Source organism: Sphingobium sp. JS3065, from assembly GCF_026427355.1.
In the GTDB taxonomy this organism is placed as follows: Bacteria; Pseudomonadota; Alphaproteobacteria; order Sphingomonadales; family Sphingomonadaceae; genus Sphingobium.
Genome location: NZ_CP102665.1, coordinates 229122 through 344464 on the forward strand (window position 1 = coordinate 229122; position 115343 = coordinate 344464).

The 115343-nt window shown below is 65.1% G+C and carries 91 protein-coding genes and 3 riboswitches (2 of these 94 cut by a window edge); of the genes, 47 read left to right on the plus strand and 44 right to left on the minus strand.

What is annotated here, in order from left to right; genetic code table 11:
- Positions 1–754, minus strand: the 5' portion of a protein-coding gene (locus NUH86_RS18525) for a tetratricopeptide repeat protein (protein WP_267253038.1). Its footprint begins 152 nt before the window's first position; 754 of the gene's 906 nt are visible here — the first part of the coding sequence; its start codon is at positions 752–754; its stop codon lies off the left edge, out of view.
- Between the two features lie 157 nt (positions 755–911).
- Here NUH86_RS18525 and NUH86_RS18530 point away from each other — a divergent pair, with 157 nt between their 5' ends.
- From NUH86_RS18530 to NUH86_RS18545, 4 genes are read left to right on the plus strand one after another with little or no spacing between them, the layout of a single operon-like run.
- Positions 912–3437, plus strand: coding sequence for a cyclic nucleotide-binding domain-containing protein (locus tag NUH86_RS18530; RefSeq protein WP_267252792.1), 2526 nt, complete (start codon positions 912–914; stop codon positions 3435–3437).
- A complete protein-coding gene (locus NUH86_RS18535) occupies positions 3437–4327 on the plus strand; it encodes a hypothetical protein (RefSeq protein WP_267252793.1) in 891 nt (296 codons plus the stop codon). The genes NUH86_RS18530 and NUH86_RS18535 overlap by 1 nt, the downstream gene beginning before the upstream one ends.
- A 7-nt stretch (positions 4328–4334) precedes the next feature.
- A complete protein-coding gene (locus NUH86_RS18540; RefSeq protein ID WP_267252794.1) occupies positions 4335–6206 on the plus strand; it encodes a cytochrome c3 family protein in 1872 nt (623 codons plus the stop codon).
- Positions 6207–6223: 17 nt separating this feature from the next.
- Positions 6224–7093 (plus strand): phosphodiesterase, encoded by an 870-nt coding sequence (locus tag NUH86_RS18545; RefSeq protein ID WP_267252795.1) that lies wholly within the window; start codon positions 6224–6226, stop codon positions 7091–7093.
- Positions 7094–7307: 214 nt separating this feature from the next.
- Here the strand turns inward: NUH86_RS18545 and NUH86_RS18550 are convergent, their stop codons facing one another.
- From NUH86_RS18550 to NUH86_RS18590, 9 genes are all read right to left on the minus strand, one after another.
- The gene (locus tag NUH86_RS18550) at positions 7308–11279 is read right to left on the minus strand and encodes an LVIVD repeat-containing protein (RefSeq protein WP_267253039.1); all 3972 of its coding nucleotides are present in this window, start codon (positions 11277–11279) and stop codon (positions 7308–7310) included.
- 101 nt (positions 11280–11380) lie between these two features.
- Complete coding sequence (locus NUH86_RS18555; protein WP_267252796.1) at positions 11381–13204, minus strand: hypothetical protein; 1824 nt, start codon at positions 13202–13204, stop codon at positions 11381–11383.
- A 3-nt stretch (positions 13205–13207) separates the two neighbouring features.
- A complete protein-coding gene (locus NUH86_RS18560) occupies positions 13208–15178 on the minus strand; it encodes a heme-binding protein (RefSeq protein WP_267252797.1) in 1971 nt (656 codons plus the stop codon).
- Positions 15175–16566: a multiheme c-type cytochrome gene (locus NUH86_RS18565; protein WP_267252798.1), complete on the minus strand. Its 1392-nt coding sequence runs from the start codon at positions 16564–16566 to the stop codon at positions 15175–15177. Before NUH86_RS18565 ends, NUH86_RS18560 begins: the two co-directional genes overlap by 4 nt.
- A 105-nt stretch (positions 16567–16671) precedes the next feature.
- Positions 16672–23280 (minus strand): histidine kinase, encoded by a 6609-nt coding sequence (locus NUH86_RS18570; RefSeq protein ID WP_267252799.1) that lies wholly within the window; start codon positions 23278–23280, stop codon positions 16672–16674.
- Entirely contained in the window at positions 23280–25052 is a 1773-nt protein-coding gene (locus NUH86_RS18575) for a ShlB/FhaC/HecB family hemolysin secretion/activation protein (RefSeq protein WP_267252800.1), read from the minus strand. Before NUH86_RS18575 ends, NUH86_RS18570 begins: the two co-directional genes overlap by 1 nt.
- A 137-nt stretch (positions 25053–25189) precedes the next feature.
- Positions 25190–25939, minus strand: a complete 750-nt coding sequence (locus tag NUH86_RS18580) for a hypothetical protein (RefSeq protein ID WP_267252801.1) — start codon at positions 25937–25939, stop codon at positions 25190–25192.
- Positions 25926–27968 carry an adenylate/guanylate cyclase domain-containing protein gene (locus NUH86_RS18585; protein WP_267252802.1) on the minus strand — a complete coding sequence of 681 codons (2043 nt, stop codon included), beginning with the start codon at positions 27966–27968 and terminating at the stop codon, positions 25926–25928. The genes NUH86_RS18580 and NUH86_RS18585 overlap by 14 nt, the downstream gene beginning before the upstream one ends.
- Before the next feature lie 5 nt (positions 27969–27973).
- Complete coding sequence (locus tag NUH86_RS18590; RefSeq protein ID WP_267252803.1) at positions 27974–31042, minus strand: CHAT domain-containing protein; 3069 nt, start codon at positions 31040–31042, stop codon at positions 27974–27976.
- 368 nt (positions 31043–31410) lie between these two features.
- Here NUH86_RS18590 and NUH86_RS18595 point away from each other — a divergent pair, with 368 nt between their 5' ends.
- The 11 genes from NUH86_RS18595 (at position 31411) to cobJ (ending at position 45496) form a co-directional block, all read left to right on the plus strand.
- Positions 31411–33840, plus strand: coding sequence for a TonB-dependent receptor (locus NUH86_RS18595; RefSeq protein ID WP_267252804.1), 2430 nt, complete (start codon positions 31411–31413; stop codon positions 33838–33840).
- 187 nt (positions 33841–34027) lie between these two features.
- Positions 34028–34270, plus strand: coding sequence for a hypothetical protein (locus NUH86_RS18600; protein WP_046763988.1), 243 nt, complete (start codon positions 34028–34030; stop codon positions 34268–34270).
- Between the two features lie 109 nt (positions 34271–34379).
- Positions 34380–34608, plus strand: a riboswitch (cobalamin riboswitch).
- A 154-nt stretch (positions 34609–34762) separates the two neighbouring features.
- Positions 34763–35830, plus strand: a complete 1068-nt coding sequence (locus NUH86_RS18605; protein ID WP_267252805.1) for a HoxN/HupN/NixA family nickel/cobalt transporter — start codon at positions 34763–34765, stop codon at positions 35828–35830.
- A complete protein-coding gene (gene cobW, locus NUH86_RS18610; RefSeq protein WP_267252806.1) occupies positions 35827–36885 on the plus strand; it encodes a cobalamin biosynthesis protein CobW in 1059 nt (352 codons plus the stop codon). Before NUH86_RS18605 ends, cobW begins: the two co-directional genes overlap by 4 nt.
- Positions 36885–40637, plus strand: a complete 3753-nt coding sequence (gene cobN, locus NUH86_RS18615) for a cobaltochelatase subunit CobN (RefSeq protein WP_267252807.1) — start codon at positions 36885–36887, stop codon at positions 40635–40637. Before cobW ends, cobN begins: the two co-directional genes overlap by 1 nt.
- Positions 40634–41239, plus strand: coding sequence for a cob(I)yrinic acid a,c-diamide adenosyltransferase (gene cobO / locus NUH86_RS18620; protein WP_267252808.1), 606 nt, complete (start codon positions 40634–40636; stop codon positions 41237–41239). The genes cobN and cobO overlap by 4 nt, the downstream gene beginning before the upstream one ends.
- 35 nt (positions 41240–41274) lie before the next feature.
- The gene (bluB, locus tag NUH86_RS18625) at positions 41275–41865 is read left to right on the plus strand and encodes a 5,6-dimethylbenzimidazole synthase (protein ID WP_267252995.1); all 591 of its coding nucleotides are present in this window, start codon (positions 41275–41277) and stop codon (positions 41863–41865) included.
- Between the two features lie 90 nt (positions 41866–41955).
- Positions 41956–42169: riboswitch (cobalamin riboswitch) on the plus strand.
- 171 nt (positions 42170–42340) lie between these two features.
- Positions 42341–43405, plus strand: a complete 1065-nt coding sequence (locus NUH86_RS18630; protein ID WP_267252996.1) for a cobalamin biosynthesis protein CobG — start codon at positions 42341–42343, stop codon at positions 43403–43405.
- Positions 43405–44034: a precorrin-8X methylmutase gene (locus NUH86_RS18635; protein WP_267252809.1), complete on the plus strand. Its 630-nt coding sequence runs from the start codon at positions 43405–43407 to the stop codon at positions 44032–44034. Before NUH86_RS18630 ends, NUH86_RS18635 begins: the two co-directional genes overlap by 1 nt.
- Entirely contained in the window at positions 44031–44750 is a 720-nt protein-coding gene (gene cobI, locus NUH86_RS18640; protein ID WP_267252810.1) for a precorrin-2 C(20)-methyltransferase, read from the plus strand. Before NUH86_RS18635 ends, cobI begins: the two co-directional genes overlap by 4 nt.
- Positions 44747–45496, plus strand: a complete 750-nt coding sequence (cobJ, locus tag NUH86_RS18645; protein WP_267252811.1) for a precorrin-3B C(17)-methyltransferase — start codon at positions 44747–44749, stop codon at positions 45494–45496. The genes cobI and cobJ overlap by 4 nt, the downstream gene beginning before the upstream one ends.
- Here cobJ and NUH86_RS18650 read toward each other — a convergent pair.
- Positions 45472–46221 (minus strand): cobalt-precorrin-6A reductase, encoded by a 750-nt coding sequence (locus NUH86_RS18650; RefSeq protein ID WP_267252997.1) that lies wholly within the window; start codon positions 46219–46221, stop codon positions 45472–45474. The genes cobJ and NUH86_RS18650 overlap by 25 nt on opposite strands.
- Between NUH86_RS18650 and cbiE the strand changes: the two genes are divergently transcribed.
- Genes cbiE through cobF form a run of 5 tightly spaced genes read left to right on the plus strand, consistent with a single transcriptional unit; the run spans position 46220 to position 50628 of the window.
- The gene (gene cbiE, locus NUH86_RS18655) at positions 46220–47428 is read left to right on the plus strand and encodes a precorrin-6y C5,15-methyltransferase (decarboxylating) subunit CbiE (protein ID WP_267252812.1); all 1209 of its coding nucleotides are present in this window, start codon (positions 46220–46222) and stop codon (positions 47426–47428) included. The two genes, NUH86_RS18650 and cbiE, sit on opposite strands and share 2 nt — an antisense overlap.
- Complete coding sequence (locus NUH86_RS18660) at positions 47425–47790, plus strand: cobalamin biosynthesis protein (RefSeq protein ID WP_267252813.1); 366 nt, start codon at positions 47425–47427, stop codon at positions 47788–47790. Before cbiE ends, NUH86_RS18660 begins: the two co-directional genes overlap by 4 nt.
- Positions 47787–48569 carry a precorrin-4 C(11)-methyltransferase gene (gene cobM, locus NUH86_RS18665; protein ID WP_267252814.1) on the plus strand — a complete coding sequence of 261 codons (783 nt, stop codon included), beginning with the start codon at positions 47787–47789 and terminating at the stop codon, positions 48567–48569. Before NUH86_RS18660 ends, cobM begins: the two co-directional genes overlap by 4 nt.
- Positions 48566–49885: a cobyrinate a,c-diamide synthase gene (locus NUH86_RS18670; RefSeq protein ID WP_267252815.1), complete on the plus strand. Its 1320-nt coding sequence runs from the start codon at positions 48566–48568 to the stop codon at positions 49883–49885. The genes cobM and NUH86_RS18670 overlap by 4 nt, the downstream gene beginning before the upstream one ends.
- Complete coding sequence (gene cobF, locus NUH86_RS18675) at positions 49882–50628, plus strand: precorrin-6A synthase (deacetylating) (protein WP_267252816.1); 747 nt, start codon at positions 49882–49884, stop codon at positions 50626–50628. Before NUH86_RS18670 ends, cobF begins: the two co-directional genes overlap by 4 nt.
- A gap of 14 nt (positions 50629–50642) precedes the next feature.
- Here cobF and NUH86_RS18680 read toward each other — a convergent pair whose 3' ends face one another.
- From NUH86_RS18680 to NUH86_RS18710, 7 genes are all read right to left on the minus strand, one after another.
- Complete coding sequence (locus NUH86_RS18680) at positions 50643–50846, minus strand: hypothetical protein (RefSeq protein WP_267252817.1); 204 nt, start codon at positions 50844–50846, stop codon at positions 50643–50645.
- 164 nt (positions 50847–51010) lie between these two features.
- Entirely contained in the window at positions 51011–52552 is a 1542-nt protein-coding gene (locus NUH86_RS18685) for a SpoVR family protein (protein ID WP_267252818.1), read from the minus strand.
- Positions 52549–53856 carry a YeaH/YhbH family protein gene (locus NUH86_RS18690; protein WP_267252819.1) on the minus strand — a complete coding sequence of 436 codons (1308 nt, stop codon included), beginning with the start codon at positions 53854–53856 and terminating at the stop codon, positions 52549–52551. The genes NUH86_RS18685 and NUH86_RS18690 overlap by 4 nt, the downstream gene beginning before the upstream one ends.
- A 20-nt stretch (positions 53857–53876) precedes the next feature.
- Positions 53877–55820: a PrkA family serine protein kinase gene (locus NUH86_RS18695; protein ID WP_267252820.1), complete on the minus strand. Its 1944-nt coding sequence runs from the start codon at positions 55818–55820 to the stop codon at positions 53877–53879.
- Positions 55817–56095, minus strand: coding sequence for a hypothetical protein (locus NUH86_RS18700; RefSeq protein WP_267252821.1), 279 nt, complete (start codon positions 56093–56095; stop codon positions 55817–55819). Before NUH86_RS18700 ends, NUH86_RS18695 begins: the two co-directional genes overlap by 4 nt.
- Before the next feature lie 107 nt (positions 56096–56202).
- Positions 56203–57573, minus strand: coding sequence for an ATP-binding protein (locus NUH86_RS18705; protein WP_267252822.1), 1371 nt, complete (start codon positions 57571–57573; stop codon positions 56203–56205).
- Positions 57570–58292 (minus strand): response regulator, encoded by a 723-nt coding sequence (locus tag NUH86_RS18710; RefSeq protein ID WP_267252823.1) that lies wholly within the window; start codon positions 58290–58292, stop codon positions 57570–57572. The genes NUH86_RS18705 and NUH86_RS18710 overlap by 4 nt, the downstream gene beginning before the upstream one ends.
- Before the next feature lie 241 nt (positions 58293–58533).
- On the opposite strand from NUH86_RS18710, the gene NUH86_RS18715 reads away from it, so the two are divergent.
- Genes NUH86_RS18715 through NUH86_RS18725 form a run of 3 tightly spaced genes read left to right on the plus strand, consistent with a single transcriptional unit; the run spans position 58534 to position 64193 of the window.
- Positions 58534–59670 (plus strand): efflux RND transporter periplasmic adaptor subunit, encoded by a 1137-nt coding sequence (locus NUH86_RS18715; protein WP_267252824.1) that lies wholly within the window; start codon positions 58534–58536, stop codon positions 59668–59670.
- A gap of 12 nt (positions 59671–59682) precedes the next feature.
- Positions 59683–62820 (plus strand): efflux RND transporter permease subunit, encoded by a 3138-nt coding sequence (locus NUH86_RS18720; RefSeq protein ID WP_267252825.1) that lies wholly within the window; start codon positions 59683–59685, stop codon positions 62818–62820.
- Positions 62817–64193 carry an efflux transporter outer membrane subunit gene (locus NUH86_RS18725; protein ID WP_267252826.1) on the plus strand — a complete coding sequence of 459 codons (1377 nt, stop codon included), beginning with the start codon at positions 62817–62819 and terminating at the stop codon, positions 64191–64193. The genes NUH86_RS18720 and NUH86_RS18725 overlap by 4 nt, the downstream gene beginning before the upstream one ends.
- A 38-nt stretch (positions 64194–64231) precedes the next feature.
- Here the strand turns inward: NUH86_RS18725 and cobU are convergent, their stop codons facing one another.
- From cobU to pdhA, 10 genes are all read right to left on the minus strand, one after another.
- A complete protein-coding gene (gene cobU / locus NUH86_RS18730; RefSeq protein ID WP_267252827.1) occupies positions 64232–64744 on the minus strand; it encodes a bifunctional adenosylcobinamide kinase/adenosylcobinamide-phosphate guanylyltransferase in 513 nt (170 codons plus the stop codon).
- Positions 64741–65676: an adenosylcobinamide-phosphate synthase CbiB gene (gene cbiB, locus NUH86_RS18735; protein WP_267252828.1), complete on the minus strand. Its 936-nt coding sequence runs from the start codon at positions 65674–65676 to the stop codon at positions 64741–64743. Before cbiB ends, cobU begins: the two co-directional genes overlap by 4 nt.
- The gene (locus tag NUH86_RS18740) at positions 65669–66646 is read right to left on the minus strand and encodes an aminotransferase class I/II-fold pyridoxal phosphate-dependent enzyme (RefSeq protein ID WP_267252829.1); all 978 of its coding nucleotides are present in this window, start codon (positions 66644–66646) and stop codon (positions 65669–65671) included. Before NUH86_RS18740 ends, cbiB begins: the two co-directional genes overlap by 8 nt.
- Positions 66643–67353: an adenosylcobinamide-GDP ribazoletransferase gene (locus NUH86_RS18745; RefSeq protein ID WP_267252830.1), complete on the minus strand. Its 711-nt coding sequence runs from the start codon at positions 67351–67353 to the stop codon at positions 66643–66645. Before NUH86_RS18745 ends, NUH86_RS18740 begins: the two co-directional genes overlap by 4 nt.
- Entirely contained in the window at positions 67350–67928 is a 579-nt protein-coding gene (locus NUH86_RS18750; RefSeq protein ID WP_267252831.1) for a histidine phosphatase family protein, read from the minus strand. The genes NUH86_RS18745 and NUH86_RS18750 overlap by 4 nt, the downstream gene beginning before the upstream one ends.
- On the minus strand, positions 67925–68941 hold the full coding sequence (gene cobT, locus NUH86_RS18755; protein WP_267252832.1) for a nicotinate-nucleotide--dimethylbenzimidazole phosphoribosyltransferase: 1017 nt from the start codon (positions 68939–68941) through the stop codon (positions 67925–67927). The genes NUH86_RS18750 and cobT overlap by 4 nt, the downstream gene beginning before the upstream one ends.
- Positions 68938–69345: a DUF1636 domain-containing protein gene (locus NUH86_RS18760; protein ID WP_267252833.1), complete on the minus strand. Its 408-nt coding sequence runs from the start codon at positions 69343–69345 to the stop codon at positions 68938–68940. The genes cobT and NUH86_RS18760 overlap by 4 nt, the downstream gene beginning before the upstream one ends.
- A gap of 188 nt (positions 69346–69533) precedes the next feature.
- A riboswitch (cobalamin riboswitch) is annotated at positions 69534–69723 on the minus strand.
- A 614-nt stretch (positions 69724–70337) separates the two neighbouring features.
- Positions 70338–70751 (minus strand): MarR family winged helix-turn-helix transcriptional regulator, encoded by a 414-nt coding sequence (locus tag NUH86_RS18765; protein ID WP_267252834.1) that lies wholly within the window; start codon positions 70749–70751, stop codon positions 70338–70340.
- A 156-nt stretch (positions 70752–70907) separates the two neighbouring features.
- On the minus strand, positions 70908–72266 hold the full coding sequence (locus tag NUH86_RS18770; RefSeq protein ID WP_267252835.1) for a pyruvate dehydrogenase complex E1 component subunit beta: 1359 nt from the start codon (positions 72264–72266) through the stop codon (positions 70908–70910).
- Positions 72266–73321 carry a pyruvate dehydrogenase (acetyl-transferring) E1 component subunit alpha gene (pdhA, locus tag NUH86_RS18775; protein WP_267252836.1) on the minus strand — a complete coding sequence of 352 codons (1056 nt, stop codon included), beginning with the start codon at positions 73319–73321 and terminating at the stop codon, positions 72266–72268. The genes NUH86_RS18770 and pdhA overlap by 1 nt, the downstream gene beginning before the upstream one ends.
- A 115-nt stretch (positions 73322–73436) precedes the next feature.
- On the opposite strand from pdhA, the gene NUH86_RS18780 reads away from it, so the two are divergent.
- Both NUH86_RS18780 and NUH86_RS18785 read left to right on the plus strand, forming a co-directional pair.
- Positions 73437–74321 (plus strand): LysR family transcriptional regulator, encoded by an 885-nt coding sequence (locus NUH86_RS18780; RefSeq protein ID WP_267252837.1) that lies wholly within the window; start codon positions 73437–73439, stop codon positions 74319–74321.
- Between the two features lie 67 nt (positions 74322–74388).
- Positions 74389–77724, plus strand: coding sequence for a PAS-domain containing protein (locus tag NUH86_RS18785; protein WP_267252838.1), 3336 nt, complete (start codon positions 74389–74391; stop codon positions 77722–77724).
- A 540-nt stretch (positions 77725–78264) separates the two neighbouring features.
- Here NUH86_RS18785 and NUH86_RS18790 read toward each other — a convergent pair.
- The 13 genes from NUH86_RS18790 to NUH86_RS18850 all read right to left on the minus strand — a co-directional run bounded on the left by NUH86_RS18790 (position 78265) and on the right by NUH86_RS18850 (position 92235).
- Positions 78265–79317 carry an ISNCY family transposase gene (locus NUH86_RS18790; protein ID WP_267252839.1) on the minus strand — a complete coding sequence of 351 codons (1053 nt, stop codon included), beginning with the start codon at positions 79315–79317 and terminating at the stop codon, positions 78265–78267.
- A gap of 16 nt (positions 79318–79333) precedes the next feature.
- Positions 79334–79819, minus strand: a complete 486-nt coding sequence (locus tag NUH86_RS18795) for a hypothetical protein (RefSeq protein ID WP_267252840.1) — start codon at positions 79817–79819, stop codon at positions 79334–79336.
- Entirely contained in the window at positions 79812–80213 is a 402-nt protein-coding gene (locus NUH86_RS18800; protein ID WP_267252841.1) for a hypothetical protein, read from the minus strand. Before NUH86_RS18800 ends, NUH86_RS18795 begins: the two co-directional genes overlap by 8 nt.
- Positions 80214–80407: 194 nt before the next feature.
- A complete protein-coding gene (locus NUH86_RS18805; RefSeq protein ID WP_267252842.1) occupies positions 80408–80956 on the minus strand; it encodes a lytic transglycosylase domain-containing protein in 549 nt (182 codons plus the stop codon).
- Positions 80940–83885 carry a MobF family relaxase gene (mobF, locus tag NUH86_RS18810; protein ID WP_267252843.1) on the minus strand — a complete coding sequence of 982 codons (2946 nt, stop codon included), beginning with the start codon at positions 83883–83885 and terminating at the stop codon, positions 80940–80942. The genes NUH86_RS18805 and mobF overlap by 17 nt, the downstream gene beginning before the upstream one ends.
- Entirely contained in the window at positions 83882–85888 is a 2007-nt protein-coding gene (locus tag NUH86_RS18815) for a type IV secretion system DNA-binding domain-containing protein (protein ID WP_267252844.1), read from the minus strand. Before NUH86_RS18815 ends, mobF begins: the two co-directional genes overlap by 4 nt.
- Positions 85885–86187, minus strand: a complete 303-nt coding sequence (locus tag NUH86_RS18820; RefSeq protein WP_192669409.1) for a hypothetical protein — start codon at positions 86185–86187, stop codon at positions 85885–85887. The genes NUH86_RS18815 and NUH86_RS18820 overlap by 4 nt, the downstream gene beginning before the upstream one ends.
- Before the next feature lie 445 nt (positions 86188–86632).
- Positions 86633–86848: a hypothetical protein gene (locus NUH86_RS18825; protein ID WP_093086336.1), complete on the minus strand. Its 216-nt coding sequence runs from the start codon at positions 86846–86848 to the stop codon at positions 86633–86635.
- A gap of 653 nt (positions 86849–87501) precedes the next feature.
- Positions 87502–87927 (minus strand): DUF2958 domain-containing protein, encoded by a 426-nt coding sequence (locus NUH86_RS18830; RefSeq protein ID WP_267252845.1) that lies wholly within the window; start codon positions 87925–87927, stop codon positions 87502–87504.
- The gene (locus NUH86_RS18835; protein WP_267252846.1) at positions 87924–88868 is read right to left on the minus strand and encodes an ArdC family protein; all 945 of its coding nucleotides are present in this window, start codon (positions 88866–88868) and stop codon (positions 87924–87926) included. Before NUH86_RS18835 ends, NUH86_RS18830 begins: the two co-directional genes overlap by 4 nt.
- 403 nt (positions 88869–89271) lie before the next feature.
- Positions 89272–89490 (minus strand): hypothetical protein, encoded by a 219-nt coding sequence (locus NUH86_RS18840; RefSeq protein ID WP_267252847.1) that lies wholly within the window; start codon positions 89488–89490, stop codon positions 89272–89274.
- A gap of 63 nt (positions 89491–89553) precedes the next feature.
- Complete coding sequence (locus NUH86_RS18845) at positions 89554–91371, minus strand: ParB/RepB/Spo0J family partition protein (protein ID WP_267252848.1); 1818 nt, start codon at positions 91369–91371, stop codon at positions 89554–89556.
- A gap of 372 nt (positions 91372–91743) precedes the next feature.
- Positions 91744–92235: a hypothetical protein gene (locus NUH86_RS18850; RefSeq protein WP_267252849.1), complete on the minus strand. Its 492-nt coding sequence runs from the start codon at positions 92233–92235 to the stop codon at positions 91744–91746.
- Between the two features lie 56 nt (positions 92236–92291).
- Between NUH86_RS18850 and NUH86_RS18855 the strand changes: the two genes are divergently transcribed.
- Entirely contained in the window at positions 92292–92612 is a 321-nt protein-coding gene (locus tag NUH86_RS18855) for a hypothetical protein (protein WP_267252850.1), read from the plus strand.
- Between the two features lie 75 nt (positions 92613–92687).
- Here the strand turns inward: NUH86_RS18855 and NUH86_RS18860 are convergent, their stop codons facing one another.
- On the minus strand, positions 92688–93482 hold the full coding sequence (locus NUH86_RS18860) for a fructosamine kinase family protein (protein ID WP_267252851.1): 795 nt from the start codon (positions 93480–93482) through the stop codon (positions 92688–92690).
- A 130-nt stretch (positions 93483–93612) separates the two neighbouring features.
- Positions 93613–93813, minus strand: a complete 201-nt coding sequence (locus tag NUH86_RS18865; RefSeq protein WP_267252852.1) for a hypothetical protein — start codon at positions 93811–93813, stop codon at positions 93613–93615.
- Between the two features lie 715 nt (positions 93814–94528).
- Here NUH86_RS18865 and NUH86_RS18870 point away from each other — a divergent pair.
- The 21 genes from NUH86_RS18870 to NUH86_RS18965 all read left to right on the plus strand — a co-directional run bounded on the left by NUH86_RS18870 (position 94529) and on the right by NUH86_RS18965 (position 114445).
- Positions 94529–94804, plus strand: a complete 276-nt coding sequence (locus NUH86_RS18870) for an HU family DNA-binding protein (RefSeq protein WP_267252853.1) — start codon at positions 94529–94531, stop codon at positions 94802–94804.
- A gap of 665 nt (positions 94805–95469) precedes the next feature.
- On the plus strand, positions 95470–96228 hold the full coding sequence (locus tag NUH86_RS18875) for a LuxR family transcriptional regulator (RefSeq protein ID WP_267252854.1): 759 nt from the start codon (positions 95470–95472) through the stop codon (positions 96226–96228).
- A 283-nt stretch (positions 96229–96511) separates the two neighbouring features.
- A complete protein-coding gene (locus NUH86_RS18880; RefSeq protein WP_267252855.1) occupies positions 96512–97126 on the plus strand; it encodes an acyl-homoserine-lactone synthase in 615 nt (204 codons plus the stop codon).
- Between the two features lie 12 nt (positions 97127–97138).
- A complete protein-coding gene (locus tag NUH86_RS18885; RefSeq protein WP_267252856.1) occupies positions 97139–98044 on the plus strand; it encodes a phytanoyl-CoA dioxygenase family protein in 906 nt (301 codons plus the stop codon).
- A 16-nt stretch (positions 98045–98060) separates the two neighbouring features.
- On the plus strand, positions 98061–98459 hold the full coding sequence (locus NUH86_RS18890; protein WP_267252857.1) for a MarR family winged helix-turn-helix transcriptional regulator: 399 nt from the start codon (positions 98061–98063) through the stop codon (positions 98457–98459).
- A 68-nt stretch (positions 98460–98527) separates the two neighbouring features.
- Positions 98528–98752, plus strand: coding sequence for a CopG family transcriptional regulator (locus tag NUH86_RS18895; RefSeq protein ID WP_066860643.1), 225 nt, complete (start codon positions 98528–98530; stop codon positions 98750–98752).
- Positions 98749–99186: a TA system VapC family ribonuclease toxin gene (locus NUH86_RS18900; RefSeq protein WP_267252858.1), complete on the plus strand. Its 438-nt coding sequence runs from the start codon at positions 98749–98751 to the stop codon at positions 99184–99186. Before NUH86_RS18895 ends, NUH86_RS18900 begins: the two co-directional genes overlap by 4 nt.
- The gene (locus NUH86_RS18905) at positions 99186–100106 is read left to right on the plus strand and encodes a nucleotidyltransferase and HEPN domain-containing protein (RefSeq protein WP_267252998.1); all 921 of its coding nucleotides are present in this window, start codon (positions 99186–99188) and stop codon (positions 100104–100106) included. The genes NUH86_RS18900 and NUH86_RS18905 overlap by 1 nt, the downstream gene beginning before the upstream one ends.
- 376 nt (positions 100107–100482) lie before the next feature.
- Positions 100483–101295: a DNA-binding response regulator gene (locus NUH86_RS18910; RefSeq protein WP_267252859.1), complete on the plus strand. Its 813-nt coding sequence runs from the start codon at positions 100483–100485 to the stop codon at positions 101293–101295.
- A complete protein-coding gene (locus NUH86_RS18915; RefSeq protein WP_267252860.1) occupies positions 101288–101875 on the plus strand; it encodes a hypothetical protein in 588 nt (195 codons plus the stop codon). Before NUH86_RS18910 ends, NUH86_RS18915 begins: the two co-directional genes overlap by 8 nt.
- 3 nt (positions 101876–101878) lie before the next feature.
- Positions 101879–105289, plus strand: coding sequence for an ATP-dependent helicase (locus tag NUH86_RS18920; protein WP_267252861.1), 3411 nt, complete (start codon positions 101879–101881; stop codon positions 105287–105289).
- Positions 105290–105376: 87 nt separating this feature from the next.
- Positions 105377–106120 (plus strand): multiubiquitin domain-containing protein, encoded by a 744-nt coding sequence (locus NUH86_RS18925; protein WP_267252862.1) that lies wholly within the window; start codon positions 105377–105379, stop codon positions 106118–106120.
- Positions 106120–106503: an E2/UBC family protein gene (locus NUH86_RS18930; protein ID WP_267252863.1), complete on the plus strand. Its 384-nt coding sequence runs from the start codon at positions 106120–106122 to the stop codon at positions 106501–106503. Before NUH86_RS18925 ends, NUH86_RS18930 begins: the two co-directional genes overlap by 1 nt.
- On the plus strand, positions 106500–107846 hold the full coding sequence (locus NUH86_RS18935; RefSeq protein ID WP_267252864.1) for a HesA/MoeB/ThiF family protein: 1347 nt from the start codon (positions 106500–106502) through the stop codon (positions 107844–107846). The genes NUH86_RS18930 and NUH86_RS18935 overlap by 4 nt, the downstream gene beginning before the upstream one ends.
- A gap of 89 nt (positions 107847–107935) precedes the next feature.
- The gene (locus NUH86_RS18940) at positions 107936–108385 is read left to right on the plus strand and encodes a DUF6527 family protein (protein WP_267252865.1); all 450 of its coding nucleotides are present in this window, start codon (positions 107936–107938) and stop codon (positions 108383–108385) included.
- 245 nt (positions 108386–108630) lie between these two features.
- Complete coding sequence (locus NUH86_RS24895; protein ID WP_416365387.1) at positions 108631–109143, plus strand: SH3 domain-containing protein; 513 nt, start codon at positions 108631–108633, stop codon at positions 109141–109143.
- 69 nt (positions 109144–109212) lie between these two features.
- Entirely contained in the window at positions 109213–110553 is a 1341-nt protein-coding gene (locus NUH86_RS18945; RefSeq protein ID WP_267252866.1) for a hypothetical protein, read from the plus strand.
- A gap of 100 nt (positions 110554–110653) precedes the next feature.
- Positions 110654–111397 (plus strand): hypothetical protein, encoded by a 744-nt coding sequence (locus NUH86_RS18950; protein ID WP_267252867.1) that lies wholly within the window; start codon positions 110654–110656, stop codon positions 111395–111397.
- Positions 111398–112681, plus strand: a complete 1284-nt coding sequence (locus NUH86_RS18955) for a hypothetical protein (protein WP_267252868.1) — start codon at positions 111398–111400, stop codon at positions 112679–112681.
- Complete coding sequence (locus NUH86_RS18960; RefSeq protein ID WP_267252869.1) at positions 112678–113592, plus strand: hypothetical protein; 915 nt, start codon at positions 112678–112680, stop codon at positions 113590–113592. The genes NUH86_RS18955 and NUH86_RS18960 overlap by 4 nt, the downstream gene beginning before the upstream one ends.
- A 316-nt stretch (positions 113593–113908) precedes the next feature.
- Entirely contained in the window at positions 113909–114445 is a 537-nt protein-coding gene (locus NUH86_RS18965; protein WP_416365383.1) for a thermonuclease family protein, read from the plus strand.
- Between the two features lie 190 nt (positions 114446–114635).
- Here NUH86_RS18965 and NUH86_RS18970 read toward each other — a convergent pair whose 3' ends face one another.
- On the minus strand, positions 114636–115343 hold the end of the coding sequence (locus tag NUH86_RS18970) for an AAA family ATPase (RefSeq protein ID WP_267252870.1). It continues 1917 nt past the right edge of the window; the window shows 708 of its 2625 coding nt (coding positions 1918–2625); its start codon lies beyond the right edge, outside the window; its stop codon occupies positions 114636–114638.

Below are 115343 nucleotides of genomic sequence, written 5' to 3' on the forward strand. Positions count from 1 at the left end.
CATTGCCCGGATTCGCCTTCAACTTCGCCTCAAGCCCGGAAACCATCCCCTCGACCATCGCATCCTGCTGCCCCTTGGGAAGCTGCGCCGCCGCCTGCATCTGCTCCCGGCTAGGCCCCGGAATCGCCGCTGCCGCCACCGACATGCCGTCCCCCATAGGCGGATGCGGCGCGACCGGCTTCACCGCCGCCAGCCGCCCGGCCACATCGATCCCGTTGATCTTCCCGACCTGTTCAATGGTCCGGCGCAGATCGGCCTCCCACGGCGCACCGGGCGGCGTATCCCCCAACAACGCCAGCCAGTCGCGGATCGCGCCCTCATGATCCTTTGCCAGATCCCTGCGCACCGCCAGGAAATAACGCGCCCGCGGGTCTTTCGGATCGAGCGAGATCGCCTTGTCGAATGCGTCAGCCGCTTCCTTTGGCATCGGATCACGCTCGCTCGCCATCACCGCCGCCTCGCCGAGCGACGACCAGAAGGTCGCATTGCCCGGCGCCAGCTTCGTCGCATGGCGATAGGCGCGCACGGCATCGGCATGACGGCCGCTTTCGAAATAGGCCCAGCCCAGCCTTTGCCAGCCTTCGGCATCGTTGGGATTGGCGCCGACCCGGTCCTGAAGTCCGCGAATGACGGCTTCCGGATCGTTCGCCCGATTGTCCATCAGCGGGGAAGGAGCGGCCGGGGCTTTCGCCTCGTCGGGCATGCGCATCATATTATAGCCGACCGATACGGCGGCAATGCCGATCGCGCCCATCAACACGACCCGCCCCCAACTCCAACCCATTATTCTTTCACTCCCCGGCTGATACCCGCCGATCCTCTCTAGCGTGACGCTGCGGAAATGATAGAGTGCCGCCCCGGGACAGGCATCCGGCAAGATCCGGGGCACAGGGGTATTTGGGGGATAATCATTGGCTGACCGCGTGCGTATCGCGATCGTCGGATCGGGGCCGGCGGGGCTGAGTGCGGCCGCGCGCGCCGTCCAATTGGGGCTTTCCCACCTGCTGATCGAGAAGACGGACCATCTGTCCGACACCATCTTCAAATATCAGAAGGGCAAGCATGTGATGGCGACGCCCAGCCAGCTCGTGCTGCGTTCCGACTGCGATTTCGAGGCGGGCAAGCGCGAATCGATTCTGGACCGCTGGAACGCGCAGGCGGCGGAGCAAGGCATCAACGTCGCCTATAATGCGGAGGTGAAGGCCATCGTCGGCACCGGCGATCCCATAACCGGCAGCATCCACAAGATCGTGGAACGCAAGCGCGACGGCACCACCGACACCAGGGAAATCCAGCGCCTGGCCCCGCCCTATCGCCTGAGCTTGAGCGATGGCCGGGAAGTCATCGCCGATGCGGTGATCATGGCCATCGGCACGCAGGGCAACCCCAATCTGATGCGCGTGCCGGGCGCCGATCTTCCTCATGTGCAATATCAGCTTGATGATCCAGCCGCTTATAATGATGAGCATATCTTCGTCGTCGGCACTGGCGACGCGGGCATCGAAAACGCCATCGGCCTTGCCGCCGACGAGGCGCAGGGCAATGCCGTCACCATCCTCAACCGATCGACCGAATTCGCCAGCGCCAAGGCCGCCAACGTCAAGGCGCTGATGGCCGCCGCCGAAGCGGGCCGCCTTTCCATCATGACCGAGACGACCACCGCGAAGATCGAGTCGGGCTTCATCACGCTCGACAGCCGCGATGGCGAGGTGAAGCTGAAATGCGATCGCATCATCGCGCGCATGGGTTCCGCCCCGCCCCGCGCCTTCGTGGAAAGTTGCGGCATCGAATTCACCAGCGGCGACCGGCTGGCCTTCCCGAAATTGTCGCCGGTCTTCGAAAGCACCGCCCCCGGCATCTTCGTGATTGGCGCGCTGGCGGGCTATCCGCTGATCAAGCATTGCATGAATCAGGGCTATGACGTCGTCGAATATATCAATGGCAATCGCGATCTGAAGCCTGCGGACGAACCGATACTGGCCGCCAAATTCGCGGGTCTGCCGGAAAGGAAGAGCGTCGCGGAGTGGCTGGAGTTCCTCCGCGGCAATGTCTCGATCCTGGAGGGCCTCTCCCCCCTCCAGATGCGCGAGTTCATGCTCGACAGCGAAGTGCGGGCCTATCGCAAGGGCGATCTGATCTTCGAGCGTTACGACCCCGGTTCCTCCCTCTTCGGCGTGGCGCAGGGCCAGGCGCTGGTGGAGGTCAGCCCTACCCTCGACGTCCCCATCGACCGGGGATCGATCTTCGGGGAGGTCGGCCTGATCTCCGGCCGCCGCCGTGGCGCGACGGTGCGGGCGGGTGCGGACTCGATCATGGTGGAGGTGTCGCGCACGGCGGCGCTGAAACTCATGTCCTCCAACCCCCCGGCCAAGCGCGCCATCACCCGCATCTCGACCGAGCGGCAATTGCTGCAACTCTTCGGCGCGGGCCTGACCCCGGCGGACCTGGCCGAAGTCCTCGACACCGTCGAAATCCAGACCGTCAAGGCGGGCGAGCCGATCATCACCGAAGGCGACATCGGCAACGACATCTATGTGATCCGCGTCGGCTCCATGATCGTGGAGAAGAAGATCGGGGGGAAGAACGTCTTCCTCTCCTACCTCCCCGCCGGCAGCTATGTGGGCGAAATGGCGCTGATCGCGGGCGGACCCCGCACCGCCACGGTCAAGGCGACGGTCAAGTCCGAAGTCATCAAGCTGAACGGCGAGGCGTTCGCCCGGCTGATGGCCGCCAAGCCCGCCCTGCTGGAGCGCGCGCGCCGCGACATGGCTGCCCGGCAGGACGTCAACGCCTTCATCGAAAGCCGCAAGGACAGCTTCTCGACCGTCGTCGACATGTATTCGGAGACGGCCAAGTTCCTGGTCGACAACGGCATCGGCGAAGCGACCGACGTGCTGCTGATCGACGAGCATCTGTGCGTCGGCTGCGATAATTGCGAAAAGGCCTGCGCCGACAGCCATGACGGCCTTTCCCGCCTCGACCGGGAAGCGGGGCGCACCTATGCCCACCTGCATGTGCCCACAAGCTGCCGCCATTGCGAGCATCCGCACTGCATGGCCGACTGCCCGCCCAACGCCATCCATCGCGGCCCGGACGGCGAAGTCTTCATCGACGATAGCTGCATCGGCTGCGGCAATTGCCAGCGCAACTGCCCCTATGGCGTCATCCGCATGGACAGCGTGCCGCCGAAGAAGCCGGGGCTGCTAAGCTGGATGCTCCTTGGGCAAGGCCCCGGCCCCGGCGAACCGTCGAAGAAATGGCGCGCCAAAAATGCCGAACCCGGCGTCGAAAAGCCCAAAAAGGCCATCAAATGCGACATGTGCTCCGGCATTGACGGCGGCCCCGCTTGCGTCCGGGCCTGCCCGACCGGCGCCGCGATCCGCGTCGCGCCGGAGGATTTCCTGACCGTCGCCCGCCTTGATGGGGATGCGCGCTGATGGCCACCCGCCTTTCCGACCGATCCGTCCCCCGCGCCCGCCGTGCCAAGGGTGAAGTGCTGCATGACGGCTTCCTGCGCCACGCCGGATTCCGCTGGCTGAAGATCGCCGCGCTGATCAGCGTCCTTGCCATCGTCAGCTATATGCTGGTCGACGTCACGCCGCATCATAATGGCGGTAGCTGGTACGGATACGCCATGGGCACGGTCGGCGTGCTGCTGATCCTCTGGCTGACGCTGCTCGGCCTGCGCAAGCGGGCGATGACGCGGGGCCGCTGGTCGCTGAAGGCCTGGTCCTCCGCCCATGTCTATCTCGGCCTCAGCCTGATCGTCATCGCCACGCTGCACACGGGTTTCCAGCTTGGCTGGAACGTCCACACGCTGGCCTATGCGCTGATGATGCTGGTGATCCTTTCCGGCCTGTTCGGCATCATCGTCTACGCGACCCTGCCCGCCGCGCTCAGCAACAACCGCGCCGAAATGACGCAAGTGCAGATGCTGGACGCCGTGCGCGCCATCGACCGCCAACTGCACGACGCCGCCCAACCCCTGCCCCATGACAAGGCCGCCCTGGTCCGCCAGTCGCTGGAACAAGACCCGTTCGGCGGCAGCCTGCTCAACCGCCTGTCCGGCCGCTATCCACGCTGCGCCACCGCCAGGGCACAGGCCGCGCTCCGCCACTGGACCGGGGACAAGCCTGACACCGGGAACGATCCGCTGGAACGGATCGACGCCCTGCTGGAACGCAAGCAGGCCATGCTCGCGCGTCTGAGGCGGCACCTGAAAATCAAGGCGCTGCTGGAAATCTGGCTCTACGTCCATATACCCGCCACCTTTGCCCTGCTGGCCGCGCTGACCGCGCACATCGTCAGCGTCTTCTTCTACTGGTGAGCGCGTCATGAGCTTCCTAGTCCGCCAGATCAGCCTCACCGCCGATGGCCGGGAGATCGTCCGCGCCGCCACCCTGCCCAAGCCGCAGCTTTCGCTGGGCAGGGCGGCGGAAAACGACATCCACCTCCCCGACCTCGCGCTGGAGCCGGACCATGCCCGGATCGAGCAGGTCGATGAGCGCACGATCCGCGTCCGCGCCACCGGAACGCTAGGCTTCGACCTTGAGGGCCGTACGGTCCTGCGCGCCGAAATCGACCCCGCCAAGGGCGCGGAACTGCGCTTCGGCGGTCATCGCATCACCGTGTCGCGGGCCGAAGACGGCGCGGCCATCCTCTCCATCCGCCGGGTCGACGCCGTGTCGGAGGCTTCGGAGGAAAAGGAGGAGGCCAGGGTCTTCTCCCTGCGCGGGCTGCTGCCGGGCAAGCGGCTGACGGCCTGGAGCATGGCGCTGGCGATCCTGATCGGTTTCCTTGCCATCCCGATCTGGAGCTACGCCAGCCGCCCGGCGAACGACACGCGCAACATCCACGAGGTCATGGGCGACAAGAGCTGGTCTTCCGGACCCCTCAGCCAGGCCCACCACGCCCTGGAAGGCCGCTGCGAAACCTGCCACGAAAAGGCCTTCGTCTCGGTCCGCGATAGTGCCTGCCAGACCTGTCACAAGGACGTCCACGACCATGCGCCTGCCGCTCGCATCGCCATGGCGCGTGCCGAACCGGGCCTTGGCGGCAAGTTCCTGGCAGGGGTGGCATCGGCCTTCGGCAAGCCGCCCGAAGGCGCTTGCGTCGACTGCCACCGCGAGCATGAAGGCGCAGGCCCGATGCAGCCTGCCCCGCAGGCTTTCTGCACCGATTGCCACGGCACGCTGAAGGACCGGCTGAAGGACACCAAACTCGGCAATGCCGCCGATTTCGGCACCAGCCACCCGCAATTCTCGGCCCTTGTCCAAACAATGCCCGGCAAGCATCCCCGCTTTACCCGCGCCTCGCTCGACGGCAAGCCGATGGATGACGGCGGACTCAAATTCCCGCATGACATCCACTTGTCGGCCACGGGCGGTGTCGCCAAGATGGCGCGGACGATGAAGACGCAATATGGTTTCGGCGATAGGCTGGCCTGCCAGGATTGCCACAAGCCTACCGCCGACGGCGTGCGTTTCCTGCCGGTGAACATGGAGCGCGATTGCCAGATGTGCCACAGCCTCGCCTTCGAGACGATCGGCGGAACGGTGCGTACGCTACGCCACGGCCAGCCCGATCAGGTGATCGCCGACCTGCGCGCCTATTACCGCTCAACCGGCCCGGCCCAACCCATGGCGTTGGGCGGCATGGCGCGGCGGCGGCCCGGCGACTATGCGCAGGGGCGGATCTATCACGCCTATTTCGGTGCGGCGGCGGCGCGTCCCTCCCGCGCCGACGATGCCATAAGGGCGGTCTTCTCCGAGGGCGGCGCCTGCTATGACTGCCACACGGTCACACCGCCCGGCGCGAACGGCAATGCGAGCTGGCAGGTGCTGCCGGTGCATCAGCCGATGCGCTATATGATGAACGGCTGGTTCGACCATGCCGCGCACCGCACGGAAAAATGCGAAAGCTGCCACGCCGCGCCCAGATCGCATGATGCGAAACAGTTGCTGCTGCCCGGCATCGACAGTTGCCGCACCTGCCATGGTGGGGAAAAGTCCAAGGCGGACGTGCCATCGGGCTGCGCCATGTGCCATAGCTATCATGTCGGTGATGGAGCGCCCTGGGCACCGGCTGACCGGATGAAAAAAGTTGGCAATTCAGGCTCGCTGCGTGTTCCTGCGAAGGCAGGAACCCAGTCCCGCCTTCAGAACGGGACTCCTGCCCCCGCAGGAACACGTGGTTTGGACACATAAAGGGGGGAGCAAAGGCCATGCTGATCGCACAGGTCACGGACATCCATCTGGGTTTCGACCCCGACAACCCCGCCGAGTTCAACCGCAAGCGGCTGGACCAGGTGCTCCGCGCCCTGAACGATGGCCCCAACCGCCCCGACCTTTTGCTGGCGACCGGCGACCTGACAGATCGGGGAGACGCGGACAGTTACCGCCGCCTCGCCAACGCCTTCAGCCAATGCGATTTTCCGGTCTGGCCCTGCATGGGCAATCATGACGACCGTGCCCAATTCGCCCAATATTTCCCGCACATCCCTCAGGAAGACGGCTTCGTCCACTATGTGATCCCGCTGGAGGACCGGCGGATCATCATGCTCGACACGCTGGAGCCGGACCGGCACGGCGGCGCCTTCTGCGAACGCCGCGCCGCGTGGCTCTCCGCCCGGCTGGATGAGGATGCGGAAACCCCGACGCTGATCGTCATGCACCATCCTCCGGTCGAGGTCGGCATAGACTGGATGAACACCCACCCGGAAGAAGCATGGGTCCAACGCTTCACCGCCGCCATCGCAGGTCGTCCGAACATCCAGGCGATCCTCTGCGGCCACATCCACCGCGCCATCACCGCCCCATGGCAGGGCACCACCATCGCCATCTGCTCCTCAACCGCCCCCCAACTGGCGCTCGACATGCGCCCCATGGACCCGGAAACCCCCGACAACCGCCCGATGATCGTCGCAGACCCGCCCGCCTATGCGCTGCATCGCTGGACGGACCATGGCCTGATCACCCATTTCGCGACAGCCGACGATCATGTGATGCTGGCCAAGTTCGACGCAGGAATGCAACCGCTGGTGCGAATGCTGATCGATGAGCGTCCGGTTTCCAGTTCCGTTCGCCCTGAATAGGGCCTGAGCGTCGGAAATAGTCCTATGCCTGTTGCGACCTTGGTAGGCAGTCGAAGGAACCACTCAGATGAACGCGGAGAAGGGTGGAGGGGAAGATTCGGAGGTTGTGCCATTTCCCCTCCACCACGCTTCGCGCGGTCCCCCTCCCCACGCTGCGCGCAGGGAGGATTTTAACGTCGCTATTGCCCGAAATCCGCCGCAAATTTCACAAATCCTACTGACCCAACGGAACCTTGAGCGGCGGCCTCCAGCCCTTCATGTCCACCTCATCGCTGACCTTGTAGGGTATTCCCTTGGAGGTCAGGAACAGCCGCTCCATCTCCGGCCGGGTAAAGGGCCGCGAACCCAAGCGCCCGAACACCGCGATCTGCCCGCCCGTCTCGTCCACCGCACGGTCGCGGTCCAGCCCCTTGGACAGGGCCAGCGCCGGTGAGGGCGTCCGCGCCCAGGCGATCAGTTCCGGCTTGGGCGCGGGTGAGAAGCCGTAGAAATTCGGCTGGCTGGCCGGGCTGGTGAGCTGGATCACCTTCATGCCCGCCCGCCCATCCGCGACATAGGCGAACAGCGACGCATTGGTCGTGCCGACGATCACATCCTCCACATCGGTCATCTGGCCGCCGAAGCTTTCTTTCCTGTAGATGCTAGGCCGCAGCGGATTGGTGATGTCGATGATCGCCAGCCCCTCCGCCTTGGCGGCGACATAGGCATAGGTGCGCGCCAGATAGATGCGCCGCGCATCGGCCAGCTTCACGGTCGCGGACGGCACCGCCACCGGATCGGTCAGGCGCGACACGTCGAACAGCTTCAACCCCTCCGCATCCGTGACCCAGAGATAACGGAACTGGATCGCACTCGCCCGGGCATCCTTCAAAGGCCGCACGGCGGCCAGGCGCGGATGCAGCGGATCGGCCAGATCGACCACCACCAGCCCCACATCGGCGGTGATATAGGCGATCTGCCCCGCCAACTGGATATGCCGCGCCCCGTTCAGCACGCCATCGGGGTTCCAGGTGACGGCCCGTTTCAGGAAATTGTTGCGGAACTCGCCGTCGGCCATGGTCTCGATATTGACCATGATCAACCCCTCGACGCTGTCCGTCACCGCCGCATAGCTGTAGATCGGCAGGAACGGTTGTTCCTGGTTGATCTCCCGCAATTCCTTCGTGTTGCGCAATGGATTGATCGGCTGGTTCGTCGGCAGCGCCATGCAGGTCGCATTCTTCGACGCCACGCCGCTATTGTGGCCGAGTTTCGAGAAGGGGCCGCTCACTATCGGCTCGGAAAAGCCCTTGTTCGCGATGGGCGCCACGTCATAGACGCGGAAACCGCCCTTCCCTTCGGCCACATACATATATTCGCCGCGCAGTTGCAGGCATCCGACACGTCCCGCCGTACCCTTCACGACATTGCGGAATTCCTCCACGGCCTGGGTTTCGCCCGAAGCCTTCTTGTCGAAGAACTTGCCGCGCACCCAATTCTTCAACTCGCGCTTGTTCTGATCGACATGCAGCTTCCAATAGTCGGGATAGGCATATTTATGGAGATAGCTGCCGATCACGGCCTGGGGTTCGTCCCATTCGGTGACGCGGATCGCCTCGAAGCCCCCTTCCAGGCCGGTCCAGGCGTTCATCCCCACGAAGTTCACGAAATTGGTGCCGAGCAGCAGCAGTTGCGACATGATCGCATTATTGTCGTCCTTCGCCGACAAATGACAGTCGGAACAGGTCTTCGTCTCCGTCCTGCGCACCGTATGCGGGAAATGCGGCGCGAACGCCTGCGACGAAAAGCCGATGCCGGACACAGGCGGCTGCTGAATATAGATGCGCTCGCGATTGATATTGGTGGAGGACAGGACCAGCGCCGAAGTCGACCGCACCGGCGCGGTTTCATTGCCCTTGGTGGTCATATGCTTGCCGAGCTGGAACATTTCATCCCGCGCCACCTGCGGGTTATAGGTCGCGAAGTTGCGCGTCTCCTCCCCGTCATAATGGTGGAGCGACGTCTTCCAGTTCGCCTCGATGGGCAGGTGGCAACCGCCGCAACTGGTCGTCCAACTGAGGTGACAGGTGAAGCAGGCCATATTGTCGTCGCCATGCGCCCGGTCCGCCTGCGCCACGCCGGGTCCGAAGGCGAAACTGCCATCCTCCGCGCCCGACCGGCTCATCAGCTTGGCCCGCGCCGCCTTGGCGTTGAAGTGCGGATTGACCGGATCGACGCTATCCTTCACCAGCGACACTTCCCATTCCAGCTTCGGATCAACGATGGAGCGCTGGATCAGCCGCTGCCGCCCGCTGGCGTCATAATACCATTCGAACCGCCGCTTGCCGTCCGGATTGCGCAGCAGAGCCAGGTTCGTCCCCTTGGGCGGCGCGGCGGGGCCGGACGTCAGCAGCGTCGGATAGGCGTCGGCCGTCCCATGGCAATCCTTGCACCCGATCTCGATGGCGTTCGCCACTTCGCCATAGATGAAGCCGTTGCCATGGCTATCCTGCGCGAAATGGCAGTCCGCGCATTGCAGCCCCTTTTCGGCGTGAATGTCCATCAGATGCACCGACTTGCCCGGATTGGTGCCGGGCTGGACGAACTTGTCCTCACCCTTCCTCCGCCATTTTTCCGGATCGTCGGGCGAGACGATCTTGCCGTCCGCGTCGAGCAGATTGCCCTCCCGGTCGCGCTTGAAGACGCCGCGGAAGTTCCAGCCATGGCCGTGATAGTCCGCGAATTGCGTGTCCTTCGCCTTGTCGTTCAGGTCGTAGACGTTGCGCAGGAAATCCAGATCCGCCCATTTCCCTCGCGGGCTGGCCCCTTCCGGATTGCGTTCCAGCGTCTGGTGCGTCTCGGCGGCGGTCGGATATTTCTGCTTCTCCGGCCACATCAGAGGGGCGTCGGACTCATAGTCCCACATGGTGTAGCCCAGATAGCTGTTCAGGAAGATATTGGGCTGGTGCATGTGGCAGTTCATGCATTGCGCGGTCGGGATGGCGCGGGTGAAGGCATGGCGGATCGGGTGGCCGCTCTCCTTGACGGCGGCGACCGGATGATCCGGCTTGACGGTCTCGCCATGCGGACCTTTCAACCCGCCATGGCTCGTCTTGGCCGCGATGGTGGGATCGACCGTGGCGGACTGCCCGTCGCGGCCATATTGGGCGTAGACCAGGCTGTGGCGCGGCTCGCGGTCATTGGCATAGACGACATGGCAGCCCGAACAGCCCGAATGGCGATAGTCGCCAGGCTGGTCGTTGGTGCCCATGAACCACATATAGGGATCGTTGAGCCGGGTCTTGTGGATGTTGAGCGCCGGGATCGCCACGCGCAAACCAGTGCCGGGGCCGCGATTGGATTGCTTGAGGTCGGGCCGTCCCGGTTCCTCCAGCCGCTGGATCGAGCCTGTCGGATTGGGCAGGCCGATTTCCGGGAATTGCGTGGCGATATTGCGCCCGCCGCGCTCGAACACGCGGAAGACGTCGCCCGGCGGGATCACCTGCCAGGTCGGCAGCGGGTAGAGTTCCGCCAGCGCGCCCCGTGCCTTCTGCTCAGGCGTGAGCGTGCCCGGAGAACTGCCGGGCGAGACGATCTTCGCGGGCTTGCCGTCCTTGGTATAGGCTTCCCCGAAGATGTAGTTCTTGAAGGGGACGATGCCGTTATTATAGGCCGCCCCGCCCCACAGCATCGCGCCCGACGCCATCAGCGAACGCTCCGCCGCTTCGATGACCTGCATGTGGCATGATCCGCAGGCGTCCCGCGCCACGCGATAGTCGCTGGGGTTGACGAAGCGGACGAACTCCGGCGCTTCGCGGTTGAGCAGCGTGTAGGTGCGCTGTGGGTTCGCGGAGGAGGGATAGTGCCAGCTCTTGGGATAGCGCGGCAGGACATGCGCCTTTTCCCGTGCCGCGACATAGGCGGGGTCTTCGAAACCCAGTTCAGGATGGCCGCGCACCGCCGCATTGCCGCCATGGCAGTCGGTGCAGCCCAGCATGACCGCAGGTGTCGCATGCATGGACGGCTCGTCGGTCTTGGTGTGGCAGCTATAGCAACCGTCCGATTTGGCCGCGACCTGTTCGGCGGTCTGGCTCATCGGCGCGGGTGGCGCGGGGGTGTAGTGGCGCTCGACCGGCTTTTCTGCGTCCGAGGCATGAAGGATAGCGACAGGGATGAGGAGCGCTGCGATCAGCAACAATCCCGTCATTCCCGCGAAAGCGGGAATCCATTTCCGAACCTCCCGACCGGATGCAGCGTTGGAGATGGGTTCCCGCTTTCGCGGGAATGACGGGTAGAGAAGCCAGCGCATCAGTAACTCAAGATCACATTGGCGAGGACCGAATAATAATTCCGGTTTCGCTCGCTATTGGTGAAGAGGTCGCGAAATCCCGCTCCTGGCAGCAAAGTCGCACCCGACAGGCGGAACACGATATTCTGCGTCGCATGCGGCCTCCAGATTGCCGCCGTCGAAAGATCCCAACCGATCGATTTTGGAATGCTGCCTTCATTGCGCAGCGCCTGAAGCGTGGCCGTATTCTGGAACCAGAGATGGTTGGCGTTGGCCGACAGGCGCAGTTCCGGCATCAGGTCGAAATCCGCCCCCGCCCCCAGCAGCATCGTGCCGGGATTGTTGAAGTTCGACTGCCCCTGCTCCTTCGACGAACGCAGCGAGTTCAGGATGCCGTTGCGCCCGTTGATGCCGATCACGCGCCCGCCGCCTGCAAAGGGAATGGTCTGTCTGATCCAATAGCTGGTGTCGGCGCCCGCAAAGACCGGATTCTCGAAAATCGCATCGAACCCGTTCTCGCGATTGTCATAGGGATCGCCATCGCCGCTGGCATAGAGACCCGACAGGCGAAATCGCATCCAATCCTTGTCGACACTTGCCTCCGCAGCGGCAAAAAAAGCGCGAATTTGCGCGGGTTTCGACGTGAAGAAACTGTTCCGGTCCTCCCCCAGCGCGCCATAGAGCGCCGCTGTCAGGTTCACCCGCCCGACCCGTCCATCGGCATTATAGCCAAGATAGACGACATCATATTCCCGCCCCCGTAAGTCGCCAAGCAGCGCCGGGCGCACCGGAAAGCCGTTATCGTCTATCTCCACGTCCCGCTTCTCACGGTTCATATTGTAGACGGCGGTGATCTGGCTGGTGAGGCCGGGGATCAGGAAGTCCTGGCGATAGAGATTGGCGATAAACACCCAGTCGTTGCGCGGCGACCGCACGACCGAATTCAACCCGCTATTGGTATCCTTCTCCAGCCGCCAGAAAGCGGCCAGATTGAACTGGAATCGATTATTGTCGCGATTGCCGAACAATCGGATGCCAAGCTGCTGATCGTTGAACAGAAAGCCGCGAAAATCCGACTGGAATGGCTGGATACCCACCCGAACCGACCGGAAATCATAGCGATCCGACGTGTTGGCAAGGTGATAGTCGACAAAGGCTTCCTGCACCCCCAGAAAATGGTCGGTGCGGTGCGACGGCCTGGACGGCTCCACGAACAGCACGCGCCGTTCCGGCACATTCACATGATTGACGTTGAGCGCCAGCGTCAGCCGATATTCGATCTCCGGCGGCTTGAAGGCGGTCGCTCCCTTGATCAACGCCACGCCGCCGATGAAGGTCTGGCTGAACACGACACTCGCATCCTTGCCGAAGACGTTCAGATTGCCGGGCCGCTCGGTCGTCTGCACGCCGACCGGGATGGGGAAGGTGCGCGGCTCCAGCACCGTGTCGCTCACCGCATTGGCGACGAAGAACCAGTCCTCACCCTTGATCGGCAGCCACTTCACCTTCTCACGGTCCAGAGGACGGTCGCCTTTCAGCGTGTTCTGGCCATAGGGATCGAACCAGCGCTCCTTCACCACGCCCAGGCTCTCGATCAGCCGCCAGCGATCCGGGATCGGCACCTGATCGGTAGGGAATGCTTCGGGCGGAGGGGCGCGGACGGCGCCCTTATTGTCCTGCGTCACCGCTTCGGGCAGCGGCGCTTCATAGCCGGGGCGGCGGCGGCCTTCGATGGACTGCCGGTCGGCGTCCAAAATCTCCTGCCAGTTTTCCGGCGGAGGCGGCGGCACCGGCTCACCGGGCTGGGCCAGTGCGAATAGCGGCAGGAGCGAGACCAGACCCATTCCTTACAGCCCTGCACAGACATTTTGCGATCCACTGTCGAGGAACGGCGCAAAGGGGCAGTTCACATAGCGCAGCCGCACGGACGCATTGCCCAGGTCGACAACGATCTGGTCCGACCGGATCGCCGCGGGCGCATTGCCGATGCCCCCAACCCGCGTCCCGGCATTGTTGAGGCCAAGGAAGCCAATCATATCGTCCTGATCGATGCCGTCGCCCGACACGCCGATGGCGCCCACCAGCACATTGCCGCGATAGATGGGTACGGAACCGGGGAATATCTGGATGCCGTTCTGCACCCGGTTCCGGTTGGAGACGGTCGGCACCGCCGAGCAACGCTGCGGCGTATCGACCGCGCTGGCGCCCGTCACATAAGCGAGATGCGCGGCGAGATCGCCCACCACCAGCGCCGATTGCAGGCCGGTCGAGAAGGGATTGAACTGCGCGATGGGCCGGGAGAAGGGGCCATTGGGCCGCCCGACCTCGCCATCGGGGAAATAGGGTCGCGACAGATTGCCGTTGGCGCGGTCGGTAAAGGCATGCCGACCGGTCAGCGCGGAAGGATCGTTGAGGAACGTCCGCGCCTTGCCCACGAAGGCCGCGACATCGGCGCTGCCGCTCGCCAGCAGGTCCGACGCGGCATGGGAATTGGAGAAGAACGCCGCTGTTCGCGCCTTCTGCAAGCTGACATCCGTGCCGAAGATCGGCGCGTCGGGCGAGCGGACGATGCCCAGCGCCTGCCCCCGCGTATCGACCAGGCTGATCGTCACTTGCGCCCGGCTGTCGAGCGGCTGGCGTATCTGCGCCCGCGCCCGGCTCATGATGGCGAAGGCTTCTTCCAGGATGGCGGTGGCTTCCGCCGCCGTCAGCGGCTGCGCCACGTCGCCCGCGTCGGTCCCGGCGCGGATCGGGAAACGGTCATTGCCCGACCCGTCGCTCAGCACGAAGGCGTCGGTCTTGGAAAATTCGGCGGTTCGCGCTCGTCGCACGCCGGACGCTTCGGTGCCGTAGGCAATCCCCGCCAGGATCGTCGGCGCAGGATCGCCATAATAGCCGCGCACCGCGACCAGCGAGCCTCCGCTCCCGTTGATGGCGGCGAAGCTCACCGCGCCCGTCGCGAGCAGGCCGGAATAAGCCGCATCGGAATAGCGCAACGATGTGCCGTCCACGGTGATGCGATTGGCGCGGACGCCCTCCGGCGCTTCGAACCCCAGCGTCCCCGCGAGCGCGATATATTCCTCAGGATCATTGTCATCGTCGAGGATATTGCCGTCGGAGCCATAGACCCCGTCCGCCATCACGCCGATGCCGCCGACCACCACGCCGTTCTTGTAAAGCGGAAACCCGCCCGGATCGGCCGCCAGCCCCAGGGGCGAACGCTTTGGCCCGATCATCGCCGTCGCCCCGGAAGAAACGAAACGCGCCGACAGGTCCGAACAGGGCAACTGGCTGAACTGCACGCCGAACAGCGGGCCGCTCTCCAACCCCGCCGTGGTCGGCGCGGGCGGGAAATGCTGCTGCACGATCATGCTCGCCGTGCGGGTGGAAAAGGCGTTGCCGCCGCTCGACAGATAGGCCCCCGTGATCGCCTTGGCGATGGCCCCCGCCTCCGCCGGGACGGTCAGGTTCTGCGCGTCGATATTGTCGCCATTGGGCGCGGCGCTGGTGGTGGCGCTCGCCCGCGCTCCGGCCATGCGGAACACCGCCAGCACATTGCCCACCCGGTCGGTCACGGCGATGACGGCGGGCAGGCTCCGCGCCTGCGCCTCCGCCACGGCATGGGCGACGACCGACTCCACATCCGCCACCGTCAGCGCTTCCTGCGCGGGTGCGGCATAAAGGCTGGTCGGTGTTGGCGTAGGCGTCGGGCTGGGCGTCGGCGTGCCACTGCCCTCTTCTCCCCCGCCGCCGCAGGAGGACAGGATCAGCGCCGCGCTCGCCGTCAGCGCGCTCAGCCGGTGGTGCCGCCCTCTCATTGGAGCGCCCCGATACTGCGCGCCGCGCTGCCAAGGGCCGAACGAAACTCGCCGGGGCGATAGCCGTTCGGTTCCTTCACCGCCGCATAGGCGCGATTGACGTCCGCCCGGATGCCCGCCGCCGCGCCCACGGTCACGCGGCCCGATTTGACCATGCCGTTGAGCAGCGTGTCGACCGCCATCACCGCCTGCACCGATCCTTCATAATCGGTGAAGCGCGACGATATGGCGCTGCCCGCAATCTCTCGCACGATGGCGAAGGCCATGTCGCCCCGCATCCCGCCCGCCGCAAAGGCGTCGGCCAAGGCGCGAGTACTCCCCGCCAGCTTGCCCGCCGCCGCGACCGCCGCGGGCCGATCCCGCGCTATCGCCGCATGGAACGCCCGGCTGTCGGCATCGAAGCGCCCGGCCAGCACCGGCGCGGCAACCCGCGCCGCCGCCGAAAGCATGATCATATTCTCGTCATTGAAGGGCGGCATGCCCGCCGGGATCGGCCGCCCCGGATTGGTTTCCCAAGTCTTGCTGCGTTCCGCCTGATCATAGATGCGGCGATGGCAACTCTGGCAGTCGAAGAAGTAAAATTCGGGGAAAGCCCCCTCCGTCCCCTTCGCCCCGGCATAAAGGGTCAGCGCCCGCTCGACCGCCATCGCCTGGCCCACGGCCCACAGCTTCAGACTGTCGGTCCGCCCCTTGCGCGCAGCATAGTCAGCATCCTCGTCATGATGCGCCTGCATGGAGGAAAAAAGGTCCAGTTCAAAGGAAATGCGCGGATGGCCCGCCGCCATGATCCGGTGGGTGACGAACTGTCCATCGCGGGCGCTGCCGAAATGACAGTCGAGGCAGACTGACGCCCGCGCCTGCGGACGGTCCAGCGGCGTCATCCCCGCCGCGACATTGGCGGCATGGCTCGCCCCGACGGCATAGTGGGAGGCGATCCAGCCGCTCGCCGCGCCATGGCAGGCTTCGCAACCCACGCCATCCTGCGCCAGAAAGCGCGCCCCACGCGCCCCCGCCGGAGTGGAATGGCACCCCAGGCAGGCGGGCGCCGAAGCCGCGTCCCCCAGCCCCAACGTGGCCGCGATCTGCTGCCCCCGCGCGCCGTTCAGCACCGCAAAGGCCCGGCTATGCGCCCCCCCCGGCGTGGAAGGCTCCTGCCAGCGCATCAACTCGTCCTGGCGGACGACCTTGCCGTCGCCTTCCATCCGTCCGTGACAGGTCGATCCGGCGCAGGAAGCTACCCCGGTATAGGTCCGGCTTGCCGGAGCCGCATCCGCCGCTCCCGATCCGCCACCGGGCAAGCTGATCAGCAACAGCGCCGCCAGCAGCATGGCGGCCAACGCCACGCCGCCCAAGGGCCTGCCGACCACCCTGTCCTTACCGCCCCCCATTCACACCCCCGTGCCGGCTGATTCGGACGCTTTCCCTTACGTCCGCCGCGCATTTCTCTCTACGGGTTCGACCCGTCGTTTCAATCCCGTTTTGGCTCGGATCGGTCAAGGCGCGTCGCAGGTCTGTTCGCCCGGTCCGCCGCAGGACCGTTCCCACAAATCCTCATTGCCCGCGCCGGTAACCGGCTCGTCGATCAGCGGCGGATAGCCCTGCGCCACGATGTCGCGCAATTCGATCAGGGACAGGGTGAAGATGCGCCCGGCCTGCACCGAAGGGTCCAGCACGCCATTCCATGTATCCCGGCTGTCGAAAGCGGAACTGAAGCAGGCGGCGGGATTGCCGATCAGGCAGCCATTGACCTTCGATCCCGGCGCATAGGAGCCGTTGACCGCGACCAGCGGAATCGTCTCCAACCCCTGCGCGAAGCCGCCCGTCGACAGGACCAGTTGTCCATTGACCGCGATCCGCAGTCCTGTGCCCTGCGAATTGATTATCAGGTCATTGGCGGTAAAGCCGCGCCGGTCCAGGATCGCGCTGGAAACGCCCGAATTCTGGATGAAGAAGGCCTGGGCCGCATTTGCCCGGATGGTCCCCGCGCGCAGCATGCCCGCATCGTTCGCCAATCCGTCATTCTGCGCCAGGCGCAGATCATTGGCATAGAGCGAACCCGTCGCCGCGACATCCGCAATGGCGGACAAGGTCGCGACGATGATGCTTGGGCTGTCGAGCGTCAGCACGCCGCCCAATCCGCCATTGCCGTCGCCGATGTCGATCAGGCCGGGGCCAGCGACGACTTCCAGCGCCTGGCCAGCGGACAGCGTCAACCCGCCCTGTCCCGAACGTCCCGTCATCCGTACCGCGCCCTGAACGCGCAGATGTCCGCCGGTTCCGATCGACAGCACCCCGCCGCTCGGCAGATTGGCCGTGCCGATCGTCAGATCCTGCACGATGACGTCCGGCGTCCCCGCCACGCCCCGCGCAGGAACGTCGATGGCGAGATCGGCCGCCGCGACCCGCGCCAGTTCCGCCGCCGAAAGGCTGTAGGTTCCGGCCACGTCATTGCCGCCTACATAAGCCGGTTGTTGCAGGTTCACCGCACGGAAGGCGATGCGGCTCGTCCCGGTCAGGCTGCCGACCTGCGCCGCGCCGCCGATGACGATGTCGCTCGATCCGATCGTGATCGTCCGCGCGCTGACCAGAGCGGACAGGCTGAGCAGCCCCCCGGCATTCAACAGGATGTCGCCCGTCTGCGACGTCACGCTGCCGAAGCTCGCGCCTCCCGTCGCGGCGGCGATCAGCGATCCCCCGGCATTGAGCGTCGTCGCTGCGATCGTTCCGCCGCCCAGCGTCATATCGCCCGCCGCGCTCGCGTCGACGATGGAAAGAGCGCCTCCCGCATTCAATATCAACGGTCCGGATGAGGCATTGGCCTGGGCGATGTTCATGGTGCCGGTTGCGCCAAGGCCGACGGTGCCGCCATTGGCCGTAATCGCGCCCACCGATGCGATGTCGCTTACGATCAGACTGCCCGTACCTGCGTTCAACAGGCTCTGGCCGCCTGCCGATAAGCTGGATGCGCCGATGCCTGACCCGGACAGCGTCAGAGCGCCGCCCGCCGCTGCGCTGCCGATGGCGATCCCGCCGCCGTTGGCGGTCATGACGATCGCCCCGGATGCCTGCGCAGCCGCGCCTGCGCCGTTGAGGCCGCCCTGCGCCAGGAGCTGCATATCGCCGCCCGCATTCAACGCGCTGCCGCTGGCGAGGTTGATGTTGCCGCCCGCGCTCAGGATCGTGATCCCGCCTGCCGCCCGCAGCGCCCCAGCCGAAAGCAGGCTCACATCCCCCGGCGTCGTGAACAATATGCTGTCGGCGGACAGGCTGTCGCTGCCCGCGGGCCTCCCGCTGTGGCTGAGGTCGATGCGCGTGGCCGACAGGCCCGTCAGCGCGCCGCTCACCGTCACTCCACCCGTGCCAGCAAAGGCGAAGGAGAGCGGCCCGTCGCTCGCGAAGTCGGCGCTTCCGCCGACCTGCACGCCGTTGATGGCGGTGACGGAAATCCCGGAAAAGCCCGCGACCGGCGCGCCCAGACTGGCCAGCGCCATCGATCCGCTGACGCGCAGGCCGCCACCGGCCGCCGTGCTGCTGTCGGCCAATAGGACGCGCCCGCTGGCATCACCGCTTGCGCTCATGAAAAGCCCGTCGATCAGCCGCTGCGCCCCCGGCAGCAGCGTGCCGCTGTCGCCATTGCCGAAGCTGGCGGTGCCGCCGCTGCCCGCACCGGTCGCTCCCGCGGCCGAACTGCCTCCCGGCCCGGTCCCGCCGATCCCGCCAAAGCCGCCCAGCCCGTCCGCCAGCACCGTGATGCCGCCCAGCACATAATCGCCATCGACCGCATCGAACGCTGCGATACCGCCTGCACCGTCGCCGCCCCGACCGCCAAGGCCGCCGCTCAGTCCCGCATTGCTGCCCGCGCTGCCATCTGCGCCTTGTCCGCCCAGACCGACAGCCGTCACGCTGTAGCCGGGCGTCTGCTGCAAGCCACCGCCAAGCGTCATGCGCGCGCCGTTGATCCGCAAAGTCGCTGACCCGGCGCTGGCATTGCCGCCCGCTCCGCCATCGCCGCCGACCGGCCCCGCCGTGCCGATGGTCCCGTCGCCACCCGTCGCATTGCCGCTGACCCGCAAGGCGGCGCCCGTTATCGCGCTGGCGCCTGCGCTCAGGTCGAACAGCGCTGTGCCGCCGGTCGCATGGCCGCCGTCCGCACCGGCAAGCCCCGCGCCGCTGCTCAGGCCGCTCTGGCCCCCCGCACCGCCCAGCGCTTCGGCCAGCACGCCGATATCGCCCGCATCCAGCACGGTCGACGATCCCGACAGGCCGAACGTCGCGATCCCGCCCAAGGCATCGCCGCCCCGCCCGCCGTTATTGTCATAGCCCGCGCCGCCCAGACCGCCCAGGCCCAGAGCCGTCACGCGCAGCGCGCCGCTGACCGTCGTCGCGCCGAACGCCAGGTTGAGCGTCGCCGCGCCGCCCGTTCCCATGCCGCCCGCGCCGCCTGTCCCGCCGCTGCCGCCCATGCTGCCGACGCCATCGGCGCTGACGGTCAGGCTCGCGAAAACAGGGTCGACATCGACCAGCATGGAGGCGCTACCGCCGAAACCCCGGCCCCCCGCGCCGCCGCTGCCCACGCCATAGAAGAAGGTCGGATTGCCATTGTTGTCGAAGCTGCTGAAGCCGTTATCGCCTGCCTGGCCGCCCGTTCCGTCGGCCTTGACCGTGACCGCGCCGATCACATGGCCCTCGTTCAGATAGGAAAAGCGCGCCGTGCCGCCCGTTCCGTCTCCCGCATCGCCGCCCGCGCCGTCGCTGCCGTTATTGCCGCCCGCCCCGCCAATGCCCTCCGCCGAAACCAGCAGCGAAGGCGCGCTCAACCGGCCCCCTGCCAGCGTCACATCCACCATGCCGCCCGTGCCGCCGCCGCCTGAACCGGCGCGATAAATGCCAGCGCCGTCGACGCTCGTCTCCGCCCCGATGCCGCCCTTGCCCAGCGCCCGGACGATAGCCGCGCCATCGATGGTGATCTGCCCGTTGCCCCCGGCGGTCATCAGCAATGCCGCATTGCCGCCCGTGCCGGTCCCACCATCGGCGCCGTCCGCCTGAAAGACCGGATAGCCCGCGCCACCCGCGCCGCTCGCATCGACGGTGAGGGTGGTCAATTGCAGCGTCCCGCCACGCGATTCCAGCAACGCGCCGCCGCCCAGCCCCGCGCCCGCAAGCGCCGCCGCCGACTGAGGATCGCTCGCTCCATCCGCTTCGCCGCCGGTTCCCTGCGCGCCCAGCGTCAGCGTGCCGATGGTCGCCGTCCCGCCTGAAATCAGGAAACCGGCGGACCCGCCAAGCCCGCTGCCCGCCTGAAACGGCGTCGTCCCGCCACCTTCGCAGGTCAGGCAGTTTTCGGCGGCGGCTCCGCCAAAGCCGGTCGCCCGCGCATCCGCCAGATCGGCGGTCAGCGTGCCGCCCGATATGGCGATATGGGCCGTGCCTCCCGTCCCGTTTCCGGCATCCCCGCCATTGAAGAACATGCCGTCGATCGAAGGAGCCGATCCCCCCTCCGCCGACAGGAAAAGATTGCCGAATTGAAGGTCGGCGCTCCCCGCCGCGCCAAGGCGGCTTTCTACCGTCACGCTGCCGCCCAAGCCGTCGCCGCCGCGTCCCGCCACCCCGTCCGACGCAGCGCCGCCGCCCATGCCGTCGGCATGCAGCGAAAGGTCGGCCACCGCCGAAAAATCAGCGTCGCTGGCATAGAGCAGGACCGAACCGCCCGTGCCGTTCGAACCGTCCATGCCCGCAGCGCCACGGCCATCGGCGGAGACGCGGCAAAGATAGTTGACGCAATCGGTCAGTGAAAAGCTGCCCCGCTGCCCGCCCGATGCGCTGGCGAACAGCGTCACGCCGCCACCCGTTCCGCTGCCCGCCACGCCGGGCGCGTCGCCCGCCGAACCGCTGGCGCTGGCGTACAGCCCGGCCGCGCTGAAGCTGCCGCCCGCCGCGCCGATGCTGATGATGCCGCCAATCACATCCGCCGTTCGGGGCGAGGGGAAGGTCGATCCCGCAAAAGCCGGAAAGCTGGAGGCATCCGCGCTGGCGAACAGATCCTGCGCGATGGAGAAGCTGCCGCCGTCATGCGCGGAGACATTGATCCGTCCGCCCCGCAAGACGCCGCCCGAAGCCCCGCCGCCAAAGCCCCGCGCATCGGCATAGAGCGAAACGGAATTCAATATGTCGAGCTGGCCCGTCCCGCCGATGTCGATATCGATGCCGGTCGCGCCGGGGATCGCCGCGCCATAGATGCCGCCATCGGTCGTATAGCCGGGGGCGGCGCTGACGTCCGCGAAGAAGCTCGCCCATTGATGCGTGCCGCTGGATATGGTCACGCCGATATTGCCGCCGGTCGCGCTGCCTGCGGTGCCGGTGCTCGCCACGCCGGCGGTCGCCTGCGCGCTGGCGCTGACCGTTCCCAGATCAAGCCCGCCCGTGATCGCGCCGCCGGATGTTCCGGTCAGCGCGATGCTGCCGCCCAGCGCATCGCCGCCATCGACCGGAGGCACCGAAACCTGAAAGGCGCTGCCCGCCGAAGCGTCGAGCGACGTGCTGCCGAAGCGCAGCGTCCCCCCTTCCGTGCCGGACGGTCCGGCGGCGGTCAGCGCCGACAGGGTGATCGCGCCGCCCGTCGCATTGCCGGAACGGTCGCTGCCATAACCGGCATAGCCCACGGCATTGGCGATCAGGCTCGCCGCCTCGATTGCACCGCCTGTCGCGATCAGGTTGATCGTCCCGCCACTGGCGTCCGCGCCGATCAGCGGCGGCGCGCTGACGCCAGCCTCGCCATTGCCGATGGCGTTCAGAGTCAGATTGCCGGTGACGCCGATCTGCCCGTTGGTCGCCGCCGCGCCGCTGCCGCCAAAGGCGAGCAGGTCGATGCGACCGCCCACCGCGCCGATCCCGGCGGTCAGGCTCATATCCCTGTCGGCCGTGATCGCGCCCGACTGGTCGGCCCGCAGGGTGATGCTCCGCTCGGCAGAGAGCGCGACATTGCCCAGGAAATGGGTGGCGGCCGCAGGCTGGATCAGGATGTCGCCGGTCGCCGCGCCGGTCAGGTCGTTCTGCCAGTCGCCCGATCCCACGCTGAAGCCAGCGTCCGCGCCTGCCGTGACGTTGCGCGCCGGGACCAGGCTCCCGCCTGCAATATCATAGCCCGCCGAGAGTATGATCGCGCTCCCGTCGGGGGTCGCTGTCCCCGCCGGCGTATATCCTACATTGCCCGATAGCAGCATGGTCAGCGCGTTGTTCTTCGGCACCGCGACCATATAGACGCGCTGCGCGTCTACGCTTCCGGCCGATGCCGGTCCGCTCGTCGTGCCGCTATGCACCACGCCATTGGCGTCGGTGGTCCCGGCGGTGATCGCTATGTCAAACAGGCCGCCGTTGATCGTGATATCGGCCGATTCCGCGCCGACATAGGCCGTCGATCCGTCGACGGTCACGGTCCCCGCCTGCACCACGCGCGGCGCCACCAGCGCGACATAGCTGCCCGCCACCTGCGCATCGATCTGCGCGCCCGCCTGCACCTCGACCGCCGCGCCGCTGCCCGCTACGCCCCGGAAGCGGATTTCGCCATTGGGTCCGTAGAGGCTGCCGCCATTGGGTCCGCTCAGGTCGATGTCGTTGGTGGTCAGCACCAGCGACCCCACGTTGAATGTGCTGGTCGGCCCGGCGATGATTCCACCGGGCGCATAGAACCATATCTTGCCGCCCGTGCTGCCGAACAGGTCGGACTGCACAGTGCCGTTGAGCGCGACGATGCGCGACACCGGCAGGCCGTTGCCGTCGACCGGCAGGATGCGGTTCAGCACCGTATAATCGGTCAGCGGCGCGCTGGTATTGACGGTGAACTGCGCGGTGCGCCCCGTGGGCAGGAAGTCGATGGTTCCCGTCCCGCCGGTGTCGCTCGGTGTCCAGTTGATGACGGTTTCCGGGCCGTCGACCGCGATGGTGTCGGTCATCCCCCGCGTGATCGATGCCGATCCCAACACCACCGAAGGATTGCCCTGAAAGGCGGTCTGCGCGGCGGCGGGCATGCTCCAGCCGAGAGCGATCACGCTGACGCAGCCGCCCAGCAGGCTTAGCGTCGAACGGGTGCGGGACTTGTCCATCATTATCGCCTCCACGGCGCAAGCTGCGTGGTGATAGAGAAGAGCAGCCGCGTGCCGCCCCGTTCGGTCTGGAAACCGGCCTTGCGCAGCGGCGTCGCCAGCGTCAGGTCGATCCGGGCATGATTGTCCCAGGTCGCGCGCAGGCCGCCGCCTGCCGAATAGAGCTTCTGCGGATCGAGTCCGGCGAAATTGGCGCCCTCATGCCACATCCACGCCGCGTCGAAGAAGACGAAGGGCTGAAAAGCGAAGGCCCCCGGCCCACGCGGCATGATCCTGCCGTAACGCAGTTCCGCCGCTACGCCGACGCCGCTGTCGCCGGTCAGCACGCCGGGATCGTAACCGCGCCCGACCGTATAATTGCCCGCGCTCATCTGCTCGTAGGAGAGCAGCACGTCCGGGCTATATTGAGCCCTGGGCGCCAGCGCGAAGGTGAAATTCGGCACCGGTCGATATTCCGCCTGCGCGTTCGCCCGGATGACGAAGGCCGAAGGATCGCCGCCAAGCTGGCTGATCGGCGTGGAAGGCTGGCTCGCGCCCAGCCCGTCAATGCCTTGACGCACTTCCACCGCCCCGCCCAGGCGCCATTTGGGTTCTATCCCCGAATAGCCGGTCGTGCTGACGATGCTGTCCGGATCGACCAGTTCGCCCTCCAGCCGCAGGAACAGCACGCGCAGCCGGTCGCGCGACAGCCTATCCTTTACCGGACCCGAACCGAAACGCAGATCCTGGTTGACCACATCCAGCCCGCCCGTCGCCAGCAGCGTATGCACCTGCCGTCGCGCCAGCGGATAGGCGAGCGCCGCCGTCGCGATCATGGTTTCGGAGGACAGGGGCACGCCGTCGATCCCCGGCTTGCTCCACGCATAGGTGAGGTCGCCCGACAGCCGCAGCCCGTCGCTGCCCACCGCCATGCTGTGCCCGACTTGCAGCACCGTCTGTTCGCTCGGCTGCGCGGTTTTGAAGATGCTGAACACCGTGCTGTCGCCCAGCCCGGTCATGTCGTTGAACCGCACCCGCGCCAGCCCGCCGACGCGCCCGACCGCATTGCTGCCGAAATTCTGGACATTGACGTCCAGCTCGACCCGCTGGCGCACCACCTGCACCTCGCCCACCACGTCGCCGGGGGCCGTCCCCGCCGGACGCAGCGCCAGCCGGACATCATAGCCGGGCAGATCGCGGGCCAGCAGCAGATGCCGCTCCGCCTGGCGCACATTGAAGACCGGCTGGCCTTTCAGCGCCTCCATATGAGCGGCGATCAGCCTCTCGCTATTGCCCGCATCGCCGCGCAGCTCGATCGCGACCAGCCGCGCCATGAAGATGTCGAAGCGGACCGTCCCCCCCTTTTCGATCCGCTGGGGCGGCACCTGCACGGCGGCCAGATAGCCCATCTGGCGTAATGCCGTCGCCGCCCGGTCGCGCACTTCGCACAGGCTGGCGATGGACACGTCATGCCCCGCAAACTCGCGCCAGCTGTCCTCCAGCGCGGCAGGATCGACGATGCGCAGCCCGTCGAACCGCACATCCGCGAAATTGACCGTGACATCGGCATAGCGCGGATCGGCCAGCGGGCAGGGCGCACGCTCGACCCCGCCGACCACCGTCAGGCGGCTGTTTTGCCGGGCCGCGTCGCCCGCCACCTGGCCAGGCGACAATTCCTCGCGTGTCGGCGCGCGCGGCGCGACCTGCGCCATGGCGGCCACCGGCATCAGCATCGCCAGCACCAAAGCCGACGATCGCCTGAAACCCGAAGCCCGCACCTGCCCCTTCATCCCCATAGATGTCCCCACATCGTCAGGCGGCCTTCCCTTGCGGCCGCCACTCCCTGTCTTCTTTCAGGCGCGGGCCTTTTATGGCCCGTCATTCCCTTTCCCCGCGACCGTCGCCGGGTAACAGCGCATCGGCGCCGCTACAATCAATTCCGCGCCGGCCCGTCCTTCAGCGCCGCCGTCTCCACCAGCAGATCGAGCTGTGCCGCGCATTGATGGGCCAACAGGCTGGATGCCACGCCGTCCAGTCCCGGCGACACCGCGCCGACCAGCGTGAAGCGGACATCGGCGGCACGCGCGCCATCGCTCAGGCGATAGGCCGCGCCCTCCCGCACCGGCGCGGCGGCGGGCCAGGCGGCCACCGATTCGCCTGCCCCGAAATTCGCCGTCGCCTGCACCCCCTCGCCACTGATCCGTACCGTCGCGGGCTTGGCCGTATCGGCGCGCCACAGGCGAACCGCCGCCGGATCGGCGATGCAGAGCGTTCCGGATTGCGCGATATCCACCATCCAGAGATTGGGCCGGCGCGGCGGGGCGGCAGGCGCATCGCCCAGTCCGCCGCGAACCGCGCCGGTCCGGGCGCGCCGCACCCGCTTGGTATCCAGCAGGGCGGACAGCGTGACGCTATTGGCGGGCGCGGCGCTGGCCGAGGCCGTGACGCCGAAGCTGCCCGGCCCGCGCAAGGTCCGCGTGCCCTTCGCATCCAGCAGCGTCACCACATCGCCAGCCTTCAGGACCAGCGATCCGCCATCGGCCAGCTTGCTCCCCGGCTTGTAGGCGGCGGCGGATGGACCCGTTGCGCGGACCACCATGGTTTCGGCCCAGGCATGGGCTCCAAGGCCAATCACCAAGGCTCCGGCCAGCGCGCACTGCGCGGCAAGCTTACCCCAAGCCATAAATCCCGCCTCCTTCCCCGATATGCTCGGAACGATATAGTAGATTGGCGATCGCCGCATCATCCGGATGATGGTTAGTCATCTCTTTGAGCCGTTCCCGCGCTTGATTTTGCGTTACGGCATCCTCGCTATCGAGGGCAACCAATATCCCGGCCAGCGCCGCCCGCTCCTCGACCGGGAAATCGGGCGCGGGTTCGAACAGGTCGACGGGCGTGGACCGTCCCCTCAGGCGCACTCGCCCCATTGGTCGCCACCAGTCCAGACCGGACAGCAGCATCGCCTCCCGGCTCACCAGCACGTTGGTCTCCAGCGCCTTGTTCGCCGCCTCCAGCCGTGACGCGGTGTTCATGCTGTCGCCCAGCGCGGTATATTGGATGCGCCCCTCGCCGCCGAAATTGCCGACGATGGCATCGCCATGGTGCAACCCGACGCGGGTCCGCCCGATCGGGGGCACGCCGGGCGGCAGGTCGCGGCGGAACGCCTCCCCCGCCTGCCACATCGCATAGGCCGCCAGCGCGGCGTTGCGCCCGTCGTCGGGCCGCGCGATGGGCGCGCCCCAGAAGGCCACCACCGCATCGCCCACGAATTTGTCGATGGTCCCGCCATGGGCCAGCACCACATCGCTCAACATATCGAGATAGCGGTTCAGCAATTGCGCCACCATTTCCGGGGCGATGGCGTGGCTGAGCTTGGTGAAGCCCTCCAGATCGGTGAACAGGGTGAAGATCTCCCGCTTCTCGCCATGCAGCGCCAGTTTCTCCGGTTCGGCGAGAATCTGGGCCGCAATGTCGCGGGGCAGATATTTGCCCAGCGCCGCTTGCGCGAAACGCCGCTGCTGCGACGTCACCGCCCGCGCCGCCACGCCGATGGCCGTGAAGGCCAGCACCCAGCCGAGCACCCAGCCGACGGCGGGCAGGCCCTTCGTATCCCAGCCCCGTGCCTGCAACCAGATCGGCCCCCCGGCAATCGCCCCGGCCTGCACCGCCAGAGCCGGGACCAGCGCGTACCAGCGCAACTCCGCCAGGCTGGTAAGCCCCGCCGCCCCGACGACCAGAAGGGCCGCCAGCCAGCGCCACCCCCGCGGCACCGCAGGCAGCCTTGCTCCGTCCAGCAACTGGGCGAGCATTGTCGCATGCACTTCCAGCCCGATCATGGTCGACCGCGCCTGCCGCCCCGACAGCGGCGTCTCGAACTGGTCGACATCCACGATGTCGCCGCCGATCAGCACATGCCGCCCGCGCACCATCGGCGCCAGGGCGGCGGCCATGACGGGATCGGCGAGCGTATCGATCTGCAGGCTGGGGATCACCGGTTCCTCCGACCCGTCCGCCTGACGGGGCGGCAGCCGGAAACGGATCGCCCCGCGATAATCGCCGAATGCGGGAGAGGGCTGCATCGCCAGCGTCAGCAGCGGCGGCTGGCCGGGCGTCGGCGCAGGCCAGCTTCGCGCGACATTGTCGGCATCGGTTTCCAGCCGGATACTTGCCGGGCGCACCCGGTCCGTCCGCGCTTCCCGGACGAAACGGTCCAGAAATTGCTGCTGTTCGAAGATGATCTGTTCCTGATTGTCGCCCAGATTGGCGTAGCCCAGCCAGACCGGCGTCCGCATGCCGTGCAGCGCGGACAGCAGTTCCGCATCCTCATCCTGCGGCTGGTCGAACAATATATCGACGCCGATAGACTTCGCGCCCATGGCGTCGATGTTGCGCAGCGCCCGCGCCAGCAAACCACGGTCCAGCGGCGACCGCTTGCGCGTGGCGATCAGCGTCTGGTCGTCATAGACCACCATCAGGATGCGCTGGTCCTGCCCGGCCCGCGGCGCGAAACTCGCGGCCCGCCAGTCATACAGGCCCCGTTCCGCGTCGGCGGTCGGGATCTCACGCGCCGCGCCGCGGCCCAACGGCCTGTTCCAGTCCCATCCGGCCAGAAACAGCGCCAGCAGCAGCAGCACGCCGGTCGCGGCCAGCCGCCAGCGCCCCGCATCCCGCATCAGTCGCGCGCCGCGGCGCAGCAGGCCCCGCGTCGGCATGGCGATCAGCGGCGGGCTATCAGTGGACGCGCACCATCGCCAATGATGGCGAAGCCGGACCAGTAGAAGGGATGGGAGGTCTCCGGATCGTCCATCAGCTTGAGTTGCGCGTTCCGCAGCGCTTCGGCAACGGGCTGGTCCGCGCCCGCAGCGAACAGGCCGCCCATCAGCCTTTCGGTTGCGTGATAATCCTCCGGCGCGGGCCAGTGGCTGGCGATGACGGCCCGGCTTCCCGCGCCGATGAAGGCGCGCACCAGCCCGTCCAGCGCCCCGCCGCCGCCCGAAAGCCCCGCCGCTCGCGTGGTTTCCACGCCCGCCGCGCCCGCCGTGTCGCAGGCCGAAAGCACCACCAGATCGGCGTTCAGCCGCAGGTCGAAAATCTCGCCGAACTGCAACAGCCCGTCCGATTTCCGGTCCGGCGCGAAGCTGGTCAGCAAGGCTGGCCGCGCCGGGCATCCCGGATGCGGCGGCGTCACCAGGCCATGGGTCGCGAAATGCAGGATGCGGAATGTGTCGAGATCGCTCCGCCCCATCACCGCTTCGTCGGTAAAGGCCGCGCCGGTAACGATTTCGCTGCCCCGCCCGCCAATGGCCTGCGCCGCCTCCCGCAATTCGGTCGCCGGGATCGGCCGGTTCCATTGCAGGGGCGACCATCCGCAATCGTCCGCCGCCCCGTTGGCCAATGTTCCACGGCTGGATGCCGCCAGCACCGGCCCGGACAGCGGCGCATTGTCGCCAAAACCGATATAGCTCTGCGCCGCGCTCGATGCCGCCGCCAACCGTGCATCGCGGAAGGCGCGGGCCGACAGGGCGGTGCTCACCGCATGGTCGCGGCCCAGCCAGTCGATGCCGCGAAAATCGAACTCGTCGCCGCCCTTTGCGATCCGCGCCTCATAGGCGTCGACGCCCGCCTGGCCCGCGATCAGCAGATTGACCGGCAGTTGCAGCATCGCGCCGTCCGGCTCGAAGATCAGGTGCCGCACCGCCGCCAACCGCTGCTCCACCGGCCCGAACAGGTCGAGATAGAGGCTGCGCGCCACCGGCACGTCCAGCGCATAGGTGGTCTGCACGCCGTTGACCTCGATGGAGATCGTCTCGCGCAGCGCGGCCACCTTCCGCGCCACGTCCGACGCGCTGTCCGCCAGCCGGTATCCGGTGGTCCCCGCGCCATCGATCCACAGCGCGTAGAGTGCGTCGCCAAGCTGCGCCAGCTTGTAATAACCCTCGCCGGGTTTCAGCGTGGCCTGCATCTCCGCAAGCGTCAGGCCCTGCGGACTGACGGCCCGATATTGCGGATAGGCCGCCAATGCCGCCAGCGTATTCGCCTGGTCGGCGGCAAGCTGGTCGATGTCCGCCTGCGCCTGCGCCACGTCCGGCAGCAACGCCTGCTGCCCCTCCGCCGCCTGCCGCAACTGCGCCAGCGCGATCCGCCCGCGTTCGATGTCGCGCGACAGGGAGACGGACTGACGGAACAGCCGCGCCGCATCGCCATCGCCGGCGGACAGTTCGCGGCTCAACTGCTCCAGCGTGTCGGCGGCGCCCGGCCGCAGCAGCATCTGGGACGCCGCGAACAGATCGGCCGTCAGTTCCGGACGATTGGGAATATCCCGCGCCAACAGGTTGAAATAAGGCTGAAGCTGGTTCGCCATTCCCGTCAGCGTGGCGCGGTTCTCCATGGTTGACGCCATGATGCCGCGATAGATTTTCAGCGCATCCTCATCCCGGCCGCGCCGGACGAGGAACGCGCCCAACCGTGCCCGCGCGCCGTTCAGCGCTACCGTTTCGGGATATTGCGCGCCCAGCAGCGTCAGGGCCTGATTCAGATCGCGCTCGGCCTGCCCATAATCCCCCTGCGCTTCATAGGTGAGCGCAATCTCGCCCAGCAATTGGGCGCGCAGGCGAGTGATCGACGTGACCCGCCCGTCGCGGATCGCGACCGCGCTCGTCAGCGCCTTGGACAGCACGTCCCGCGCCGGGCCCGGTTGCCCCGACAGGCGCAGGATCGTCCCGCGCAACTGCTGCGCCTGCGCGTCGATGATCGCCGCCCGTTCCGTGGGGGCCAGCCTTGTATCCTGCCGCACGCCCAGGGCGCGGGCCGGTGACGCCGCGCTGCTCATTTCTGCGGCGACCTCGGGCGGCAGGGACACTACGCCATCGCCAGTGGCCACCATGCCCGCGCCAGTCCCGAATGGACGATCCAGTATGGCCAGCGCGCCGCTCAGATCCTGCCGGTTGATATGATGCATCGCCTCGAAATTGCGGCGCAGGCGAAGCTGCACGGCATCGGCAGTCGCGATCCCCCGCGCCTGGGCGAAGGCCGCGTCGGCCTGATCGAACAGCCCCAGATTGGAGAGTTGCAGGCCCCGGTTGACCAGATATTCATGCGACCGCCCGGCCCGTTCCGCTGGGGTCAGCTTCGCCGCATCGGGATCACGCGCCAGCCGGTCGGTCAGGCTGTCGAAAAATTCCGCCGCCTCGGCATAATTGCCCGACGCATTGCGCCGATAACCCTCGGCCAGCACGGTTTGCGGGTCCAGCGTCGCCGCCTGCAACCGGGCGAAGCCAGCCTGATCGAAACCGACCGTCGCGATATCGACCTTCCCCGGCACCGTCCGCCCCGCGATGACGGACCGCAACCCCAGGTCGAGCGCGCTCGCATAAGCGGCATGACCCTGCGCGACGTAGATATTTTTCCCCCGCGTGACGCTCAGGATGCGATAAGCGCCGCCTGCCCCGGTGCAGTTGCGCATGACCGCCGCGCCGATGCCGGGCAGGGTGACGCCGCCCGGCGCGCCGCACTCGACAGCCGCCTTGCGCGAAGCCGCCAACCGCTCCAGCAATGCCGCGTCAACGCCGCCGGAACCGCCCCGCAAAGCATAAATCTGCCCAACCGGCCTCGCCGCATCCCGGCACACCAGCGTCCATGCGCGATCGAACATGGTGCGCGCAGCGGCATCGCCGGTTGCGCTTTGCGCCTGGCACAGCGCACCGCCTTCGCTGCCGATGCGAAAACTGTCCCTCAACAACGGACGGTCGTCCGCCGTCCGCGCATGCGCCATCACGGACAGACTCAAGGCGCCCCATCCGGCAAGCCCGCAAACCAATTTCCCCAAACCGCCCAACGGCTTATCCCCCAAAGCTTGCCGGATTTGTCCGTGCAAGGCTCCCCCTTTAGCCATGACCCGGCGCACTCATAACGCCGCCCTACGGTGCGCGGCAAGGCGAAAGGCGCGGGTCAGGGGGTGGGCCACGCCCTCTCCACCGGTCGGGTGAGGCAAGGAAGCTACAGTTGAGTAAGATTCAATCACGCCCACGCAATTTTCATTGCATCAGGCGAAAAGCATGATCTAGATTAACGGCAAGCGAATATCGCCTGATGATCCAAGATCACCATTGGCCGGGCGAATAAAGATAGCATAAAATTTACTACAGGGAGGATGGAATGAACGAATTTCCCCACCGGACATCCGTATTGCGGCTGTCCGCATCATGCCTTGCTCTTGCATTGTCGGGATTGTCTACTGTCACCTCTGCCCAGGTGACGGACAGTGCGTCCGACTGGTCTGGAAATGAAATCATCGTTACCGCGACCAAGCGCAATGAATCGATCCAGAACGTTCCCTTTTCCATCAACGCGCAGACCGCCGAAGCGATGCAGCGCATGGGTGCCACCTCGATAGAGGATGTGTCGCGCAGCGTCGCCGGTCTGACCGTCCAGAATCTGGGGCCGGGCCAGAGCCAGGTGTCCGTGCGCGGCGTGTCGGCGGGTCAGGTTGTCCGCGACCAGCCGGGCGTCAAGGAACAGGTCGGCGTCTATCTGGACGAATCCGTCATCTCCATGTCGCTGTTCACGCCGGATTTCGACCTGTTCGACCTTGACCGCGTGGAGACGCTGCGCGGGCCGCAGGGCACGCTGTTCGGCTCCGGTTCCGAAGGCGGCACCGTCCGCTACATCACCAAGCAGCCCAAGATCGGCCAGACCGAAGGCACGGTGGAAGGCGGCGTCAACGTCCTGAAGGGCGGGGATGTCGGCTATTCGGGCAAGGGCGCGATCAACCTGCCGCTGGGCGAGACGGCGGCGATCCGCGCGGTCGGCTATGCCGAACATTATGCGGGCTTCATCGACGCCATTGGCCCGGCGGGGGGCAAGAACGTCAACGACGGCCGCCGCTATGGCGGACGGCTCAGCCTGCTCTGGGAACCGGCGCCGGGGATCAAGCTGACGCCGCGCATCATCTATCAGGACATCAGGACCAACGGGTTCAACCGCGAGGACAGCTATCATCTCTATTATAACGAGTTGATCAGCCCCCTCGACATCCTGCCGGAGCGCACCCAATATCTGAAGCTGCGGGAGGAATTCCGCGACAAGACCACGCTGGCGGACTTCACCGCGAACATCGATGTCGGTTCCGACGTGGCGCTGACCTCCATCACCACCTATATCCACCGCGATATCCTGGTCAGCCGCGATGCGTCGGCGCTTACCGGCTCGGTGTCCATCACGCCTTTCGTTGAAAGATTTGGCGTCAATCCCGCCATCGCCAATCTGCCGTCGAACCTGCGCGACACGACCAAGCTCAAACAATGGACGCAGGAATTGCGGCTCGCCTCAACCGGCGCCGGGCCATTCCAATGGGTGGTCGGCGGCTTCTACAGCCATGTCGACCGCGATTATAAGCAGCGGCTGCCGACCCCCGGCTATGACGCCTTCATCGACGCGGCGCTGGGCGCGGGCACTTCGGCGGGGGCGGCCAACGGCTTCCCCCTCAACTCGCCCTATAATGCGGACATCCCCTACATCATCAAGCAATATGCCGCTTTCGGCGAGGCAAGCTACAAACTCGGCCAGTTCAAGCTGACGGCGGGCGGGCGCTATTACGATTTCAAGGAAGAGCGCGACTTCAAGACCGGCGGCGTCTTCCCCAATGGCGACAACCGCGTGGGCGACAAGACCGGATCGACCGGCTTTTCCCCCCGCTTCATCGCCAGCTATGAGGCCAATCGCGACCTGACCTTCAACGTCCAGGCGTCCAAGGGCTTCCGCCTGGGCGGCGTCAACGATCCGCTGAACCTGCCGCTCTGCACCGGCGGCGCGACCGGGCCGGATGCGGCCACCTACGGCAATCGCCCGACTTTCGAGGATGAGACGCTCTGGAACTATGAAGCGGGCGTCAAGGCGTCGGGCGGCGGCCTGACCTTCAACGCGGCGGTGTTCTATAACGACATCAAGAATCTCCAGGTCACGGCGGATGCGGGAAGCTGTTCCTCGCGCATCATCTTCAACGTGCCGAAGGCGCATACGGCGGGCCTGGAAGCGGAACTGAACGCCCGCATCTCCCCCAATCTCGACCTGTCCTTGAGCGGCAGCTATATCGAATCGGAGATTGACAGCAACGTCACCGACGCGGGCGGCGCGATCATCGCGGGCATCCGCAAGGGCAACCGCCTGCCCACCGTACCGAAGTTCCAGATGGCGGCGGCGGCGACCTATACGGCGGAAATCGCGGCGGAAACCGACTGGTCCTTCACCGCCAGCCTTCAGCATGTGGGCAACCGCTATACCCAGCTTGCCGATCAGGAACCGGGCGCGGGCAGTTTCCCCAACTCCATCTATTATGATCCGGCCACGGGCGCCAATGGCACCGGCGCTTTCGACTTCGGCTCCTACAAGCTGGGCGCCTATAATCTGGTCAACCTGTCGACGGGGGTAAGCTGGAACAGCGGGTTGTCGGTCACGCTCTACGTCAACAATCTGTTCGACGAAAACGCGCTCTATTCCCTGGATCGCGAACGCGGCGGCCGGGGCCGTCTGGGCTATAATATCGGCACCCCGCGCAAGATCGGCGTGACCGTCCGCAAGGATTTCTGACCTGCCGGACGCCGGAAGCCGACCGCTTCCGGCGTCATTTTTTAACCGATACACCCGGCCGATCCGCCATTATGGTCGCGGTGATCGACTGGCGATGTATGTTCCCCTTCCGTAATCTGCTGGAGGACGGTTATGAACGGACCTTGCCGGTCCGCACCCGTGCGCCCTTCGACAATAGGAAGATTTCATGCTCAATATCCCCTGGGACCAGCCCGCCACCATGATCGATCTGGACGGCAAGGCCCCGATCATCGGCACGATCCGCGATTGCGCCCAGCATTTCGCGATCTTCAAGCCCCATGCAAAGGAACAGGCGCGCGTCCTGCTGACCCAGCCGGTACATCGCGAAGGCCGCAAGACGCGGACCTGGGTGCTGGAGCCGTGGGAGATCGAAAAGCTGGTCGACCGGCTGAAGGCGGAGATGCATTGAATTTCCGCCACATCGTCTGAACCGGGTTCCTGCATCCCGCCGATCAAGCACCCCCTTCCCATTCTGCTTCTCAATCTCTATGCACAGCCATGAAAGCTGGCCTTGGCCCGCTTTCACCGATCGCGCCGGTGCCCTCCCAAGGGGCTTAATAGGGAATGCGGTGATGAATCCGCGGCTGTCCCTGCAACTGTAAGCGGTGAGCGAGACGCATATCGATTTCCCGGACCGCCGGGGGATCAGCCACTGGGCCGGACGCTAAATCCTGCGAGGCCTGGGAAGGCGATGCGTCGAGCGATGACCCGTGAGCCAGGAAACCTGCCTGCGTCTGGTCGCTCTTGCCTTGGTCCAGGGGATGGCCGCGGCACGGTACTCCGTCTGAGCGACGCTTTACGCAGCGGGAGCTGCTGTCCGCATGCCGGGTGCAAGAGCGTCCGCCCGGCATGAAGGCGGCTCCCGTCCGGTTTCGCCGACGCCGACGGGGGATCTATCCCTATGACGACAATATCCGCCGCGCCGCCTGCGCCGCGCCTCCTGCGCCGCCGCGCGACTGGCATGTTCGCCGCGCTGATCGCCGCCAATCTCGCCATCTGGGCGTGGGCCCTCATCCTCTTCGCGGGCAACAGCGTGATGCTGGGCACGGCGCTGCTCGCCTGGAGCCTGGGCCTGCGCCATGCCGTCGATGCCGACCATATCGCCGCCATCGACAATGTAACCCGCAAACTGATGCAGGACGGCCAGCGCCCGCTGACCGTCGGCTTCTGGTTCGCCATCGGCCATAGCGGCATCGTCCTGATCGCCGCGGTCGCCATCGCCATCGCCGCCAGTGCGCTGAGCCGCGTGGAGGCCGTGGGCGCGATCGGCGGCACCGTCGCGACCATCGTGTCCGCGACCTTCCTCTTCGCCATCGCCGCGATGAACCTCATCATCCTGAGATCGGTTCTGAAGAGCTTCAACCATGTCCGCAAGGGTGGAGCCTATGTCGATGAAGATATGGACATTCTTCTTGGCAATCGCGGCTTTCTCGCCCGTATCTTCCGCCCGCTTTTCCGGCTGGTGACGCGAAGCTGGCACATGGCCCCGCTTGGCTTTCTCTTCGGCCTGGGTTTCGACACGGCCACCGAAGTCGCCATTCTGGGCCTGTCGGCGGGACAGGCGGCGAGCGGCCTTTCCATCTCGACGGTCCTCATTTTCCCGCTGCTCTTCGCGGCGGGCATGGCGCTGATCGACACGGCGGACGGTGCGCTGATGATGGGCGCCTATCAATGGGCGTTCGTGAAGCCGATCCGCAAACTCTACTACAACATCACCATCACGCTGGTCTCGGCGCTGGTCGCCATCCTCATCGGCGGGATCGAGGCTGCGGCGCTGCTCGGCGACAAGCTCGGCCTTACCGGCGGCGTCTGGACCCTTGCCGCCGACCTTGGCGAACATTTCAACAGCCTCGGTTTCTTCATCATCGGCCTGTTCGCCGCCTGCTGGCTGGCGAGTTGGATCATCTATCGCTGGAAGGGCTTCGACAAGATCGAGGTCGCTCTCGAACCCCAAGGAAATCCCGCATGACCCCCAGAAACCCCGCAAAAAAAGTCCCCGCCACCGTCATCACCGGCTTTCTCGGCGCGGGCAAGACCACGCTGATCCGCCACCTCATCGAAAATGCGGGCGGCCGCCGCTTCGCCCTCATCATCAACGAATTCGGGGATGTGGGCGTCGACGGTGCACTGGTGCAGGGCTGCGGCGACGAAGCCTGCCCGGACGAGGACATCATCGAACTGGCGAACGGCTGCATCTGCTGCACCGTGGCGGACGATTTCCTGCCGACCATGCAAAAGCTGCTCGACCGGCCGACCCCGCCCGATCACATCATCATCGAAACGTCCGGCCTCGCCTTGCCCAAGCCGCTGGTGAAGGCCTTTCAATGGCCCGACATCCGCACCCGCGCCACCGTGGACGGGGTGATCGCCCTGATCGACGCCGACGCGCTGGCGTCAGGCCGCTTCGCCCATGACGAAGCCGCGCTGGCCGCCGCCCGCGCCGCAGACCCGACGCTGGACCATGACAGCCCGATCGAGGAACTGTTCGAGGATCAGCTCGCCTGCGCCGACCTGGTCCTGCTCAACAAGACCGATCTGGTCAATGCCGGCACCCTCGCCATGCTGGAACGCGATCTGGCCGGGGAAACCCGCGTTGGCGTCCGCATCATCCGCACGGCGAAGGGCGAAATCGACCCCGCCATCCTGCTCGGCCTGGACGCGGGCGTGGAGGATCAGATCGACGCCCGCCCCTCCCATCACGACAATGAGGAGGACCATGATCATGATGATTTCGAGAGTTTCATCATCGATCTGGGCGAACTGGACAGTCCCGAACCGCTGCTGGCGGCCTTGGGCGAAGCCATCGCCGCGCACGACATATTGCGGGTGAAGGGCTTCCTCGCGATCAAGGGGCGTCCCGCTCGCCTCGTGCTCCAGGCTGTCGGCCCCCGCATCCAGCATCATTACGACCGCCAATGGCAAGCGGGCGAACCGCGCGCCTCGCGCCTGGTCGTGATCGGCCAGACCGGCCTAGACCGCGCCGCCATCGAGGGCCTTCTCAAAGCGCAGACGGTCCCCGCCTGATGCACCTGCTGACCGCCACGCCCGGCGCCGTCTCCAATGGCGACGAAGCGATCGATCTCGGCCAATCGCCGGGCGACATCGTGCTGCTGACGGTGGCGGACAGCGAACTCGCCTGCTTCGCCAGCGCCGCCGCCGCGCTGGGCGAGGCAGGCCCCACGATCCGCCTCGCCAATCTCCTCCAGCTCAAACATCCCTATTCCGTCGACCTCTATGTCGAAAAGGTGATCGCCCACGCCAAATTCGTCTGCGTGATCCTGCTAGGGGGTAAGAGCTACTGGCCCTATGGCATTGATGAAATTGCCAATATTGCTCGCGAACGGGGCATTGCCTTCGCCGCCATAGCCGATGGGCGCGAAGACGATCCCGACCTGCGCGCCGCCTCCACCCTGCCCGCGGAAAGCTGCGAGCGGCTCCGCGACTATCTCCGGCAGGGCGGCATTCCCAATGCCATCGCCTTCCTCAAGAGTGCCGCCCGCCTGGCGGGCTTCGACGCGGGCGTCCCCGACGCCCCCATCCCCGTGGCCGATGCCGGCCTTTACCTTCCCGGCGCCGACCGCCCCACGCTGGAACAGGTGAAAGCCCGTTGGAAAGCAGCCCAGCCCACGGCGCTGTTCCTCTTTTACCGCGCCCTGCTGATCGCCGGGACGCTCGAAGCGGTTGATACGATGATCGCCGGTCTGGAAGCCGCGGGCCTCAACGTTCTACCCGTCCACGTCCGGGCGCTGCGCGAACCCTTCGCCAGGGACTTCCTCCACGGCCTGATGGGCGAGACCCCGCCGGACGTCATCCTCAACGCCACGGCCTTCGCCGCCAGCGCGCCCGGAGAACCGCGCACCCCCTCGATCCTCGAACAGGCGGACTGCCCGATCCTCCAGACCATCTTCGCCAGCGCCGAACAAGGCGCCTGGGAAGCGAGCGCACGCGGCCTTGGCCCCCGCGACCTTGCCATGCACATCGCGCTTCCCGAAGTGGACGGCCGCCTCTTCACCCGCGCCGTCGCTTTCAAGGCCTCCGCCCGCTTCGACCAGCGCACGGAATGCGACATCATCGTTCCGCGAATATTGGCGGATCGTGTCAGCTTCGTGTCCCAACTGACTGCAAATTGGTCTAAATTGCGGAAAACGCCAGTCGCGGACCGTCGCGTCGCGCTGGTCCTCGCCAACTATCCCAACAAGGATGGCCGGATCGGCAACGGCGTCGGACTCGATACGCCCGCCAGCGCCGCCGCCATATTGAGAGCGCTGACGGAATCGGGTTACGCCACCGCGGGTGCGCCGACCGACGGAGCCGCCCTGATACGCCATTTGACGGAGGGCGTGACCAACGACCTTTCGCGCCCGACCCATCCCCCATTCGGGATGAGCCTGTCGAAGCCCTTCCCTTCCCTTCCCCTGGCGGATTACCGCGCCGTCTTCGCCACTCTGCCGGAAACCGCCCGCGAAGCCATGCAGGCGCGTTGGGGCGATGCGGAATCCGATCCCTTCTGCCGCGACGGCGCCTTCCGCCTGCCCGTCCACCGCTTCGGCAACATCGCCGTCGCGGTCCAGCCCTCGCGCGGCTACCATATCGACCCGAAGAGCAGCTATCACGACCCCGCCCTGCCGCCGCCGCACGCCTATCTCGCCTTCCACATCTGGCTGGCGCGGGAATTCGGGGTCCAGGCCGTCGTCCATGTCGGCAAGCACGGCAATCTGGAATGGCTCCCCGGCAAGGCCATCGCTCTTTCGGAGACTTGCTTCCCCGAAATCTGCGCCGGACCGATTCCGCAAATCTACCCCTTCATCGTCAATGACCCCGGCGAAGGCACCCAGGCCAAGCGCCGCATCGGCGCCTGCATCATCGACCATCTGACGCCGCCGCTGACCCGCGCCGAAACCTATGGCCCGCTGAAGGAGCTGGAGGCGCTGGTCGACGAATATTACCTCGCCGCCGGCATGGACCCGCGCCGCCTGGAAACGCTGCGCAAGGACATCCTCGCCCTCGCCGCCTCCCAGGGGCTGGACAAGGATGCGGGCGCGCAAGGAAATGGGGACGACGCCTTGGCGGCGATCGACAATTATCTGTGCGACCTGAAGGAGATGCAGATCCGCGACGGCCTGCATATCTTCACGCAAAGCCCGCAAGGCACGCTTCGCCGCGACCTTCTGATAGCGCTCGCCCGCTGTCCCAGAGGCATGGACGACGATGGCCAGCAATCGCTCCTGCGCGCCCTTGCCGACGACCTCGCCCTGAATTTCGACCCGCTCGACTGCGTCATGGGCGCGCCCTGGACGGGCCTCCGCCCGGAACCGCTTCAAGGCCTGACCGAAGCCCCATGGCGCACCACCGGGGACACCGTCGAACGGCTCGAACTCCACGCCATCCATCTGCTCGACAGCGGCGATCCAGCCCCCGGCCCGCAAAGCGCCGCCGTGCTCAAGGCCGTCGAAACCGATCTCGCCCCCCGCGTCGACGCCTGCGGAGAAGCCGAAAGGACCGCCCTCCTCAAAGCGCTCAACGGCAATTTCGTGGCCCCCGGCCCTTCGGGCGCACCGACCAGAGGCCGACCCGACGTCCTCCCCACCGGCCGCAACTTCTATTCGGTCGACACCCGCGCCATGCCCACGGTCGCGGCCTGGAATCTGGGCCAGCGCTCCGCCGATCTCATCGTGCAGGACTATCTCCAGCGCGAGGGGGATTATCCCCGCGCCATCGCCCTTTCCGCCTGGGGCACCGCCAATATGCGCACCGGCGGCGACGACATCGCCCAGGCCCTGGCCCTGATGGGCGTCCGCCCGCGCTGGGAGTGGGCTTCCGGACGGGTCATCGGTTTCGAAGTGATGAAGATCGCGGAACTGAACCGACCGAGAGTGGATGTCACTTTCCGCGTCTCCGGCTTTTTCCGCGATGCCTTCCCGGAACAGATCGACCTGCTGGACAGCGCCGCCCGCGCCGTCATGGCGCTGGACGAACCGGAGGAGGACAATCCCGCCGCCGCCCGCCACCGCGCCGAAACCGCCACCCTGATCGCAGAAGGCACGCCCGAAAAGGCCGCCCGGCGCCGCGCAGGCGCCCGCATCTTCGGCTCGAAACCCGGCGCCTATGGCGCGGGCCTCCAGGCGATGATCGACGAGAAGATCTGGCACGACCGCGCCGACCTCGCCAATGTCTATCTCGACTGGGGCAGCTATGCCTATGGCGGCGGGGTCGAGGGCGAAGCCGAACGCAGCCTTTTCGCGGAACGCCTGACCCAGGCCGACGCCCTGATCCAGAACCAGGACAATCGCGAGCATGACCTGCTCGACAGCGACGATTATTACCAGTTCGAGGGGGGCATAGCCGCCGCCGTCGAACATCTTTCCGGCAGGAAGCCGCTCAGCTACCATAACGACCACAGCCGCCCCGAACGCCCGGTCATCCGCACGCTGGAGGATGAAATCGGCCGTATCGTGAGAGCGCGGGTCACCAACCCCAAATGGATCGCGGGCATGATGCGCCACGGTTACAAGGGCGCGTTCGAAATCGCCGCCTCGGTCGATTATCTCTTCGCCTTCGCCGCCACCACCCACGCCGTGAAGGACCATCATTTCGACGCGGTCCACGCCGCCTTCATCGAAGACGAGACGGTGCGCGCCTTCATGGCGGATGCCAACCCCGCCGCCCTGCGCGAAACCGCAGCCCGCCTCCACGAAGCGCTCGACCGCGCCCTTTGGAAACCCAAATCGAACAGCGCCGCCATGTTGCTGGCCCAAATCAAGGAAGATCGCCCATGATCGAACGCACCCCCGAACAGCATGCCGAAAAGATGAAGAAGAAACAGGCCGCCCATGACAAGATCATGGCGACCAAGACCCAGGAAAAGGGCCTGCTGATCGTCCACACCGGCAAGGGCAAGGGCAAGACGACCGCCGCGCTGGGCATGGTCGTCCGCGCCATCGGCCACGGCCGGAAGGTCGGCGTCGTCCAGTTCGTGAAAGGCGCCATGACGACGGGAGAAAAAACCGTTTTCGATGCGTTTCCCGACAATGTCGAATTCAAGCCCATGGGTGAAGGCTTCACCTGGAACACGCAGGACCGGACGCGGGACATTGCCCTTGCCCGCGAAGCATGGGATGAAGTCAAACGGATGATCGCCGATCCGGCCTATGATATGGTCCTTGCCGATGAACTCAATATCGTCCTGCGTTACGACTATCTGCCGCTTGAAGAGGTGCTGGAAGCCGTGACTGCCAGAAGCGCGATGAAGCATGTCCTCATCACCGGCCGCAACGCGCCCGACGCGCTGATCGAGGCGGCCGATCTCGTCACCGAAATGACCCTTGTCAAACATCCCTTCCGCAGCGGCGTGAAGGCTCAGGCAGGAATCGAATTCTGACACGCACCGCCTTCGACATCGCCGCCTTCGAGGATCTGGTCCATCTTCGCCGCGACGTACGCCATTTCCTCACCGATCCGCTGGATGAGCAGGAGGTCGAGCAACTGCTCGCCCTCGCCCACAGCGCGCCTTCGGTGGGGCTGTCGCAACCCTGGCGCTTCGTCCGGATCGAGACGCCCGCCTTGCGCGAGCGACTCGCCGCCCATGTCGATGCGCAGATCGTCAAGGCAGGCCAGATCTACAAGGGCGATGAGGACAGGCTATACCGCAGCCTGAAGCTGCACGGCCTGTGGGAGGCGCCGGTGCTGTTCGCCGTCTATTGCGACGAAGGCACCGAAACCGGCCACAAGCTGGGCGCGATCACCATGCCGGAAGCGCGCCGCTATAGCTGCGTGATGGCGATCCACACCATCTGGCTTGCCGCCCGCACGCGCGGGATCGGCATGGGCTGGATATCGATTCTGGACCGCCCCACGGTCGACGCGATGCTGGAAGTTCCTGAAAACTGGCGCTGCCTCGGCCTGCTGTGCCTGGGCTATCCGGAAAGCGAGGAGGCGACCCCGGAACTGGAACGGCGCGGCTGGGAATATCGGACGGACTGGCATTCGACAATCGTCAACCGCTAACACTCCCCTCCCGCAGGCGGGAGAGGAGTGAAGATCACTTCCCTTTCCCCGACTCTGCGCTTATGAACCGCATCCGGAACGGGCTATGCCCGCTCCATCGATCGCGTCGGTGCCCCGCAAGGGGCTTAAATGGGAACGCGGTGCGGGAGGAAACTCCCTAATCCGTGGCTGTCCCTGCAACTGTGAGCGGCGAGCAAGGCAAGGACCGGCCCCAAAAGGGCCAGCCACTGGAGCGATCCGGGAAGGCCCCTGCCAACGCTATGACCCGCAAGCCAGGAGACCTGCCGAACGCAAGGGTCGCTCTAGCCATGGTCCAGGGGATGGTCACGGCTCGGTTCTCCGCACGAGCGACGGATAAGCGATTGGGGGAGACATCCTCCAGTCGTCGTTGCGACGTGGGAGGTGAATTCCAGTGCCAGACGCGCCAAGCGCCCACGCCGCCGTTCGCGGCTGGTGTCCCACGGCATGGCGCCCGATGCGGGCGGGCGACGGCCTGCTGGTGCGCGTCCGTCCCCCGCTCGGACGCCTGACCGCCGCGCAGGCCATGGGTCTCAGCGATGCCGCCCGCCGCCACGGCAACGGCCAGATCGACCTTACCAACCGGGCCGCGCTTCAGGTCCGCGGCGTGACGGAGCAGAGCCATCCGGCACTGCTCGAACAACTTATCGCCCTGGGCCTCACAGATCCCGATCCGGCCCATGAAGCGCGCCGCAATTTCCTCCTGACACCCGACTGGGAACCCGACGACGATACAGTCCGCATCGCGCAAGACCTGACCGCCCGCATCGATGATTTCCCCGAACTCCCTCCGAAGATCGGCATCGCCATCGACACCGGCCCCGCGCCCGGCCTAGCCCATGTTCCCGCCGATTTTCGCGTGGAGCGCAGCGAGTCCGGCGCCCTGCTGCTCCGCGCCGAAGGCCGCGCCATCGGCGTCCCGACCAGCCCCGAAACGGCGGCGCAGGGCCTGATCGCCATGGCCCGCTGGTTCATCGAAACGGGTGGCGCCAGTTCCGGGCGCATGAGCCGGCACAAGGCGCCCTTGCCCCTCACGCAGAACATCGCGCCGGCACCTTCCCGCTCGCTCCGGCAGCTTCTGGCGCAAGCCCCCGGCCCCTTCCACGGCATCCCCTTCGGCCAACTCGGCGACGACAGGCTCGCCGCATTGGCCGGGCAGCCAGGCGTCACCGCGCTGCGTCTCACTCCGTGGCGCGGACTGATCCTGGAAGGCGGCACGGCCAGCCCGGATCACGCCTTCACCGACCCGCTGCTCCGCGTGGATGCCTGTCCCGGCGCGCCAGCCTGCCCGCAGGCAAGCGTCCCGACCCGCGACCTCGCGGCCCGCCTCGCCTCTCTTGTCGATGGCTCGCTCCATATTTCCGGCTGCGCCAAGGGCTGCGCTTCGCCCCGCACCGCCGACATCGTCCTCACGGGCCGCCAAGGCCGCTTCGACCTTGCCCGCAAAGCCCGCGCCGGATCGCCTCCGGAAAAGACGGACCTCTCCCCCGACCAGATTCTCGCCCACTTCGGAAGCCGCTAATGCCCCATATCTACGAAACCGACGGCGCCGCCATCTACCGCCAATCCTTCCGCACCATCCGCGCCGAAGCCGATCTCGCCCGCTTCTCGACGGAGGAGGAGCGCATCGCCGTGCGCATGATCCACGCGGCGGGACTGGTCGACCTCGCTCCCCAAATCCGCTTTTCCCCAAGCTTCGCGCAGGCCGCCATCGCTGCGCTCGGGGCAGGCGCGCCGATCCTCTGCGACGCCCGCATGGTGTCCGAAGGCATCACCATCAAGCGCCTGCCTGCCGCCAATCCGATCCTCTGCACCCTGAACGATCCCCAGGTGCCTGCGCTGGCGGCGGAAATGTCCAACACCCGCTCCGCCGCCGCGCTAGAACTGTGGCGTCCGCATCTGGAGGGCGCGCTGGTCGCGATCGGCAATGCGCCCACGGCGCTTTTCCATCTGCTCGACATGCTGGAAGACCCCGCCTGTCCCCGCCCCGCCGCGATCATCGGCTGCCCGGTCGGCTTCGTCGGCGCGGCGGAGTCCAAGGAAGCGCTCTGGCAGAGCCAGCCCGTCCCCTGCTGCATCGTGGAGGGCCGCCTGGGCGGCAGCGCCATCACGGTCGCGGCGATCAATGCGATAGCGAGCGCGGCGGAATGACCCAAGGCACCATCCACGGCGTGGGCCTCGGCCCCGGCGCGCAGGACTTGATGAGCGTCCGCGCCGACCGCCTGATCCGCGAAGCCCGCCACGTCGCTTATTTCCGCAAGAGGGGAAAATCCGGCCATGCCCGCCGGATCGTGGAGGGCATGCTGCGCCCCGACGCGGTGGAATTTCCAATGGAATATCCGGTGACGACGGAAATTCCGCTGTCCGACCCGCGCTATAATGAAGTCCTGTCCGGCTTCTATGCCGATTGCACCGCCCATCTGGACGGGCTTTCCGCCAGTGGAAAGGATGTCGTGGTCCTCTGCGAAGGCGACCCCTTTTTCTACGGCAGCTTCATGCACCTGCACAGCCGCCTGGCCGCGCCGGTCAGGATCGTCCCCGGCATCACCGGCATGTCCGGCGCCTGGACCGCCAGCGGCACGCCGATCAGTTGGGGCGACGATGTGACGACGGTGCTGATGGCGACCCTCCCCGAAGAGGAACTGGCCCGCCGCATCCACGACACCGATGCGCTGGTTGTCATGAAGATCGGTCGCAACCTGCCCAAGCTGCGCCGCGCCGTCGAAGCCGCAGGCAAGCGGGACTGCGCCTGGCTGGTCGAATATGCGACCATGGCCGATCAGCGGATCACGCCATTGACCGAAGCGACCGACGTCACCGCCTATTTCTCGATCCTGCTGATCCACGGGCAGGGCCGCCGCCCATGACCGGCTGGATTGCCATAGCGGGTCTTGGCCCCGGCGCGGACGCGCTCATCACGCCGGAAGTGTCGGACGCGCTGGCGGAGGCGACCGATGTTATCGGCTATATCCCCTATGTCGCCCGCATCGCCGAACGTCCCGGCCTGACGCTCCATGCCACGGACAACCGCGTTGAACTGGAGCGAGCGGTCCATGCGTTGACGCTGGCCGCGCAAGGAAAGCGCGTGGCGGTCGTATCCTCCGGCGATCCCGGCGTCTTCGCCATGGCTTCCGCCCTGTTCGAAGCCCTCGAAGCGGGTCCGGAGGACTGGCGCGCCCTCGACATCCGCGTCCTTCCCGGCATCACCGCCATGCTCGCCGCCGCCGCAAGGGCGGGCGCGCCGCTCGGCCATGATTTCTGCGCCATCAACCTGTCCGACAATCTCAAGCCCTGGCCGCTGATCGAGCGCCGCCTGCGCCTGGCCGCGCAGGCCGACTTCGCCATGGCCTTCTACAATCCGCGTTCCCGGTCCCGCCCGGAGGGATTTGGCCACGCCCTCACCATATTGCGGGAGGAATGCGGCGAAGATCGCCTCATCCTCTTCGCCCGCGCCGTCTCGACGCCGGAAGAGAGCCTGCGCATCGTCCCCTTGGGCCAGGCGACCCCGGACATGGCCGACATGCGCACGGTCGTCATCGTCGGGTCCAGCCGCACCCGCCTGATCGAGCGGCCCGGCCAACCGATCCTCTACACCCCGCGCTCCGCCGCATGACCCAGCCATTCCAGCACCCCGGCGACTTCATGCGTCACTTGCGCGGCGGGAGCGGGCGGCCGGTCGATCATCACGACCGGCAATCCCAGCGTCCGCGCCGCGATGATCTTGGCTTGCGCACCACCGCCGCCCGCATTTTTCGAGACGACGCAGTCGATGCCATGATCGCGCATCAACCCCATGTCCCGCTCGACCGTGAAAGGCCCCCGGTCGATCACCAGCGCGTGACGGGGCAGCCCAGGCGCAACGACCGGCGCGTCGACGAAGCGCAACAGATAATGATGCTGCGGCTGCGCGGCGAAGGCATCCACATGCATCCGCCCCAGCGCCAGCATCACATTGCGGGCAGGCCCCTTGAGCGCGGCGAGCGCCCCGGCGATGTCGGGCACATGGGTCCAGCGATCTCCCTCCGCCGCGATCCATGGCGGGCGGGTCAGCATGATATGCGGCACCCCGGTCTCTCGTGCAGCCGCCACGGCATGTTCGCTCATCGTCGCGGCAAAGGGGTGGGTCGCGTCGACCAGATGGGTGACGCCCTCGTCCCGCAAATGGCGAACCAGTCCCGAAACGCCGCCAAAGCCGCCGACGCGCACCGGCACCGGCTGTGCACGCGGCCGATCCGTGCGCCCGGCATAGCTCAGGACCGCCCGCGCTCCCCGTTCGGCCAATGCCGAGGCCAGCGCGCTGGCCTCAGTCGTCCCGCCCAATATGAGGATGTTGGAAATGCCCGGCGCTCCTGATAGTCCTTGGCTGACGATAGTAGGGATAGGGGAAGACGGTCCGGATGGCCTGTCGTCCGCCGCCCGCGCCGCGCTGGACGAAGCCGCGCTCATCATGGGAGCGCCGCGTCATCTCGCGCTGCTCCCCGCCCTTAGGGCGGAAACCCTGACCTGGCCAGTCCCGTTCGAAACCGGCACGCAAATGCTGCTGTCCCGGCGCGGGCAGCCGACCGTCATGCTCGCATCGGGCGATCCCTTCTGGTTCGGTGCGGGCGCCAGCATCACGCGGCATCTGGAACCGCAGGAATGGATCGCGCACCCTGCGCCATCCGCCTTCACCCTCGCCGCCGCCCGGCTCGGCTGGCCGCTTCAGCATGTGGAATGCCACGGCCTCCACGCCGCGCCGCTGACGCGGCTGCGCCCCAGCCTCGCGCCCGGCCGCCGCGCCATCCTGCTGCTTCGCGACGGCGCGGCAGTGGGCGAACTGGCCGCCTGGCTGACGGAGCAAGGCTTCGGCGCCTCGACATTGCATGTGTTGGAAGCGCTGGGCGGCCCCCGCGAGCGCATCCGCCAATGCACGGCGGAAATGCCGAACCTGACCGACATCGCCCACCCTGTCGCGGTAGGCCTGACCTTGGCAGGCGAAGGACGAACGCTCCCTCGCTCCAGCGGCATCCCCGACGACTGGTTCGACCATGACGGCCAGATCACCAAACGCCCAGCCCGCGCCCTCACCCTGTCCGCATTGGCTCCCCACCCCTATGAAACATTATGGGACATAGGCGCAGGGTCCGGCTCAGTCGCCATAGAATGGCTGCTCGCCCACCCCTCCACAGCCGCCATCGCCTTCGAAGCCGATCCCGAACGCGCCGCCCGCGCCCGCGCCAACGCCCTGGCCCTGGGCGCGGATCGCCTGACCGTCATCGAAGGCAGAGCGCCGGATATTCTGAATGGCCGAACCCGCCCCGACGCCATCTTCATCGGCGGCGGTCTCAGCCAGTCCTTGCTGGAAACCCTGTTCGCCTTGCCGGGCGGCCCCACACGCCTCGTCGCCAATGCCGTCACGCTCGAATCCGAAGCGCTGCTCGCCCAATGGCATGCGGACGAAGGCGGCGACCTGCTGCGCATCGAACTCGCGCAGGCCACCCCCCTCGGCACCCGTCGCGGCTGGCGCGCCGCCTACCCGCTGGTGCAATGGAGCATCACGCTATGATCGTCGCCGGTTTCGGATTTCGCCAAAGCGCATCCCTCGCTTCGCTGGAATCCGCGCTGAAGGAGGCGACGGGCGCCCTGATCGCCGTGGACGCGCTCGCCACGCTCGACCGCAAGGCGGACCAACTCGCGCCCCTGGCTTACAAGCTCGCCCTCCCCCTCATCGCCATCCCGGCGGACCGGCTGGCGGATCAATCCACTCTCACCCGATCCCCCGCCAGCGTCGCGGCCTATGGCACCGGCAGCGTGGCCGAAGCCGCCGCTCTCGCCGCCCTTGCCCCCAAAGCCCGCCTTCTCGCCCCCCGCGCCTTCTCGTCCGATCGCCTCGCGAGTTGCGCCCTTGCCGAAAGCCATGCCCCATGACGGTCCATTTCATCGGTGCCGGCCCCGGCGCGCCCGATCTCATCACCCTGCGCGGGCGCGACCTGATCGCTGGCTGCCCCGTCTGCCTCCATGCCGGATCGCTGGTGCCCGCCGCCTTGCTGGATCATTGCCCGCCGGATGCGCGGATCGTGAACACCGCGCCGCTCACCCTGGACGAAATCATCGCCATCATGGCCGAGGCCGATGAAGCAGGGCAGGACATCGCCCGCCTCCATTCCGGCGACCTGTCGGTCTGGTCGGCCATGGGGGAGCAGATTCGCCGCCTGAAAGCGCTTGGCATCCCCTATGACATCACGCCGGGAGTCCCCTCCTTCGCCGCCGCCGCCGCCGCCATCGGCGCTGAACTGACCCTGCCCGAACTCGGCCAGTCGCTCGTCCTGACCCGCACGCCCGGTCGAGCCAGCGCCATGCCGCCGGGCGAAAGCCTGACCGCCTTCGGCGCGACCGGCGCCACGCTCGCCATCCATCTTTCGATCCACAATCTCGTCCAGGTGGTGCGCGACCTGACGCCGCTTTATGGCGCCCAATGCCCGGTGGCCGTGGTCTGGCGCGCCAGTTGGCCCGACCAGCGGATCGTCCGCGCCACGCTCGGCACGATCGCGGAAGCCGCCGCAGACGGGCCTGAACGCACCGCCATCATTCTGGTCGGCCCGGTGCTGGACAATCGGGATTTCCCGGAAAGCAGCCTCTACGCGCCCGGCTATGACCGCCGTTTCCGCCCGGCCACCGCCGATTCCGTCTTCATCGACAAGCCATGACGCCCGGCCTGCTCATCGCCGCGCCCCGGTCCGGATCGGGCAAGACGACCGTCACGCTGGGCCTGCTGCGCGCCTTTGCCCGCATGGGGCTGAGGGTGCAGCCGTTCAAGTCCGGCCCCGACTATATCGACCCCGCCTTCCAGCAGGCCGCCGCCCGTCGCCCGTCCTTCAACCTCGATAGCTGGGCGATGACCCGTTCGCGGATCGCCGCCATCGCGTGCGATCCGGACGCCGACCTCATCCTGGCCGAAGGCGTGATGGGCCTGTTCGACGGCGCGCCCGCCAGCGGAGAAGCGGGCACAGGCGCCAGCGCCGACATCGCCGCCCTGCTGGGCTGGCCGGTCGTCCTGGTCATGGACGTGTCGGGCCAGAGCCAGTCCGCCGCCGCCATCGCCAGCGGTTTCCGGAACCTGCGTTCCGATGTCGCCATGGCGGGCGTGATCCTGAACCATGTCGCCAGCGAACGCCATGAACGGCTGATCCGCGCCGCCATGAAGCAGGCGGGCATAGCCGTTCTCGGCGCCATCCCTCGCTCAGCAGAACTCGGCTTGCCTGAGCGCCATCTGGGACTGGTTCAGGCCGCCGAGCAGGCCGATCTCGACGGAACCATCGACCGCATGGCCGACATCGTGGCGGCGCATGTCGACCTCATCGCGATCCGCGAAGCTGCTCGCCCAGCGACAACGCAAGACCATCGCGCAGCCCCATCCATGCTCCCGCCCGGCCAGCGCATCGCCATCGCCCAGGACGAGGCCTTTTCCTTCACCTACGCGCATCTCCTGTCCGACTGGCGCGCCGCGGGCGCGGAAATCCTGCCCTTCTCGCCTCTTGCCGATGAAGCGCCCGCCGCCGATGCCGACGCCGTCTGGCTCCCCGGCGGCTATCCCGAACTGCACGCCGCCCGCATCGCGCATGCGTATCATTTCCTCTCGGGCCTGCGCCGCCACGCGCAGGATCGCCCGATCCATGGCGAATGCGGCGGCTATATGGTCCTGGGACAAGCGCTGGTCGACGCGCAGGGCCAGGCGCACGCCATGGCGGGTCTGCTCGGCCTCATCACCAGCTTTGCGGAGCGTCGCCTGCATCTGGGCTATCGCCGGGCGCGGCTGCTTGCGCCCATGGGCGGCATGCTTGCGGGCGCTCTGCTGAACGGCCATGAATTCCACTATTCCACCATCGTCGAGCAGCCCGACAGCCCGCTCGCCCGCGTCACCGATGCGGAGGGCAATGCCGTCGCATCCACCGGATCGCGTCGCGGCAACGTCACCGGCAGCTTCTTCCACCTCATCGCACCCGCATCGGCAGCCGTCCCATGATCATCCTCCACCTCATCGGCATCGGCACGGGCAATCCCGACCACCTTACCTTCGCGGCGGCGAAGGCGATGAACGCCGCCGACCTGATCCTGCTGCCGCGCAAGGGCGACGCGAAATCGGACCTCATCGACCTGCGCCGCGCCATCTGCGCCGAACTGCTGACCAACCCGGTCCAGATTGTGGAATTCGACATGCCCCTGCGCGACGACCGGCATGATTATGTCGGCGCGGTCATAGGTTGGCACGACGCCATCGCCGCGCTCTGGATGGAGCAGATTACAGCGCGCCTTCCCGACGGCGGCACGCTTGCGCTGCTGGTCTGGGGCGATCCGTCGCTTTACGACAGCAGCCTGCGCATCGCCGCGCGCCTGCCGGATGTCGAGGTCCGGGTCGTTCCCGGCATCACCAGCATCCAGGTGCTGACCGCCGCCCATGCCATCTGCCTCAACGATCTTGCCGAGCCGGTGCTGATCACGACCGGCCGCCGCCTCCGCGAACAGGGCTGGCCGGATGGCGCCGACAGCCTGGTCGTCATGCTGGACGGCCATTGCGCCTTCCAGACCCTGCCGGCCGAGGGCATCGATATATGGTGGGGCGCCTATCTGGGCATGCCGCAAGAGACGCTCGCACAGGGGCCGCTGACCGTGGCCGGACCGGAAATCATCCAACGCCGCGCCGCGCTCCGCCAGGCGCATGGCTGGATCATGGACATCTACCTTTTACGCAAGCGCGGCCCGGTCTGACAGCCCTGAAGCCGTCAAGCGACGTTAGGCATCAATTCGATGATGGGTCTGCTGGCTGCCTGCCGCATGCCATCGGACGCCATTTCGGCCCGGCGGCGGAATTCGGCGGCCATGGCCTGATGCATCATGCGCGCCGAGGCATCGGCGGTCGTCGCCGCCAACTGATCATGCATCCTTGCCCGGTCAAGACACTCTTCTGGAGTGAGAGCATGCGTCATGAATCGAACTCCTGCCTGTCGCAGGACTCATCCTCTCCATCGCCTTGGCAGAGCGACAGATCAAATCTCGCCCACGAAAACCGGCGGCTAACTTAGCCGTTCCGAAGGTCGATGGAAAATGGAATCTTCTACGCCTCCAGCGTCCGTCCCCCCGGCGCACCGTTTCAGCGCAACCAGCCCGCATTGGGCTGCGCGCTGTGGCTTTTCAATTCCTTGCGCGTTTCGGAGTCGACCTCCCTCAGCAGAACCTCATAACCCCATAGATTCGCCAGATTTTGTAGGACCATGGCGGCGTCGCCCGGATCCAGTTGCACGCCGTCCAGCATGGCATGTTCCACGATCAGCTTGCGATCCCCGGCCAGATCGACATCGACCACCTGTATGTCCGGTTCCTGCCGCCCGATTTCATATTCCCGCGCCAGAGAGCGCCGAATCCGCCGATAACCGCGCTCGTCATGAATGGCGTCAACCCGCAGTTCCGACTCGCCCTGCTTGTCGAGAATCTTGAACAGCCGCCATTGCCGGATCAGATGCGGGCTAAGGAATTGCGAAACAAAGCTTTCATCCCGATAATTGGCCCATATGTCCTTCAGTACCTCCATCGCATCGCCCGATCCGGCGATTTCGGGGAACCATTCCCGGTCTTCCTCGGTCGGCTCCCGGCAGATGCGTTCGATATCCGACATGATGCCGAAACCCAGGGCATAGGGATTGAAGCCACTAAAATGGCCTGAATCATAAGTGGGTTGATAGACGACATTGGTATGGGATGAGAGGAATTCCATGAACGAACCGTCGGTGATCCAGCCTCGTTCATGCAGCGTCGTCATGATGCGGTAATGGGTATAGGTGGCGCATCCCTCATTCATCGCCTTGGTCTGGCGCTGCGGGTAGAAATATTGCGCGATCAGCCGCACGATGCGCAATATTTCCCGCTGCCAGCTTTGCAGTAAAGGCCCCGTTTTCTCCAGGAAATAGAGGACATTCTCCTGCGGCAGGCCAAGCGCCGCCCGCCTTGCATCGCTGGGGATCGAGTCCGCCTTCGCGCCGGTGGGCACGGTGCGCCACAGATCGTCGTAAATCCGGTCGCGATAGGCCTGTCGCTCCGCCTCGCGCGCCGCCTCGGCCTTCAGGTCTCTCGGCCGGATGCGCGGATAGCGGTGGACGCCCTGGTTCATCAGCGCATGGGCGGCGTCCAGCACCCGCTCGACCGGCAACTGGCCATAGCGTTCCTCGCATTGCGCGATATAGCGCTTGGCGAACTCCAGATAGTCGAGAATCCCTTCCGCATCGGTCCATTGCTTGAAGACATAATTATTCTTGAAGAAATGATTATGCCCAAAGGCCGCATGGGCGATGACCAGAGTCTGCATCGTCGCGCTGTTTTCCTGCATCAGATAGTTGATGCAGGGATCGGAGTTGATGACCAGTTCATAGGCCAGGCCGCGCAGCCCCTTGCGGTACATCATTTCATTGGTCACGAACTGCTTGCCGAAGGACCAATGCTTGTAGAAGAGCGGCATGCCGATGGAGGAATAGGCGTCCAGCATCTGCTCCGCGCTGATAATCTCTATCTGGTTGGGATAGATATCCAGCTTCATTTCCTTGAGCGCGATCGGCTCTATCGTGTCATGGATGCGGTTGATCAGGGAAAAGTCCCAGTCGCTGCCCGTGAACAGCGGGGCCGGTGCCAAAGCGACCGTCATGCCGAACGCTCCGCCACGCCCTTGCGCTGGAACAACTCGCGGAAGACGGGATAGATTTCGCGCCGGTGATGCACCTTGCGCATCACGAAATTGCGGTTCGCCTCGCTGACCGGGGCATAGGCCTGCCACAGTCCCGTCGCCGTTCCGACAGACTCTATATCGGCAAACTCCTCGCGCCCGACCTCCAGATAAGCGAAATATTGGCTGAACGGCAGGATTTCCTGCTGCATCAGGCTGACCACCCGGCCATTGTCGGACTGCATGGTGTCGCCGTCGGACGCCTGCGCGACATAGATGTTCCAGTCGTCCGGCCGGAAGCGTTCCTGCACCACCTCGATCAGCTTCTCCAGCGCGCTGGAAACCAGCGTCCCGCCCGTCACCGTGCTGTAGAAGAAAGTCTGCTCGTCCACTTCCGCCGCCCGGTCGGTATGGTGGATGAACACCACCTCGACATGCTCGTAGCAGCGCGACAGGAACAGGTGCAGCAGCGCGAAGAAGCGCTTCGCCAAATCCTTCATATGCTCCGTCATGGAGCCGGAAACGTCCATCAGGCAGAACATCACCGCCTGCGCCACGGGCTTGGGCACCGTCTCGAACCGGCGGTAGCGCAGATCGACGGGGTCGATATAGGCGATCAGGTTGCGCCGCCGGATGATGGTCGACCGTTCCTCGCGCAGGGCCTCCAGCCGTACGGCATCGTCAGGCAGGGCAGGCTCGCGCGCCTCGATCAGCGCGATTTCCTCCTCGATGCGGGCAAGATCGGCGCCCTTGGGACGGCGCAGGGCCAGCCGCCGCGACATCGCCTTCTGCATGGTGCGCGGAACCGACAGGTTGGACGGGTTTCCCGCCGTCGAATAGCCCGCCCGCCGGATGCCGTCGACCGCCCCGCCGATCAGCCGACGCTTGGCCAGGTCCGGCAATTCCAGATCGTCCAGGAACAGGTCCAGAAACTCTTCCCGGCTGAGCGCGAACTGGAAATCGTCATTCCCCTCGCCCTGGCCGGCCTTCGACCCCGCGCCCGCGCCGCCATCGGGCCGCTTGATCCGGTCGCCTTCCATATAATCGTGATTGCCGGGGAACACCCGTTCGCGACTGCCGCCCTGCGCGGCGCGATGCAGCGTCGGTTCGTGGATCACGTCGCGCTGGATCGAAATCTGGCCTTCCTTGTCCAGATCCTTGATGCTGCGATCCTTCAGGCTGTCGCGCACCGCCTGCTGCACATAGGCCCTCGCCCTCCGCAGGAAGCGTTGCCTGTTGACCAGGCTCTTGCCTCCTGGATTCAGCCGTCTGTCGACTATGTGCATGGTGGCTTATGCGCCCTCCATCAACCGGCCTGCTTCACGCGAATATACCATTCGACAAGGCGCCGGACCTGCCGCTCAGTATACCCTCTTTCGATCATCCGCGCGACGAATTCGTCATGCTTGCTCGCGGTGTCGCCATCCTTCTTCGACCCGAAGCTGATGACCGGCAGCAAGTCCTCGACCTGGCTGAACATCCGCTTCTCGATGACCTCGCGGATTTTCTCGTAGCTGGTCCATGACGGGTTGCGTCCGTCATTGCTCGCCCGCATGCGCAGCGCGAATTTGACGACCTCGTTCCGGAAATCCTTGGGATTGGCGATGCCCGCGGGCTTTTCGGTCTTGGACAGTTCCTGGTTGATGACCTCCCGGTCCAGAAGCTGTCCGGTATCCGGATCCTTGAAGTCCAGATCCTCGATCCACGCATCGGCATAGGCGACATAACGGTCGAACAGATTCTGCCCGTAATCATGATAGGATTCGAGATAGGCCTTCTGGATCTCATTGCCGATAAATTCGGCGTAGCGGGGCGCCAGTTCGCCCTTGATATATTCCAGATAGCGGGCCTCTACCTCGGCCGGGAACTGTTCCTGCCGCACCATCCCTTCCAGCACATACATCAGATGCACGGGATCGGCGGCAATCTCTATCGTGTCATGGTTGAAGGTGGCCGACAGCGCCTTGAAGGCAAAACGGGTCGAAATGCCCGCCATGCCCTCATCCACGCCCGCCGCGTCGCGATATTCCTGGATGCTCTTGGCGCGCGGGTCGATCTCCCGCAGCATCTCTCCGTCATAGACGCGCATCTTGGAGTAGAGATTGCTGTTCTCATGCTCCCGCAACCGGGTCAGCACCGAAAAGCGCGCCAGCATATCCAAAGTCCCCGGCGCGCAGGGCGCCTTGTTGAGGTCGGATTCCCTCAACAACTTTTCGTAAACCTGCCGTTCTTCGGTGGCCTGCAAGGAATAAGGAACCTTGATGACGTAGATGCGGTCGATAAAGGCTTCGTTATTCTTGTTGTTCTTGAAATTCGCCCATTCCGATTCATTGGAGTGGGCCATGATGATCCCATTATAGGGAATGGCGCCGATATTCTCCGTGCCGATATAATTGCCCTCCTGCGTCGCGGTCAGCAACGGGTGGAGCATCTTGATCGGCGCCTTGAACATCTCGACGAATTCCAGCATCCCCTGGTTCGCCCGGTTGAGGCCGCCGGAATAGCTGTAGGCGTCGGGATCGTTCTGGGAGAGCATCTCCAGCTTGCGGATGTCGACCTTGCCGACCAGCGAACTGATGTCCTGGTTATTCTCGTCCCCCGGCTCGGTCTTGGCGATGGCCACCTGCCGCATACGGGAAGGCATCATCTTGACGACCCTGAACTGTGAGATGTCGCCGCCAAACTCGTCCAGCCGCTTGCGGCACCAGGGGCTGATCATGCCGGTCAGGCGCCGCCGTGGAATGGCGTAATTTTCCTCGATGAAATCGCCGTGCTGCTCGGCATCGAACAGTGCGAGCGGGCTTTCGAAGATCGGGCTGATCTCGTCCCCCGCCTTCAGCACATAGATGGGATGCACCTCCATCAGCGCCTTCAACCGCTCCGCCAGCGACGATTTGCCGCCGCCCACAGGCCCCAGCAGGTAGAGTATCTGCTTGCGTTCCTCCAATCCCTGGCTGGCATGGCGCAGGAAGCTGACGATGTGTTCGATCGTCCCTTCCATGCCGTAGAAATTGGTGAAGCTTTTATAGCGCCGGATCGTCCGGTTCATGAAGATCCGGCCCAGCCGCTGATCACGCGAGGTGTCGACGATCTCCGGCTCGCCGATCGCCGCCAGCAATCGCTCCGGCGCCGATGCGTGCATCAATGGATCGTTGCGACATCCCAGCAGATAATCTTCGATGGACATTTCGGCCTGACGCCGATCGTCGAACTTCCGCGTGAAGCTGGAAAACAGCTCATTCTTGGTCACTGGCGACTCCCGCTAAAGTAGCCATGGAATATATATAGACCCATATGGTCTGTAAAAACAGTGCAATACAACGATGGCAGATCAAAAAATTCAAATCTGTACGAAAGTTCATCTGCAAATTTCTTAGCAAAAGAACGCACGATGCTTTTCCGGCGACGCAAGAGCATTTCCGGCATTTGCACGACCATCATCTTGCGGCCGGCAACATCTTTGCCACGCCGCCGCCATGCAGCATTCAAATCGGCGCGACGTTCCCCCGCCGCGATCTGATGCATAGTGTCACCTGAGGCCTTGAGAGGGAAGAGGGTAAAGGAGATAATCTCGCCAAGGCCGCATTGGTTCCCTTGCGCGGGGTGATCCCGCCCTGAGTTCCGATCGACGCTCAGGCCCTCATGTCGATGGTGGCGGCCAGCCCCCCGTCCGGCGCATTGGCCAACCGCACGGACGCTTCGAAACTCAACGCCAGCGACCGCGCGATGGTGAGGCCGATGCCTGTCCCCGGCCGCCCGCCCGGCTGACCCGCCGCTCCCCGGGTGAAAGGCTCGAACATCTGGTCCAGTTGATCCGGCGCGATGCCAGGCCCATGGTCGCGCACCTCGATCAGCACCCGTCCCGCCTGCCGCGTGCAACTGATGTCCGCGCTGCCGCCATATTTGACCGCATTGGTCACCAGATTGCTGACGCAGCGCGTCAGCGCGTTCGGCTTGACCCGCACGGTCCCCCCGCAGCCCGCCAGGAAACGCACGGGCGCTCCCAGATCCTGCGCATCGTCCGCCATGCTGGTGAGCAGCGAATCGATGTCGATCACCGACCAGTCCTCCTGCGCCTCCGTGCTCGCCGCCAGGTCCAGCCCCTCGCGCACCAGCGTCATCATCGCCTGATGATCCTGCAACAGCCGCGCCCGCAATTCCTCATTCTCCACCAGTTCCAGCCGCAGGCGCAGGCGAGTGAGCGGCGTCTGGAGGTCGTGGCTGATCGCCGCGAGCAATTGCGTCCGCTCGGCAAAGCCCGCTCGTACCCGGCGCTGCATCAGGTTGAAGGTCGACAGCGCCGCCCGCACCTCTTCCGGTCCGCGCTCGGGGATTTCCTCCGGATCGATCGACACCGAAAAGGCCTCCGCCGCCCGCTCCAGCCGGCGCAGCGGCTTGGCGACGAAACGCGCCACGACGATCGCCAGCCCCGCCGAAGACAGCAGGATCAGCAGCAGATAGACCGGCTTGGCGAGATTGCTGGGCGGCTTGACCAGATGCGGCAGATAGAGGGCAAGCGACCGCCGTTCGCCCGTCCCGTCGGTAAAACGAACGACCCAGCAATCGGGCCGCGGCGCATCGATCAGCCCGGCCGCCCGGTTGTTCGGATCGGCCCTGCTCGAAGGGAAGCAGAGTCCCGCCGGCACCTGCCCCGCTTCCGGGTGGGATTGCGGCCCGAATCGCAGTTCCAGCGCATGCGCCAATGCCGGGTTCGGGTCGGTCAGGGCGATTCCGCTGGGCGCTGTCCTTGCGCCCATGATCCGCTGGTCGTCCAGCATCGCCTCGATCCGGACGGGATCGTGGCTCAGGCGCTGGGCTATGTCGACGGCGCTCGCCACCACGCGCTGCAAACGCCAACGCTCGAAATCCAGATGCCGGGCCTGCTCCGCGACCAGCAGCGACATCATGGCGGCGACGATCATGCCGACCGTCAGCAGCAGGAATATCTGACCCACCAGCGATCCGAAGAAATTGCGCGCCCGCGCCACGACCGGAACGATCATTCGTAATTCACCGTGCTGGCCAGGACATAGCCTTCGCCGCGCACCGTCAGGATCAGGCCGTCGCCGCCGGGGCTGTCGGCCAGCTTCTGCCGCAACCGGCTGACCTGCAGGTCGATCGACCGGTCGAAAGCCGCCGTCGCCCGCCGCTCCGGCACCAGCGCCTCCCGCGACAGCACGACATTGGGTTCCTCGATGAAGCGGGAAAGCAGCCGGAATTCGGCGGAGGACAACATGATAAGCCGGTCGTCGCCGGCGATCAGGCGGCGCTGGAACAGGTCCAGCCGCCAGGGGCCGAAACGGGCTATCCGCGCCGTTTTCTGCCGCACCGGTTCTTCGTTGCGGGACCGGCGCAACAGGTTGCGGACCCGCACCAGCAACTCGCGCGGTTCGAAAGGCTTGGTCAGATAGTCGTCGGCGCCCAGTTCCAGTCCCAGCACCCGGTCGACGGCGCTGCCCCGCGCCGTCACCATGATGATCTGAACACCGCTGCCCTGCGCCCGCAATTCCCGGCACAGCGACAACCCGTCGCCGTCGGGCAGATTGAGGTCCAGCACGATCAGGTCGACGGCACGCGCCGCCATCAACGGCTGCAATTCGCCCAGGCTGCCCGCCGCCAACACCTCATATTGTTCCTGCGCAAGCTGCCCGACGATCAGATCCCGTATATCCTCATCATCATCGACGACAATCACGCGGGGCGGACGGGACGGATCGGACATGATCGCTTTCTAACCGCATTTTCGCGCCGCGTCTGCGCCTGCCGCCCGCGTGATACATAAAGATACAATCCGCTACAGATTGAACCATCGGGACAAATAGTCGCGCTACCATGGTACGCGCCAAGCGATCATGAGAACCAGGGTCGGCGCCATCGATGGCGCCGACCTTCGCCCGGCGCGCCCTCCCTCCCCCTGCGCCGGGCGAAGATTCCTCTCGTGATTTTGGACCCTTCCGCCGCCCATGCTCAGCCGCTTCCCCGCCCTCATCGCGCTTTGCGCCCTGGTCGCCGCCTGCGGGCACAGGGAACCGCCGAAAAAGGGATCGGTGGAGGTCGGCGTGGTGACGCTGACGACGCAGGATGTGACGGTGTCCACCGAACTGCCCGGCCGCACCGCCTCCACCATGATGTCGGAGGTTCGGCCGCAGGTCGCGGGCGTGGTACAGAAGCGCCTCTTCACCGAGGGTTCCTATGTGAAGGCGGGCCAGCCGCTCTACCAGATCGATCCCTCGCTCTACCGCGCCTCCCGCGACGAGGCGCAGGCTACCCTGGCCAGCGCGCAGGCGACCGCCGCCGCTGCGCAGGCCAGAGCGAACCGCTATCGCACGCTGGGCCAGAGCGAGGCGGTCAGCGCCCAGGACCGCGACGATGTGATCGCCACCGCCCGCCAGGCCGCCGCCGCCGTGCAGCAGGCCCGAGCCACGCTCCAGACCACGGGCATCAACCTCAATTTCACGCAGGTCCGCGCCCCCATCAGCGGGCGCATCGGCCGATCCTCGGTCACGCCGGGCGCGCTGGTGACGGCCAGCCAGGCGACGGCGCTCGCCACCATCCAGCAACTTGACCCGATCTTCGTGGACGTGACGCAATCCAGCGCGAAACTGCTGCAACTGCGCCGGGCGCTGGCCGACGGCAAGGCGCTGCCCGCCAGCGCCGTCATTCGCCTGAAACTGGACGACGGGACCGACTATCCGCTGGAGGGTCGGATCGAGTTTGCGGAACCGATCGTCGATCCCAACAGCGGCACCGTGACGCTGCGCGCGCGCTTCCCCAATCCGGACAGCCTGCTGCTGCCCGGCATGTTCGTCCGCGTCGTCGCGCCGCAATCGGTGGTTCCGGGCGCGATCCTCGCGCCGCAACAGGGCATCAGCCGCGATCCGAAGGGTAACGCCACCGCGCTGATCGTGGACAAATCCGGCAAGGTCGAACGCCGCATCGTCACCGCCGCGCAGGCGGTGGGCGACAAATGGCTGATCACAGCCGGGCTTCAAAAGGGCGACCGGCTGATCGTCGAAGGCACCGACAAGGTGCAGCCGGGCGACAAGGTGAAGGCCGTGGCCATCGATCAGGCCGGCCCCGCCAGCCCGACCGGCAAGTAAGGGAGCCGGACCTTGCTCAGCCGCTTTTTCATCGAACGGCCGATCTTCGCCTGGGTCATCGCCATCGGCGTCATGATGGCTGGCCTGGGCGCGATGCTGACCCTGCCGATCGCCCAATATCCGGACATCGCCCCGCCGTCGGTCAACATCAACGCCAACTATCCGGGCGCATCGGCCGAAACCGTCGAAACCAGCGTCACCCAGGTCATCGAGCAGCAGTTGACCGGCATCGACGGCCTTATGTACTTCTCCTCCTCCTCGACCGCCAACGGCCAGTCGCGGATCACCGTCACCTTCAAGAAGGGCACCGATCCCGACACCGCGCAGGTGCAGGTGCAGAACAAGGTGCAACAGGCGCTGAGCCGCCTGCCCAACGCCGTGCAGCAGCAGGGGCTGACGGTCACCAAGTCGCAGACCGACTTCCTGATGCTGGTCGGCCTCTACGACAGGACCGACACGGCATCGCAGACCGATATCGCCGACTATCTGGTCAATAATTTCCAGGATTCGCTCGCCCGCATCGACGGCGTGGGGTCTTCGCAGATATTCGGTTCGCAATATGCGATACGCATCTGGCTGGACCCTTACAAGCTCGCCACCGTCAAGCTGATGCCGTCCGATGTGCAAAGCGCCATCGCCGCCCAGAATATAGAGGTTTCCGCCGGTCAGATCGGTGCCGACCCCGCTCCCGAAGGGCAACAGATCAACGCGACCGTCACCGCCCAGGCGCGGTTGCAGACGCCCGAACAGTTCCGCAACATCGTCGTCAAGACGCAGAGCGACGGATCGGTGGTCCACCTGTCCGACGTGGCGCGGGTTGAACTGGGCAATGAAAGCTACACTTCCTCCGCCCATCTGAACCGCCATCCCGCGTCGGGCATGGCGATCCAGCTTGCGCCTGGCGCCGACGCGCTCAAGACCGCCGAACTGGTCAAGGCGCGGGTGGAGGCGCTGTCCACCGACCTGCCCCATGGGTACACCGTGGTCTATCCGCGCGACACCACGCCCTTCATCAAGCTGTCGGTCGAGGAAGTCGTCCAGACGCTGATCGAGGCCGTCGGCCTGGTGGTCGTGGTGATGTTCCTCTTCCTGCAAAGCTGGCGCGCGACGCTGGTGCCCGCCATCGCCGTGCCGGTGGTGCTGCTCGGCACCTTCGGCGTGCTGGCGCTGTTCGGCTATTCGATCAACACGATGACGCTGTTCGGCATGGTGCTGGCCATCGGCTTGCTGGTCGATGACGCCATCGTCGTGGTCGAAAATGTCGAGCGGCTGATGGAGGAAGAGGGGCTTTCCCCCCGCGACGCCACGATCAAGTCGATGGAGGAGATCGGCAGCGCGCTGGTCGGCATCGCTCTGGTCCTGTCCGCCGTGCTGTTGCCCATGGCCTTTTTCGGCGGTTCGACCGGCGTCATCTATCGCCAATTCTCGATCACCATCATCTCCTCCATGCTGCTGTCGGTGCTGGTGGCGCTGATCCTTTCGCCCGCGCTTTGCGCCACGATCCTGAAACCCATAGCCAAGGAGCATCGCGACCGCGGCTGGACGGGCAAGTTCAACCGCTGGTTCGAACGGGTTACGCGCGGTTACATGGCGCGGCTGAACGGCTTCATCGGCCGCCGGACCTTCTTCTGGATCGGCTATGCCGTCCTGCTCGCGCTGCTCTGGCTGCTCTTCGTCCGCCTGCCCACCAGCTTCCTGCCGGTGGAGGATCAGGGGCAGGTGATGGTTCAGGTCACCTTGCCTGCGGGCGCCAAATCATCCCGCACCGCGGCGGCGGTGGAGAGCATCCAGAATTATTTCCTGAACGATGAAAAGGACAATGCCGATTTCATCTTCATTGCCCAGGGTTTCAGCTTCGCGGGCCAGGGCGAAAATACGGCGCAGGGCTTCATCAGCCTCTCCCCCTGGGACCAGCGCAAAGGCATGGCCAACAGCGCGACGATGATCGCGAACCGCGCCACGAAGCAGCTTGCCGCGATCCGCGACGCCAAGGCGCTGGCCATGACCCCGCCCCCCATTCGCGGCCTGGGCCAGTCCAACGGTTTCACCTTCGAACTGCTCAACAGCGGCGGCCTCAGCCGTGATCGTTTCCTCGCGCTGCGCAACCAGCTTATGAAGGCGGCGGCGGACAATCCCAAACTGGCGGGCGTGCGCGCCGCCACGCTGGAGGATACGCCCCAGCTCAAGGTGGACATCGATTCCGAAAAGCTCGCCGTGCTTGGCCTGACCCAAAGCAGCGTCAACAATGTACTGAGCGCCGCCTGGGGCAGTACCTATATCAACGATTTCGTCGACCGCGGCCGGGTGAAGCGCGTCTATATGCAGGCCGACGCGCCATTCCGCGCCCTGCCGACCGACCTGGACAATTGGCAGGTGCGGTCCGCCGCCACGGGCGAGATGGTGCCCTTCTCCGCCTTCGCCACCGCCCATTGGACGATGGGGCCGACCACCCTGTCGCGCTATAACGGCCAGCCCGCCTATGAAATTCAGGGCCAGGCCGCGCCCGGCGCCAGTTCCGGCGAGGCGATGGATGAAATGGTGAAGTTGCAGCAACAGCTTCCCGCCGGGACCAGCTATGCCTGGAGCGGCCTGTCCTTTCAGGAACAGCTTTCCGGCGGGCAGGCGCCGCTGCTCTACGGCCTGTCGGTGCTGGTGGTGTTCCTGTGCCTCGCCGCTCTTTATGAAAGCTGGTCTATCCCGCTCGCGGTGCTGTTGGTCATCCCGCTCGGCCTGATCGGCGCGGTGCTGGCGGTGACGCTGCGGGGGCTGGAAAACAACATCTATTTCCAGGTCGGCCTGCTGACCACCATGGGTTTGGCCGCGAAGAATGCGATCCTGATCGTGGAGTTCGCCGAACTTGCCTATCTGCAGGGGAAGGACGCCACGGCCGCCGCGCTGGAGGCTGCGCGCCTTCGATTCCGGCCGATCCTGATGACCTCGCTGGCATTCATCGCGGGTGTCCTCCCGCTTGCCATCGCGACCGGCGCGGGCGCGCAGAGCCGTGTCGCCATCGGCACGGCGGTCGTCGGCGGCATGCTGACCGCGACCGTGCTCGCCATCTTCTACGTCCCGCTCTTCTTCCTGACGATCATGCGCATCTTCAACCGCAAGGGCCAGCAGCCCGCTCCCGCCACGGAGGTTCCGGCATGAAGCGCGCCCTTCTGACCTTGTCCTCCATGGCCGCGCTGTCGGCCTGCAACATGGCGCCGCACTATGTTCGCCCCGCGCCGCCCGTGCCTGCCGGTTTCCCCAGCGGTCCGGCCTATGCACCTGTGGTCGCCACTGAAAAGCCAGGACTGCCCTGGACCGCTCTGGTGACCGATCCGCGCCTCAGGACGGTGATCGAACGTGCCCTCGCCAATAATCGCGACCTGCGCGCCGCGCTCGCCAATGTGGAGGCCGCCCGCGCCCAATATCAGGTCCAGCGCGCCGCCCAGCTTCCCGCCGTCACGGGCGAGGCAGCCGCCACCCTTTCCCGCCGGAACGACGACCGCCAGAATAGCTACAGCGCCGACATCGGCTTCAGCGCGTTTGAGATCGACCTGTTCGGCCGGGTGAAAAACCTGACCCGGTCGGCGCTGGAATCCTATCTCGCGACGGAGGAAGGGGCGCGGGCGACCCGCATCACCCTGATCGCGGAGACGGCCACTGCCTATGCGACACTGGCCGCCGACCAGGAACTGCTTGTCCTTTCCCGCCAGACCCTGACCAGCGCCGAACGCACACTGGCTCTTGTCCAGTCGCTGAACGGCGCGGGGCTGACCGGCAAGCTGGACGTGCATCAGGCCGAAACCACGGTGGAACAGGCGCGCAGCGACATCGCCGCGAACGTTACCCAAGTGGCGCAGGACCGGAACGCGCTCGACCTGCTGGCCGGCGCACCGGTCGAGGACGCCCTGCTGCCCCCATCGCTCGAAGCGCTGACCGGGGGCATCGCGAAGACGCCCGCAGGCCTTTCCTCCGACGTGCTGCTGCAACGCCCCGACGTGCTTCAGGCGGAACATCAGCTCAAGGCCGCCAATGCCGATATCGGCGCGGCCCGCGCCGCCATGTTCCCGAAGATCAGCCTCACGGCCGCCATCGGCGTGGCGAGTTCGGCCCTGTCCTCGCTCTTCACCAACGGCGGGTTCGCCTGGTCCGCCGCGCCGTCCGCCTCCATGCCGGTCTTCGGCGGCGGTGCGCGGGGCAATCTCGACTACAGCAAGGCGCAACGCGACATCAGCCTTGCCCAATATGAAAGGGCGATCCAGACCGCGTTCCAGGAAGTGTCCGACGCCCTGGCCCGCGAAGGCACGATAGACGATCAGCAGGCCGCGCAGCAGCGCCTGGTCCTCGCCAGCCAGCGCAGCTACGCCCTGGCGGACGAACGCTATCGCGCTGGCATCGACACCTTCCTCAACAGTTTGACCAGCCAGCGCAGCCTCTACAACGCCCGGCAAAGCGCCATCGCGACGAACTTAACGCTGATCCGCAACCGCATCCTGCTCTATCGCGTGATCGGCGCGGATTTCGCGGGAGGATGACGGTTCTATCAACGTCGGAAGTTTGCCAAGTCGCACCATCACCCCTTCAACGTCAGCGGCAACCCCGCCGCGAGAAATACGACCTCCCGACATAGTGTCGCCATCCGCTGGTTGAGCCATCCCGCCTCGTCCCGGAATCGCCGGGCCAGCGCATTGTCCGGCACGATGCCCAGACCCACTTCATTGGCCACCAATATGACAGGGACGGGACACGCCGCCACCGCCTCCGCCAGAGCGCCCCGCGCCGCCGCAATATCCGCCTCCGCCAGCATCACATTGGTGAGCCAGAGCGTCAGGCAGTCGACCAGGATCGCGTCAGCCCGGCCCGCCGCTTCGGACAGCGCGCCCGCCAGGTCCATGGGCGCGTCCAGGGTCAGCCAGCGGCTGCCGCGCTCGCTCCGGTGGCGCGCGATCCGTTCCTCCATCTCCGCGTCGAAGGCCTGCGCCGTCGCGATATAGGCCAGCCTGCCGCCTGCGACGGCCTCGCATCGCTCCTGCGCATAGCGGCTCTTGCCGGAGCGGCATCCGCCCAGCACCAGCAACATGGTCATCCGATACTCTCCCAAATCGCGGCCAGGCCCCACAGGATGAGGCAGGCCCTTAGGTAGATGCGGAGCGCTGCGCGCATCGCGGCGACATCCGCTTCGCCGCCCGTGCCGATCCATGGCTTGTCATGCAACGCGCCGTCATAGCGGATCGGCCCGGCCAGCCTGATCCCCAGCGCCCCGGCCATGGCCGCTTCCGGCCAACCCGCATTGGGCGAGGCATGCCGCCGATGATCCCGCCGCATCGCGGCCCATCCTCCCCCGCCCGCGATGCAAAGGACAAGGCCCGCCAGCCGCGCAGGCGCCCAGTTCAGCAGATCGTCGAACCGCGCCGCCGCCCAGCCGAAGTCGGTAAAGGGCGCTTCCTTGTGTCCGACCATGCTGTCGGCGGTGTTCACGGCCTTATAGGCCCAGATGCCCGGCAACCCCAACAGAACCAGCCAGAATAGCGGCGCCACGATCCCGTCGCAGAAGCTCTCGGCCAGACTCTCTATCCCGGCCCGGGCGACGCCCGCTTCATCCAGCGCATTCGTGTCGCGCCCCACGATACGGCCCACCGCCTGCCGCGCCGCATCCAGATCGCCCTTCGCCAGAGCGCGCATCACGGGCGTCACATGCGCATAAAGGCTGCGCTGCGCCAGCGCTGGCCAGGCCGCCGCCGCCAGCCAGACCCACGCCATATCCCCGGCCCATCGGCGGATTCCCCATTCCACCGCAAGGCCGCAGCCACCCGCGACGCCCAGCAACAGCAACAGCAGGGCAATTCCAGCCCATCGCCGATTCGGGCCGCTCCATGCTACCCGGTTCCACCGCCGCTCCACCGCGCCGATGATCCGCGCAAAGCCACCCACCGGATGCCCGATCCGCGCATAAAGCCAGCCCGGCCAGCCCAGAGCGGCGTCCAGCATCAGCGCCGCCAGCGCCACCGGTTCAGCCATCGGCCAAGGCCCGGTCGAGCCGGGTCAGCGCCGCCGCGTCTCCGGGCAGGCCAAGCCGCAACCAGCGCCCATTCTCCGCGAAGGGCCGCGTCAGGATCGCCCGCCGGGCCAGCCTGTCGAACAGGGCCGGTCCATCCTCCACCTCGATCAGCCGGAACAGCGGACACGCCCCTTGCGCGGCCAGCCCATGGCGCGCCAGCACCTCATCCAGTTGCGCCGCGCCCTCCGCCAGGGTCGCAATCGCCCGTTCGATCCACGCCCGGTCGCCATAGGCAGCCCGCCCGAACGCGATCGCCGCCGCAGAGACCGGCCATTCCCCCAGCATCCGCCGCGCCTCCGCGACGATGGCCCGCGGCCCGATCAGAAAGCCCAGCCGCACGCCCGCCAGTCCGAAAAACTTGCCGAAGGATCGCAGCAGGATCAGCCGCCGCCCGTCCCCCACCTCGCCCGCCAGGCTGCATGACGGCATGACATCGGCATAGGCTTCGTCGACGATCAGCCATCCCCTTGCCCGTTCTAGCCCGTCCAGCCGCTCCAGCAGGCGGGCGGGCGGCAGGACGCGCCCATCGGGATTGTTCGGATTGGCGAGCAGCAGGGCGATCGCTTCCGCAGGTGCGTCTTCCCCGGCGGCGAGCGGGCGGCCCTGCGCGAAAATCTCTCCATGGGTGCGATAGCTGGGCGTCAGCCATCGGCCGGGCATGTCCAGCATCCGGCCCACCAATCGCAAACCGGCTTCGCTGCCGGGCACGGTGCAGAGGTGATCGGGATCGACCCCGAAATAGGCCGCCGCCGCCGCCTCCAGCGCTGCCAGATCATGCGGGTCCGGCAGGCATCGCCAATCGACGGAGACAAGATCGGCCCCCGGCCAGGTCAGCGGGCTGATCCCGGTCGACAGGTCGATCCAGTCCGCGCCGCCATAGACCGCGCGCGCCTCGGCCAGCCGCCCGCCATGCCAGGTGAAGCCGCTCATCGCACCAGCACCATCGCGGCCAGCAGGCCGCTTTCCAGCAGTTCGATGCCCGCGCCATGCCCATCCCCGGAAATGCCGCCGATCCGCGACCGCAGCCATAGACCCCAGAGCGGAATCAGCAGGGCCGCCGCCCATAAGGCCGGAACCCTAAAGCTCAGCATCAGGCCCAGCATTGCCCAAAGGATGAGAGGACCGGCCCGCCAGCCCGCCCGGAACCGGCTCGCCAGCCCTTCGTGCAGCGGCGGCAGCCATCGCGTCCAGACCAGCGGCCCGATCCGCGCCGCCATCGCCACGGGGGCCAGCATCCACAGCGGAAAATTTTCCACCCACAGCCGCAGCAGCACCAGCTTGGCCAGCAATTGCAGCCCGATGGCGACCACGCCGAAACTGCCGATATGCGGATCGGCCAGGACCGCCGACAGGCGCGTCCGGTCGCCATGCGCCGCCCCCGCCGCATCCGCGATGTCGCCCAATCCGTCCAGATGCAGCCCCCCGGTGACGGCGACCCAGGCCAGCAGGCCGAACAGCGCGCCCGCCCAGGGATCGATCCGGACGCCAAGACCGGCGGCGCCCGCGACGATCAGGCCCACGGCGATGCCCGTGGCGGGAAACCAACGGATCGCGGCGGCGAAATCCGCTTCATCGACCTCCAGCGCGGGCAAGGGCAGCCGCGTCATCAATTGCAGCGCCAGCACCAGCCTCTTCATGAGATCAGCCCCGTCATCTGCGCGCCCGCCCATTCCGACGGCTGCTCCCCCGGCCAGACCCGCAGGCTCAGCACCGCGCCATAGGGCAGGTCGACCGCCCAGCCCTGCCGCACGTCGAAACCGCACAGAACCGCCAGCGCCGCCCGCATCGCCCCGGCATGGCAGATCACCAGCGCCGGCTCAGCCAGGTCGCCCAGCCCATCCCTTATCCGGGCGCGAAGGTCAGTCCAGCTTTCCCCTCCCGGTGGCGGAAAGCCGTCCGGATCGTCCCAGAAGCGAGCCAGATCGGCGGCAGGCAGGGATGCCGGGTCGGCCCCCTCCCAACGCCCGAAATGCAGTTCCCGCCAGCGCCCGTCGACGGCATGGCGGACGCCCCGCTCCGCCGCGATGATCGCGCCCGGCGCTCTTGCCCGGGAGAGGTCGGACGTCACGACCTGCGTAAAGTCCAGTCCCCGCGCCCGCTCGACGCAAAGCGCGATCCCCTCCGCTTCCGGCGGGGCGTCCAGATGCCCCAGCAGCCGCCCGGCAAGTTGCGGCGCGCCATGGCGCATCAGGTGGATGGGGAAAGCGCTCACAGCGCGCCAGCCACTGCCGCTTCCGCAAAGGTCGCCATGCCCCCATGCGCCGCCAGCGCCGACCGCAGGATCTGCGCCGCGACCGCCGCGCCGCTGCCCTCGCCCAGCCGCATGTCCAGCCGCAGCAGCGGTTCCAGCCCCAGCGCCGCCAGCAGCCGCCCATGCCCACCCTCGGCCGACATATGCGCCGCCAGGCAATGACCGACGATGGCCGGATTATCCTTCGCCAGCGGAGCGACCGCCGCGCAGCCGATGAAGCCGTCCAGCATTACCGGCACGCGCAGCATCCGCGCCGCCAGCACGGCCCCCGCCAGCGCCGCGATCTCGCGCCCGCCCAGCCGCCGCAACGTTTCGAAGGCGTCGCTGCAATGCGCCCCATGCAGGGCGAGCGCCAGCGCCACCGCTTGCGCCTTGCGCGCCAGTCCATCGCCGTCCACGCCTGTCCCGCGCCCCACCCAATGCTCCGCCGCGCCGCCAAAGCTTTGCGCGCAGAGCGCTGCCGCCGGGGTGCTGTTGGCGATGCCCATCTCTCCCGGCAGCAGCAGGTCGAGACCGGGTTCGACCGCCGCCGCCCCGGCATTGATCGCGGCCAGGCATTCCGCCTCGCTCATCGCGGCTTCGGCGCAAATATCCCTCGTGGGCCGTTCCAGATCGAGCGCCACCACGGTCAGTTCCGCACCGCAGGCTCCCGCCAGGGCATTGATCGCCGCGCCGCCATGGCGGAAATTCGCGACCATCTGGGCCGTGACCTCCGCCGGGAAGGCGCTGACGCCCCGCGCCGCCACGCCATGATTGCCCGCGAAGATCGCGGCGCGGATGCGCTCGGCCCGGGGCTTTTCCCGCCCCTGCCAGCCCGCCATGAACAGGGCGATCTCCTCCAGCCGCCCCAGCGATCCGGCGGGCTTCGTCAGTGCCGCCTGCCGCGCCGCCGCCGCCGCGCCCGCGCTTTCGTCCGGCGCTGGCAAATCCGCCAGCGCGGCGGCAAAGGCATCGCGATCGTTAAAGCGGATCATGTGCAGACGAAGCCTTCCGGCGGGGTGCGGACGATGAAATGCCCCTTCACCCCCTGCGGCCAGTCGGCATAGCGCACGACGCCCTCCTCGCTCGCGGCATGGCGCACCGCATAATCCAGTATCGCGCGCGCGGCTTCCTCGTCCGGCGTGAAGTCGCCCAGGACATAGCCGACCTTGCCAGGCCCCCGGAGATGCACCGTGCAATGCCGTTCGCAGGCGAAGAGGCAGGGCATGTCGTGCACCGCGACCGCCGCATAGGCCGGATCGCCGTCGCGCAATTTGCGAAGCGCTTCGGACAGCACCGCGCCGCCGCGCCGTCCGGTCTCATCCTCCCTGCTTTCCGCCGACAGTCGGCAGGTCGAGCAGACGACGACGGACGCACCGTCTTCTACAGCCCGCAACATCAGCGACAGTTCCGCAATTCAGTCATTCCACATCCTCCGCCCGACGGCAAATGCCCCGACGGCACATCAGGCAAGAAGAAGACCGGCGCCGGACAGACGACAGGATTCCCCCTGCGCGGTTGCACCGGCAAGGCGATGGCTGTCGCTCGGCGAGGGGAACCCCGTTCGGCCGGCACACCCTGTCCGGTCGAAGAACGACTGCGTCAGGCAGGTCTCCTGGCTCACGGGTCGATGCTTCCCGGCCGCCTTCTCGGAACCCGATGGGTCCAATGGCGTGATGGCCGGATGGCTCGCCGCTTACAGTTGCAGGGGCAGCGCGGGCTTCACCCGACTTCCCTTTTCATCCCCTTGCGGGGAACCTGTCGCGCCTCTGCTGATAGTGATCGCCTGGCCCCATCGCAAGGGGGGATAAGGCGCGACGAGGGGTCGGTCTGCGATGGCGCGATGGTTGGACTTCTCTCTTTGCGCGCAAACTGCTATAATTTGCCAGAATAAGGGAGAGGACCATGGCGAATCTGACGCGGTGGATGGATTGGTTTTGCGGGCTTTTCGCCTGCACAGCGGAAAATGACCTGCGGATCAACAGCCTGATCACGCACGTCTCTTCCGACGCCAAGGACCGCTGAACCGCTTCGGCGCGCCCCGGCGCGCCTTCAGAATTTCACCCCCAGCCGCGTATAATAGAAGCCGCCGCTGAGGCCAAAGGGCGCGAAATTGCCGTAAAGGCCCAGTTCCGTATTTGCCTGCACCACGCCGATCGTTATAGCTATAGGCGGCGTCGGCCGTGGACATGATGTCATCCTTTCCTGCCATGAAGCTCCCGATGCGGGGCGACGGGAAAAGCGTATGAAATCCTGTCAGGAAAATCCCATGATTATTTCTTGATCCTCTATGACCGCTCATGAACAGCGGACATGGGTCATCGAGCAATTTCAATACAGCGCTTCACCGGGAACCGAAAGATCAGGCGGCTCCCCGACAACCCCCGCGCCTCAGGCAAAACGGGCGAGCAACTGGTTGAGCAGCGGGCGCAACCGCCGGATTTCGTCGCGATGCGTGGCCGACAGCTTCGCCAACAGGTCCAGCGCATCGGGCGTCAGTTGCAACTGCGCCCGGCGCCGATCCGTCGCGCTGGCATGGCGCGTCACCAGCCCCAGCTTCTCCAGCCGGTCGACCAGCCCGGTGGCGCTATGCGGTTTCAGCAACAGACGACGAGCGATATAGCCGACCGTTGCCTCCTCCGCAGGCGCGGCGCGGAGGGCGAGCAAAGCCTGGTGCTGCTGCGGCGTCAGCCCCATCTGCGCCGCCCGTTCGCTGCTGAAGGCCTGGAACTGGCGCAGCGCGAAGCGGAATTCCGCCAGAGCCGCATAGTCCTCGTCTTTCAATGTGACGCCGTCTTGTTCCATGGGACTTTCATCTTGAGCCGTCGTGCTGCGATATAATCGCAGAGCCGCCATAGCAACAAAGAGTGATTGGCGTGATTCGGGAATGCCCCGCTTGCGGCCTACTCGCCCTGCGGAACTGGAACCTACGCCGCCTGATGGCGGCGCAGGGTTTTCCGTTTACCGATAAATTACCTTTTTCACGGCCTCGACGACCTTGTCTGGATTGACGATGGCGGCCTTTTCGAGGTTTGCGGCATAGGGTAGCGGCACGTCTTCATTGGTGACGCGCAGCACCGGGGCGTCGAGATCGTCGAACCCCTGTTCCATCACCACGGCGGCGATCTCCGAGGCGATCGAGCAGACCGGCCAGCCCTCCTCCACCACCACCAGGCGGTTGGTCTTCTTCACGCTCTCCAAGACCGTCGCCGTGTCCAGCGGGCGCAGCGTGCGCAGGTCGATCACCTCCGCGTCGACGCCCTCGCCCGCCAGCTTTTCCGCCGCCTCCAGCGCGACGCCCACGCCGATGGAGTAGCTCACCAGCGTCACGTCCCGTCCCTCGCGCACGATCCGCGCCTTGCCGATCGGCAGGACATAATCGTCGACCTGCGGCACGTCGAAGCTGCGGCCATAGACCAGCTCATTCTCCAGGAACACCACCGGGTCGTCCGAGCGGATCGCCGCCTTGAGCAGACCCTTGGCATCGGCCGCGTCATAGGGCGCGATCACGATCAGGCCGGGAACCGACGCATACCAGGGTCCGTAATTCTGGCTGTGCTGCGCGCCGACCCGGCTCGCCGCGCCATTGGGACCGCGGAATACGATGGGGCAGCGCATCTGGCCGCCCGACATGTAGTTGGTCTTGGCCGCCGAGTTGATGATATGGTCGATCGCCTGCATCGCGAAGTTGAAGGTCATGAACTCGACGATCGGCTTCAAACCGCCCATCGCCGCGCCCGCGCCGATGCCGGCAAAGCCATATTCGGTGATCGGCGTATCGATCACCCGCCTGGCCCCGAACTCCTCCAGCAGGCCCTGCGTCACCTTGTAGGCGCCCTGATATTCCGCGACCTCCTCGCCCATCACGAAGACCCGCTCGTCCCGCCGCATCTCCTCCGCCATGGCGTCGCGCAGCGCTTCGCGCACCGTCGTCTTCGCATAGTCCGTGCCTTCGGGCAGCGCCGGATCCTTGACGGGCGCCCTGGCTTCGACGGGCGGCTTGGGCGCGGGCGTGGCTTCGACCTTCGCAGGCGCTTGCGCCTTCGGGGCCGGGGCGGCTTCAACCGCCTCGCCCGCGCCTTCGCCCGCCATCGTCGCGATCACCGTGCCGACCTTCACCCCTTCGGTGCCCTCGGCCACCATGATCTGGCCGATCCGGCCTTCGTCCACCGCTTCGAATTCCATCGTCGCCTTGTCGGTCTCGATCTCGGCCAATATGTCGCCCGAGCGGACCTCATCGCCTGCCTTCACCAGCCATTTGGCCAGCGTGCCTTCCTCCATCGTCGGCGACAGCGCCGGCATCCTGATCTCGATACCCATCAATATTGCTCCACCAGCACGTCGGTATAAAGCTCGTGCGGCTCCGGTTCGGGAGAGGTTTCGGCAAAGTCCGCCGCGTCGCTGACGATTTTGCGGATGTCCTGGTCGATCTTCTTGAGTTCGTCCTCGGACACACCGGCTTGCGCCAGATATTTCTTTACCCCCTCGATCGGGTCGGACTTGTCGCGCATCGACTGCACTTCCTCGCGCGAGCGGTACTTGGCCGGGTCGGACATCGAATGGCCGCGATAGCGGTAGGTCTTCATCTCCAGCAGGATCGGGCCATTGCCCGCCTGCACCCATTTGAGCGCTTCCTCGGTCGCGCCGCGCACCGCCAGCACGTCCATGCCGTTCACCTGGATGCCCGGAATGCGGAAGCTTTCGCCGCGCCGGTAAAGCTGGTCCTCCGCCGAGGAGCGGTTGACGCTGGTGCCCATCGCATATTGGTTGTTCTCGATCACGAAGATGATCGGCAGCTTCCACAGCTCGGCCATGTTGAAGCTTTCATAGACCTGGCCCTGATTGGCCGCGCCGTCGCCGAAATAGGCGACGCACACGCCGCCATCTCCATTATATTTGTGCGCGAAGCCCAGCCCCGCGCCCAGCGACACCTGCGCGCCGACGATGCCGTGGCCGCCGTAGAATTTATGCTCGACGCTGAACATGTGCATCGAACCGCCCTTGCCCCGCGAAATGCCCGCTTCCCGGCCGGTCAGTTCCGCCATGATCACATTGGGATCGATCCCATAGGCCAGCATATGGCCATGGTCGCGATAGCCCGTGATCACGCTGTCCTTGCCAGGCTCCAGCGCCGACTGGATGCCCACCGCCACCGCTTCCTGGCCAATGTACAAATGGCAGAAACCGCCGATCAGCCCCAGGCCGTACAACTGACCCGCCTTCTCCTCGAAACGGCGGATCAGCACCATCTGCCGGTAAAATTCCAGCAACTCCTCCACCGTCGCATTATAAGCGACCGGGGCTTCGGGGCGTTTGCGGTTATGGTCGGCTGGTGGAGGCGCGTTGCGCGCGGAACGGGCAGTCTTGTTCGTCATTTCCTGTCCCTTGTTCCAGCGGGGGCTGGACTGTTATCGCTATGCGCGACAATGTGGCGAACGGAATCAATTAATACCAATAATTATTTCATTGGATTTTTCATAGATATTACCGATGAATCGTATCGCCTTCTATCATCTTGAAACCCTCCTATGGATTTCGCGCCTCGGCACGTTCGGGGCCGCCGCCGACCGGCTGAACGCCAGCCAGCCGACAATTTCCGCCCGGATCAGGGAGTTGGAGGGGCAGGTCGGCTTTCCGCTGTTCCAGCGCGAAGGCCGGAACATGATGCTGACGGTGCGCGGCCGGGAATTCGTGCAGCAATGCGAGATGCTGTGGACCACGCTTCAGCAAACCCTGCTTTCGCCCGACGAATTCCGGGGCGCTTCGGGCATCGTGCGCGTCGGCTGCGGTGAGATTGCGGCGGCAAGCTGCCTTCCCGTATTCACCAACGCCATTCGGGAAAGCATGCCGAAAATCTCCCTGGAGATCGAGATCAACCTGACCGCCCACCTGATCGACGACCTGCTCAGCGGCCGGGTCGACATGGTGTTCGCCATCGGACCCATCGCCATGCCGGGGATAGTGGCGAGCACGCTTCAGCAGGTCGACCTTGTATGGCTGGCCAGCCGGGAGCTTGGCGAACGCCTGATCGAGAAGGGCGGCGGCATAGGACCGGCCGTGCCGCTCTGGTCGGTGGCGCGTTCTTCGCCCATGCACGACCTGATGGCGACCATGATCCGCAAATCGTCCTTCCGCCATCCGCAGGTCCATACCTGCAACAATGTGCGTTCGCTGATCGACATCGTGGAATCCGGCGGCGGCGTCGGATTGTTCCCGCTCAACATGGTGGAGGAGAAGATAGCGGGGGGGGCGCTCGTCAAGCTGGACGAAGAGGTTCCCCAGCCGATCCTGCTCCAGTCGGCGATGCGCAGCAACGACCATGATCCGATCATATCCGAACTATTCCGCCGATCCTGCGAGATCGCCTACGCCTGAATAGCCGCAACGCCTTTCAGGATAAGCCCGCATTGTTCCAGCGCCCCGGAACACGTAGACATTCGCCATGAGCTTGCTTTCCGCGACCCTGCTGGCGCTTGCGATCGTCCTGCTGCTGTTCGGGATCGCCACCATCGTGGAGAGGCGCGGCGGCTTGGCGTTCGGCCGCCATGACGTGCGCCACGGCGCCTATGCGCTGGCGCTGGGCGTCTATTGCTCTAGCTGGACCTTCTATGGCGCGGTGGGCAGCGCCGTGCGCGACGGCTGGCACTATCTGCCCATCTATCTCGCGCCGATCTGCCTGCTGATCGCCGCCCCCCGCTTCCTGCGCCGGCTGGCCGAGGCGGTCGCGGAAGAGCGCGCCACGACGGTTTCCGACTTCATCGCCGCGCGCTTCGGCCATGACGTGGTCGTGGCCCGCCTTGTCACGATCATCGCATTGCTGGGGACCGTTCCCTATGTCGCGCTGCAATTCCGTTCCATCGGCAGCGCCATCTCCATCGTGACGGGCCGTCCCGTCGCGACGATGGCCATGCTCACCGCCGCCTGGCTGCTGTCCCTGTTCGCCATGCTCTTCGGCGCCCGCCGTTTCGAACTGGCGGGGCGCAGCGAGGGGCTGGTCTATGCCATCGGCATCGAATCCCTGCTCAAGATCGTTGCGCTGACGACTGTCGCGGTGCTGGCCCTCGTCCTGCTGGGTCAGGCGGACGCCGCGGGCCTGTCGCGGGGCGCCGCCATCCTGACCGCCAATTTCCGACCGGAGCGGCTGTCGATAGAGGTGGGCGTCATCTTCCTGATTTCGGTCATGGCGATCATCGTCCTGCCCCGGCAATTCTACATGGGCCTGGTCGAGGCGCGCGAGCCGGGCGATCTGGTGAGCGCCCGCTGGGGCCTTGCCGCCTATCTCGCGGCGATGGCGTTGATGGTGCTGCCTGTCGCGCTGGCGGGCGCAAGCCTGCTGCACGGGGCGCAGCCCGATCTCTACATGCTCCAACTGCCCGAAATGGACGGGCAGGGCGTCGTGCTCGCCCTCGCCCTGCTGGGCGGGATCGCGGCTGCGGCATCGATGGTCGTCGTCGATTCGACCGCGCTGGCGACGATGGTTTCGAACGACCTGCTCTTTCCCACATTGCTGGCGCGGGAGAACGGGGCGGAGGCCGGTGCGGGGACGCTCGGCCGGCGGATGCTGCTCGTGCGCCGCTTCTCCATCATCGCGATCATCGCGGCTGCGCTTGCCTGGGCGCTGCTCGTTTCGGCCGAACAGTCGCTCGCTTCGATCGGCCTCGTCGCCTTCGCCGCCATGGCGCAGTTCACGCCGCACCTGATCCTGGCCACCTATGCGCCGGGTCGCGATGCCCTTGCGGCGCGGGCCAGTCTCGCCATCGGGCTGGTCATCTGGTTCTACACCCTGGCCCTGCCGCCCATCCTGCCGTCCGCCTGGCTGGCCGCGCTTGCGGGAAGCGCGTTCGATCCCTTGCGCCTGTTCGGCATCGGCGCCGCCTCTCCGCTGGTGCACGGCGTCGCATGGAGCCTTGGCGCCAACCTTCTCGTCTTCGCGCTCGTCGCGGCGCGCAAGGTGAAGGCGCCCGTCCTGCCCAGCCTTGGCGGCCAGCGTCCGATCACCGATCTTGCCGAACTGGCGCAGCTCACCGCCAGCTTCGTCGGCGAAGAAGAGGCCGCCCGCGAATTTCCGGCGGCGGCACGCGGCACGCCCATCGACCGCCAGTCGGCGCAACGCGCCCGCGAGTTGATCGCGCGCGTGGTCGGCGCGTCATCGGCCCGTTCGCTGGTCGCATCGGCGCTGGCGGGCGGGCAGATGAGCCTGTCCGACGTCACCCGGCTGCTGGGAGAGCGGGGGCAATCGCTGCGCTTCTCCCGCGAGTTGCTGGCCGCCACCTTCGAGCATATCGACGCCGGCATCAGCGTCGTGGATGCGGACATGAACCTGGTCGCCTGGAACAGCCAATATCTCGACCTGTTCGACTTTCCTCCCGGTTTCCTGCGGGTGGGCACGCCGATTGCGGAATTGATCCGCTATAATGGACGGCTGGGCGATTTCGGGACGAAAGACATCGAATTCCACGTCAAGAAACGCCTGCACCACATGCGCCGGGGCCTTCCGCACAGTTTCGAGAGGCGGCGCAAGGACGGCCGCGTCATCAAGAGCATCGGCGGGCCGATGCCGGGCGGCGGCTATGTCACCAGCTTCATCGACATCACCGAAGACGCGCGCATCCGCGACGAACTCGGCCGGACGTTGAGAGAGTTGGAGACCCGTGTCGCCGACCGCACCCGCGAACTCAGCGACACCAATTCGCGGCTTGCCGAAGCGACGAAGGACAAGACCCGTTTCCTTGCCGCCGCCAGCCATGACCTGCTCCAGCCGCTGCACGCGGCGCGGCTTTTCACCGCCGCCCTGCAACGGGAGGTGGAGGGAATGCCCCATATCCTGGCCCAGCGCGTCGACAACGCGATCGTCGCGGCGGAGGGACTGCTGCGCGCGCTCCTCGACATCAGCAAGCTCGATGCGGGCGGCGTCCAGCCTGGTCCGGAACCGATCGATCTCGCACCCTTTCTCACGAACCTTGCCGATGGGTTTGCACCGATGGCGAAGGAGAAGGGGCTGCGCCTGCTGACCGGCCCGCTTGCCGGTCATCTCGATACGGACCCGGGACTGCTCCGATCGGTATTGCAGAATTTCGTCTCCAACGCCCTGCGCTACACGCAGCATGGCGGAATATTGATCGGCGTCAGGCGCAGGGGCGGGATGATCCGGATCGACATCGTCGACACCGGGGTCGGCATAGCCGCCGACCAGATCGAGGCGATATTCGGGGAATTCACCCGTCTCGGGGCGCTGGACGTCGAAGGGTTTGGCCTTGGCCTCGCCCTCGCCCGGCGGATCGTCCGGCTGCTGGGCGGCAGCATCGAAGTGCGTTCCGTTCCGGGAAAGGGCAGCCGATTCAGCCTGCTCATGCCTGAAGGCACGGGACGGACCGCGCCGGAACCGGCGCCGGAAGTCAAGGCGCCCATGCCGGAGGCGCGCAACCTTGCCGTACTGGTGGTCGATGACGATCCGATGATCGTGGCGGCGACAGAGGCGCTGCTTGCCAGCCTGGATCACCGGACGCTGACCGCCGGGGATGGCGAGACGGCCCGGAAGCTCGCGCCCGAAGCGGACGCCGCCCTGGTGGATTTCCAGCTTGGCGGGAAGGAGGATGGGCTGAGCCTGATCGCCGCGCTGCGCCGGGAGCATCCGGGCCTGCCCGCCGCGCTCGTCACGGCGGAGGATGCGGCGGATCTGGCCGCACGCGCTGCTGTGCTGGATATCGCCTTCATCGCCAAGCCTGCCGCGCCGGAGGCTATTGCGGCCTTTCTGGACAAATTCGGAAATGTCGGGTGATGGTCAATCCAAGACATTCCTTCTCCTTTGAGGGAGCAGGATTACAAATCATCGCGTACGGCATTGATAAATAAAACAACAAGAAGCGTTGACTGCAAAGAAGTTAATCAATTTCAACAACAACTCTTTTGAACTTATTGGGACAATATAAACATCTTCTGTTCCGTAGTCAATTCGACGCACCGACGATACTCACACTCCGTTCGTCGTGGTCGGGAAGCACCTTCTCCTTACTTATATGGCCCATCAAGCGCCTTTCTCCTGAGCGGGCAAAACCTCCGACCCTTTGACCCTCATTGAATTCGCGCAGAGCTGAACGTTGCGGCAGCCAATTATCCACGGGAGTGATTTCGGCGGAGCCCATGTTCGCACCGGATAGAGAAGACACTATCTGCCCCCGATAGAAATGACACCTCTTGATCACAGCAGGGGCTGCGTGGAGCCCTCGGGATAGCGCAGCGCAGACCCTGCTGATGGCGTAACAGTGGTGGGGAAGGGCACGGACCCGCTGCGACGGCAGCGGGCTCGGTCAGAACCGCTTTAGCGCGCCTTCACGAACTCGAGCGTGCCGCGCGCCCGTAACTCCGCCGGGCTGAGCCGGGGACGACGTTTGAGCTTGGCCCCACCCAACCGACGCCCATCGATCTTCACCGGCACCTCCGGTTCCGGGAACAGATGCATTGGCTGGTCGCGGCGAGCAGGGGCATAGTTGTTCCGCTGCCGATGATGCGGCGCGACCGCTTGGATCTCTTTTGCTAGCGCCAGTGCCGCGTCGAGATGCTTGTTATCGACGATGGCAGGTTGATTGATCCGGGGCATCTTGTCGAACAGGCTATAGGGAAGGGAGCGCCCCTCGTGGCGGATCTCGACTGTGCCGTCAGGATATTCACAGACATCCACGCGCTTGCGCACCAGTTCCTTACTGATCGGGTTCGGCTCCAGAAGGAACAGCACTTTGTTATAGTGCAGCGTCAGCGCGGCCGTGACCGTCCGCTGTTCGCGCCAGACCATGACGGAGTGCAGATCATCCCGCAGTGCCAGAGGGCGGTGTAGATCACGACTGTCTGCGGCCGGACGAGCGAAGCGCGCATTGTGCCCAACCATGTAGCTCGGCAGAAAGACGTTCGCTTCTTCGATCGACGAGATACCTTCCAGGCGCATCGCTTTGATCAGGCGGTCCTGCAATGTGCCGTTCGCCCGCTCGACCCGGCCCTTGGCTTGGGGTGAGTTGGCGCAAATGATCTCGATGTTCAGCGCATCGAGCGCGCGCCCGAAATGCGTCATGCCGTCACCCTTGGCGGTCGCTTTAGCGTTGCGGAAGACCGTGTGCTTGTCGGAATAAAAGGCCACCGGCTTGCCGTGCCGCTCGATATATTCGCGCGTCGCTTCCATGTAGGAAAAGGTGCTTTCGCTCTCGACCATCTTGAGGTGCATCAACTCGCTGGTCGCGTCGTCTATGTAGACGAGCAGCGTGCATCGCGGTCCGCGATCCTCAAACCATTCATGATCCGAGCCGTCGATCTGGATCAGCTCGCCACGACACTCCCTGCGGTGGCGCGTGGGCGAGACCGGCGAGCTGCGCGATCCTGCCACAGACCAGCCTCAATCATCATCTGCGGTCAACCCGGGCATGCCAGGCCAGATCGCTGATCGCCAGCGCCCGCCGTGCCGCGCGCACTTTGGTTCGGGCCACCGCCACCCGACGAAACAATACGCCCGTGCGGATCGATGCGGCCTCGACCCACAGGGTCACGCGCCGCATCGTGTCGGGCGAGAGCCACACAAAGGCCCCCTGCCCTTCCTGGTCGGTTTTCGAACGCGCCAGCTCGAGCACTGCCGAACCGTCCTCCTGAGGCTCGATCCTGTCGAGGTCCACGGCTGCCAGCTCCGAGACGCGCAAACCTGCATCATAGCCCAGCGACAGGAGCGCCGCGTCTCGCAGGCCCACAACGTCACCGCCGCAGGCTTCGAGCAGCACCGACAACGTGAATCCCTTGACCGCGTCGCGGCCGATGCCCTCGCCGAAGCGCAACGGGCCCGCCTGGCGCTGCCGCACCCCGACCCGCCGCCGGTGTCCGCGCAGTGCATCACGCACTATCGTCGCGCCTACCGGGCTGGGAAGTCCGAGCAGCTGGTGCGCCACCGCCAGCGACGACAGGCGGCGCGACACGGTCGTGGGTTTGAGCCGCCGCGCCTCGCAATAGTCGACATAGGCTACCAGCCGCTTCGCTGGCGGGCAGGCCGATCCCGCCCTCGCGCGCCACAAAGCTGGCATAGCAGTCGCAATCGACCGCGAGCGCCTTGATGCTGGCGGGCGCTCGCGCCTCCAAAGCCTTGCGAAAAGCGAGTGCATCCAGAACGGCGCCGTCCGCTGTCAATAACTGGAGCAAGGCGACGAGCTGGGCCTCACGATCCTGCGCGGAACCAGAGTGGCGCCGGGGCAGTTTGGCCTCGCCCGGCGCCAGCACCGTCACGATCTCCCCGGACACCGCCGCTCTGGCTTTAAGCGGGCGCTGTGCCCGCGCAGAGAGGGACAAGACGGATTTTGCGCGCATGGCGGGGAATAGTAGCGCCAAAAATGGCGCTGTCACTATCGATAAGACCCCATTATCGATAGTGAATTTCCGATCATGATCGTTCCCGCGAATGGGGAGTCAGCGTCGCAAAAGGGCGCGACATTTCCTTAAGACGCACTTCCAGAGCGGTACTCGCGCCGGGACGAACCGCCGTTATCGAACACATCGGCACCAAACCGCTTTCGCAGATGAACCGCGACCAGGGCCGCATAGCGGCGTTGGCGTTTACCGTTCGGGCTATGGTAAATGCCCACCGCCTTCCAATAGCTGCCGCTCGTCTTCAGCGCGTCGAGAAATATCCACCGTGCCGCCTCGGCGTTGAAGCAGGGATCAAATTGCAGCCAGCGACGAACCTCATTCTCGCGCCGCGACAGCAGCGCCGCGATCCTCGGCACCCACCAACTGTTGATCTGAAGCGGTCCCAGGTCATGGCTACCGTCGCTATTCAGGATTTCCGCACCGATCCAGCCAGCTTCCTGATCACGCAAGCCCCAGAGCGTCTTTTCGAGCCAGGACTGGCCGTGTGCCGCCTGCCGGATGCACCGGGCCACCGCCGGTTCCGGTGGCCTCGCCGCTACTGCGTCTTCCCAAGGTAGCGCCACCGTCAGCGCCAGCGGGACAACACAGATCCAAGCTCGATCACCGATCCAGGCCACGGCCGCCCTCCCTTTCATTGCCGCGGGTCTGCTGCTCGCGCGCAGGAGCAGGCGTATCCCGTTTGCTGCGACGGTCGCTCAGCAAAGAATGAAGATGGTGATCGAGCGTCTCGAAAACCTTTTGAGCCCGACCAGCGAGCTTGTCCGCCACGCTTTTGGGTTTTGCATTGCGGGTCCAAAGCTCGCGCTCAAGCCGACGATCGCTGCGCTGGCGTCTCTCCCTGTCCTGATCTACCTTCAGTTGCTGGAGATGCGATCCTTGCCTGGCAGCCATTCGATCACGATGATCACGCTCCAGGCGCCCAAGGCCTTCAAGGCCTGACGTCTTCTCGCCCGATCGCTCATCGAGCCTCTCGACCAGTTTTTCCGGATTCTGGGTCCAGAGCTTTACCCCATATCGGGCGCGGGTGATCGCGGTATAGAAATTCTGCGCGTTCACCAGCGGCGACCCGACAGGCGCCAGGACATAGACCCGGTCATAGGTCTTGGACTGGGCCGAATAGATGGTCTCGGCATAGCCATGATCCCAGGTCCTGTGCCGGGAAAGATCGATCGTCTGAACCCGTTTGTCGCGATCCCAGCGGATCGTTGCCAGCGAGCCATCGAGCGTCTCGACCGTCCCCCGCTCCGCATTTTTGAGTTGGAGTTCGCGCGACGCCAGGCGCCACTGGATTCGGTCGCCTTCGCTGAGGTCTCTCTTCTCTTCCATAAAGACGTTGACCTGCGAGGCTTTGGTCGAGCGCGGATCCCACAGATGGACGCCGCCCTGCCCATCGACCAACCGGACCAGTTGCCGACCTCGACCGTCCCGCACCATCCCAGCGACGCGGTATTCGCTCGTCCGCCCCAATCCCGCTCCTGGCTGATCGCGGCCGAAGGTCACCACCTGTCCCCTTGAATAAAAGCGCGCCATGCGCTTTTCCTGATCGCTCAGCCCGCCGGGCGTCAGGACCGAAAGCCGCGTCTCCTTAGCTGCGACGACACCCTCGCGCTGGAGGACCTCCCTGATCTTGCTGTTCACGATGAGGCGCGAGGCATTGTCGAGAACAAGAATGTTGGTCGCAGCGCGGCTCCTGGGGATGAGGCGCGTCCATTCCGCGACCACACCCGCAGCCAGCGTGGCGGCATCCTCACCGCCCACCACCTTGTCGAGCCGGCCAATCGAAGCCGCGTAATCCCCTGCCCTCGCATGCGCGACAGCCTGTCGCATCGCCTCGGTTTCCTGCCGACGCGACTCCGTCAGTTCGGCCGTTTCCATGCCCAGTTTCTGCATGAGCCAGAAGGCCTTGCCCTGCTCGATCGCGCCGGTCTGCTTGTTGTCGCCAAGGAGAATGAGGCGAGCGCCAGTGGCCCGGCTGATTTCCAGCACCCGCAACGCCTGGCGGCTTCCCAGCTGCCCCGCCTCGTCGAGAACCAGCACATGGTTGCCGCTGATTCCATAGCCATCGCCCGCAAGCAGGCTCGCGACCGTGCGCGACTCGATCTGCGCCTTCTCCCCCAGTTCGGCGGCGGCGGACGATGTCGGCGCCAGGGCGATGAAGGTCGTGCCCGGCAGCGCCGCATCTTTCAGTGATCGGACGAGCGTCGATTTTCCTGCACCCGCGACGCCGTGAAGGCCGGTGACCCGGTCACGCGAGGTTCCCATGTCCACCAGCGCCCGTTCCTGCGCCGGAGAAAGCCCCGCCCGCTCCAATATGGGAAGCAGGCGATCGGCGCTCGCCACGGGCCGACCGTCCCCGACGGCAAGCGCCAGATGCATGGCGAGAGACTGCTCCAGCCGCACCGTCCGCCGGGTGGTCCGGCCCCGTGTCAGTATCCCATCCCCAGTCTGGCCACGGGTAGCGAGGAGCTTGCGCCGTTCTTCATGCGCATCGATCAGGGGCCGCAGATCCTGAAAACGGATCTCCCCGACATGGGAGGCTAGCCCCGCGGTATAGAGACGGCCAAGCGGGTTCACGGCCTCCTTCCCCTCCGATTGCCTTATCCCGAACAGAGCTGCTCGGGCGGCATCGGCGCGGTCGACCCGGACGGGATGCTCGCCCGATCGCGCGGCGCCCTCTCTCGCCGCTTCAAGCGGCTTTTCATATGGTCCCAGCCGCCCGCGCCACTGGATGAGCAGCGTATCGATCCCGGTCTTCACCTTGGCGCCGCGGGTGGCATAAAAGGATTGGCGGCGCGACGCCTGACCGACCAGACCATGCTGCGCGGCATGTTCATTGATCTGCTCGGCCCGCTGCGACATCTCCTCGATGAGAGCCTTGGGAACACCCCTGATTTCGAAAAGACCCCGGCGCGGATCGAAGTCTATCTCATAGCCGAGCTCGCGCAGGCCATGGGCAAGTTCGTTCCTGTAGATCTGCCCGCTGGTCATCTGCTCGGCATACACGGCGCGGGTTTCGAGGCTTGCCACCGGATCGCCCGATTGCCCGTTGGTCATGTTGAGGACGACGACATGGGTGTGGAGGTGGGGATCAAGTTCGCGGCTGGCATGTTCGGTGAACCGCGCCCACAGCAATCGGCCCGTCGTCTCGTGGACAATGTTGCCCTCTTCCCGTTTTCGCAGCTGGGCATGCTCTTCAAGATAGGCGAGCGTCACATCGACCGATCGCTCATGGAGCTGGACGATCCGCTCATCCCCCAAGGCGAGCGCCATTACTGATACGGATTTGGGCGCACTGATCGCAAAGTCCCAGCCGGGATGATGCTGGATGCCGTCGGCGCGATGTCGGCCCAACTGTTGGCCTGCAACCTTGCCAGCCAGCAGGGACCGAAAGGTTTCAGGATCGACATCGCCCGAAAGGTCGAGCTCGCTCGCCAGGGCACCACCCCAGGACGACCGCTCCGCCTCCCCCTTCGTGTAATAATCGCCGATCGCGTAATAGCGCGCAATGTTACCGGGCGAACCCTTCAGGCGGCGCGGATGCATCATGCCGGCCTCGCATCACTACGGTCGCCCGATACGCGCCCGTGCTGCCGAAGGCGGAAGCCGCTCGTCCTTCCAAGGAGTCTGGGCAGTGCTCTTTCCGCGTTTTCATTTTCGCCCTCCGCAGGATCGGATGAGGAGCCATGCACGCTGATCTCGTCATGCGCGGGCGTGCTGCCCTCGTCCGCTTCGAGAGGGAGTTCGGGCGCTTCGCTCTTCTTTGCCCGTCGCCGTCTGGATGGCGGTGCCGGAGGTTGGGGAGCTGATGGCCTATCGCTATCCGGGTCGAGGCGGACGGGTGGCACGAGCCGCTCTACGAATGCGGCCTGCGGACTAGGCAAGGCATTATATCGATCGGTGAACCGCACGACCGGAAGGTTCCGACCGAACCGGAGGAAGCCCACAAGATTGGGAAGATTGGTGACCTCGGTATGCATCACCAGCGGGCGGGTCACCTGCATCCGCGACAGGTTGACCCCGTCGCGCATATCGTTGACGCCATAGGACATGCCCTCATTGGCCTCGACCTGTTCGACCTGCCCCAGATTTTCCGAAACATGCTTGGCCGTGGGAGTGTCGTTGGCGCGCAGAGCCACCCAGGTCGAGCAATAGCCGGTGATCGCCGCGGCATCCTGAATGCCGTAGGTCGCTTCCAATTGCGGGTAGGACTGAAACCCCAATATGCCGCAGCCGCCATATTTGCGCGCGCGGGCGAGAAAGTCGCTGAGCGACGGCAGTTTCTGCAGCGTCGGGAGCTCGTCGATGACGCAATAAAGGCGGCGCTTACGATCCGGCGGGAGGCTCATGATGGCGCTGATCGCGATGTCGAGCCAGACGGTCACAAGAGGCCGGAGGGAGGGAAGCTGGTCCGCCTTCACGGTGATGAAGAGCCAGCTGTCATCCTCCTCGTTCGCGACCCAGTCCCGGATCGAGAAGCCATCGGCCGTGTCATCGAGATAGGAGAAGCTGCGCATCACCGAGGCCAGTTCAGCCCGGATACCGGCCGACGTACGGTCGCCTTCCATCGAGATGAAGGCTGCGGCATCGGTGCCTTCGGCAAAGCTTGCCAGCGTCTTCAGGGGGCTGCGCAGCACCGTTTCCAGGAGCGCGGAAACCAACGTCCGCTCATGCCGGGCGAGCTTGCGCAGGACCGCCACCAGCGTGCCGCGGGCCGCCTTCGCCCAGAAGGGATCGCCGCCTTTGTCTGGGATCGTCGACTCCGCGATCTGATCATAATGATAGTCACGCGGCACATCGACCCAGGGCGACCAGCAGTCGGAGCGGTCGTCCAGCGGATTGAGCAGAATGTCGTGCCCTGGCCGGTAGAATTTCTCAACGAAAGTGCCAGCCGTGTCATAAACGATCGCCCGCTTGCCTTGCTTTCGCATGCCGTCCAGCATCTTGACGATGATGTTGGTCTTGCCCGTGCCGGGTGCACCACAGATGAGGATATGCTCAGGCTCGAAGGCGTCGGGAACAGGCACGCCGCCGATCGGAAAGCTGCCCTTCCGGCTGCGCCACAATTGCCGCCGCAGTTGCCGCGCGGTGCCAAAGCGCGCACCGCGAAGAAACTGATTGGAGCCGAGGCCCTTCCCTGTCCGGGTGAAGTAGAACCAGGCCCAGCCCAGCATCAGGAGGGCCAAGGCGCCCGCCAATGCCGCGCCGTACACCAGATGATGCTCCATCGCCTGCAGGGTATTCCTGGCGGTGCGGGAGCCCAGCAAGGCATCGGACGTCGTCCAATATTGGCTCCCCGATGGGGTCCGAAAGAGGACCGGCGCGCCACCAGGAACGTCGCTTTTGAGCGTCGCCTCGGCGATCTTGACGGCGACAAAGCGCTGATAGTCGGTGGACTTCTCCAGCACATACCAGAAGGTGCCGCCGACCCAGATGGCGATCCCCGCCAGCAGGGTCTGGAAGAAAACCTGCGTGGTCATGCGGACATTGTGGACGATGGCCTGCCCGCCTCTCGTCCAGGAACCCAACGTATCGTTCCGGAAGATGCTCACTGGAGTACCTCCTCGGGATCGAGAAGGCCCCGCTCCAGAAGCAGGGCGCGCGCATCTTCCATTCCCTTCTCGAGAATATCGGGCCGGCGCGCGCTGACTGATGCGGCAAGGATGGCGAAGACCTGGATGAGGATCGCCTGCACTTCGTCGAAGCGGCCATGATAGCCCGCCGCGTCCATGCCTTCATAGCGGTTGAGAATGTCCCGGACATAGTCGGGTATGGTCGTGCCAGCTGCCTGAGCGCCGACGACGAGACGCCCGAAGAGGGCGTCCTTGAACCTGATGGTAATTCTGGGCAAGCGCCGAACTCCTGTTCGTCGCCTGGTCAATCGTGATGAAGCGCGGCCGTTATAACCGGATTTCAACCTGATCTCAATTGATTACATGTGTTCAGAGGGGCAGCCAAACGGTGCCAAGGCAGATCAAGGACTTAACTACTTGGCCGTCCGAAACGACAGCCAAAGCGTGCCAGGGGGCGTCAATCAGCGCCATCAGCGTAAGACCTGTATTCGGCCGGAAACCCGCGCAAATGCTGGTGATTCGCGCCCGCAGCACCCGTGCGTACGGTGCATTACAAAACGCCCCCGGCGTGCGTCCCCTCCTCGCAGCGCGTTCGCGCGCTGCGCAGGCTTCGAGCCGGAAGGCGCGGGCCTCTTGGAAGAATGGCCATGGGGGCTCAATGTCCCCATGGCCCTGCCCCTGAACAAGCGAAAAGCCGGAGGGGCGCGCGACCCCTCCTGACCTTCAGATTTCGTCGACCAGCCTTCCCGGTACGGTGTGGACGATCCGCTCGATGAGCGTCTCGGGAAGCGTCGAATAATCCCCCTCGTCGATGGCGACATAGCCCTGCTCGCCGTCATCCAGGACATGCTGGTCGAAGTAACTCGAAGCGGCGCGGCGTTCAGCGTTGCGGAGTGCGGCGAGAAAAGCGCTATGATTGTAAGCATTCGTCATCTGCATGGGAGCCTCCTTCATCTGGAAAAGACGGGAGGTCCGGCGGCGGGCCGACAAGCCCGGGTCAAGGAGCGCCGGTGCAGCCGGCGACCGCGCAGCGGGCGGTGGAGGAACCGATTTAGTTGCCGCCGCTGCCGCGCGAAGCGTGGCGGAGGCGGCGGCTAAATTGGAGGGGCCACGGATCCTTGAGGCGGGTGAAGGCAGCCTGCCAAGATGGGACTTTTGTGAAGTATCTATGTGTGGCCTCCCCCCCCGCCGAGGCGTAGCGCCGTGCGGACCGGCCGGTCCGCATGACACGCGAGCGAGGCGGAAAGGCTCCCCCCTCAGGGATGCCACCCACAAAGACAGCAACAGTCGTCAATGCTGGTCAGCGTGCAGACGCCCGGCTCCTAGTCCGGCTCTTCCTCGCCATCGCCGTAACCGAACTCGGCGGCGATCCGCAGCGCCTTATCCCGCAGCAAAGTGCAAGAGCGTGAACCGCAACCGTTCAGGGGGTCAACTTTGGACGCCCATCACCCCAAAACTGGGGTCAACATTGCAGGCTTATTCACAGATAGCATTTTGCCGTCCGTGTGCACCGTGCTGATGGAATTGTCGGTCATGTCATCCCCTATGTTGGCGGCGGGATTGCCCGGTGCGATCCCGCCTCCGTGCCGTGTTCAGTCTATGGCCTTGCCGCTTTCGGGTTCGTCGGGGAGGTTCCCGGCGATGGCCCAGATGAGGGGTTGGGCCTGGATGATGGAACCTGCGACCCGCGCCGCGTCCGCCCAAAGGGACAGCGGAACAAGTCCGCTAAAGCCGATGTCCCGCTCGATCCGAAGCCCAAAGGGAAGGCGAAGGGCCGTGATCTCCGTGAGGCTGAAATAGCCCAGTTCAGGACACCCAAAGCCAAGGTCAGCGAGCCCAAACATGGCGTCGCCATCCTCGCAAAGCTCGGTCACAAGCCATGTCGCCGCGCCCACGGGATTGAAGAATTTGACCACTGGCACCGGGTCCGGCTCCCTTTCGCCCTTCTCCTGCGCGGCACGGCGCGCTGCGGTGTTCGCCTGAAGGGCTGCGATATGCTGGGGTTCAAGGAGGATCATGCGGCCAGCCTCCCTTCGATGGTCATCGCTTCCTCGCCCGATTGCGCCGGGGGCAGGAAGCCCAGAAGAAAGTCGGCGGCCTTGCTCGCCTGACTGGCGGCGCGGAAAATGGCGCGGGCATCCTCGCGAAGGACGGAAAGCCACGATCCCAGATAGTCGCTATGGCGGACGGTCGGCACGATCCCCAATTCGGCGCAAAGGAAGGCGCTCCCCATTTCCGCGATCAGTTCCTCGCGGGCATAATCGGGGCTGCCGAATCCGGTCTTGGGCAGGCGGTCGAGGCGCGAGCGATGACCAGAAAAATGGGTCAGTTCATGGAGGACCGTCCGATACCAGTTGATGGGTTCATAATAGACTTCGGGCGGAGGAACGCAGATTTGATCGGTGGCCGGGGCATAATAGGCGTCGCTCCCGCCGATGCGGATTTCCGCACCGGTCGCATCGATCAATGCTTGCGCGCGGGGGATCAGGACCGCCGCATTATGCGTGGTTCTGATCCGGGCGGGTTCCAAATCCACCCCCTCGATCTGGTCCAGATTGAAGACCGTGAAGCGCTTCAGGAATGCGACCTGCCGGGCCTCGTCGCCGTCCCGTATCGGGTCGCCGTCCTTGGCCTTGGGCGTGAATTTGTCGGCATAGCAGACGGTCGTGCCCTGCTCGCCCTTGCGGACATGCCCCCCAAGCGCGACCACCTGCCGATAGGTAAGCCAGCCCTGCGACTGATAGCCCCGCTCGAAAAGGGTGCTCCAGAGAATGAGTATGTTTATGCCTGAATAGCGCCGTCCGGTTCCGGCGTTGCGCGGCAGGCCAAGCGTTGCCTTGCCATCATCCCAAGGCTTGACCCATGGCAGGGTTCCCGCTTCCAGTTCGGCAATGATGCGCTCCGTCACTTCGGCGTAGAGGGTGGAACCAAAGCGCTGCGGCTGATCCTGATAACTCATCGTTCTTACTCCTGTCGCATCGCACCGGCCGCCGGAACGGCGGGGGTGGGCGGCAGGAGCGAACCGACAGGCCCGCCGGCCGAGGCGGGCGGCACCCGCAGGGCCGCAACGCAGTGAAGGAGTTGGGGCTTAAGCCCCGAACTTGCGGCTCGCCGCGGTGGGCCTATAGGGCAGCGACGCCCACCCCCGCCTCCCCGGAGGCCGAGCAAACCAACCGGCAAACATCGCCGCGCCCTGGCGCGGTGGCCGCCCGACCTTTTCGCGCTGCCACCCGCAGCGCTCCGCATTCCCTGATCAAGGCATTGGATGGACGAAGCGGCGCATCAGGGAAAAACCGTCGCGGGATGCACCTGCTCAAACACTGCCGGGCGGCCGAGCCGCCCGGCGCGATTTCCTCCCTGCATCAGCCCCCGAGATGCACGGCTTCGTCGAGATGGGCGAGCGCGGCAGCGAAATGTTCCTCGACGTCCCAGACCGAGCAGCCAAGACGGAAGGCGATTTCGGGGAAGGTAAAGTCGTCCTTCACGTGGAGATAATAGGTGATGCGGGGGAGATAGTTGAGGGTAGCGAGACCGATGCGGAAGCGGTCGGCCATGCAGCCTTCGGGCCTGCGGGCAGCCATGAGACGGTTCCTTTCATGCAAAAAGGCAGGCGGCGGAACGGACCGCCACCTGCCCTGTGGTGATCAGGCGGCCAGTTGCTCCGGCCCTTCGTCCTCGTCCGACACGGGATCGCTCACGGCTTCAGCCGACGCGTCGGCGGGTTCGATCATATCGGGCGTTGCCTGCCCTTCGGGCTGTTCGGGTGCCGGGGCCAGAGCCGCTTCCAGCGCCGCCCATTGATCGACCGGCGCGACCCCGCCCCGGCTGGTATAAGCGCTCGGCGGGAAGCTCATCCAGCGGGGCACCCAGCCCTCGCGCTTCTCCCATCCCATCTGGCCATGGAGGCAATTGAAGATGATCCCGCGCTGGACCTTGCCGCTTTCCTTGGCGTTCGACGCCGCCACTTCGGCCCCGGCCACATCGGCAAGAAGATGACCGACAAGCGCCTTGTCGCGCAGCAATTCGATAAAGGCATCGTCGGCCTCCCAGACCTGCGCCATATCGACCTCCAGCTGACTGCCCAGCAGTTCGATCAGCATGGTTCCCGACTGGAGCGACTCGGCCATCACCACCGCAAGCACGGCAAGAACGTCCTTGTCGGGAAGCGTCATGAGCCTTGCGAAGAGAGGCACGATGTCCGCATCGCAGCCGACAAGACTGGGTTCGTCCTCGTCCAGCGCCAGCTTCGCCAGCGCCTCGCGCCGGAAGAAATCGGTCGAACCTTCCGAGAGGCAGCTTTCGACGCTTTCGCTGGTCGCCTCGTTCCGGCTCTTTTGCGACTGGCGCTCGACCCGCCACAAAGTGGAACCACAGATCGCATGGGCGACCATCAACCGCAGCGCGACGGCAGGAGTTTCCGCGACCTTCGCCGCCACCGCCGCATGACGATGGAGGTTCAGATATTCGGTGAGCGGGGCGCTGAGTTCCGGACGCGCCGGACGCTCGATGCTCTCCCCCTTCTCGATCTTGCGCGCTTCCTTGGTGGTGACATAGCCTTCATGGAAGCTGACGCTGCCGCGATGGTCGATGCTGATATAGACCCGTCCTCCCTTCTTCTTGGGGCAATGCTCATGTTCCCAGCCGTGGAAATAGGCTCCCGGCTCAAGGGTGATGACATCGGCCCAGCCAGCGTCCCGATAGCTGTCCGCTCTGGCCTCGATCGCGGCGTTCTGCGTTTCCCAGAACTGGTCGGCGCTGGCGAAGAAACTATCCTCCCCGAACAGGTCCGCTACGATCTCGCCCTTATAGGCTTCGAGCGGGAAGATCGCCGCGCTGGTCGGAATGCTGGCCCCGCCGAACAGCCATTCCTTGAGACGGTGGCCGACAGGGACATAGGCGTCCTCATCATCGAGCAGGGCGAGCCATGCCTTCTGCTGCGGCTTCGAGGCAAGGGTCAGATGCCGCACCGTGGTCGCGTCGATCTTCTCGGCGCGATAAAGCCCCCGGATGCGCGGCAGAAGGTTGCCGAGCGCGAGGGTCCGTTTCACCTGCAAGGCCGTAAGCCCAAAGGTGTTGGAAATATCCTCCGGCGTCCGCCCTTCCTTGACGAGGCGGGTGAAGGTTTCCCAGCGAGTCACCTCATCGGGGTCCAACCTCGCGATATTCTCGATGAGCGAGGCTTCGAGCGCGGCGGCGTCGTCCCCGGCCGCGATGACGGCGCAGGGAAGCGGATCGATCCCGCCATTTTCCTCAGCGACGACAAGGGCGGCATGATAGCGCCGCTTGCCCGCGACGATCTCATAGGTTTCAGGGGTGCCGTTCTGCCGCACGATCAGCGGCACGAGAATCCCCCTCGCCCGGACGGAGGGCAGGATATTGGCGAGGTCGGGCGCCTTCTTCACGCCCCGCATATTGGCGGTCGAGACGGCAAGATTGGCGATGTCGATATGCTTGAGTTCCATGACGTGGTTCCTTCTCTTGACTAACACCACCGGCCCGGCCGAAGCGGGGTGGGCGGCAAGAGCGAACCGGCAAGGCCCGGCGACAGAGGCGGGCGGCATCTGTCAGGACCGAAACGAAGTGGAGGAGCCGCGCCGAAGGCCGGCTTGTAGCCCGCCGCGACGGGCCTAGAGGGCAGCGACGCCCACAGCGCTTTGGACTGGCCGGCTCAAACCGGCACCATCGCGCATAGCGCGATGACCGCAGTGCGTCAGGGATCGCAGCCCGAAGGGGCGAGACGGCGCAGACGGCTCGATGGAGCCGTACGCGGAGCAGAGCCCGGTCCCCGACGGGGAGACGCTCATTCCCCTTGAACTCGTCAACGACCAAGCGGTCTAAATAATGGAAATCCCGACCTCCGCCTCGAACGCGCTCAGTCCCGCCGCCCCGAAAAAATGAGCGAAACCGGGCCGTGCCTCGGGAACGCCACCCACAAACCTGGCAGGTTCGCACCGCCAGCCCTTGCTGTGCTGCTTGATCTCTCCGCGCGGCATCCACGCGATCAGCATCGGGGCACCGAGGCTTTGCGAGGTGAAATAGGGCATGGCCAGGATCATGTCATTGTGGAAGGCGGTGACGCGCCCGACATAGCCGTATCTCGCCTTGTCGGTCTTCTCGTCGGTTGAATATTTGCCCTTCACCTGAACCGGGCGGACTATCGTCGATGCGCCGGACGGACGGCTGACGATCATGTCGAACCCCTTGTCGCGGCGGGGGAAATAGACGTCCCAACCGGCATCGGCGAGTATGCCGGCAACATACATCTCGGCGAAATAGTCGCGGGTTTGCGGCGCCCCGGTCGATCCAGTTGCGTCGTCCGTCAGCATAACCGCTGTATTCCTGTATCCCCGATCAAAACAGCCTCCCCTCAAGATCGGCCAATATGTCGCACGCCGGTATCCCGATGGCCATCGACCAATATTCCGGCTATTATCCAGCCATGGCAAAATCTCCCCTGGAGCGCGCCGCCCGCGCCCTTTGCAGCTTCGATGGCCATGCCGAGAACATCAAGTTCGAAGGCAAGCCCATGTGGCAAAGCTATCTGCCGCAGGCGCGTGCGACGCTTGAAGCCATCAGGGATCCTGGCCCTGCCGCGTTGGAGGCCGGCGGCGAACAGATTTCGACCGAAGGCTTCAAAATTGGTGCGCAGGTCGCGGGCTGGACCTGGGAACGCATGGTCGGGGCGATCCTCGAGAATGAATAACATCCGCGGCTGACGTGAGATCGGGCCGTGACCGATGGCGAAACGCTTTCATCCATATCCGCCAGAAAGACGGGTTCAGAACCCCAGTTCGCCAAGACAGGCCCCCACCTGCCGAGCATAGGCGTCCCCGAACAGGCGAAGATGGACCAGAAGCGGCCAGAGCCGATAGACAGGCTGGCGCTGCTCCCAGCCTGCTTCCAGGCCACAGGCCTCGAAAAAGGCGGCCGGCGGATTATCGAACAGGCCGAGCATGGCACAATCAACCTCCCGATCGCCATAATAGCAGGCAGGGTCGATCAGCCCCGCAACCTGGTCGCCGTTGAAGAGGATATTCCCCGACCACAGATCGCCATGGAGGAGCGAGGGCACCGGCTTCTCGGGAATAAGATCGCCCAGTCGATCGCAAAGTGCGGAAATCCGTTCGCCTACGACGAAACTGACATAGGGCAGATGGCAGCGCAGCCGCTCATCGGCCCAGAAGGTCACCCAGCTCGACGTCGGGCGATTGCAGATCGCGACGGCACCGAAGGCATAGTCCTCCTCCCATCCATAATGAATGCCGCTTCGGCCGTGCAGACTGTCCAGTATCTCGGCAAGCTCCGCCCAGGATCGGACGCCGCCACGCGAAGAGGGAAGATCCTCCATGATGAGGAGATCGCCATCCTGTGCGATCACGCCAGGCACTGGCACAGCGCGAAGCGCCAGGTGCCGCAACATGCGCGCCTCGATCGCAACACTTGGCGCCTGTTTCGCGATGGCCGTGTCGCCATTGCCGAGATCGAGCCGGAAGACGGTCGAAAGGTCGCCACCGGAAAGGCGACTGACCGCGCACACCTGGCGGCCCAGAAGGGTAGAGGCGCGTATCAGCATGACAGGGACAAAGCTCGCCTCAGCCCGTCACACCTCCTTCCAGAAGTAGCGGCGCCCGCAATCATGGATCCCTGCCTCCCGCTCATGTCAGGATCGCGCGCTGCCATCGTCTTTCCCCTTCTATGCGCTCTCATCCCTTGGGCGTCACCCAGACCTCGACAGGCGCGGCGAACTTGCCGGGAGCGGGCTTGCCGACATGGACCCGATCCGCGGTCACCCGCTCGCCCGTCTCGAGATTGAAGGTCGCCCAGGGCTTGGGCATGCGTCCGAAAGTCATCTTCTGGATGGGCTGGCCGGTCGCCGAGTTCATGATGGTTGCTATGATGCTCATGTCGCCCCGATAGCGGCGTGACGGCATGGGTGTAAGCCCTTCATATATGCCGATCTGCCGTGGCGGTCATCACGCACTTCCTGCGAGGCCCAGTTCTGAATTCCACAGCGCGCCGGTGGGAACGTCCCTTCATCGAGCCGGCGACGCCAGGATCAGGAAAGCCATGTTTGCCCCCCAAGTTGTCAAAGCGCCTTACCCCGACCTTGCATCGGCATGAAATCGTGCCACATTCGACACTGGCGGGCCGACCCATAAGGAAAAATGGATCATGCCCAAACAGAATGAACGTGAGCGCCTGGCCGACCTCGAGGCGCGCCAGCGCAGGAGGAGATTGCGGCGGCGCGCAGCGCGCTTCGCGCAAGATATGGTGCGATCGTTGCCGAGCTTCCTATGGAGGCGATCGGCGAGCGGGATTTTCGGGACATCCTCCAGCACGCAATCCGCGCCGGCGGCACTGCCGCCCTTCAGGCGCTCAAAGCGTTGCCGCCCGCTCCGGAGCCAATGTCTCCCGCTTCTAAATCCGCGGTCGCATCCCAAGGTCAGAAACCGGCCCCCGCCCGGATCGTCCCGCCGCTATCGGCTCAGTCTCATTTGCCGTCTGAAGAGCGCTGAACAATGGCTTCGGGCAGGAAAGTCGCCGAGTCGCCCCCTCGACGGCCGGTCACCGTTTTGGCAACAAAAAGGGCCACGACTCGCATAACAGGAACCAGTATCCATGTCGCTTTCCGACCTCATCGCCACGATCGCAGCCAATGAAGGTCTCGCCAAGACCGACGTCAAGAAGGTCGTCGACGGGCTTTTCGCGCAGATTGCCGAGGCGGCCGAAAAGGATGAGGAGGTTTCCGTACCCGGCTTCGGCAAGTTCAAGGTGAAGCACAGCGCCGCGCGCGACGGTCGCAACCCCTCCACGGGCGAGACGATCAGCATCGCGGCCTCCAGGAAGCTGGGCTTCACCCCTGCCAAGGCCCTCAAGGACCGGCTGAACGGCTGAACCGGACGGGCTCGGCCGACAGAGGCCGCGCTTCGATCAGCACTCCTGAAGCAGCGCCGGGCCGATCAGATCGATCGTCCGGCGCCTTCTCTATGGTGCGACATCGTCCCGCACACTCGCCTCCAGGACGCGGCAACGAGTGGCGGTCTCGATCGCGCTTTGCCTCCAACCTCGGTTCCAGCCTCCTGGCAATGCTGCCAGTCGTCAGCCTCGCCCGCTTAACGGGTACGCCCCCGTCAGGACAGCGATGCCTTGATGTGGTCGCGATGGGGTATTCGCCCAGTTCACGGCATGTTTTCGAATGGTCGACACTCCAAAAAGTCGAAGTGAATGAGGGTCAATGTGGATGAAAGCTTCCCGTCCCGGAAACGGTCCATGAAAAATCGTTGCGATGCTGCAACGGCTATTCATGAAAATGTCACGAAATCCCGTTTCGGACGAAAACCCACTATCATCGCTGGTGAGGTACGATACTCTCAAATTGTCCCGTAGAGCGAAAGATTCCAGCCGGTTGCGCAAGCAGGCTGAGGGCAAGAGCCGGGCGGTGAGCGGGACATGCGACCGGAAATGCCCGGGCGCGTGCAACGCAGATGGCGCGTCTTGCGCGCCGCCCTGCCTGGAGAGAAGACTGCCCAAAGGCGCTGCCCCTAGTGAGGAGAACGCCCATGTATATCGGTCCACAGCTCAGCGAATTCATTGGCAATTGCCGGATGGTGGAAGACGAATTTGCCTTGAAGGCCCTGCTTTGCGACATCACGCCATCGATCGGCTGCGAGCAGTTCGCGCTCGTCAGCCATGTCGATCTGGTCGGGCCGCCCCGCGAAGCGACCATCATCATGAACTATCATGAGGGTTGGGTCGAACGCTCGCTGCTCAGCAACTATTATATTGACGATCCGGTCCACGCGGCCAGCACGCGGACGGTCACCGCCTTCCTCTGGAGCCTCATTCCCTCGATGATCAGCCTCACCCAACGTCAGCTGCGCATCCTCGATGAGGCCCGCCCCTTCGGCCTCGTCGAGGGCCTCACCGTTCCCGTGCATTCGCCCGGCGAATATCGCGGCACCTGCTCCTTTGGAGGACCCGGGCCGATCGAGCTTACCGCCCAACTGCTGGGCGCGGTGCAGGTCATCGGCATGTTCTCCTTCGAGGCCGCGCGGCGGATCCAGTGCAAGCGCTGGGGCCTTGCGACCGGCGACGATCGCGTGCCGACGCTCACTCCCAGACAGCTTGACTGCATCGCGCTCGTCGCCTGCGGCAAGACGGACAGGGAGATCGGCATCATCCTCGAACTCTCCCCCCACACGGTACGGGATTATGTGGACGATGCGATGCGGCGCTACGATGTCTACAAGCGCACCGAGCTTGTAGCGCGATGCCTTTTCGACGGGCAGATCTGCTACAGATCCTTTTGCCGCTCCTAGGCTGACGCGGAGAAGCCCGGGCGTTGGGTAACGTCCTTGCCGCTGCCGCCCCTTGGATGGCCCCTTGCAACGGCAGACATGAGGTCTGACCGAATGCGCACACGCGCGCCCGGAGCGCCGCCGTCGCCTGTCACGCCATAACGGCGTCCAATGACCCACATCCGTGGGGCGATGATGCCCCTGGTCATCGCTGCCCGCCATCCCCCTTTTTCGCGGGATGGCTCCCCTCCCCCATCTGCGCGAACCTCGATCCGCAACAGGCAACAGCAGATAGGGAGCCAGAATGACCCACATCATTGAGGGCAGTCGCGAGCAGGAACATGCAGCGCTGCGATCGATGTACGCGGCGCGCAAGAGCGTCTTCGTCGATCTTCTGGGCTGGGATGTCCCGGTCCTCGAGGGCCAATATGAGATCGACCAGTTTGACGGGCCGCAGACCCTCTATCTGATCGCGGCCGAGCCGGACGGCACGCATCTGGGCTCCCTGCGGCTGCTGCCCACCAGCGGCCCGACGCTGCTCGGTGACATTTTCGATTTCCTGTGCGAGGCAGGTCCCCCGGCCAGCAAGGCAGTCTGGGAAATCTCGCGCTTCTGCCTGTCGCGCGAACTCAGGGCCGCGCAGCGGCGGCAGGTCCGCAACCGGCTGGTGACGATGGCGGCGCGCTTCGCGCTCGACAATGGCATCGAGCGCTATTGCTGCGTCGCCGACATGCCCTGGTTCAGCCAGATCCTGTCCTTCGGCTGGGAATGCCGCCCGCTCGGTCTCCCGCAGATGCTTCCCTGCGGCATGACGGGCGCCATGGAGATCAGCATCGACAGGGACACCCCTGCGCGCATGGCCGAAGCGGGCGTCTGGCAGGACACACCCGTTCATTTCGCGGCTGCTGCGGCGGCCTGAGGAGAAGCGACCATGGCAAATTTACCCGACATTGCCCCGCTCGCCGATCTTCACGCGAGCGCCCTGCTCGACCAGGGCTATTGCATCATTCCTGCCGCCCTCCCCGCCGCCTCGGCCCAAGACCTTGCCAAGGATCTCTCCGCGGATTTCGAGAGCGCTGCGGCCTCTACCGGTCCCTTCTACGGCAATGATACCAAGAGATTCGGCAGCCTGCTCAATCGCTCCCCGCATGCCCAGGCCTTCGTCCAGCATGACCTCATACTGGCGGTGGTCCGCAGGATCCTTGGCCCCTGGTGCGACCATGTCGCGCTCAACCTCACGCAGGCGATCGAACTCATGCCCGGCTCGATCGAGCAGGTGCCGCACCGCGACCAGGACATGTGGCCGTGCAGCCGCCTCATTGATCCCGACCTCCATGTCGAATTCCTGGTCAATGTGATGTGGCCCTTCACATCCTTTACCAGGGACAATGGCGCCACGCGGGTCTGGCCGGGCAGCCACCGGCGGCAGGAGGAGATGATCCTCGATCCAGACGACGCGATTGTCGCCGAGATGGAGCCGGGTTCGGCCCTTCTGTTTCTCGGATCGACGCTTCACGCGGGCGGCGCCAACAGGACCGATAGCCCCCGTCGCGGCATGATCGTCAGCTATGCACTGGGTTGGCTCAAGCCCTATGAGCTGCAATGGCTGGCTTATCCACCTGACGTGGCGAGGCAATTCGACCCGGACCTTTCGGACCTCGTCGGCTATCGCATCCATCGTCCGAACCTCGGCAATTATGAGGGCCGTTGTCCCTCGACGATGCTGCGCAACCCCGATGCCAAGGTGGGCGCCGTCGACGCGCTGGGCGACGAGCAGCATGCGCTGATCGAGACCTATCGCCGCGAAGGACTGTTGCCCTCCGTCGCCCCGTCCTGACGAAAGGCGAACAAGCATGGACATGACAAGGAACGGCGAGCCCATCGGTCCGCAGGAATCGGAAAAGGCCCGCCGCCAGGATCGCGCGCGGATCTGCCGGGCCCTCATGGAGGAACGGCGGCTGGTGCAGGCGGCCTTTGGGCAGAAATTATGCGCCAATTTCAATTGGGACATGCTGCTTGAACTTTATGAAGCGCAGAGCGAAGGACGGGACGTCTATCAGTCGGCGCTCTGCCTCTCGGCCGGCATACCGGATTCCAGCGCGCACCGTTGGGCAGCAAAGCTTGCCGCCCGAGGGGTGTTCGCGCGACGACATGACGATATGGACAAGCGGCGGATTATCGTCACCATGACGGACGACACCCGGCACGCTTTGGACCGCATCATGGACGGCCTTGCGCGATGGGCCCCGTGAGCCGGGAGTTGCGTCGCCGCCGCGCATCTATTATGATGCGTGATGACAGATGCGACAGGAACGAGCCGATGCGTACGACACTGGTCATAGATGATGATGTGATGGAAGCCGCGCGCGCCATCGCGGAGCATCAGAACCGTTCGATCGGCCAGGTCGTTTCCGATCTGGCCCGGCGCTCGCTGCGCGCCCCCGAAGCCGCACGCAGCCGCAACGGCATCGCCCTCCTCGCCGCGAAACCCGGCGTCGTGGTGACGCCAGAGATCGTAAATGCGCTGCGAGACGAGGCGCCGTGACCTATCTTCTCGACGTCAATGTGCTCGTTGCTCTGATCGATCCCAATCATGTCGGCCATGATGCCGCGCATCACTGGTTCGAGTCCATCGGCGCCAGGGCCTGGGCGACGTGCCCCATCACCGAAAATGGGGTCATCCGCATCGTGGGGAACGTCAAATATCCCTCGACCCCCGGTTCGCCAGCCGAGGTGGCGCGCATCATCGGGCAGATGCGGCAGTTGCCAGGGCACAGCTTCTGGGCTGACGATATCAGCCTGCTGTCCGACGAGCGGGTCGACGAGAGCCGGCTTCTCACCTCTGCGCAGGTTACCGACACCTATCTCCTCGCGCTTGCCGTGGCGCATGATGGCAAGCTTGCCACCTTCGACCGGCGGCTCTCGCCCAGGGCCGTCAGCGGCGGCAAGGCAGCCCTCCACCTCATCGGACATCAATGATGCGCACGGACCTCGACCATCTTCCCGCGGCCAAGCAGCGCGAGCTTGAGGAGGTCGTTCGCATTCTGTTCGCGGAATTTCGCGAGGCGACCGAAAATGCGACGGGCCGACGGAAATCGGCGCGCATCCTCAAGATCATCCTGTTCGGTTCCTATGCGCGAGGCGACTGGGTCGATGCGCCGTTCGACGCCAACCAGTATAAGTCCGACATGGATATACTGGTGGTCGTCAACCAGAAGGAAATGACCGACGTCGCCGCCTACTGGTCGGTGGCGGAGCAAAGGCTGATCGACGCCTATCTCATCGAGAAGCGGATCAATACGCCGGTGCATTTCGTCGTCCATTCGCTCCAGCAGGTGAACCAGGGCCTTGCCCATGGCCGGGTCTTCTTCATGGAGATCGCCGAACAGGGCATCGCACTCTATGATGCTGACGGCCGCGAACTCGCCAAGCCCAAGCCCAAGACGCCAAACCAGGCGCTGGAGGCCGCCCAGGAATATTTTGACGAATATTTCGGCGAAGCGATGCAGTGTTTCGAGGTCGCGAAATTCGGAATTGGAAAGTCGTTTGTAAAGAAGGCAGCGTTCGATCTTCACCAAACAACTGAACGATTATATCAAGCAATTCTGCTCACGTTGACGTTCTATACGCCGTACGATCACAATATCGCGTTCCTGCGGCTTCAGGCAGAAGGCCGCAATCAGGCGCTGTTCGACGTCTGGCCGCGCGGTACCCGAAAGGAACGGGCGATGTTCCAGAAGCTCAAGGACGCCTATGTGAAGGCGCGCTATTCAAAGCACTACCGGATCACCTCTGAGGAATTGAACTGGCTCGCCGAGCGGATCGAGATTTTGGGGCAGATGACGCATGAGATCTGCACCGCCCATATCGCGAATCTGTGCAGGAATGCTGCCCATTGAGGCGATGGAATTTAGGGCCACTACATCGTGATTTGTGCGTTGGCATTGGCTCTGACACCTTTACCAACGTCAAACCCAGAGGCCCTACAACGGCAAGGACGGGGACTTTCGAGACTGTCCACTTTGGAGAACGGAATTGGAAAAGCCGACGCTAATCGCCGCTACTGGGAGTGACGGGTAGAAGCTGAATGGGCGTAATTTCCGTCCATAACTCTCGCCCGGGAAATCCCCTGCTTGGATGGTTTTCTTGTTCCACCTATATCCTGCTGATGGCGGGGGCGCCGTGATCGGGGAACGACCGGACACTCCATCGCCGCGAGATTTCGAGATACTGCCGCAGTCACGGTGATGGCGGGCGTCGGCAAGGGGGTGCCGTTTGGAGACTGGAGACGTAATACCGCTTGCCAAGTGCTTTCCGGACGGAAAGCCATACACGCGCCGCAGGGACGTCGAGGAGGATCTGAGGAGGCTCGTCGTCTTGCCGCGCGAGGAAATCCTTGCCGCGCTCAGGATCCGCGACAGGTCGTCACCGCAACATCTGAAGTCCGAATGCATCGTCCATCTGATACGCGAGACGCGCACGGACAATGACGAGCGCTACTTCGGTGAACTCTACAAGGAGCTCATGCGCCGGATCGATACCGCCTTGCCGCGCGTCGCCGGAGAGCGGGTCGACGGGCAGGAGAATGTCCACGCCTCAGCAGCGCGGGACCAGATCGCCGGCAGGTTCCGGGAGAAGCTGTCCGAGGACCGAACCTCACCTGGAACCTGGCTGGACTACTACGAGGTGATGTTCGCCGACGCTATCGCAGCTTTGCGCACAACCCACATGGGGCGGGCGCGAAAGCAGGCCGCGCGCACCGAGACGATAGAATCCAACGATGATACGAATGAGCCCTCGCTCGCGGTGGAACGCGCCGTTGGAAGCTTCGACATTAAGGAGGAACTGCTCTCCGACGATCCGATTTACCGGTCGCGCCTCGCTGCTGCGATAAGAAACCTACCAGACAAGCACCGCAGAGTCATCGAGCTGACCATAAGGGATATACCAATCGATTCGTCCGACGATAGCGTCATGACGATCCGGAAGCTGATCGGCGTCAAATCCGAGAAGACCGTCCGGAACAGGCGAAACGAGGCAATCCTGATGATACGCCAGGCTCTGTCGATTGGAGACGACAATGACTGACAGCCACGACGCCGACGAGGAGGTTCTCCTCGCATTTGCGGTCGAACCCGAAAAGGACAACGCGACCCTGGAGCGCTATCTCAAGGCGTATCCGCACCTGACCGACCAGCTGATCGATCTATCCCTGAACCTGCGGCTGCAGCACGCCACGGAGGAATTGACGGGGCCAGCCGACGAGGCGTGGGTCGAGGCTTCCCTTGCGGCCTTTCGAGCTGCTTCCGGACCTCAGGAAACACAGCCGGTCATCGATCCGTTCGCGGGAATCGCTTCTTCAGAGCTGGTGGCGCTCCGCCAGTCGCTCGGCGTGCCGAGCGGGGTCATACAGGGTTTCAGTTCCAGGCTCGTCGACGTCGTCAGCGTGCCCGCATCGTTCATCGACGCACTCTCGCAGGGTCTGCGCACCACTGCGGAGGAACTGCGCCGCTTCATGGCCGGGCCACCGCGTCTCGCGCACGGGGCCAGCCACAAGGCCGACAATGCGCCAACCGCCGGACAGGAGAAGATCACATTCGAGGATCTCCTCAGGCAGTGCCGAGTGCCGGAAGAGCGGAGGCATCAACTGCTGGGCTCTCGGGATTGACCGATGAGCGCTGTCGAACTCACGCGGCAGCGTGCCGCTGCGCTGCATGATAAGATAATCTCGGAGGGAACCGACCCCTGGGATCCCGTGGCCATAGTCATTGCGGCCGCGTCCAACCTGGGGCTCGACATCGAACCTGTCGAGCCGGGCAGTGCAGTCCTCGAAGGTGGACGAGCACAGTTCGACCCGGTCAACAGGGCTATCCGGCACGAGGAGGCAGGATCGACCTTTTACAGGGCCTTCCTCGTGGGCCACGAACTCGGTCACGCCACGCTCGGTGATGACCGCGTCGAGCACATCGCGCACGACGTCGATCCTACACGGGCAGCGGAAGCCGCCCCCGTCGGCGAGGATCGCGTCATCGATTACAGCCGACGTCAGCGGCGCGAGATCCAGATGGACCTCTTCGGTCGCGAACTCCTGCTTCCACGCGGATGGGTGCGGTCACTCCATCTTGAAGGCATGACGGCCACACAGATAGCGGAACGGATCGGCGCACCATTCGACGTCGTCGCGCTTCAGCTTCTCGACGCCCTGCTGCTGCCTCAGATCGAACCGGAACCAGAGGAAGGCGAGGTCAAGCCGCCAAAGCCATTGAACGAAGAGCAGAGCAAGGCTGCGATTCACCGCGGCCCACCCTATCTTCTGGAGGCCGGTCCGGGGACGGGCAAGACCCAGACGCTCGTTGGGCGCGTAGCCGACCTCGTCGACGAAGGCGTCGACCCGCGCAAGATCCTCGTCCTGACCTTCTCGAACAAGGCCGCCGGGGAACTGACCGAGCGTATCGCCGGTCTCCGTCCAGAGGCGGCGTCGGCGATGTGGATCGGCACGTTCCACGCGTTCGGCCTCGACCTGGTCCGCCGATATCACAGTCGGCTGGGGTTCCCGAAGGAACCCCGCATGATGGATCGCAGCGAGGCGATTGCCATCATGGAGCGCGAATATCTTGCGCTCGATCTCAAGCACTATCGCGAATTCATGAATCCCGACCGTCCGCTCAAGGACATGTTCACGGCGATCTCGCGCGCCAAGGACGAGGTGGCCGACGCCGACCGCTACGCCGCCCTTGCCAAGGACATGCTGGAGAAGGCGACCGATTCGGCTGCGCGAGAGGCGGCGGAGCGCTGCGCGGAAGTGGCGCTCGTCTACCGGAAATACGAGGAGCTGAAGCGCGGGGCATGCGCGGTAGACTTCGGCGATCTGGTATCCCTGCCCGTGAAGCTTCTGGACTCCGCGGCCGACGTCGTCTCCATGCTGCGCGGGACATACAGCCACGTCCTCGTCGACGAGTATCAGGACGTGAACCGCAGCAGCGTGCGGCTTCTCCAGCGTCTGACGGATGGTGGAGATAACCTCTGGGCCGTCGGCGATGCACGGCAGGCCATCTACCGATTCCGTGGCGCATCCTCTTTCAACATGTCGCGCTTTAGGTCCAACGACTTCTCCGGTGGCACTGGCAGTCGGCTCCGGCTCAACTATCGGTCGACACCCGAGATCGTCGGGGCCTTCTCCCGCTTCGGCGCCACCATGCAGGCTGGGACCAGCGACGCATCGCTCGATGCCTATCGACCGTCCAGCGGGATAGCGCCCGAGCATGTGACCTTCGGCGACAATGACGACGAGGCTGCGGCGCTCGCCGACGAGATTCTGCGCTGCTCGGAGGACGTGGCCTTCCGAGAGCAGGCCGTGCTCTGCTCCGGAAACGACCGGCTCAACCGCATGGGACGCGAGCTGGAACGTCGCGGAATCCCGGTTCTCTATCTGGGAAATCTCTTCGAGCGGCCCGAGGTAAAGGACTTGCTGTCCATCCTGTCACTGCTCGTCGACCGGCGTGCAATGGGCCTCGTCCGCAAACCCTCGCTGCCGGATCTGGCGACGGGCATCACCCTGACTGGCGCCGCGGCGGTCGTCGACCATCTTCGGCTGACCGAAGCCGACCCACTCGCATGGGCGGGCGCCTCCCCGTCGCTACAGGTTCTCGATGCGGCCGACATGGCGGCGGTGAGCAAAGCATCGGCCATGGTGACCGGCTTCGATAGTCAATCGAATCCCTGGACAGTGCTTGCGCACGTCCTCCTGGACCGCACGCGGACTGCGGCATCGCTGGCTTCGACGGCCGATGTTGCCAGCCGATCGATGGGCGTCGCCATCTGGCAGCTCATGGGTTTCCTGCGTGCCGAGCGTCCAGCGCCGGAACCGGGACTTCCAGTTCAACGCACCCTCGATGGCATAAGGCGTCTGATCCAGCTCGCCGACGAGAGGGACCTTCGCCAGCTGCCTCAGGCTGCGCAGGGTATCGACGCCGTCCGGCTCATGACCATCCACGGCAGCAAGGGGCTAGAATTCCCCGTCGTGCATGTGATGGGCCTGAACAAGAACAGCATGCCGAACACCTGGCGAAAGCCTGCCTGCCCTGTGCCGGATGGCATGATCGAGGGCGGCAAGGGTGGCACGATGGAGATCAGTGCCGCCGATCATGCGCTTGAGCAGGAGTGCCTCTTCTATGTTGCCACCTCCCGCGCCCGGGACAGGCTCCTCCTCTACTCGGCAAGGCACACCACCACAAACGCAAGACGCGACCCTTCGCCATTCATTGGTCGACTGGGTGTCAGCGTCGCCAGGGCGGCAATGGCAACCGCAACCTCAAGCCCCGACCCGGAGGATCTACCGCTGCCGATCACGATGGGGTCAGCCATCAAGATCACGATCGCACAGCTGAGCCTCTATGATCGGTGCCCGCGGCGCTTCCTCTACACCCACGTTCTCGGGGTCGGCGGACGCCGCACGCCTACGACCATGACGAGGATGCACGATCTGGTGCGCGCGGTCGTGACGGAGATCGCCTCCACGCAGCCCTCCTCGACCTCGCTCGACGAAATGGAGAGACTGCTGGATGAGCGCTGGTCCGAAGGATCATTGGCCGGTGACGAGTATCGGCTGCACCGCGATGTGGCAGCGACGCTTCTTCGGCGATTCGTGAGGATGAGGGCGGGCACGACCCGCACGGGAGCCGCGGGCCTGAGGGCGGGCATTGGAACTAACACGATCACGGCGGATGCGGACGATGTCGTGACCACCGCCAGCGGGGCACATTGCGTCCGCATGGTGAGAACGGGGCATAGTTCGTCGACGACCGGGAAGAGCCTCGCCGATGCCGCCTTCCAGATGGCGGCCTCCGCATCGCTCCCGGGGTGTGCAGCCGAGATCATTCACCTTGGGGATGACGATCCATCGACGTCGGTTTCGTTCAGTCCGAAGCTGCTTGGTACGAAGGAGGAGAAGCTGACCGAGTTGTTCAAGTCCATTGGTGGCGGCCATTTCGCACCTGAGCGATCGGGTCGAACCTGCCCCTTCTGCCCGGCCTTCTTCACCTGTGGTCCAGTGGCAGAGGGCAACCTCCAAAAAAATCTCTGAGCGAAATTACCGGTCGGATCCCGCTGCCGAGATTGACCCTGTGAGACCGCCGCAATCACGCCTCGGTCCGCAGGAACACACGACACAATGTCCATTCTCGAAAACCACGACATCGATGATGTAGAACTCGCCGTGCAGCAGGATCGCCCGCTGCGTCCCGGTCGCTATCGCGTCCATCTGGCTGTTGACAGCATTGGCTTCACCCCCCTGGTTCTTGACGATCCGGTGCCGCTCGGCCGTCAGATCCTCAAGAAAGCGGGTATTATCGACCTCGATGGCCACTCGCTCTTCCTCATCAGGCCCGAGGGCGACTTCGAGGATGTTCGCGCCGACGAGGAGGTCGATCTGCGTGACCGCGGTGCCTACCGCTTCATCGCATTCAGCACCGATCCCCTCTACCGCGTCAAGCTGAACGAGGCACGCATCGTCTGGGGCCGCTCGTCCATCCCCGAGGCGGTGCTGCGTGCGCTCGCCGGCATCGGCGACGACGAGGCGGTCTTCCTGGAGGTGCGCGGCGGCAAGGACAAGCTGATCAAACCCGGCACCGAAGCGGACCTCTCGGCCGGTGGCGTCGAGAAGTTCATCACGGCACCCAACAAGGTCACCTACACCTTCTTCGTCAACGGCAAGCCCTATGAGACCGAGAAGAAGAAGCTGACCGGTGCGCAGATCAAGGAGATGGTGCCCGACTGGGATCCGCAGCACGATCTGTCGCTGGAGGGTGAAGGCGACGAGCCCGACCGCACCATCGCCGACGACGAGGCGGTGAGCCTCGACCCGAAGCACGGCGTCCGCCGCTTCTCGTCGGTGCCGAAGGCGAACTTCGGCTGATGTCCGGCATCCTCGATATGCAGCTGGAGCAGCTGCGGGAGCGCTTCGGCGACGTTCAGACCCGGCGCTTGCCGAGCGGCACCACACTCGTCATCGTGCCGGGTGTCCGTCTGCCGGAGGGGTGGTCGAAGGTTTCGGCTACCATCCGCTTCATTGTCCCGCCGGGGTATCCGTTCGCGCAGCTCGACTGCTTCTGGGCGGATCCCGACCTGCGGCTCGCCCATGGTGGAGTGCCGCAGAACTCTGCGACGAGCCCCATTCCCGAGACGGTCGAGCCGGCCCTGTGGTTCTCGTGGCATCTGACTGGCCCTTGGAACGCCAACCGCGACACGCTCTCGACATGGATGAACGTCGTGATCGAACGCATGAGGCAGATCCGATGAGCCGCGTCCGCTTTCCCGCGCCCCTCTATTCCCATCTGGCGTCGAGGCTGCTCGATGCCAACGGTCTGGAGAGCTGCGCCATCGCTTATGCCCATCACGATGGGCATAGCGACACCTGGATCGTCGCCGACGCCAGTCCAGTGCCAGAGGACGCCTATGAGCGCCGCGACCGCCTGTCCGCGGTGCTCAAGCCTTCCTTCCTGGTCGAGGTCGCCAACCGTAGCCGCGTCACAGGAATGGCGGTAATTGCCATCCACACCCACCCGGCCAGCCCCGGTTATACTTGCTTCTCATCGACCGACAATGCAGGCGAGACGGAACTCAGCACATACTTCGCCCGCCGCGCGGCCAAGGTTCCGCATGTCGCGCTGGTCATCGGACCTGAGGGATGCCGCGCCCGCCTACTCGGACAAGAAGAGGAGGTCGAGGTCTGGGAGGTCGGACAGTCCCTCACGCTCCATTCCCCTCTCGCAGACCTCGCGAACCATGAACGGGATGATCGGCAGGTCCGCGCCTTTGGCGCGCCTGGACAGCGTCTGGTGCGCCGTCTCCGGTTCGCCGTCATCGGTGCCGGTGGCACCGGATCGATCGAATGCCAGCAGCTGGCCCATCTCGGCGCGGCATTGATCACCGTGATTGACCCCGACCTCGTGGAGGAGACGAACCTCAACCGGCTGGTCGGCTCCGTCCCGTCGGACGTGGGACGCCCCAAGGTCGAGATCGCTGCCAGGATGATCCGTGCCATCAATCCCGATGCCATGGTGATTCCGCTTCAGGCGGACATCGTCGACGAGGATTTGGCGAAGCTGATAGCCACCTTCGACTTCGTCCTGCTCTGCACGGACTCGCACGCGAGCCGAGCGGTGGTGAACCAGGCAGCCTATCAGTATCTGGTTCCCGTGATCGACATGGGCGTCAGCATCACCGTGGCCGACGGCGCCGTCACCCATATCACCGGCAGGGTTCAGATGCTGGCCCCCGAGCTTCCGTGCCTCACATGCTCGAATGCGCTCGACAGCGAGGCGATCCGGCGGGAAATGCTGACGCCGGAACAGCGGGCGGCGGATCCCTATGTCCAGGGCGTGCGCGAGCCGCAGCCGGCCGTTCTCTCCATCAACTCGACCGTGAGCTCGCTGGCGATGACCATGATGCTCGGCGCTGTGACGCCCGTTCCCGTAAAGCCGCGTTATCAGATCTATGATGGCATTCGCGGGCGGGTGAAGCAAATGGTGGTGGCGGTGCAGCCACACTGTGTTGTCTGTTCATCCATGGGAGCCTTCGCCAAGGGCCCGACTTGGGATCTGCCGGTCCGGCCTACCAGCCATGAGGGGAAAGATAAATGACGGAACCTGCACGCATGGTCCGAATGCTTGCCCCGGCGGAATACCGGGATCAGGCCGAAGCTGCCCTATCCGCTCCGGGGGATGCCGCCATGGTCGTCCGCGCCCGACCAAGGTCGGTCATCATGGCATGCCCGGATGGATGCGGCGAGACCCTGGTGATCAATCTGGACAGCCGCGCCGATAAAGCTTGGCGCTTCGACATGCGCGGAGAAGGACTCACGCTCTTTCCCTCGGTCTGGCGCGAAGGCGGTTGCGAAAGCCATTTTATCCTATGGCGCGGTCACATCCTGTGGTGCGACCGTTTCGAGCGAGGAAATCGCGAGCCGACCTACAACCCCGAGATCGAAGCTGCCGTTCTCGGTGCTATGGACGAGGTTCAGCCGCGCAGCGCGGTTGAGCTTGCGGATGCGATCGACGAACTCGTCTGGGACGTCAACCGCGTGGCAGGTAGGCTCGTCGGACGCGGACTCGCACGATCTTTTAGGATCGACGGTGGATGGATGTTTGCTCGGATCGCGCTTCCCGACCGGGACACATGACACCCCCCTCGAGCGCGAGTCGCTTCAGATAGCGCATGACAAAGAGGTCCTGCGCCATCACTGCTCCGCGGATTCCATAATCGATCACCTGTCCGAACTCTTTTGGAATATCGACTTGGGGTTGCAGCTCTTCAGCACCGAGAGACACGACGATGATTGAATGAGGCAGGGCACTTTCTCAGATGGAAAATCGGGCGGTTGCGCTGATGCCTCGCTACACTTATCGTCACATCGTTGGGGGGATCATGAGTAAAGCTTGTAGACTTGTTCGCGCCGCCATTTTGCTTGCGGTATTCGCGGTTTCGTGTCCTGCCTGGGCGTCATATGTGACTACAGAGGGTGTTAACTGCCGGTCGCGTCCAGATGTTGGAGCGCGCGTGGTAGCTAAACTTTTTAAGGGGCAGTCTGTCTCGATATCAGAGGCTGGCGACGGTTGGTCGAAACTGGATCGGCCCTACTGTTGGGTCAGTTCGCGCTTCCTCGCATCCGAGTATGTTGGTGCGATTCGATCCTACCCGCAAACAGCTCGCGGGACGGGTTCGGCCAGATCGCCGGGCTTCTCCGCGCCTAGATCCTACTCATTCAGCTCAGCGGCCAAGAAGTCGCGGAAGAAATCCTCAGCAAAGCAGCTAAGCGGCCGGGGCGGAAGCTACGGCGGCTCGTCCGGCTGCCCCTGCAGCGGTGGAACCGTCTGCATAGGTCCGCGCGGCGGGCGCTACTGCATCACAAGTGGTGGCAACAAGCGGTATGGAGTGTAGATACCGCTCATGGGGGCATGGTATAAATTAGCGCAGTTCTTCGACCGGAGCGAGCCGATGCGCGCTCCGATGGACGATCCGTTCATCCAGATCGACCGGGCAGAGGTGTCTGCGGCGCTCAAGCTCAAGGAGCGCGGTGCGGAGCAGGGGGCGTTGGAACTCCCACCGTCGTCGTCGGAAACCCTAGATGCCGTCGAAGCGGAGGTCGCCACCTTTATACAGGAGCATTTCGGCCGGGCGCAGATCGATGCCGCCAACAGCGTCCGTACTTACGATTCGCGGCTGAACGGGCTCTCGCTCATCGCGAATCTCGGATCCATCCGGACGCAAGCCAAGCTCGCCGTCGGCGACTTCAAGGCCGAGGTTCTCGTCAGGCGCGGCCGGCTGACGAACAGCCGCGACGCCATCAGAGACAGCTATTCGGAACTGCGCGACTTCCGGAAGGAGAACGGTCTCAAGCGCCCGGCCCACGATGCTGCCGCGCCGATCAGTACCTATGGCACCATGGCGGTCTGCTGGTTGATCGAGACGATCGCCAACTCCATGCTCCTGCGCCTCAACGATAGCATGGGCTATCTGGGCGGCGTTCTCGCCGCGGCGATAGTCGGCGCCATCAATGTTTTCGTCGCCGGCGTGGCGGGGCGGCTGCTCTGGCCGCGTAAGAATCTCCAGGATCCGACCGCACGGAACCTTGCGTGGGTTGGAATAGGCCTGTGGATACTCTTCACGCTCGCATGGAACCTGACGGCCGCCCACTATCGTGATGCCAAATCCCTCGGCATTCCTCATCCGGAGACCGCCGCGCTCGGCATGCTGGGGGGTGGTCTGGACAGCCTCTATTCCTACGGCCTCGTCGTCGCCGGCCTCGTCTTCGCCGTCACGGCCGCCATGGCGGGCTACAGGATGGACGACCCCTATCCAGGATATGGTGCCGTCTCGACCAGGCATGCGAAGCGCTGCGACGACTATGTGGCGGAATTCGAAGACGCAAGGCACGAGCTGACAGACATCCGGGACGACGCCATCGACCAGGCGACCGACGTGCGCGAGGAACTGGCGCGACAGCACGCCGAGCGGCAGCAGATACTTACCGCAAGGGAGGCCTTCCGTCGCCGCTATGACGAATACGGGATACAGCTCGAAGCGGTCGCCAATGCGCTGCTGCAGGAATATCGGAACGCGAACCGCGCCGCTCGATCCACGCCCGCGCCGGATCACTTCGAATCCACCTGGCGCCTATCCCGGACAGCGCTCCCGCTGCCCTCTGGCGAGGAGATCCCGCGTTCAGCGATCGATGCCGCCGAGGCGAATCTTGAGGCCGCGGTCGACGACATATCGACCGCATTCGACGAGGCGATCGCCAGCTTCGAGCCCTTGGACGAACTGAAGAAGCGCATCGCGGATGACTAGATCACCGAGGAACCGTCGTCCCAGACGGGCGCCCACGAAGTCGGCTGCCGTCGCCCGGAGGGACGCGGATAGCAGGAGCGCTCTGTTCAAGATCATGCTGGTGGCGAGCGTGGTGATAGCGTTCGGCTCGGTCTATTTCGTCGTGGCATCCTCCAAGCAGGACTTGGACGAGGAGACCCGCTGCCCGAGCAAGGTGACGAGCGTGACGGTGCTCCTCGTCGATGTCACCGACCCCATGAACACGCCCCAACGGCAGGACTTCTCAAACCAGCTGACAAAGCTGAAGAACTCGATCCCGCGCTACGGGCAGTTGATGGTGGCGAAGGTGGATGCGACCAAGGACAGTCTGCTCACGCCGGTGATCACCCGTTGCAATCCCGGCACCGCCAACGACGTGAGCGCCGCGACCGGCGACCCAGACGCTACCCAGAAGGACTGGGAGGAGAACTTCGACAAGCCGCTGACACAGGCGTTCGAGAGGATCGCGACCGCCAGCAACGCCAACCAATCCCCCATCCTCGAGTCCATCCAGTCGGTCGCGCTGACGCAATTACAGAAGCCCGGCCAGGAAGGACTTCCAAAGCGTCTCGTCGTCGCCTCCGACCTTCTCCAGAACACCGGTGACGTCAGCTTCTATCGGGGATTGCCGGACGCGCGGGAATTCACCGATGGGGCAACATTCCGTCGGCTTCGCACAGATCTTCGCGGTGTCGATGTCGAGCTGTGGATGCTCGAACGCAGCGACGCCGCCTCGACGCAACCGCGGTCTCTTGCCGACCTATGGGACAACATCATCGGCGCCGAGGGTGGGACAGTGCGCCGCATCTACAACGTGAGCGGGTGAATGAGCGAGATCGAGACCCACCAGCGGGACCTACTGGAGGAGCGCGGCTGGATCGACCGCTGGGGCTTCCTGCTCTTCGCCTTCGGCGGCGCGGCAGCCATCCTCATCGTGAAGTATCTGGGCATCTCCCCAATCATCGTCGCGGCCGGTGCTGCCATCGCGATGCTCGGATACGCCTATGTCGTCCAGACCACCGGCACCGGACGGCTCCGCGCCGATCAGGCCGGCGACAACTGCTACTATCTCGGGCTGATCTACACCCTGACCAGCCTGGCATACGCCATCTTCTTCTTCGACCCGGCGAACACGGCAACCACCATCGTCCAAGGTTTCGGCATCGCGCTGGCCACCACGATCATGGGCCTGGTGCTTCGCGTGTTCTTTAACCAGAGCAGAGTCGATCTGGTCGAGACTGAGGACACGGCCCGCGTCGAGCTCGCCGACGCCGCCGGTCGCCTCAAGGCCGAACTGCAGGCCATGACCGTCAGCATGAACGACTATGGCCGGGAGACGCGGCAGGCATTGGTGGAGCTGCGCGAGCACATAGTGGCTTCGCTTGTCGATGTGCAGGAACAGGCGACCAAGTCGATAGCCGATGCATCCGCTGTGGCTGGCACCGCCATCAGCACGATGGCGACCAACGCCACCAACACGACGGCGGAGCAGGCCAACGCGACACTGGCCAGCGCCCGCCGCCTGACGGCTGCGACGGAAAAGGTCATCACTGGCATCGAGGAGCATGTCGATGCCATGGAGGACATACAGGATTCGACCAGTGCGATCGCCGAAAGCCTGAAGTCGCTGGAGGCCGCAGCGGAGAAGACCCAGCAGAATCTCGCCGAATTGGCTGGCCGGGCCGAGCAGCTTGCGGAGACGCAGGGGGCACTCGGCGAGACCGGGAGGAAGCTGCAGGAGGTCGTCGAAGAGGTGGCTAAGCACATTGTCGGCTTCGACGCCTCCACGACACGTTTCGAGGAATCGCTTTCGGCGCGTCTGGCGGAGGTCAAGACCGTCCCCGCAGACATGGCGACCAAGACCTCCGATGCCTTCATGCGTGCTACGTCCGCCATGGAGGAGCAGTTTCAGCTGATCTCGAAGGCCCACCAGACCTTTGCCGAAGACCTATCCCGCAAGGCGGAGGCGGGCGTGGAAAGGCTAGAGCGGCACAATGCCGCGCTCGAGCGTGAGCTGGATCGCTCGCGGGACAATGTCGCCAAGGTGCATGGCGCGCTCGTCGAAATGACGGGCACCCTCGTAAATCGCGTGCAGGCTACCAACCCGTGAGCGACCAACAGCTGGACCTGCGCCAGGACAAATCCTACCGACGCGGTCTCGTCCTCGGCCTCACCATGGCCGAGATCATGATACTGCTCCTGTTCGTGCTGCTCATGGCGCTGGCCGCAGCGCTCCAGAATCGCGATGCTCGCATCAAGGTACTCGACAGCGGTGGGGCGTCCCAGCTCGTCGAGGAACTGCAGCGCGCGTATCCCGACGCCAAGGATTCCAATGATTACTTCAAGGAACTGAAGCGGGCCATCGAGGCCAGGAAGCGCGTCGAGGCGGGCGCAGTCGACAGCAAGCACCTGCTGGAGGACGCGGAGGTCGGACGTCAGGTCAGGGAGGCCGCCGCCGCCAGCGGCGTCAAAGACCCCGAGCGCTTCGTGAAGGAGGTGGTCGCCGCCTCGTCCAAGGGGAGAAAGGGACAGTGGCCGCCCTTCTTCAGCCTGAGCGAGGCCGGTGGCTACTTCTTCGACAGCGGCAAGGCGACGCTTCGACCTGAGTTCGAGAGGAACCTCAAGGCCGAGGTCGTCCCTATGCTTGCCCGGAGCGTGGCAGACTACGACGTCGATGTCGTCGAGGTCATCGGGCATACCGATGAGGTCCCGATGTCGGGGTCGAGCAACCTCGATGCCGCACTGATCCCGGCATCGGTCGGGCGGACTCCCATCGGCGCGCTGCGCTCCACGGACAACGCCGGTCTTGCCATGGCTCGGGCGGTCGCCGTGGTTCACCTACTTCGTGCCGACTCTCGACTGCGGAACGTGGCGATCCTTCCCCTGTCCGGCGCGCAGATGATCGTGCCGGTCGATAAGGTTGCGAACGGGACTGCAAGGGGTGATGACCAGCGCCGCCGTCGCATCGAAATCCGCCTTCGGAAGTCGACGCAGCAGGCGTCGCCGACCATTCGGAAGTGACCATGGATCAACTTGATGCTAACCTTCTGGAACTTCGCCAGCTGATCAAGCGCAGTGATGAGAGACAAAATTCGGTCATGCACGGGGATCAACAGGTGCTACCTCCGCCATCCTTGGAAACGGCGCCAGCTTCCCTGTCCGTAGAGAGGCGGATCAGGCCATACGAACCAGTACCTCGCACGTGGTTTGCACGAATGTTCGGCGGCAGGAGCTGATGAGGCGCCCGACACGCAGATCCCGGCGGCGCATTCATAGTTGGCGAAGTGCAGATCGACGAGGGCGTATAGGTCCCGCGGAAAGACTGGCGCTGGTGTGCGTGTCGCTGATTTTCATCGGAGTGTTCGTCTTCACCTACATGGCGACTGAAGCTGGTCGAGTCCGTTTTGAGTCGTCGGCCAATGCGTCGACAAAGGCGGCGGCGGTGATGAATCGCGTCGACGCGTCCGATATGTCTGCTGCATTGACTATGGCGAGAAGCAAGATTGGCGGCGGTTCTCTATCGAATGCCAATGCCAAATTCTCCATTTGCCATACAGGCGGTGGCATCAACTGTGTCGTGGATGGCGATACGGCTTGGATCGTTGGTGAAAAAGTGCGGGTCGCGGATATCGACGCGCCGGAAACGCACCCGCCCCGGTGTTCATTAGAAGCAAATTTGGGCGAGAAAGCCACCAAGCGACTGGCGGAATTGATGAACGACGGCCCGTTCGATCAGATCGTAGTTGACAGGGATCGTGATCGATATGGCAGAAAGCTCCGGGTCCTCACACGCAACGGCAAATCCTTGGGTCAGCAGCTAGTGGCAGAAGGGCTCGCGAGATCATGGGAAGGTCGGCGGCGTCCGTGGTGTTGACTGCCCTCAGGTTGCGACAGTTGTCATGAGTGGAACTGGCTTCGCGACCGCGCTCCGATGGCAGAAATCCTGCGACCACTTCCTACTTCTCGTCCGTCAGATCGGCCCGTGCCATCGCTACTCTCGTAATGAGCAGCCTTAAACCACACTTCAGATCGTTTGTGAATCCACGTTGTCAACGCGACCTAGATCATGGCTGCCAGTCCGTCATCTGGAGCACGTTGCCGCCGAGCTTCTGAAACGCGCGCTGGCGGCAGGAGAAGACGATGATCTGCTGATCGCGCGCTTGCCGGTGCAGTGCGTCGAACATGCGCTCGATCCGATCATCGTCCGAATAGACGAGCGCGTCGTCGAGGATTACCGGTGCGGGTCGCCCGTCGCGCGCAAGTAGGCGCGCAAAGGCAAGGCGCGTGAGGACCGACAATTGTTCGCGCATGCCGCCGCTGAGGCGATCAACATCTTCCTGCAGACCCGCGCGCACGATCGTCTGCGGTAGCAGCGTCTTATCGTCGAAGGTGATTGTGACATCGTCGAAGAGCAGACCGAGCAGCGGCCGCAGCTCGTTCATCACCGGCTTGAGATAGAGATCGCGCGCGCCCGAACGCGCCGCCTCTAACGCCTGCGTCAATCGCGTCAGCACGGCGACTTCCCGTTCGAATGCCGAAACGCGTGTCTCGGCGGCGGACAAAGCATCGGCCGTCTCACGCCATGCCTCCTCCACCGCCTCGTCGGATCGCGCGGTAATGCGGGCGTTCAATCCAGCGATGGTCTCACGCAGCTGCTGGATTTCAGTTGCTGCCGCCTGCTCGACGGAGCGCACCCGGCGCAGCGACGCATCAGCCGCGTCCAGATCGAGCGCTTCGGCGCTCCGCTCCTCGAAATTCCGCTGAGCATCCGC

Excerpts from the sequence above, each read along its gene's own strand:
- cobO (WP_267252808.1), top strand. The coding sequence starts at position 40,634 with ATGATCGAACGCACCCCCGAACAGCATGCCGAAAAGATGAAGAAGAAA.
- NUH86_RS18670 (WP_267252815.1), top strand. The coding sequence starts at position 48,566 with ATGACGCCCGGCCTGCTCATCGCCGCGCCCCGGTCCGGATCGGGCAAG.
- NUH86_RS18875 (WP_267252854.1), top strand. The coding sequence starts at position 95,470 with ATGTATATCGGTCCACAGCTCAGCGAATTCATTGGCAATTGCCGGATG.
- NUH86_RS24895 (WP_416365387.1), top strand. The coding sequence starts at position 108,631 with ATGAGTAAAGCTTGTAGACTTGTTCGCGCCGCCATTTTGCTTGCGGTA.
- NUH86_RS18830 (WP_267252845.1), bottom strand. The coding sequence starts at position 87,927 with ATGATCCTCCTTGAACCCCAGCATATCGCAGCCCTTCAGGCGAACACC.
- pdhA (WP_267252836.1), bottom strand. The coding sequence starts at position 73,321 with ATGACGAACAAGACTGCCCGTTCCGCGCGCAACGCGCCTCCACCAGCC.
- NUH86_RS18540 (WP_267252794.1), top strand. The coding sequence starts at position 4,335 with ATGAGCTTCCTAGTCCGCCAGATCAGCCTCACCGCCGATGGCCGGGAG.
- NUH86_RS18940 (WP_267252865.1), top strand. The coding sequence starts at position 107,936 with ATGGTCGTCCGCGCCCGACCAAGGTCGGTCATCATGGCATGCCCGGAT.
- NUH86_RS18765 (WP_267252834.1), bottom strand. The coding sequence starts at position 70,751 with ATGGAACAAGACGGCGTCACATTGAAAGACGAGGACTATGCGGCTCTG.
- NUH86_RS18880 (WP_267252855.1), top strand. The coding sequence starts at position 96,512 with ATGACCCACATCATTGAGGGCAGTCGCGAGCAGGAACATGCAGCGCTG.
- NUH86_RS18605 (WP_267252805.1), top strand. The coding sequence starts at position 34,763 with ATGACGACAATATCCGCCGCGCCGCCTGCGCCGCGCCTCCTGCGCCGC.
- NUH86_RS18545 (WP_267252795.1), top strand. The coding sequence starts at position 6,224 with ATGCTGATCGCACAGGTCACGGACATCCATCTGGGTTTCGACCCCGAC.
- NUH86_RS18865 (WP_267252852.1), bottom strand. The coding sequence starts at position 93,813 with ATGAGCATCATAGCAACCATCATGAACTCGGCGACCGGCCAGCCCATC.
- NUH86_RS18780 (WP_267252837.1), top strand. The coding sequence starts at position 73,437 with ATGAATCGTATCGCCTTCTATCATCTTGAAACCCTCCTATGGATTTCG.
- NUH86_RS18550 (WP_267253039.1), bottom strand. The coding sequence starts at position 11,279 with ATGACGGGATTGTTGCTGATCGCAGCGCTCCTCATCCCTGTCGCTATC.
- cobU (WP_267252827.1), bottom strand. The coding sequence starts at position 64,744 with ATGACCATGTTGCTGGTGCTGGGCGGATGCCGCTCCGGCAAGAGCCGC.
- NUH86_RS18895 (WP_066860643.1), top strand. The coding sequence starts at position 98,528 with ATGCGTACGACACTGGTCATAGATGATGATGTGATGGAAGCCGCGCGC.
- cobT (WP_267252832.1), bottom strand. The coding sequence starts at position 68,941 with ATGATCCGCTTTAACGATCGCGATGCCTTTGCCGCCGCGCTGGCGGAT.
- NUH86_RS18855 (WP_267252850.1), top strand. The coding sequence starts at position 92,292 with ATGTCGCACGCCGGTATCCCGATGGCCATCGACCAATATTCCGGCTAT.
- cobF (WP_267252816.1), top strand. The coding sequence starts at position 49,882 with ATGATCATCCTCCACCTCATCGGCATCGGCACGGGCAATCCCGACCAC.
- cbiE (WP_267252812.1), top strand. The coding sequence starts at position 46,220 with ATGCCCGGCGCTCCTGATAGTCCTTGGCTGACGATAGTAGGGATAGGG.
- NUH86_RS18705 (WP_267252822.1), bottom strand. The coding sequence starts at position 57,573 with ATGATCGTTCCGGTCGTGGCGCGGGCGCGCAATTTCTTCGGATCGCTG.
- mobF (WP_267252843.1), bottom strand. The coding sequence starts at position 83,885 with ATGATGCATCCGCGCCGCCTGAAGGGTTCGCCCGGTAACATTGCGCGC.
- NUH86_RS18600 (WP_046763988.1), top strand. The coding sequence starts at position 34,028 with ATGCTCAATATCCCCTGGGACCAGCCCGCCACCATGATCGATCTGGAC.
- cobI (WP_267252810.1), top strand. The coding sequence starts at position 44,031 with ATGACCCAAGGCACCATCCACGGCGTGGGCCTCGGCCCCGGCGCGCAG.
- NUH86_RS18935 (WP_267252864.1), top strand. The coding sequence starts at position 106,500 with ATGAGCCGCGTCCGCTTTCCCGCGCCCCTCTATTCCCATCTGGCGTCG.
- NUH86_RS18770 (WP_267252835.1), bottom strand. The coding sequence starts at position 72,266 with ATGGGTATCGAGATCAGGATGCCGGCGCTGTCGCCGACGATGGAGGAA.
- NUH86_RS18760 (WP_267252833.1), bottom strand. The coding sequence starts at position 69,345 with ATGTTGCGGGCTGTAGAAGACGGTGCGTCCGTCGTCGTCTGCTCGACC.
- NUH86_RS18710 (WP_267252823.1), bottom strand. The coding sequence starts at position 58,292 with ATGTCCGATCCGTCCCGTCCGCCCCGCGTGATTGTCGTCGATGATGAT.
- NUH86_RS18845 (WP_267252848.1), bottom strand. The coding sequence starts at position 91,371 with ATGGAACTCAAGCATATCGACATCGCCAATCTTGCCGTCTCGACCGCC.
- cobN (WP_267252807.1), top strand. The coding sequence starts at position 36,885 with ATGCACCTGCTGACCGCCACGCCCGGCGCCGTCTCCAATGGCGACGAA.
- NUH86_RS18905 (WP_267252998.1), top strand. The coding sequence starts at position 99,186 with ATGCGCACGGACCTCGACCATCTTCCCGCGGCCAAGCAGCGCGAGCTT.
- NUH86_RS18825 (WP_093086336.1), bottom strand. The coding sequence starts at position 86,848 with ATGCAGATGACGAATGCTTACAATCATAGCGCTTTTCTCGCCGCACTC.
- NUH86_RS18850 (WP_267252849.1), bottom strand. The coding sequence starts at position 92,235 with ATGCTGACGGACGACGCAACTGGATCGACCGGGGCGCCGCAAACCCGC.
- NUH86_RS18885 (WP_267252856.1), top strand. The coding sequence starts at position 97,139 with ATGGCAAATTTACCCGACATTGCCCCGCTCGCCGATCTTCACGCGAGC.
- NUH86_RS18700 (WP_267252821.1), bottom strand. The coding sequence starts at position 56,095 with ATGCATCAGATCGCGGCGGGGGAACGTCGCGCCGATTTGAATGCTGCA.
- NUH86_RS18890 (WP_267252857.1), top strand. The coding sequence starts at position 98,061 with ATGGACATGACAAGGAACGGCGAGCCCATCGGTCCGCAGGAATCGGAA.
- NUH86_RS18585 (WP_267252802.1), bottom strand. The coding sequence starts at position 27,968 with ATGCCGACGCGGGGCCTGCTGCGCCGCGGCGCGCGACTGATGCGGGAT.
- NUH86_RS18690 (WP_267252819.1), bottom strand. The coding sequence starts at position 53,856 with ATGCACATAGTCGACAGACGGCTGAATCCAGGAGGCAAGAGCCTGGTC.
- NUH86_RS18685 (WP_267252818.1), bottom strand. The coding sequence starts at position 52,552 with ATGACGGTCGCTTTGGCACCGGCCCCGCTGTTCACGGGCAGCGACTGG.
- NUH86_RS18560 (WP_267252797.1), bottom strand. The coding sequence starts at position 15,178 with ATGAGAGGGCGGCACCACCGGCTGAGCGCGCTGACGGCGAGCGCGGCG.
- NUH86_RS18835 (WP_267252846.1), bottom strand. The coding sequence starts at position 88,868 with ATGAGTTATCAGGATCAGCCGCAGCGCTTTGGTTCCACCCTCTACGCC.
- NUH86_RS18840 (WP_267252847.1), bottom strand. The coding sequence starts at position 89,490 with ATGGCTGCCCGCAGGCCCGAAGGCTGCATGGCCGACCGCTTCCGCATC.
- NUH86_RS18785 (WP_267252838.1), top strand. The coding sequence starts at position 74,389 with ATGAGCTTGCTTTCCGCGACCCTGCTGGCGCTTGCGATCGTCCTGCTG.
- NUH86_RS18570 (WP_267252799.1), bottom strand. The coding sequence starts at position 23,280 with ATGATGGACAAGTCCCGCACCCGTTCGACGCTAAGCCTGCTGGGCGGC.
- NUH86_RS18955 (WP_267252868.1), top strand. The coding sequence starts at position 111,398 with ATGAGCGAGATCGAGACCCACCAGCGGGACCTACTGGAGGAGCGCGGC.
- NUH86_RS18925 (WP_267252862.1), top strand. The coding sequence starts at position 105,377 with ATGTCCATTCTCGAAAACCACGACATCGATGATGTAGAACTCGCCGTG.
- NUH86_RS18930 (WP_267252863.1), top strand. The coding sequence starts at position 106,120 with ATGTCCGGCATCCTCGATATGCAGCTGGAGCAGCTGCGGGAGCGCTTC.
- NUH86_RS18535 (WP_267252793.1), top strand. The coding sequence starts at position 3,437 with ATGGCCACCCGCCTTTCCGACCGATCCGTCCCCCGCGCCCGCCGTGCC.
- NUH86_RS18945 (WP_267252866.1), top strand. The coding sequence starts at position 109,213 with ATGGACGATCCGTTCATCCAGATCGACCGGGCAGAGGTGTCTGCGGCG.
- NUH86_RS18860 (WP_267252851.1), bottom strand. The coding sequence starts at position 93,482 with ATGCTGATACGCGCCTCTACCCTTCTGGGCCGCCAGGTGTGCGCGGTC.
- NUH86_RS18565 (WP_267252798.1), bottom strand. The coding sequence starts at position 16,566 with ATGGGGGGCGGTAAGGACAGGGTGGTCGGCAGGCCCTTGGGCGGCGTG.
- NUH86_RS18595 (WP_267252804.1), top strand. The coding sequence starts at position 31,411 with ATGAACGAATTTCCCCACCGGACATCCGTATTGCGGCTGTCCGCATCA.
- cobJ (WP_267252811.1), top strand. The coding sequence starts at position 44,747 with ATGACCGGCTGGATTGCCATAGCGGGTCTTGGCCCCGGCGCGGACGCG.
- NUH86_RS18745 (WP_267252830.1), bottom strand. The coding sequence starts at position 67,353 with ATGAAGAGGCTGGTGCTGGCGCTGCAATTGATGACGCGGCTGCCCTTG.
- NUH86_RS18725 (WP_267252826.1), top strand. The coding sequence starts at position 62,817 with ATGAAGCGCGCCCTTCTGACCTTGTCCTCCATGGCCGCGCTGTCGGCC.
- NUH86_RS18635 (WP_267252809.1), top strand. The coding sequence starts at position 43,405 with ATGCCCCATATCTACGAAACCGACGGCGCCGCCATCTACCGCCAATCC.
- NUH86_RS18715 (WP_267252824.1), top strand. The coding sequence starts at position 58,534 with ATGCTCAGCCGCTTCCCCGCCCTCATCGCGCTTTGCGCCCTGGTCGCC.
- NUH86_RS18630 (WP_267252996.1), top strand. The coding sequence starts at position 42,341 with ATGCGGGCGGGCGACGGCCTGCTGGTGCGCGTCCGTCCCCCGCTCGGA.
- NUH86_RS18870 (WP_267252853.1), top strand. The coding sequence starts at position 94,529 with ATGTCGCTTTCCGACCTCATCGCCACGATCGCAGCCAATGAAGGTCTC.
- NUH86_RS18575 (WP_267252800.1), bottom strand. The coding sequence starts at position 25,052 with ATGGGGATGAAGGGGCAGGTGCGGGCTTCGGGTTTCAGGCGATCGTCG.
- cobW (WP_267252806.1), top strand. The coding sequence starts at position 35,827 with ATGACCCCCAGAAACCCCGCAAAAAAAGTCCCCGCCACCGTCATCACC.
- NUH86_RS18555 (WP_267252796.1), bottom strand. The coding sequence starts at position 13,204 with ATGGGTCTGGTCTCGCTCCTGCCGCTATTCGCACTGGCCCAGCCCGGT.
- NUH86_RS18920 (WP_267252861.1), top strand. The coding sequence starts at position 101,879 with ATGAGCGCTGTCGAACTCACGCGGCAGCGTGCCGCTGCGCTGCATGAT.
- NUH86_RS18915 (WP_267252860.1), top strand. The coding sequence starts at position 101,288 with ATGACTGACAGCCACGACGCCGACGAGGAGGTTCTCCTCGCATTTGCG.
- cobM (WP_267252814.1), top strand. The coding sequence starts at position 47,787 with ATGACGGTCCATTTCATCGGTGCCGGCCCCGGCGCGCCCGATCTCATC.
- cbiB (WP_267252828.1), bottom strand. The coding sequence starts at position 65,676 with ATGGCTGAACCGGTGGCGCTGGCGGCGCTGATGCTGGACGCCGCTCTG.
- NUH86_RS18580 (WP_267252801.1), bottom strand. The coding sequence starts at position 25,939 with ATGGCTTGGGGTAAGCTTGCCGCGCAGTGCGCGCTGGCCGGAGCCTTG.
- NUH86_RS18740 (WP_267252829.1), bottom strand. The coding sequence starts at position 66,646 with ATGAGCGGCTTCACCTGGCATGGCGGGCGGCTGGCCGAGGCGCGCGCG.
- NUH86_RS18680 (WP_267252817.1), bottom strand. The coding sequence starts at position 50,846 with ATGACGCATGCTCTCACTCCAGAAGAGTGTCTTGACCGGGCAAGGATG.
- NUH86_RS18660 (WP_267252813.1), top strand. The coding sequence starts at position 47,425 with ATGATCGTCGCCGGTTTCGGATTTCGCCAAAGCGCATCCCTCGCTTCG.